General features: G+C 72.9%; 102 protein-coding genes and 1 pseudogene (1 of these 103 running past the window's edge). 49 read left to right on the top strand and 54 right to left on the bottom strand.

What is annotated here, in order from left to right; all coding sequences use genetic code 11:
- Positions 1-127: 127 nt before the first annotated feature.
- Positions 128-385, bottom strand: coding sequence for a hypothetical protein (locus ACI8AG_RS08490; protein ID WP_456596679.1), 258 nt, complete (start codon positions 383-385; stop codon positions 128-130).
- A 54-nt stretch (positions 386-439) separates the two neighbouring features.
- A complete protein-coding gene (locus tag ACI8AG_RS08485) occupies positions 440-703 on the bottom strand; it encodes a hypothetical protein (protein WP_456596678.1) in 264 nt (87 codons plus the stop codon).
- A 231-nt stretch (positions 704-934) separates the two neighbouring features.
- On the opposite strand from ACI8AG_RS08485, the gene ACI8AG_RS08480 reads away from it, so the two are divergent.
- The 3 genes from ACI8AG_RS08480 (at position 935) to ACI8AG_RS08470 (ending at position 3181) form a co-directional block, all read left to right on the top strand.
- The gene (locus ACI8AG_RS08480) at positions 935-1717 is read left to right on the top strand and encodes a thioesterase family protein (RefSeq protein WP_456596677.1); all 783 of its coding nucleotides are present in this window, start codon (positions 935-937) and stop codon (positions 1715-1717) included.
- A 65-nt stretch (positions 1718-1782) separates the two neighbouring features.
- Positions 1783-2445: an ADP-ribosylglycohydrolase family protein gene (locus ACI8AG_RS08475; protein WP_456596676.1), complete on the top strand. Its 663-nt coding sequence runs from the start codon at positions 1783-1785 to the stop codon at positions 2443-2445.
- Positions 2417-3181, top strand: a complete 765-nt coding sequence (locus ACI8AG_RS08470) for an ADP-ribosylglycohydrolase family protein (RefSeq protein WP_456596675.1) — start codon at positions 2417-2419, stop codon at positions 3179-3181. Before ACI8AG_RS08475 ends, ACI8AG_RS08470 begins: the two co-directional genes overlap by 29 nt.
- Before the next feature lie 65 nt (positions 3182-3246).
- On the opposite strand, the gene ACI8AG_RS08465 is transcribed toward ACI8AG_RS08470, so the two are convergent.
- Both ACI8AG_RS08465 and ACI8AG_RS08460 read right to left on the bottom strand, forming a co-directional pair.
- The gene (locus tag ACI8AG_RS08465) at positions 3247-4068 is read right to left on the bottom strand and encodes a GIY-YIG nuclease family protein (RefSeq protein WP_456596674.1); all 822 of its coding nucleotides are present in this window, start codon (positions 4066-4068) and stop codon (positions 3247-3249) included.
- Positions 4069-4096: 28 nt separating this feature from the next.
- A complete protein-coding gene (locus tag ACI8AG_RS08460; RefSeq protein ID WP_456596673.1) occupies positions 4097-4264 on the bottom strand; it encodes a hypothetical protein in 168 nt (55 codons plus the stop codon).
- Positions 4265-4576: 312 nt separating this feature from the next.
- On the opposite strand from ACI8AG_RS08460, the gene ACI8AG_RS08455 reads away from it, so the two are divergent.
- Genes ACI8AG_RS08455 through ACI8AG_RS08445 form a run of 3 tightly spaced genes read left to right on the top strand, consistent with a single transcriptional unit; the run spans position 4577 to position 6479 of the window.
- The gene (locus ACI8AG_RS08455; RefSeq protein ID WP_456596672.1) at positions 4577-5257 is read left to right on the top strand and encodes a GTPase domain-containing protein; all 681 of its coding nucleotides are present in this window, start codon (positions 4577-4579) and stop codon (positions 5255-5257) included.
- The gene (locus ACI8AG_RS08450) at positions 5254-5721 is read left to right on the top strand and encodes a hypothetical protein (RefSeq protein WP_456596671.1); all 468 of its coding nucleotides are present in this window, start codon (positions 5254-5256) and stop codon (positions 5719-5721) included. The genes ACI8AG_RS08455 and ACI8AG_RS08450 overlap by 4 nt, the downstream gene beginning before the upstream one ends.
- 2 nt (positions 5722-5723) lie before the next feature.
- Complete coding sequence (locus ACI8AG_RS08445; protein WP_456596670.1) at positions 5724-6479, top strand: hypothetical protein; 756 nt, start codon at positions 5724-5726, stop codon at positions 6477-6479.
- A gap of 88 nt (positions 6480-6567) precedes the next feature.
- Here the strand turns inward: ACI8AG_RS08445 and ACI8AG_RS08440 are convergent, their stop codons facing one another.
- From ACI8AG_RS08440 to ACI8AG_RS08400, 9 genes are all read right to left on the bottom strand, one after another.
- A complete protein-coding gene (locus tag ACI8AG_RS08440) occupies positions 6568-8151 on the bottom strand; it encodes an NERD domain-containing protein (protein WP_456596669.1) in 1584 nt (527 codons plus the stop codon).
- 315 nt (positions 8152-8466) lie between these two features.
- The gene (locus ACI8AG_RS08435) at positions 8467-11733 is read right to left on the bottom strand and encodes a hypothetical protein (protein WP_456596668.1); all 3267 of its coding nucleotides are present in this window, start codon (positions 11731-11733) and stop codon (positions 8467-8469) included.
- Positions 11730-13685 (bottom strand): AIPR family protein, encoded by a 1956-nt coding sequence (locus ACI8AG_RS08430; protein ID WP_456596667.1) that lies wholly within the window; start codon positions 13683-13685, stop codon positions 11730-11732. Before ACI8AG_RS08430 ends, ACI8AG_RS08435 begins: the two co-directional genes overlap by 4 nt.
- Before the next feature lie 101 nt (positions 13686-13786).
- Entirely contained in the window at positions 13787-14797 is a 1011-nt protein-coding gene (locus tag ACI8AG_RS08425; protein WP_456596666.1) for a PD-(D/E)XK motif protein, read from the bottom strand.
- On the bottom strand, positions 14794-17613 hold the full coding sequence (locus ACI8AG_RS08420; RefSeq protein WP_456596665.1) for a Z1 domain-containing protein: 2820 nt from the start codon (positions 17611-17613) through the stop codon (positions 14794-14796). Before ACI8AG_RS08420 ends, ACI8AG_RS08425 begins: the two co-directional genes overlap by 4 nt.
- Positions 17614-17629: 16 nt before the next feature.
- Positions 17630-19114 (bottom strand): ATP-binding protein, encoded by a 1485-nt coding sequence (locus ACI8AG_RS08415; RefSeq protein WP_456596664.1) that lies wholly within the window; start codon positions 19112-19114, stop codon positions 17630-17632.
- A 222-nt stretch (positions 19115-19336) separates the two neighbouring features.
- The gene (dcm, locus tag ACI8AG_RS08410; RefSeq protein ID WP_456596663.1) at positions 19337-21349 is read right to left on the bottom strand and encodes a DNA (cytosine-5-)-methyltransferase; all 2013 of its coding nucleotides are present in this window, start codon (positions 21347-21349) and stop codon (positions 19337-19339) included.
- Positions 21346-22626 carry an ATP-binding protein gene (locus ACI8AG_RS08405; RefSeq protein WP_456596662.1) on the bottom strand — a complete coding sequence of 427 codons (1281 nt, stop codon included), beginning with the start codon at positions 22624-22626 and terminating at the stop codon, positions 21346-21348. Before ACI8AG_RS08405 ends, dcm begins: the two co-directional genes overlap by 4 nt.
- Before the next feature lie 48 nt (positions 22627-22674).
- On the bottom strand, positions 22675-23058 hold the full coding sequence (locus ACI8AG_RS08400) for a very short patch repair endonuclease (RefSeq protein WP_456596697.1): 384 nt from the start codon (positions 23056-23058) through the stop codon (positions 22675-22677).
- Positions 23059-23408: 350 nt separating this feature from the next.
- On the opposite strand from ACI8AG_RS08400, the gene ACI8AG_RS08395 reads away from it, so the two are divergent.
- The 4 genes and pseudogenes from ACI8AG_RS08395 (at position 23409) to ACI8AG_RS08380 (ending at position 24963) form a co-directional block, all read left to right on the top strand.
- Complete coding sequence (locus tag ACI8AG_RS08395) at positions 23409-23744, top strand: DUF1330 domain-containing protein (RefSeq protein ID WP_456596661.1); 336 nt, start codon at positions 23409-23411, stop codon at positions 23742-23744.
- Positions 23745-23764: 20 nt separating this feature from the next.
- On the top strand, positions 23765-24307 hold the full coding sequence (locus ACI8AG_RS08390) for an AarF/UbiB family protein (RefSeq protein ID WP_456596660.1): 543 nt from the start codon (positions 23765-23767) through the stop codon (positions 24305-24307).
- Between the two features lie 70 nt (positions 24308-24377).
- Positions 24378-24737 (top strand): annotated as a pseudogene (locus ACI8AG_RS08385) (AarF/UbiB family protein); the annotation flags it as partial.
- On the top strand, positions 24691-24963 hold the full coding sequence (locus ACI8AG_RS08380; RefSeq protein WP_456596659.1) for a hypothetical protein: 273 nt from the start codon (positions 24691-24693) through the stop codon (positions 24961-24963). The pseudogene ACI8AG_RS08385 and the gene ACI8AG_RS08380, both read left to right, overlap by 47 nt.
- 114 nt (positions 24964-25077) lie before the next feature.
- Here ACI8AG_RS08380 and ACI8AG_RS08375 read toward each other — a convergent pair whose 3' ends face one another.
- On the bottom strand, positions 25078-25824 hold the full coding sequence (locus tag ACI8AG_RS08375) for an enoyl-CoA hydratase/isomerase family protein (RefSeq protein WP_456596658.1): 747 nt from the start codon (positions 25822-25824) through the stop codon (positions 25078-25080).
- Between the two features lie 104 nt (positions 25825-25928).
- Positions 25929-29210 carry a TM0106 family RecB-like putative nuclease gene (locus ACI8AG_RS08370; protein WP_456596657.1) on the bottom strand — a complete coding sequence of 1094 codons (3282 nt, stop codon included), beginning with the start codon at positions 29208-29210 and terminating at the stop codon, positions 25929-25931.
- A 283-nt stretch (positions 29211-29493) separates the two neighbouring features.
- Here ACI8AG_RS08370 and ACI8AG_RS08365 point away from each other — a divergent pair, with 283 nt between their 5' ends.
- Both ACI8AG_RS08365 and ACI8AG_RS08360 read left to right on the top strand, forming a co-directional pair.
- Positions 29494-29715, top strand: coding sequence for a FitA-like ribbon-helix-helix domain-containing protein (locus ACI8AG_RS08365; RefSeq protein ID WP_456596656.1), 222 nt, complete (start codon positions 29494-29496; stop codon positions 29713-29715).
- A complete protein-coding gene (locus ACI8AG_RS08360; RefSeq protein ID WP_456586032.1) occupies positions 29712-30095 on the top strand; it encodes a type II toxin-antitoxin system VapC family toxin in 384 nt (127 codons plus the stop codon). The genes ACI8AG_RS08365 and ACI8AG_RS08360 overlap by 4 nt, the downstream gene beginning before the upstream one ends.
- A gap of 183 nt (positions 30096-30278) precedes the next feature.
- On the opposite strand, the gene ACI8AG_RS08355 is transcribed toward ACI8AG_RS08360, so the two are convergent.
- Positions 30279-30821, bottom strand: coding sequence for a GIY-YIG nuclease family protein (locus ACI8AG_RS08355; protein ID WP_456596655.1), 543 nt, complete (start codon positions 30819-30821; stop codon positions 30279-30281).
- 171 nt (positions 30822-30992) lie between these two features.
- Here ACI8AG_RS08355 and ACI8AG_RS08350 point away from each other — a divergent pair, with 171 nt between their 5' ends.
- From ACI8AG_RS08350 to ACI8AG_RS08340, 3 genes are all read left to right on the top strand, one after another.
- Positions 30993-31652, top strand: coding sequence for a hypothetical protein (locus tag ACI8AG_RS08350; RefSeq protein ID WP_456596654.1), 660 nt, complete (start codon positions 30993-30995; stop codon positions 31650-31652).
- Between the two features lie 189 nt (positions 31653-31841).
- The gene (locus ACI8AG_RS08345; protein ID WP_456596653.1) at positions 31842-32465 is read left to right on the top strand and encodes a hypothetical protein; all 624 of its coding nucleotides are present in this window, start codon (positions 31842-31844) and stop codon (positions 32463-32465) included.
- Positions 32466-32578: 113 nt separating this feature from the next.
- The gene (locus ACI8AG_RS08340) at positions 32579-33607 is read left to right on the top strand and encodes a patatin-like phospholipase family protein (protein WP_456596652.1); all 1029 of its coding nucleotides are present in this window, start codon (positions 32579-32581) and stop codon (positions 33605-33607) included.
- A 172-nt stretch (positions 33608-33779) separates the two neighbouring features.
- Here the strand turns inward: ACI8AG_RS08340 and ACI8AG_RS08335 are convergent, their stop codons facing one another.
- Positions 33780-34463 carry a response regulator gene (locus ACI8AG_RS08335; RefSeq protein ID WP_456596651.1) on the bottom strand — a complete coding sequence of 228 codons (684 nt, stop codon included), beginning with the start codon at positions 34461-34463 and terminating at the stop codon, positions 33780-33782.
- A complete protein-coding gene (locus tag ACI8AG_RS08330; protein ID WP_456596650.1) occupies positions 34460-35725 on the bottom strand; it encodes a histidine kinase in 1266 nt (421 codons plus the stop codon). The genes ACI8AG_RS08335 and ACI8AG_RS08330 overlap by 4 nt, the downstream gene beginning before the upstream one ends.
- Before the next feature lie 167 nt (positions 35726-35892).
- Here ACI8AG_RS08330 and ACI8AG_RS08325 point away from each other — a divergent pair, with 167 nt between their 5' ends.
- Positions 35893-36756, top strand: coding sequence for an alpha/beta hydrolase (locus ACI8AG_RS08325; protein ID WP_456596649.1), 864 nt, complete (start codon positions 35893-35895; stop codon positions 36754-36756).
- Positions 36753-37748: an alpha/beta-hydrolase family protein gene (locus tag ACI8AG_RS08320; RefSeq protein WP_456596648.1), complete on the top strand. Its 996-nt coding sequence runs from the start codon at positions 36753-36755 to the stop codon at positions 37746-37748. Before ACI8AG_RS08325 ends, ACI8AG_RS08320 begins: the two co-directional genes overlap by 4 nt.
- Before the next feature lie 73 nt (positions 37749-37821).
- Here ACI8AG_RS08320 and ACI8AG_RS08315 read toward each other — a convergent pair whose 3' ends face one another.
- Both ACI8AG_RS08315 and ACI8AG_RS08310 read right to left on the bottom strand, forming a co-directional pair.
- Positions 37822-40548 (bottom strand): S8 family serine peptidase, encoded by a 2727-nt coding sequence (locus ACI8AG_RS08315; RefSeq protein WP_456596647.1) that lies wholly within the window; start codon positions 40546-40548, stop codon positions 37822-37824.
- Between the two features lie 130 nt (positions 40549-40678).
- A complete protein-coding gene (locus tag ACI8AG_RS08310; RefSeq protein WP_456588481.1) occupies positions 40679-41065 on the bottom strand; it encodes a hypothetical protein in 387 nt (128 codons plus the stop codon).
- Positions 41066-41210: 145 nt separating this feature from the next.
- Here ACI8AG_RS08310 and ACI8AG_RS08305 point away from each other — a divergent pair, with 145 nt between their 5' ends.
- The 6 genes from ACI8AG_RS08305 (at position 41211) to fmdA (ending at position 46943) form a co-directional block, all read left to right on the top strand.
- The gene (locus tag ACI8AG_RS08305; protein WP_456596646.1) at positions 41211-41972 is read left to right on the top strand and encodes an alpha/beta fold hydrolase; all 762 of its coding nucleotides are present in this window, start codon (positions 41211-41213) and stop codon (positions 41970-41972) included.
- A 98-nt stretch (positions 41973-42070) separates the two neighbouring features.
- On the top strand, positions 42071-42958 hold the full coding sequence (locus ACI8AG_RS08300) for an alpha/beta fold hydrolase (protein WP_456596645.1): 888 nt from the start codon (positions 42071-42073) through the stop codon (positions 42956-42958).
- A 155-nt stretch (positions 42959-43113) separates the two neighbouring features.
- Positions 43114-44370, top strand: a complete 1257-nt coding sequence (locus ACI8AG_RS08295; RefSeq protein ID WP_456588478.1) for an MFS transporter — start codon at positions 43114-43116, stop codon at positions 44368-44370.
- 221 nt (positions 44371-44591) lie between these two features.
- The gene (locus ACI8AG_RS08290; RefSeq protein WP_456596644.1) at positions 44592-44876 is read left to right on the top strand and encodes an FmdB family zinc ribbon protein; all 285 of its coding nucleotides are present in this window, start codon (positions 44592-44594) and stop codon (positions 44874-44876) included.
- A gap of 63 nt (positions 44877-44939) precedes the next feature.
- The gene (locus ACI8AG_RS08285) at positions 44940-45623 is read left to right on the top strand and encodes an AmiS/UreI family transporter (protein ID WP_456596643.1); all 684 of its coding nucleotides are present in this window, start codon (positions 44940-44942) and stop codon (positions 45621-45623) included.
- A 66-nt stretch (positions 45624-45689) separates the two neighbouring features.
- The gene (gene fmdA / locus ACI8AG_RS08280) at positions 45690-46943 is read left to right on the top strand and encodes a formamidase (RefSeq protein WP_456596642.1); all 1254 of its coding nucleotides are present in this window, start codon (positions 45690-45692) and stop codon (positions 46941-46943) included.
- A gap of 81 nt (positions 46944-47024) precedes the next feature.
- Here fmdA and ACI8AG_RS08275 read toward each other — a convergent pair whose 3' ends face one another.
- On the bottom strand, positions 47025-48824 hold the full coding sequence (locus ACI8AG_RS08275) for a putative bifunctional diguanylate cyclase/phosphodiesterase (RefSeq protein WP_456596641.1): 1800 nt from the start codon (positions 48822-48824) through the stop codon (positions 47025-47027).
- Positions 48825-48971: 147 nt separating this feature from the next.
- The gene (locus ACI8AG_RS08270; RefSeq protein ID WP_456596640.1) at positions 48972-49505 is read right to left on the bottom strand and encodes an NUDIX hydrolase family protein; all 534 of its coding nucleotides are present in this window, start codon (positions 49503-49505) and stop codon (positions 48972-48974) included.
- 143 nt (positions 49506-49648) lie between these two features.
- On the opposite strand from ACI8AG_RS08270, the gene ACI8AG_RS08265 reads away from it, so the two are divergent.
- The 3 genes from ACI8AG_RS08265 (at position 49649) to ACI8AG_RS08255 (ending at position 58423) form a co-directional block, all read left to right on the top strand.
- Positions 49649-51586 (top strand): primary-amine oxidase, encoded by a 1938-nt coding sequence (locus ACI8AG_RS08265; RefSeq protein WP_456596639.1) that lies wholly within the window; start codon positions 49649-49651, stop codon positions 51584-51586.
- Between the two features lie 340 nt (positions 51587-51926).
- Positions 51927-53828, top strand: coding sequence for a S9 family peptidase (locus ACI8AG_RS08260; protein WP_456596638.1), 1902 nt, complete (start codon positions 51927-51929; stop codon positions 53826-53828).
- An 89-nt stretch (positions 53829-53917) separates the two neighbouring features.
- On the top strand, positions 53918-58423 hold the full coding sequence (locus ACI8AG_RS08255) for an HAD-IC family P-type ATPase (protein ID WP_456596637.1): 4506 nt from the start codon (positions 53918-53920) through the stop codon (positions 58421-58423).
- Positions 58424-58475: 52 nt separating this feature from the next.
- Here ACI8AG_RS08255 and ACI8AG_RS08250 read toward each other — a convergent pair whose 3' ends face one another.
- The 4 genes from ACI8AG_RS08250 to ACI8AG_RS08235 form a co-directional block, all read right to left on the bottom strand.
- Positions 58476-58976, bottom strand: coding sequence for a hypothetical protein (locus ACI8AG_RS08250; RefSeq protein WP_456596636.1), 501 nt, complete (start codon positions 58974-58976; stop codon positions 58476-58478).
- A 208-nt stretch (positions 58977-59184) separates the two neighbouring features.
- Positions 59185-60591, bottom strand: coding sequence for a DUF4407 domain-containing protein (locus ACI8AG_RS08245; RefSeq protein ID WP_456596635.1), 1407 nt, complete (start codon positions 60589-60591; stop codon positions 59185-59187).
- A 119-nt stretch (positions 60592-60710) separates the two neighbouring features.
- The gene (locus ACI8AG_RS08240; RefSeq protein WP_456596634.1) at positions 60711-61001 is read right to left on the bottom strand and encodes a hypothetical protein; all 291 of its coding nucleotides are present in this window, start codon (positions 60999-61001) and stop codon (positions 60711-60713) included.
- A gap of 119 nt (positions 61002-61120) precedes the next feature.
- Positions 61121-61696 carry a TIGR03086 family metal-binding protein gene (locus ACI8AG_RS08235; RefSeq protein ID WP_456596633.1) on the bottom strand — a complete coding sequence of 192 codons (576 nt, stop codon included), beginning with the start codon at positions 61694-61696 and terminating at the stop codon, positions 61121-61123.
- Between the two features lie 69 nt (positions 61697-61765).
- Between ACI8AG_RS08235 and ACI8AG_RS08230 the strand changes: the two genes are divergently transcribed.
- Positions 61766-62185, top strand: coding sequence for a DUF1810 domain-containing protein (locus ACI8AG_RS08230; protein ID WP_456596632.1), 420 nt, complete (start codon positions 61766-61768; stop codon positions 62183-62185).
- Between the two features lie 39 nt (positions 62186-62224).
- Here ACI8AG_RS08230 and ACI8AG_RS08225 read toward each other — a convergent pair whose 3' ends face one another.
- Positions 62225-62524, bottom strand: coding sequence for a zinc-binding dehydrogenase (locus tag ACI8AG_RS08225; protein WP_456596631.1), 300 nt, complete (start codon positions 62522-62524; stop codon positions 62225-62227).
- Between the two features lie 99 nt (positions 62525-62623).
- Between ACI8AG_RS08225 and ACI8AG_RS08220 the strand changes: the two genes are divergently transcribed.
- Positions 62624-63658, top strand: coding sequence for a glutathione S-transferase family protein (locus tag ACI8AG_RS08220; protein ID WP_456596630.1), 1035 nt, complete (start codon positions 62624-62626; stop codon positions 63656-63658).
- A gap of 50 nt (positions 63659-63708) precedes the next feature.
- Complete coding sequence (locus tag ACI8AG_RS08215) at positions 63709-64134, top strand: hypothetical protein (protein WP_456596629.1); 426 nt, start codon at positions 63709-63711, stop codon at positions 64132-64134.
- A gap of 178 nt (positions 64135-64312) precedes the next feature.
- Here the strand turns inward: ACI8AG_RS08215 and ACI8AG_RS08210 are convergent, their stop codons facing one another.
- The 4 genes from ACI8AG_RS08210 to ACI8AG_RS08195 all read right to left on the bottom strand — a co-directional run bounded on the left by ACI8AG_RS08210 (position 64313) and on the right by ACI8AG_RS08195 (position 68648).
- Positions 64313-64669 carry a hypothetical protein gene (locus ACI8AG_RS08210; protein WP_456596628.1) on the bottom strand — a complete coding sequence of 119 codons (357 nt, stop codon included), beginning with the start codon at positions 64667-64669 and terminating at the stop codon, positions 64313-64315.
- Between the two features lie 202 nt (positions 64670-64871).
- Positions 64872-66023, bottom strand: coding sequence for an acyl-CoA dehydrogenase family protein (locus tag ACI8AG_RS08205; RefSeq protein ID WP_456596627.1), 1152 nt, complete (start codon positions 66021-66023; stop codon positions 64872-64874).
- The gene (locus tag ACI8AG_RS08200) at positions 66020-67069 is read right to left on the bottom strand and encodes an LLM class F420-dependent oxidoreductase (RefSeq protein WP_456596626.1); all 1050 of its coding nucleotides are present in this window, start codon (positions 67067-67069) and stop codon (positions 66020-66022) included. The genes ACI8AG_RS08205 and ACI8AG_RS08200 overlap by 4 nt, the downstream gene beginning before the upstream one ends.
- 43 nt (positions 67070-67112) lie before the next feature.
- Entirely contained in the window at positions 67113-68648 is a 1536-nt protein-coding gene (locus ACI8AG_RS08195; RefSeq protein WP_456596625.1) for a class I adenylate-forming enzyme family protein, read from the bottom strand.
- 151 nt (positions 68649-68799) lie between these two features.
- On the opposite strand from ACI8AG_RS08195, the gene ACI8AG_RS08190 reads away from it, so the two are divergent.
- From ACI8AG_RS08190 to ACI8AG_RS08175, 4 genes are all read left to right on the top strand, one after another.
- Entirely contained in the window at positions 68800-69384 is a 585-nt protein-coding gene (locus ACI8AG_RS08190; RefSeq protein ID WP_456596624.1) for a DUF6318 family protein, read from the top strand.
- On the top strand, positions 69381-70280 hold the full coding sequence (locus ACI8AG_RS08185; RefSeq protein ID WP_456596623.1) for a hypothetical protein: 900 nt from the start codon (positions 69381-69383) through the stop codon (positions 70278-70280). The genes ACI8AG_RS08190 and ACI8AG_RS08185 overlap by 4 nt, the downstream gene beginning before the upstream one ends.
- A 39-nt stretch (positions 70281-70319) precedes the next feature.
- Positions 70320-71849, top strand: a complete 1530-nt coding sequence (locus tag ACI8AG_RS08180; RefSeq protein WP_456596622.1) for a DUF222 domain-containing protein — start codon at positions 70320-70322, stop codon at positions 71847-71849.
- Positions 71850-71959: 110 nt separating this feature from the next.
- Positions 71960-72580 (top strand): hypothetical protein, encoded by a 621-nt coding sequence (locus ACI8AG_RS08175; RefSeq protein WP_456596621.1) that lies wholly within the window; start codon positions 71960-71962, stop codon positions 72578-72580.
- A 31-nt stretch (positions 72581-72611) separates the two neighbouring features.
- Here the strand turns inward: ACI8AG_RS08175 and ACI8AG_RS08170 are convergent, their stop codons facing one another.
- Entirely contained in the window at positions 72612-73685 is a 1074-nt protein-coding gene (locus tag ACI8AG_RS08170) for an acyl-CoA dehydrogenase family protein (protein WP_456596620.1), read from the bottom strand.
- Entirely contained in the window at positions 73685-74845 is a 1161-nt protein-coding gene (locus tag ACI8AG_RS08165) for an acyl-CoA dehydrogenase family protein (protein WP_456588449.1), read from the bottom strand. The genes ACI8AG_RS08170 and ACI8AG_RS08165 overlap by 1 nt, the downstream gene beginning before the upstream one ends.
- On the opposite strand from ACI8AG_RS08165, the gene ACI8AG_RS08160 reads away from it, so the two are divergent.
- Positions 74844-75188, top strand: coding sequence for a DinB family protein (locus tag ACI8AG_RS08160; protein WP_456596619.1), 345 nt, complete (start codon positions 74844-74846; stop codon positions 75186-75188). The two genes, ACI8AG_RS08165 and ACI8AG_RS08160, sit on opposite strands and share 2 nt — an antisense overlap.
- Before the next feature lie 4 nt (positions 75189-75192).
- Here the strand turns inward: ACI8AG_RS08160 and ACI8AG_RS08155 are convergent, their stop codons facing one another.
- The 3 genes from ACI8AG_RS08155 to ACI8AG_RS08145 all read right to left on the bottom strand — a co-directional run bounded on the left by ACI8AG_RS08155 (position 75193) and on the right by ACI8AG_RS08145 (position 78611).
- Positions 75193-75498, bottom strand: coding sequence for a hypothetical protein (locus ACI8AG_RS08155; protein ID WP_456596618.1), 306 nt, complete (start codon positions 75496-75498; stop codon positions 75193-75195).
- Between the two features lie 72 nt (positions 75499-75570).
- Positions 75571-77814, bottom strand: a complete 2244-nt coding sequence (locus ACI8AG_RS08150) for a SpoIIE family protein phosphatase (protein WP_456596617.1) — start codon at positions 77812-77814, stop codon at positions 75571-75573.
- Positions 77811-78611: an alpha/beta fold hydrolase gene (locus tag ACI8AG_RS08145; protein ID WP_456596616.1), complete on the bottom strand. Its 801-nt coding sequence runs from the start codon at positions 78609-78611 to the stop codon at positions 77811-77813. Before ACI8AG_RS08145 ends, ACI8AG_RS08150 begins: the two co-directional genes overlap by 4 nt.
- A gap of 266 nt (positions 78612-78877) precedes the next feature.
- Between ACI8AG_RS08145 and ACI8AG_RS08140 the strand changes: the two genes are divergently transcribed.
- Positions 78878-79633, top strand: coding sequence for a hemerythrin domain-containing protein (locus tag ACI8AG_RS08140; protein WP_456596615.1), 756 nt, complete (start codon positions 78878-78880; stop codon positions 79631-79633).
- Between the two features lie 269 nt (positions 79634-79902).
- On the opposite strand, the gene ACI8AG_RS08135 is transcribed toward ACI8AG_RS08140, so the two are convergent.
- Positions 79903-80574 (bottom strand): NUDIX domain-containing protein, encoded by a 672-nt coding sequence (locus ACI8AG_RS08135; protein ID WP_456596614.1) that lies wholly within the window; start codon positions 80572-80574, stop codon positions 79903-79905.
- 133 nt (positions 80575-80707) lie between these two features.
- On the opposite strand from ACI8AG_RS08135, the gene ACI8AG_RS08130 reads away from it, so the two are divergent.
- Positions 80708-83008 (top strand): HelD family protein, encoded by a 2301-nt coding sequence (locus ACI8AG_RS08130; protein ID WP_456596696.1) that lies wholly within the window; start codon positions 80708-80710, stop codon positions 83006-83008.
- A gap of 80 nt (positions 83009-83088) precedes the next feature.
- Here the strand turns inward: ACI8AG_RS08130 and ACI8AG_RS08125 are convergent, their stop codons facing one another.
- From ACI8AG_RS08125 to ACI8AG_RS08115, 3 genes are read right to left on the bottom strand one after another with little or no spacing between them, the layout of a single operon-like run.
- Positions 83089-84318, bottom strand: a complete 1230-nt coding sequence (locus ACI8AG_RS08125) for a cytochrome P450 (protein WP_456596613.1) — start codon at positions 84316-84318, stop codon at positions 83089-83091.
- 40 nt (positions 84319-84358) lie between these two features.
- Positions 84359-85981 carry an SIR2 family protein gene (locus ACI8AG_RS08120; protein WP_456596612.1) on the bottom strand — a complete coding sequence of 541 codons (1623 nt, stop codon included), beginning with the start codon at positions 85979-85981 and terminating at the stop codon, positions 84359-84361.
- Between the two features lie 40 nt (positions 85982-86021).
- Positions 86022-86684, bottom strand: a complete 663-nt coding sequence (locus tag ACI8AG_RS08115) for a hypothetical protein (RefSeq protein WP_456596611.1) — start codon at positions 86682-86684, stop codon at positions 86022-86024.
- A 117-nt stretch (positions 86685-86801) separates the two neighbouring features.
- Here ACI8AG_RS08115 and ACI8AG_RS08110 point away from each other — a divergent pair, with 117 nt between their 5' ends.
- Positions 86802-87653: a DUF1206 domain-containing protein gene (locus tag ACI8AG_RS08110; RefSeq protein ID WP_456596610.1), complete on the top strand. Its 852-nt coding sequence runs from the start codon at positions 86802-86804 to the stop codon at positions 87651-87653.
- Positions 87654-87688: 35 nt separating this feature from the next.
- A complete protein-coding gene (locus ACI8AG_RS08105) occupies positions 87689-88555 on the top strand; it encodes a DUF1206 domain-containing protein (RefSeq protein ID WP_456596609.1) in 867 nt (288 codons plus the stop codon).
- A 70-nt stretch (positions 88556-88625) separates the two neighbouring features.
- Here the strand turns inward: ACI8AG_RS08105 and fabG are convergent, their stop codons facing one another.
- From fabG to ACI8AG_RS08090, 3 genes are all read right to left on the bottom strand, one after another.
- Entirely contained in the window at positions 88626-89396 is a 771-nt protein-coding gene (gene fabG / locus ACI8AG_RS08100; protein WP_456588438.1) for a 3-oxoacyl-ACP reductase FabG, read from the bottom strand.
- A 47-nt stretch (positions 89397-89443) separates the two neighbouring features.
- On the bottom strand, positions 89444-90655 hold the full coding sequence (locus ACI8AG_RS08095) for an acetyl-CoA C-acetyltransferase (protein ID WP_456596608.1): 1212 nt from the start codon (positions 90653-90655) through the stop codon (positions 89444-89446).
- Between the two features lie 117 nt (positions 90656-90772).
- Positions 90773-91177 carry an STAS domain-containing protein gene (locus ACI8AG_RS08090; protein ID WP_456596607.1) on the bottom strand — a complete coding sequence of 135 codons (405 nt, stop codon included), beginning with the start codon at positions 91175-91177 and terminating at the stop codon, positions 90773-90775.
- Between the two features lie 207 nt (positions 91178-91384).
- Between ACI8AG_RS08090 and ACI8AG_RS08085 the strand changes: the two genes are divergently transcribed.
- Complete coding sequence (locus ACI8AG_RS08085) at positions 91385-91708, top strand: hypothetical protein (protein WP_456596606.1); 324 nt, start codon at positions 91385-91387, stop codon at positions 91706-91708.
- A gap of 209 nt (positions 91709-91917) precedes the next feature.
- Positions 91918-92289, top strand: coding sequence for a hypothetical protein (locus tag ACI8AG_RS08080; protein WP_456596605.1), 372 nt, complete (start codon positions 91918-91920; stop codon positions 92287-92289).
- Between the two features lie 55 nt (positions 92290-92344).
- On the opposite strand, the gene ACI8AG_RS08075 is transcribed toward ACI8AG_RS08080, so the two are convergent.
- A complete protein-coding gene (locus ACI8AG_RS08075; protein WP_456596604.1) occupies positions 92345-95335 on the bottom strand; it encodes a sacsin N-terminal ATP-binding-like domain-containing protein in 2991 nt (996 codons plus the stop codon).
- 134 nt (positions 95336-95469) lie between these two features.
- On the opposite strand from ACI8AG_RS08075, the gene ACI8AG_RS08070 reads away from it, so the two are divergent.
- Positions 95470-95901: an ATP-binding protein gene (locus tag ACI8AG_RS08070; protein WP_456588432.1), complete on the top strand. Its 432-nt coding sequence runs from the start codon at positions 95470-95472 to the stop codon at positions 95899-95901.
- A gap of 6 nt (positions 95902-95907) precedes the next feature.
- Here ACI8AG_RS08070 and ACI8AG_RS08065 read toward each other — a convergent pair whose 3' ends face one another.
- Together ACI8AG_RS08065 and ACI8AG_RS08060 are read right to left on the bottom strand one after the other, a co-directional pair.
- The gene (locus tag ACI8AG_RS08065; RefSeq protein ID WP_456596603.1) at positions 95908-96123 is read right to left on the bottom strand and encodes a hypothetical protein; all 216 of its coding nucleotides are present in this window, start codon (positions 96121-96123) and stop codon (positions 95908-95910) included.
- A 42-nt stretch (positions 96124-96165) separates the two neighbouring features.
- On the bottom strand, positions 96166-96444 hold the full coding sequence (locus tag ACI8AG_RS08060) for a hypothetical protein (protein WP_456596602.1): 279 nt from the start codon (positions 96442-96444) through the stop codon (positions 96166-96168).
- A 107-nt stretch (positions 96445-96551) separates the two neighbouring features.
- On the opposite strand from ACI8AG_RS08060, the gene ACI8AG_RS08055 reads away from it, so the two are divergent.
- The 4 genes from ACI8AG_RS08055 to ACI8AG_RS08040 all read left to right on the top strand — a co-directional run bounded on the left by ACI8AG_RS08055 (position 96552) and on the right by ACI8AG_RS08040 (position 102250).
- A complete protein-coding gene (locus ACI8AG_RS08055; protein WP_456596601.1) occupies positions 96552-98105 on the top strand; it encodes an aldehyde dehydrogenase family protein in 1554 nt (517 codons plus the stop codon).
- Positions 98102-99736, top strand: a complete 1635-nt coding sequence (locus tag ACI8AG_RS08050; RefSeq protein ID WP_456596600.1) for a GMC family oxidoreductase — start codon at positions 98102-98104, stop codon at positions 99734-99736. The genes ACI8AG_RS08055 and ACI8AG_RS08050 overlap by 4 nt, the downstream gene beginning before the upstream one ends.
- Positions 99737-100032: 296 nt before the next feature.
- Positions 100033-101604: a DEAD/DEAH box helicase gene (locus ACI8AG_RS08045; RefSeq protein ID WP_456596599.1), complete on the top strand. Its 1572-nt coding sequence runs from the start codon at positions 100033-100035 to the stop codon at positions 101602-101604.
- 160 nt (positions 101605-101764) lie between these two features.
- Positions 101765-102250: a hypothetical protein gene (locus ACI8AG_RS08040; RefSeq protein WP_456596598.1), complete on the top strand. Its 486-nt coding sequence runs from the start codon at positions 101765-101767 to the stop codon at positions 102248-102250.
- A 122-nt stretch (positions 102251-102372) separates the two neighbouring features.
- Here ACI8AG_RS08040 and ACI8AG_RS08035 read toward each other — a convergent pair whose 3' ends face one another.
- From ACI8AG_RS08035 to ACI8AG_RS08015, 5 genes are all read right to left on the bottom strand, one after another.
- A complete protein-coding gene (locus ACI8AG_RS08035) occupies positions 102373-103380 on the bottom strand; it encodes a sugar phosphate isomerase/epimerase family protein (RefSeq protein ID WP_456596597.1) in 1008 nt (335 codons plus the stop codon).
- Positions 103380-104555 carry a Gfo/Idh/MocA family protein gene (locus ACI8AG_RS08030; protein ID WP_456596596.1) on the bottom strand — a complete coding sequence of 392 codons (1176 nt, stop codon included), beginning with the start codon at positions 104553-104555 and terminating at the stop codon, positions 103380-103382. The genes ACI8AG_RS08035 and ACI8AG_RS08030 overlap by 1 nt, the downstream gene beginning before the upstream one ends.
- Before the next feature lie 64 nt (positions 104556-104619).
- On the bottom strand, positions 104620-105645 hold the full coding sequence (locus tag ACI8AG_RS08025; RefSeq protein WP_456589446.1) for a substrate-binding domain-containing protein: 1026 nt from the start codon (positions 105643-105645) through the stop codon (positions 104620-104622).
- Positions 105646-105756: 111 nt separating this feature from the next.
- Positions 105757-106953 (bottom strand): ABC transporter permease, encoded by a 1197-nt coding sequence (locus ACI8AG_RS08020; RefSeq protein WP_456589445.1) that lies wholly within the window; start codon positions 106951-106953, stop codon positions 105757-105759.
- Positions 106950-108545: a sugar ABC transporter ATP-binding protein gene (locus ACI8AG_RS08015; protein ID WP_456596595.1), complete on the bottom strand. Its 1596-nt coding sequence runs from the start codon at positions 108543-108545 to the stop codon at positions 106950-106952. Before ACI8AG_RS08015 ends, ACI8AG_RS08020 begins: the two co-directional genes overlap by 4 nt.
- A 177-nt stretch (positions 108546-108722) precedes the next feature.
- Between ACI8AG_RS08015 and ACI8AG_RS08010 the strand changes: the two genes are divergently transcribed.
- On the top strand, positions 108723-109106 hold the full coding sequence (locus ACI8AG_RS08010; RefSeq protein WP_456589443.1) for a hypothetical protein: 384 nt from the start codon (positions 108723-108725) through the stop codon (positions 109104-109106).
- A gap of 9 nt (positions 109107-109115) precedes the next feature.
- Here ACI8AG_RS08010 and ACI8AG_RS08005 read toward each other — a convergent pair whose 3' ends face one another.
- Entirely contained in the window at positions 109116-110252 is a 1137-nt protein-coding gene (locus tag ACI8AG_RS08005; RefSeq protein WP_456596594.1) for an ROK family protein, read from the bottom strand.
- A gap of 183 nt (positions 110253-110435) precedes the next feature.
- Here ACI8AG_RS08005 and ACI8AG_RS08000 point away from each other — a divergent pair, with 183 nt between their 5' ends.
- Entirely contained in the window at positions 110436-110939 is a 504-nt protein-coding gene (locus tag ACI8AG_RS08000; RefSeq protein ID WP_456589441.1) for a hypothetical protein, read from the top strand.
- Here the strand turns inward: ACI8AG_RS08000 and ACI8AG_RS07995 are convergent.
- Positions 110929-111477: a helix-turn-helix domain-containing protein gene (locus ACI8AG_RS07995; RefSeq protein WP_456589440.1), complete on the bottom strand. Its 549-nt coding sequence runs from the start codon at positions 111475-111477 to the stop codon at positions 110929-110931. The genes ACI8AG_RS08000 and ACI8AG_RS07995 overlap by 11 nt on opposite strands.
- Before the next feature lie 55 nt (positions 111478-111532).
- Here ACI8AG_RS07995 and ACI8AG_RS07990 point away from each other — a divergent pair, with 55 nt between their 5' ends.
- A complete protein-coding gene (locus ACI8AG_RS07990) occupies positions 111533-111880 on the top strand; it encodes a hypothetical protein (RefSeq protein ID WP_456596593.1) in 348 nt (115 codons plus the stop codon).
- 1 nt (position 111881) lies between these two features.
- Positions 111882-112796: an alpha/beta hydrolase family protein gene (locus tag ACI8AG_RS07985; protein ID WP_456596592.1), complete on the top strand. Its 915-nt coding sequence runs from the start codon at positions 111882-111884 to the stop codon at positions 112794-112796.
- Between the two features lie 63 nt (positions 112797-112859).
- Here ACI8AG_RS07985 and xylA read toward each other — a convergent pair whose 3' ends face one another.
- On the bottom strand, positions 112860-113262 hold the 3' portion of the coding sequence (xylA, locus tag ACI8AG_RS07980) for a xylose isomerase (RefSeq protein WP_456589437.1). 758 nt of this gene lie beyond the right edge of the window; only the last 403 of its 1161 coding nucleotides appear in the window; its start codon lies beyond the right edge, outside the window; it ends in the stop codon at positions 112860-112862.

Here is a 113262-nt window from a genome sequence, read left to right as displayed (position 1 = left end):
GTCGTCGACCGGGTGCGGGGCCGCGGTGCGGTGGTCCTTGGCACGTGAGCTTCCTGACTCGGCGACGTCTTGCCTCTTCTGTATCGGCACGGTCGGTGGGACCAACGACCCCACGGGAGCGCCCGAGCTACTGCGCCCGGTCGGCGGAGGCGGAGACGCACCGCTCGCACGAGCCCTCCGTGGCGACGAACGACTCGGGTGCGGTGGCCCGGCGGCAGGTGCGGCACCAACGGAAGGACCGGCGCCGCCGGGAGGCGATGTCCTCGGCGACCTGGCTGACGTACCAGGGGTCGTGCAGCAGCTCGTCGCGGGTGAACCGCCCGCCGTCGGTCGTGAGGGGACCGGGACGGCGGTCACCCGTTGAGGTCAGCGGGCGGTCGAGCACGAACCACGGGCCCTGGACGCCGATCGCGAGCTGCGGCGGCTCGCCGCTGACGAACTACCGCACACCGTCCTGGCCGTCGGCCGCGCTCTCGCGCCGCCACCCGGCGCCGAGTGCCCGGACGAGATCGGCGTGCCCGACATCCAGCAGGCCGGCCAGCTCGGCCTCGTCGGCAGTGGGATCGGACTCGCTCCCCCACTCCAGGTCGCAGCTACGGCAGACGAACGCCGGCTGCTCGTCCATCACCAGGCAGCCGCCGAGCGCGACTCGGCCGTTCTCCGCCTCCTCGAAGAGGTCGGACCCCGGCAGCCCGTAGACCACCGGGACCGAGTTTTCTCGCCCACAGCCCGCACACCCGCCCCGCCTGGACACCGACCGATCCGCCCATGCCGCTCCCTCGTCTACGCCGTCCCCTGGACGGCAGGGCGGACCATGACAGGCGGCACCGACAGCAACCGGCCGTCCGCACAGCCGACCGCCGCAGCCCCACCCAATCGGGCGACGGCACGTCCGCCCGACTACCGGGTGACCGCCTCGGCCAGACTGCCGGGCATGGAGTTCGAGGCCTTCTACCTGCCGCTGGGCGACAACCGGTTCGAGCCCACCCGGGCGACCGAGAGCCCGTGGGACCACAGCGCCCAGCACGGCGGCCCGCCGTCCGCGCTGCTGGCCCACCTCGCCGCCGACGCCGCCCGGACGAGTGGGGCGGCTTCCCGACCGGCGCGGATCAGCGTCGACTTCTTCGGAGCCATCCCCCGCCGCGAGCTCGCCGTGGAGGTGTCGCCCGTCCGCCCGGGACGGCGGATCGACCTGACCGAGGCGGTGATGACCGTGGAGGGCCGCACCGTCGCCGTCGCCCGGGTGTGGTCGATCGCCGTCGGGCCCACGCCGCCGGTGGTCACCGAGCTCAGCCCGCCGCCGGCCGTGCCGGACTCCTCGCCCGAGGTGCTGTTCGGCCTGCCCGACTGGGGCTTCGGGCAGGCCATCGACTGGCGCTACACCGCCGGGTCGCCGGAGGAACCCGGGCCGGCCGACGTCTGGACCCGGGTGCGCGTCCCCCTGGTCGCCGGCCTGCCGCTCACCGGTCTCGACCGCGCGCTCATCGCCGCCGACGCCGCCAACGGCATCTCCGTGGAGCTGCCCATCGACAGCTGGTGGTCCATCCCGCCGGGCATGACCACGCACCTGACCCGCGAGCCGGACGGCGAGTGGGTGCACCTGGCCTGCCGCACGCAGATCGCCGCCAACGGCATCGGGCTGTGCCACGGCGAGCTGTCGGACGAGCGCGGCTCGATCGGCGAGGTCGCCCAGCCGCTGCTCGTCCAGGCCCGCTGACGGAGGCACGAGCCTCATCCGGCGTCGCACGAACACGCGGCACCGCCGTCGGCCAGCATGCCTGATTGACCCAGCGCATGCACCGCTCCCACCGCGTGGCCGGCGCGCTCGTCGGCTCCGCCGTCGGCGCGCCGTTCGAGTTCGGCCCGCCCGGGCACTTCTCCGCCCGCTTCCCGGTGCCGGCGCGCGGCTCGAAGACGGAGATGTGCGGGGGTGGCTCGCTGGGCTGGGAGCCAGGTGAGTTCACCGACGACACCCAGATGGCGCTGCTCGTGGCGACGTCGCTCGTGGAGCGGGGCGGGGTCGACGAGACCGACCTTTTCGACCGGTTCCGCGCATGGGCGGAGGCCGGGCCGCCCGACATCGGCAACCAGACGCGCGCCGTCCTCGGTTCCGGCCGGCCGTGGGACGTCGCCGCAACCCAGCACTTCGCCCGCTCCGGGCACGCGGCCGGCAACGGCTCGCTGATGCGGACGACGTCGGCGGCCATCCGGTTCTCCCGGGACGGCCGCGAGACGACCATGGACGCCGCCCGGCGGATCTCGGCGCTGACCCACGGCGACCCGTCGGCCGGCGAGGGCTGCGCGATCTATCACGAGCTGATGCGTGTCGCTCTCGACGGCGAGGATCCGCTCGCGGCGATCCCGACGGCGCTGGAGGCGGTGCTGCCCGAGCACCGGGAGCGGTGGGCGGTGGGCGGTGGTGCTGGCGCCGGACTGGACGCCTGACCGGGCCACCGAGTCGAACGGCGCGGTGTGGCCGACGCTGGGGCAGGCGGTGTGGGCGCTGCGCAACGGTCGGGACTTCGCCGAGGTGCTGCGGCTGGTGATCGACTTGGGTGGCGACACCGACACGGTGGGCTGCGTCGCCGGCGGGTTGGCCGGCGCGGTGTTCGGCATGGGCGGCATCCCGAGCCGGTGGGCGTCGGTGGTGCACGGCCGGGTGCCTGGCTTCTCCGAGAAGCTGTGGCGGCTGGCCGACCTGCAGCAGCTGGCCGCGGCGCTGGACGGCGCGGCGCAGCAGAGCTACGACCCGGGCGTGATCCCGCGGATCGGGCCGGCGGAGGTGCTTCCGGGCATCTGGGCGGCCAACCTGGACGGGGCGCGGTACAGCAAGAAGGACTTCGCCGTCATCTCGCTGTGCCGGCTGGGCGAGCCGTTCGAGCACGAGCTGCAACGGATGGCCTACGTCGCCGACAACGAGCACAACAGCGACCTGGACGTCGTGCTGGCCGACGTCCTGGACGACATGGCGGCGCTCCAGGCCGAGGGCCACCGGCTGCTGGTCCACTGCCACGGCGGTGCGTCACGCACCGGCCTGGTGCTGCGCGCCTGGCTGATGCGGACCGAAGGCATGACCGCCGACGAGGCGACGGCGCACGTCGCCGAGCGCTGGCCGCACCTCGGCCTCTGGAACGCCAGCTTCACCGCCGCGCTGGAACGGCTCGCCGCCCGGGTGCGGTGACATCGCACCCCAGTTCCACCACTGATGTGCTTCCCGAAGGCCAGAGGCGCACGTTGCACTGCCGGCTAGTTGGCGTTGAGGCCGAAGCGCCGTGTGAGCAGCTTGAACTTCCAGTACGACTCGATCTGCTCGATGGTGTCGTCGGGGGTGTTGCCGTCGACGACTTCCAGCACCGACACCTGGTAGTGGCGGCGGCCGTGGCGGGCTACGGCCTTGAGGCGGACGTCGCCGCCGTCACCGCCGTTGGCGTACTCCAGCCAGCGGCCGAGCAGGCTGTCGGCACCCTTCGCCGAGCCGACGTACTGCTGTCCGGACTCCACGTCGACCAGCAGGTACACCCCCTTCACGGCGCGCAGCACCTGCTGCCAGCCGTGAGGGAGGGTGGGTATGTCGTCGACCGGCCGGACGAACTCGCGGAACCCAGGAAAACGGGGTTCGTACTGCTCGGTGATCTCGAGGACCGGCTTGGGCTGGTTGGCGGCTCGCTGCACCCAGGTCCGAGTGCCGGCGCCCCAGTCGATGACGACCTTGTCGGTGTAGTCGCCGAGGCGCTCGAGCAGCCGCAGGTCGTAGCCGTGGTAGCCGGACACGTCGCCGCCGGTCAGGACGTCGACGATGCCGGCCGGGCAGGTGGTGATGCCGGCAACCTCGTAGAGGCCGACGAATACGGTCTTGCGGGCCTCGGTCACGATGAAGCTGGCAACCAGGTCGCCCACATCGAACAGGTTGCGCTGCTGGACGCTCTGGTACCGCTCGAACGCGGGTCTGTCGTTTCGCCAGGCCTCGTAGAGTTGGCCGGGCTTCAGCCGGTTGTCCTGGTGCCGGATCAGGCGGACCTGCGCCGGGTCGACATCCTCGAGGGACAGCAGGTCGTTGAACGTCAGCATCGGCGTCCCCCGACTGAGCCGCGCTGGGTCAGCGGCTCTCGTCGTCCCGGGGAGGAACTGCCGGCACGGCCGGACGACGGGAGAAGCCGGGGTCGAAGCGCTGGGTCATCTCGAGCTCGCCGGTGTCGGCGGCTGCGTGCCGCCCGGCGACGGGCATCTTGAACTCGGCGGTCTCATCGGTGAAGTGCTTGCCCACGGCCCCACGCTACGAAGCGGAACGGGTCCGGCGCGGTAGGCGCGAGAGGCGTCCCGTACGGGTGAGACCAGAGGGGTGCCTGTGATCGATTTGTCGACTTCTCACCATGCCGCCGGGCCCCCCGAACGGATGCTGCACGACCGCGAGATCGAAAGCCACACCGTCGCCGTCCCCCGGCAGCTGATCGCCCGGTGCCTCCGGTAGCGGGTCAGTTCGGCACGAACCGAGCCCCACGCTCCCCAGCGCACCCCCGTGTCGCACGCGACCGCGGCGGTTCCTTAACAGCACCGCCGCCGCGTTTAGCCTCCGACGGTGCCTGTACCTCTTCTTGCGGTCGCTGCCCTGGTCGCCTTCGGCGTCCTCGGCGCGACCGCAGCAGCCGTCGCCCTATGGCCCGCAGCCAGCAAGAAGTCGTTCCTGATCATGGGGCCACGCCTCAGCGGCAAGACCACGCTCTCGGAATTCCTGGCTCACGGAGTTGTCCCCAAGGAGTACGTCGCCACCGGCGGAACCCGGAGTGTCGAACCGACGTCGGACATCGGTCTCGGTCAGCTGAAGCTCAAGATCGAGAAACTCTGGGATCCGGGCGGCGAACCGGAGGCCATTCGCGCATGGCACGACAAGGCCAAGGTCGCGGACGTCTTGGTGTACCTGGTCAGTTACGCCGACGCTGCGGATGAGGAGTATGTGGCTCGCGTCCGTCGAGATACCCGCCAATTGCGCGACTGGCGGCGCCAGGACGAGCTGAAGGAAGGGTGTCGCACGGTTCTCGTGGCGACGCACATGGATAAGCACGAGCTGTTCCGTGGAGAGATGGGCCCGGAACGAGCAGCTGACCCCGAACACGTTGCGCGCACGGCTCCGGCGATCCAGGCCGCCACGGAGGAGATGGGCCCTACCTGCACACTGATCGCCGGCTCGTTGGCCGACGAAGCCGGGTGCGCTGACATCGCCTTTCGCCTCCTGAACGCACTGGAAGCTGAGCCCTCATGACAAGCCTTGAGGGAGCCTGGGTCCAGGCGGCCGACGAAGGCGCCGCTCTTTTCCTTCTCAACGGCAGCACCCTCGCCGTCGATGAGGACGCCGAGCGCCAGGAACTGGTCCGGAGGGTTTCATCCGTCACGGCGGACGGGCGCCGATTCACCTGGTCCGATGGCACGTCCGTGTGCGTGCTCAATGCCCCTGACGGGACCTATGACGTCGTCCTGGAAGCGCCCCGAGCGGATTACGAGGACTCGAGCGGCCGGCGAGTACTGGCCACTCTGCTGCTCGGCTCGGTATCGGCTGCGGAGGCCGAAGACCGGCTCACAGCCCTACGCCAAGAGATCGCCGAGCACGGCGTCACCCTCGTCGCACCACCCACGGACATCGGCGTGCACCTGCGAGGCCTTGTCGCCGCAGGACGGCGGGGGTGCCTTCCGCTTCACGAATCCCGACGCCTCAGCAGGAGGGTCTAGCAATGTTCACGCCACGAGACAGCGCGCGACGGCTGGTCATCGTCCTGACCCAGGCGGGGCTGGACCGCTGCAGCTACGACGACGACGGCGCCGACCTCCTGCGCACCCCTGGCGTGTGGCTGGTACCGGACTCCGCCGCGCAGGAACAGCCGGACGACCCGCTGATCGCAAAGCTGGACAGGGCAGGGCTGATGGTTCCCGGCAACGTCCTGGTCCAGATGCCCTACGACGTAGACGACTACGAGACCGCCGACGAGGCCCACCAACGCGCGGCGGAGCGGAAGCATCTGATCTTCACGGAACTCTGTCAGCTGCTGGGCGCGACACGCGTCCACCTGAAAGTGCTCGAAACGCAGAGCGACAAGGGCGAGGCCCGTGTCGATCTCACCGGAAGCCGTCCTGCGGTGACGGGCAAGGGCCACATCGAGAAGAAGACGGTGGAAGCGCTTGCCGCGACGATGACCTTGGACGACCGGTACGTCGGTGGCGCGGCGGACATCAAGAAGGCCGAAGCGCTCCTCGAGACGACCCGACTCACCTCGGATCCCCTCATGGGGCAACTTGTGCGTGCGCGGTCAACCTGCAACAAGCTCCGGTCCCGGAAGTACACGGTCGACTTGTCCCGCGAGTCTTCTCGTCACGTGAAGGCTGCCGCGCAACTCAAGGTGCCAGGATTCTTGTCCGTTGATACGAGCGCCCTTCAGCTCACGACGAGCACGCTGAAGTACCACGCGACCTACGAGGTGTCGTTCGAGTAGGCGCCGGACCCGTCCTTCCACGCGTCAGTGAGAACGCGCGAAGGGACGTGGTTCGGAGGCCTGCTGCCACCGACTCCCTCTTCGGCGGTCAAGCGATGTGCGTGCTGCCGGTCGCGAGCCGTCGAGCGACGGCCTCGCCGCCGACTCGTCGGATCAAGTCCATGTCGCCGCAGACCACCAGGAGGTCGCGGGCACGCGACAGACCCTCGTACAACATCTCCCGGGCACGGGCCTCGTCCCGGAAGCCGTTGACCGCCAGGACGACGGCGGGGCGCTCGAGCCCCTTGAATCCGAGCACGTGTCCGTAGAACAGGTCGTCGTTCTGCCAGTAGGTCGCCCAGTAGGCGTCCTGCCCCTCCGCCTGCCGCTCCGCCTGTACCGGGTGGCGGCGGTGCGTGTGCAGCAGCGCAACAGCCTCGGGCGGCCAGCCCTCTTCGAGCAGCGCGTCGGCCGCGTCGTCGGCGGCGCTGACCGCCTCGTCGGGCGAGCACTGGACGAAGCGCACCGGCACGCCCGACGAGCCCCGGATCCGCATCTGCTCCGGCGCGAGGCTGGAGAAGGTGCCGGCGATCTGCTTGGTGTTGCGCAGGTTCTCGTTGAGAGGGATAGGCATGAGGTCGACGGTCGGCCGCCCCTGGCGCGCGAAGATGCGCTGGCCCTCGTCCGAGAAGACGTAGATGCATCCACGCTCGGGATCGCGTAGAGCCGCGACGACGGCGTCCCACCAGCTCTGCGCGAAGTCCTGCCCATCGTCGATGACGATGGCGTCGAACCGCTGCGCCTCTGGGAGCTCGCCGGCCAGCTTCACCATCTCGGCCGGCAGGAACTCCTCCCAGTAGCGGCTGTCGTCGTCGGAGCCGGCGGGCACTCCCCAGTCGATGCCGAGGTTGTGAAAGGTGCCGACGTACGCGGGCCGATGCCGCTTGGGGGGCTTCTCGACGCGGCGCTTCAGGAACTCGGCGAGGCCGCGCGAGTAGCGCATGAGCGCGACACGCTGGCCCTCTGCGGCGAGCCGGCGAGCCTTCTCCACGGCCAGCCACGTCTTGCCCGAGCCGGCTCCCCCACGGATCTCCACCCGGTGGTACGCGGTGAGCAGGTCGAGCACCTTGGCCTGGCCCTTGGTGAGCAGGTCGCAGGCGGCCTCCCGTTCGGCCAGTTCGGCGAGCAGGTGCTGCTGCGGGATCGCCGTCCCGGCGAGGCAGTCGACCAGTTGATCGACGTCCTCGGCGGTCGGCGGGTCCGGCTCGTCACGGACCCTCTCCAGGGCCGCCCGGATGCGTGCGGCGGCGTGCGAGACGTCGGTCTTGTCGAGCGCCATCCAGCGGGCCAGGCCGGGTGCCATGAAGTCGCCGGGCAGCGTGGTCGCGGGCACCGCCACGAGGTGGGCGGTGCGCGGTCGTCCGCCGGTCCAGCGGGGGTGCTCGGCCAGGTACTCGCAGAGCAGGTACTTGCAGGCGACCGCCTGGTCCACGGGGTGGATGACGCGGTCGACTCCGTCCTGCCGCTGCCGCCACTCCCCCCGCTCCAGCGACACACTGCCGCCCTTGACCTCGACGACGGCGACGCCCATGCCGGACCACGCGACGATCAGGTCCGCTTCCCGGTCCTCCCGACCGTCGCTGAAGCGGAGATTGCAGAACAGGACGGCATCATCCGGCAGCTGCTCGCGCACCTTCTCGACGAAAGTGCCTCGGAGGCGGATCCGAACCGCGGGTCGTCCGGGAAGAGCCCAGCCCTCACTCTGGCTCACCAGCGACAGGCGTCTCCCTGGGCGGTGGGAGCATGTCGCAGAGGGCGTGCGTGGCGGCAGCGATGAGCCCTTCGACGGGGGGAGGCTGGCTAGCAGCAATCTCCGCGAAGAGCATTCGGTCCAGCACGGCACCCGAGGAGACGCTTCCGATCCCCGCGCATCGGTCGCCGCGCCTTAAATACTCAGACCGCGGACCTGCCACCCAGTCAGACCTTGGGTGGACGGCGGCGAACAAGGTCACCAGTCGAATGGCGGGGAAAGCATTTCCTCACCACCTAGCTCGATGACGCAATACTCCTCAGCCTTATCGACGGTCACTCTGATCACGTCCCCCACCCCGGCCTCATGCTTCCGCAACCACGAGTTGTACCCATAGTTGAACCCATTGGCGAACCTCAACTGACCCACGGGCTCCCCGTCCAGACCGTCAATCAGGTCCAGCTGACACCCGTCCAGCTCAGGCTTCTCCCAATCGTGGGACATCACCCCTGAGAACAGGAAGCTGGGCGTGATGCGGCGAGCGAACCAAGGGCGGCCCGTGACCGTACGGCCAGCGATACGCGATCCGTCAACAAGGGCAGACCGCACCTTTGCCTCTGCCTGGATCCGGGCGATCTGTTCACTCGACAAGTTCACGCCTCGAAGACCCCAGACATTTGGTGCAAAGCGCTTGACGAATTCGGCATAGGTAATCAGGATGCCTGCCGTCGACGCTTGCATGCCAGACTCCACACAGGCGGCGATCAGACTGTTCCTGTCCAAGGCCGGCGGCACTTCCGCCCGCAAGACGCCCACCATGGTCATCTTCTCTGGCCCAAGCGCCTCCAACGGCAATGGTGTCGCCGCAACAATCTGTCCATCCTTGACACGGAAAGCGGGGTGACTGCGGTAGAACTCGAGAAGGATCGCAACATCGGGCGGAACCAAGTCCCTGAACTTATCCCCTCCCGTAGATGCCCGCCACGAGAAGGACCGAGTCACCCCCTCATGCATGTCCTCGAGCGTCTGCGGCTCCCAAGCCGCGAGGATGCGAAGACTGACATTGACTAGCCGATTGCGACCATTAGGGTGATCCGCCCAGAAGTGACCGGACTCGAGCCAGTGGACCGAGGGGTCTCGATCGAGGACGGACTTGACCAGCCCCGCATCCACCGGACTACCGGCCGACTCACGCAGCCGCGTCACGACGTGGGCATCCGTGGCGGCGCCGAGGAACCCTGACACCGCTCGGGCGGCGGCGCGAATGCGCTTCACCAACTGGAGCTCCGAAGAGGTGCCGATCCATTCGCCGTCCTGTTCCAGCTGAAGATCGCGACCGAACAGGTTCGAGACGGCGACGAGCGAGTGCGCCGACCACGAGTCCCTATGAGACAGACCCGCCGCTGCGAACGCCGCGGCCGCATCGCTCTCCGTGACTGGAGTGATCACCTCAAGTAGATCAAGCGCCTGCTCGAGAGAAGGAGCCCAAGCCGCCCCGCGCGGTAGGCGCCCCTCCAACCGCTTCTGGACCTGCCGGACACGTTCCCGGGTCACTCCGATAAGTGAGGCAGCTTCATCCAGCGTCCCCGGAGGTCGGCCGTCAAGGCCGAACCGTCGTTGGAACACAGGCATCCAACGGTCCGCCTGCTCCCCTAAGGCCGTGCTGAGGATGTCGTCGGCCAACTCTTCAATGGACAATGCAGCACGTTGCTGCACTCTGAGGGCCACTGCCTCCACGACTTGGTTGACCCATGGCCAGCGGTCGATCTGAACCTCAACGTGGCGCAGGACGTCCTCAAGAGTTTCAGCGTCCTCGCGAAACAGATCGCCGAAGCGACAGTCGTCCCGACGAATGTATGGAGCGTAAGCAGGGGTTACGGGACGCCTGGGTGCAGGCACCTCAACCCCGACCGCAAGAGCTAGAGGGTCAGCGGTCGCTCGTTGGAGCGGATGGACTACCTGACCGACACCAAGCTCTTGGTCCAAGGCTGTCGTCAGATCAAAGAACGAGATCGCCCCGAAGTGCCGAAGAACGAACAGTTCACCCACTGTAATTGAGGCGAGGCCTGAGAGGATGTCTTCGGCGCGCCCGAATTGCCGGAGTAGAGCGTTGCGGGTCCGGTTGCGAAGCGGGAGCCGTTCGAAGGCACGACGATTGTCCAGAGCAGTTTGTCCCCTCACGGTAGCGACCTGGCCCTCGTCGAGAAGCGGCTCCTGCAGCCTCAAGACAGCTCGAAGTTCACTAAAGGCAGCGGACAACAGCGCGGTGTCGACGGCCTCGCTCCGACGCTCGAAGCGGGTTTCCCATGGAGAGGATTGGTCGACGGGCAGGGCGGCCCAGAGCGACAGGGGCAAGTCCACACCTGAGAGAGAACGGCGCACGACCGAGGGCAGAACGGGCGCCCCTTCCTGCCCCCACGGAACCACGGTCGATACAGCGCCTCGCTCAACACGAGATTGAGGAGCCAATCTGCTGCCATGATCCGCGTCAGCTGCGTCGTCGGCTTGAGCGGTTCGACGGGCGGGACTACCGAGGGGCGCAAGCACTTGATCGATGCACGTCATCAGGTCAAAGAAGGACGTAGCACCGAAGTGGCGGAGCGCTACCAGCTCACCGAAGTTGAGCGTCGCAAGCGCAGGGAGCACGCGCCGAGCCTCCGAACACTCTCGCAAGAGGACGTTCCGGGTCCGCTGCCGCAATGGTAGGCGCTCGAAGATGTCGTCGAGGACGGCCTCTGGTAGCTCGCGCACCGACGACAGTTGACGCTTACTGAGCACCGGCTCGTACGGATTGACAAGTGCAAGGACCTCTGCGAACGCGTTACTGATGCGGACCGGTTCGGCGGGAATCCAGTTGTCGGGAAACCTGCTATGCCAAGGGCTGGTGGGATCGAGTGGAAGAACGTCCGTCATCGCTTGCGGCAAACGTCGCCCAGACATGGCGCGAGCAAGGAGGTCGGGAAGGACAGGGCCGCCCGCGGTCATCCACGGGAGGACAGGCTCTGGACACATCAGCCGTTCGCTTGCCGGAGCATCGACAGCTGACAGGTTGTGCGTGTCGCTCATGGTCGATGGGCCGAGCATGACCGCGAGTCGAGACTTGCTCGGAATCCCATCGATGACCAGTCTGATGCGCTTGTTGGCGTTCCCCGTGCCCGGCGTCTTGGCCGGACTGGCAGCGACCGCCCGCTGTCCGTCCGCGATGATCAGGCGAAGCTGGCGCATGTCCATGCCGCTCCGAAGCTGAAGAGGCCACCGCAATGGAAGTCGTCGTTGATCGGCTGGTAGCACCTGGGCCGGCCGGCTCTCCAGCGAGATCTCCAAGAGGTTGTAGCCCGCCGCGGCCAGGCGCTCGAGGAGCAGCTCCAACGCGTCGTTGTAGTCCGGATTCCGCGCCGAGCCGCTTGACAGCGCGCCTGACCTCGACTCCAGGACCACGGCTGGACGGCCACTCACTGACTCCATCGACAAGTCGCAATCCAGCGCTCGCCCCTCGGCAGTCACCAAGCGGAAGTACTGAGTCATCCGATGGCTCCGTCGAGATGTGCAGGCAGGGGAGCTTGTGGCCGAAAGCCGAGCCGGAGCGCCTCCGTCATCAACGCAAGGCCCTGAACCGCCTGTTTAGCCGAAGGATCCACGCCACGGCTGGCGCGTTGGCCCAAGCTGAAGGCTAGGCCGCGTTGCCAAGGGGCTAGGGCGTTGGCTTGCTTAGCCCAGTGAGCACATTCGAACCAAGTCTCCGCTGGCACGCCAGCCGCAGCCTCAACTGATGGGTCAGCGTCGGCCTCGCTGGACAGACGCGCCGCCTCCGCCTCAGCAATCCGCCGTGCGCGGAGGTCGACCAACTCGTCGGCCAACGCAGGCGGAACATCCCATTTGATGGCTTCGACCTTGGCCCACGCCTCCGGCCTCTTGCACCACTCGCCGATATTCGCCGCCCGCGGCGGATTTGTAATGGACTCCTGCACAGGAACACAGAGCGCCGAGATCGCCGATTCAAGCGCACTCGAGAGACCTTGCTTGCGCCAGATCTCATCGAGGTCGATGCGCGAGGCGGTCGCATTGACCAGCTTGGCGATAGTGTAGGTCACAATGTTCGCGCGATAGCCGCCGAAGTTCTTACCTGAGACAATGCGCTCAGACTCACGAAAGAGGATAGCTTGCGCGATGAGGCGCTTGTAATACACCTCGTCCACGCGCGGACGAGACTTGGTCGCGACTCGGTCCATGAACTCGCGGAAGTTCTTCTCAGCCCCCCTACTAACGAGATGGGGGAGCTGGTCCCACGTGGTCACAAACTTCGCCAAGTCCGTCTTGGTGAACTTTTGCCGTGTGGGATGCGTCAGCTTGAATGACTTCTGACGCGCCGGTGTTCGCTGTCTGGCTAGCTCGTCGGCATACTGACCCCGCGCCCGCTCGTAGAACCAACGGGTCTCCTGGCCATCGCCGCTGGCGCTAGGCGCCCAGACCGACCGAGAGAGCTTTTCAACGTCCACATGGAACGGGTTGTTGGCACTGAAATCCGCGGTCGTGACCTTGTTCTGAGTGTTTGAGAACTTGCTGATCTGCGGCACGATCTCGTCGAGTTTCTCCGGCGAGACCACCGTGACCTTTGCCTGAACGTAGACCGAAGACACGTCGGCGCGGTCCCGCTTGACAGCGCTGTGCACAGACGCCGTCGTCTGGCCACCATTCACGATCTGCAGGTCATGCAGTCGCACGATTGACGACCCGTCTGCCGAGAACTCCACGCGACTAGCGGTCGCAGAGATCCCGTTGTTGTAGGCAAGGAAACGCTCGGGCGTCTTCAGGATTGATTCACGAATGCCCTTGTTGACCCCGCCTTTAGTCTGCAAGAAGCTGCGTACGTTCAACTCAAGGAGCCGCGTGCCGAACTCCTCGTAGAGCGCAGCGAGCGCGGGGCCGGGGACGATCGTCAGTAGTGCCGAGTAGTCCTTATCTGTGACAGGGGTACTGAGACACGGCAGTCCTGATCCGAAACGCTCAACGAAGTCCACCGTGATGGGCTCGTGCAACGTTCCGGAGCTCAACAGACGGTGAAGGCGGGCGACGTCCCAAATGTGATAGCTGTACTCGACACCGTCCACCATCTCGGGCCGCACGCCTCGGACGCGAGTCGTGGCGTTAGTGAAGAGAAAGAAGCGGACCTGCGTGGCTGCTTTGAGAGTCCGTTCGATGTCTTGAACCATATCGAACACCGGCGATGAGTCATCGACGTCCAGCCGATACCCGCCGCGGCACTTCGTCATGAAGCTCTTGAGCCTTCTGGAGAGGGCCTCGAGTTCGGTCGCCGGCAGCGTCGGGTTCGCCACATCGTGACGAAAATGTGTGATGAATACATCCACTCGGGACTCGTCCGCCGCGATGGCGTAGCCGCTCACTTCTAGGCCGCGTGCACGGTGATAGCAGACCAACCCGTCGTCGAGTTCGCCAGCTTCCGTGAGGTGCTCGATCATTCGCTGAGTGAAGGCATCTGGGAGGGTGACGTCTGTGGCCTCCGCGGTGGCGAGGACGTCTTGGACGAGGCCTCCGGCAAAGTCGGCTAGCTCGCTCACCATCACTGCACTTCCCAGTCCTTGATCCGACGATGAACGACCGCCCGGTCAACCTCGTACGGAGCGCAGGCAGCCAAGGTGACCGTATACCGCACCTGACCCACCCCTTCTCGGAGGTCGCGTTCGGTTATGCGCGGAAAAGAGCCTTGGATGTCGTAATACCGACGCGACCGCATTCGATAGCGCGGCTCGCTGTACAGGCCCTTGTCGCCCTTGACATATCCGGCACGGGCCAAACGGGTCAGGAAGACTTGAGGCGCTGCGGGATGTGTTGAGAGTAGGGCCTCAACTTCGGCGACGAGGTCATTGAGAGTTACCCCGTCTCCACCGCGCCTTTCGTCGAGCGATACATGAACCAGGTGTAGACGGCCCGTTCCCTGCTCGTCGAGCTCACGCTCATTGCTGACCACGAACCCCAACGGGTTAAGTCCGGCAGTCGCCTTCACCTCGAGTGCCACCCCGGGGAGTTGGAAGTCCTGGTTCTTCCGTAGCGGACCAGTCCATGCTGCGATCGCGGCCGCGGGCGGGACGTGAGGCAGGATATCGTCGCGCAAGATCATCAGCTCGGCGAACAGTCCGCGTCGCTCGAGGTCCCCCAGACCCCGACGGGACAGCGCTCGGAAAAGCTCCTGCCAGCTCTCCAGACGGCTCGCCAGGGCCTTGACGGCTTGGTCGTCCGACTGGGCGTCCACGACTGACGCAGCCAGGTCTCCGGCGACCGTAGTGAACACGTCGGCGAGCGCTGGGGTGTGCAAGTCGACGCTGATCGTCAATGAGTCGCCAGTGTCGCTGAGCCGACAGGCTGAGTCGAGTGCCTGAGTGCGTGGCAGCGTGGGGAGTTGGCTCGTCCCCCCCGGCCACGGTCGCCTGTAGATAAGCCGTCGGACGCGAGTGCCGAGGTCTACAGCGACGTACAGATCTCTATCCGAGTCGGGATGGATCCGCCGTAGGACCGTGCCTGTAGCGCCCGGCTGCTCCTCCAGCGCCAGCCAGTCATCGGCGGTGATCGTCATTCGCTGTCCTCGTCAACAGCCATGCCCGCCGCCTGCAGCTGCTGCCAGATGGGGTTGACGAGGTACTCCGCCGTCACATTGCGCTTGGAGTGCGGAAAACTGACGTAGAAACCGACCATAGGTCGGTCGACTACTTCCTGGTACTTGCTGTTGTCGATGATGTACAGCAGTAGCAGTGCCTGCTCGGGTCGCCGCTGGAACCGGATTGCGGGACCGCTCGGTGTTTTCGGCCGACTTGTCCGCTTACCGGGGTCGTCGTCGTACCACTCCTGGGTCAAGGCCAGCGCGGCGTCGCGTTGTTCCTGGGTGAGGTCGAGAAGCTCGTCGGAAGGACTCAGAACGCGTCTGATCGCGTACCGGCTTTCGGCGTGTAGCTCTCGTTCCCGCTGACCGGGCTCACCATCGGGGATCAACGAGCGGGTCACGGGCCTCAGCTTGAGGTTCGCGAACTCCACTTCCGGTCGCGATTCCCCCTGTCCGACGGCCCTCTTCGAGTTCGAGACGAGGACTACGGTCCAGTCAGAAAGCTCGTCGGCTCGGACACAGGCCTTGATGTACTGAGAGATGAGGTCGGGCCGAACACGCCACGCCATCGGGTCGGACTTGTATGCATCGAAGAACTCGCGCGCGACAAGATCCCCCTCGATGTGGCGCCAAACGTAGTTCCCCTGCTCTTGGCTTGGCTGCCCCTGACCGTGCGGGAGCTGCTCCAAGAACGAGGCCACAACTTGTTCGTTGTTCGCGAGAGTGCTGGGGCGGACATCGAACAGAACCGTCTCGGGGTTGGCGCCACTGAACGAAAGCTTGACCTTCTGCGCCCTGCGCATCTTGTTGGCCGCCGTGACGCTGAGACCGGCCGGTGAGGTACGAACGCGCAGTCCGTAGTCGATGGGGGTTGCCCCCTGGGCGGCCATCTCCTCCAACTCAGCCCGCAGCTCGTTGGCAGCGAGTGTGATCTCGCGATACCACGACCTCAGGTCCGGCGTGGTGTAGAGCCGACAGAGGTCCTCGTAGCCCGGGCGGTAGCCGAACCAGCGCCCCATCTGCATCAGGGTGTCGTACATGCGGGATGCGCGGAGGTAATAGCTGACGCTGAGGCCCTCGAGCGTCAGCCCACGCGACAGTTTGTCGCCTCCTACGGCTATGACCGACAGTCCCGAAGCTCGGTTCTCATAGTAGTCGAGCGATTCCTTGGAGTAGCCGTTCATGGTCCTGACCTTGATCTTCTCGACCGCGGGCAGGATATGCGGCTCTACGTCGTGCCAAGACAATGGTTCGACTGGGTCACCCGAGACGTGGAACCACTCGGTGGTGGGAACGAAGTCGTTCTTCCAACGCTCTCGGAGCTCGTCTCTGATCTGAGACTCTGAGCGCGCGTCGCCGTAACGGAGACGGTCCCGGATGGTCAGCAACGCGTCGTTGACTTGTTCGGTCACTCGCTGTTGGACGTCCTGGAAACGAGTCACGTGAACCAGCATGGAGTTGTGCGCGGTTCCCTGCCCGCGGGCACGGCGTACTGCGTTGGAGAGGACGAAGTCGAGCATGGCCGCTGCCAAGGAGGCGGGAAAGTCCTCCGCCGCCGGCTGCCAGTCCTTGCGATGCCCCGCCGGCATCCAAGCGGACTCATCCTGGATTGCTCGGTGAATCGGTACGGCGCCCATACCGTCCGAGTCGTCGAGGCCGAAGACGCGGTCAGGACCGAAGTAGTTGCTCGGCGCTTGGAGAACCTCGATGAAGCTCCGAGGGAAGATGTCGTCTCCGAAGTCCTCGTGGTCCTCGTGCGGGTCCGCGTAGATGTTCGCGAACGGCGTGGCCGTATAGCCGACATAGGCGGACCGATCGAAGGCGTGCAGAAGTCTTCTGATCTCTCGGTTGATGGCAGAAGGAGTGTCGGAATCCTCGCTACTCGTGTCGATGGAAGCGTTGTCCGCCTCATCATCTATGAGGAGCAGCGGCACGTCGCGGACAATCTTGCGGCCAGACTCTGGGTCAACGGTTCCCTGCATACCGGTGATCCAACTGTGGATGTAACGGATGATCTTTGCGTGCTTCTTGACCACGAGAAGGACAGGTACGTCGACGACGGGCAGAGCCAGGCTCTTGGCGCGGGCGGCCTTGAAGTCACCGCTTTCCAGGCTCGTGGTCAATGATCCTGCATACAAGCGTTCGAAGCCGGGTAGCAGACCGGCGCCGATGAAGTGGTTTTCGCCGGCCTCGTCACTTCGGGTTTGGAATTGGCTGTCGAAACCGAGGAATCCCTCGTCGAGCCGCAGCTGAGTCTGGCTCCGCAGGCTGTTATGGACGCCTGCGAGGACAACGATCAACCGGTAACCGGCGTCTGCCGCCTTGCAGATGAGGCCGGTGTAGTTGCTTGTCTTCCCCGACTGGACGTGACCGACGACCAGGCCACGCCGGTCCCACGGGCCCGGCCTGAGCGGATCCTCGAGCTTGCTCAAGATGCTGTCGGTGACGTCGTCTAGGCGCCGCACCACCTTCGGTGGCATGAGGAGCTGGTCCTCCATGTAGCGGCGGTAGCGCTCCCAGAACTTCCACTGGGTCTCGGCTCGGCGTTCGCTCAGCCACTCCTCATGACCCTTGGTGTCAACGAGCGACGTGCCGACGTCTTGAAAGACGATGGTCAGCGATTCGACGTGTCGGACAAGCTCCTCAAGGCTGGGGACATCGCCTCGGCGTGACAGCATCAAGTGGACGTCTTCTGCTGCTCCGCGGATATCCTCGGTTGTCACTCCCTGCTCGGGTAGCAGGTTGAGGACCAGCCGAACGGCTGTCTGCAGGCCATCGTCATTGGATGTCACTGTTCTCCCCCGTGAATCATGCTGGGTTTGTTCCGCTCAGCAGAGACGCAAGAGCGGGGTACTCACTGAACGGCGGCATGCGGGTCACTCGCGCGAGGGCCTCCGCCGCGGCCACGCGGCGGTTAAGGAGCACTTCGAGCATGCGTGACGCCATATCGAGGACATCGTCTGGGACCACGTCGTCGCCGAGTGCTGAGGGGCGAGCGCTGGCCTCGGGCGTGGCGCGGATCAGTCCAACTGGGAGCGTGGACTCGATCATGGTGAAGAGCGCGTTCAGGTCACTGCGCGCGGTGGGATTCCGCTCGATCAGCTCGCGGACTAAGGCGTGCTCGCGGTTGATTACGAACCGAGTCTGCCCGAACTGGCTAAGGGTCTTCCACGTGAAGTCCTCAGACGTCGTCTGCCGGTCGCGCACAACCCGCCCCCGGTGACTGATTACGGCGCCGGCTCTCTCGCGAGTCGCCTTGCCCACTCTGGTGAGGTGTCTCACGAGCGCGGCTGGAGGCGTCGCGCTCGACTTCTTGACGTCCAGTCCCCACTCGAGGTCCTGCTCTGGGGGCAGATCAACGGCGATTCGGGCGAGAACGTGCTTCTCATCCTTACGGAAGCCGCCAAGCTTCAGCCAGTCGCCGGCCACGATCAAGCGGTCTCGCCGATACACGTAGAAGCCCTGTTGGTCCAGCCATCCTCGGGGTCCGCCTCCTTGGAGGTGTTCCTCGTCTGTCAGGCGGCTGCGGTGCGGAAGGACGAATCCTTGAACTGCGACTCCCGGGAGCGGCCTTTCTAGCGGCAGTTCCTCGACGAACTTGTGTCCCGCAAGAAATGGGTCCCATGCGACCACGGGCCTGCCGTTGAGCGTCATCGAGAGCTTTGACGAGCGCTTGCTCAGATAACGAGCGAACACCATCCCGAGATGCCGTTCGATCCTCTCAACCAGCCCGTGGAATTCCTTCTTTGCCCAGTCGTCGCCAGGGCGACTGTCGGGAGCAACGAGCCGGGTGAGCCGCCTCCACAGAACAACCGTTCCGGCCCCCTCGACCGCTGCCGTCAGTTGGTCAAGGACAGACGCCGCCGAGGGCGGGCAGCCCCTCATCAGCTCCCAGTCGCCGACGGCCAAGACGTGGTCCACGTCCCAGGTCCTGATCGACCAGGGCCCCGGGTCGGTGCGAGACGCGACAATCAGCTGGCGAGCTTGTGAGAAAGACGCAGTCTTGAGCCCCATGCCGAAGCGGCCTAAGTCCTCCCGGCTGCGGTCGTCCAAGCCTCGACCGCCGACGGTAAGCCCCTTGACGAGCGCAGGCTCGTCCATCCCGTCGCCGTCGTCGACGATGGCGGCCCAAGACTCGTCGGCACCCTCCCATCGGAACTCGACACGGATGCGCTGGGCCTTGGCGGCGATGCTGTTGTCGACGAGGTCAGCTACAGCGGCTTCGGGTGTATACCCAAGCGATGCGAGCGATTGGATGGTCCCAGCGGGGTCAGGCCTAACCACTTCGAACATCGCCTCGGAGGACGACTCGGGATGCCCTGTCCGGCCTGCCGTCTTAGTGAGTCGCGCCATAGCTGTGGCAGCGTAACCCGCAGCGACTCGGAACAGCGACGTTCTGAAGGCGGGTCGCTCCGAAGAGTCACGCCAGTTCTAGAAGCCGGCGAAACATCCGGCGCTTACAGCGCGCTCAGGCTGCTGACGGCCGTGCGAACCCAGTTCGCGGTCTCGTCGGACCTAGAACAGCATCGAAGCGCGGCGTTCGTCCGCTCTTGAGCTTGCGCAGGCGCCTTGAATCGGACAGATGTCGCAGAGCGGCTCCACAGGGCGACACACGCTGGCGGCCACCTCAATCAAAGCGAGGTGGGCAGCGCGCGCCTCGCTACCGCCACCGATGAGACGGGCAACGGCCAAACGGCCGTCGGTCAGTCGGTTCTTCCGGTCGACGTTCTCACCCGTGACTCTGGCCGCCACACGTAGAACGCCCTTGGTCGAGAGGACGGGTTCCTCTGAGTCGTCGACGCCCGCCACTGGCACGATCAGTGCCGCCAACTCCCGTACGGCAGATGAGACGTGCGGAATCGCACCCGAGGCGTCCTCTGTCTCCTCCAGGGCGCCCGGGTGCTCGACGAGCCAGTCAGCAAGCTCGAGTAGTTGCGTTGCCCGTGCGCTACGCCCGATGAGCGTGCCCATCTCGCGAAGCAGCTCATCGTTGTCCTGCGTCTGCTCTGGCGTTCCCCACGCAGCCAGGACTGGCCACACCAGCTTGATCACGTCCGCTGTCGCGCGGTCGAGTAACAACTCGGCTGACACCACCTGCCACCTCGTTGAAGCCTTGAGCCATGGGACGCTCCGAGGCTCGACGTCCCGGAACCATCCCTGCAGCATCGCGGCAATTTCTCGGGTTGGTGGACCCGCCTTCTCCCCGCCGTCCAGCGCTGCGAGGATAGCGTTCCCCAGGTTCTCCGCGAGCAGTGGCGGAACCGCATTTCCGATCTGCTTGAACGCCGCGGACGGCGGTCCTGCAAATCGGTACCAATCCGGGAAGGTCTGCAGTCGGGCGGCCTCTCTGACGGTAATCGTGCGACTCTGACGCGGATGGATATACCAGTATCCATCTTTGGCGATGTGTGCGGTGATAGTTCGGGAAAGGTCGTTTTCGTCGAGACGCTTATACTTGTCGTCGAAGATGTCGTCCCGGTAGCGCTTCATCTCCGCCGGCAGATCGGAGTATCGCGTGTTCGAGTCCATAAGATCGAACGCGCGCGCGTCGTCCTCGCGCACGGGCCGAGTGATGTGATCGTAGAGTTTCGAACGCTCACTGGGCTTGACACCCGCACGCATGTTCTTCTGGAACGTCGTCAGCGGACCGTCATAGTCGGCCCAGCCGTGCTCCCCGCCTTCAGGACGCCAACCGCCGTCCACCTCCGGCAGGTCACCGATTGCATTCCAGACGGACACGCGCTCAGCCGACTCCCTCGGCCACTCAAACCGGAGACCGCCACGGAGCGCGACCAGAATGAGGCGTTGGCGAAACTGGGGCACGCCGTAGCGCCACGTGTCGACAATTCGCTCCTCGACGCTGTATTCGAGTGCCTCCAGCTCTTCCACCATTGCGCGCAGGATGAACATCTCGCGATCCAAGGCCATGTCCGGAACGTTCTCCATTAGAACGGCCGGCGGCTGGACCAGCTGGATGACCTCTAGGAACGATCGCCACAGATCACGGCGCTGATCATGGGGGTCGCGAAGCCCGTTGCGCACGCGATGGCGGATGCCGGACCGGCCTGCCTTAGAAAACGGCTGACAGGGAGGCCCGCCGGCAATGACATCTACCTTGATCTCCGACAGCATGTCAGCCAACTCTTCAACGCGATCGACATGCGAAAGATCCCAGTCGACACTCATGCCCGCAAAGTGATGACCATGCGTCTCGACCGCCTCCGAATAGTGGTCGACCGCTACGACAGTCGTAAAGCCGGCGCGCTCGAGCCCAAGGCTGATCCCCCCCGCACCACTGAACAGGTCCGCCGCCAACCGGATGTTCGGGTTGTCCGCGCGAAGTCGCCCTACCAGGTCGACCAGCTCGGCGCGCGAGGATGCTCGATCAGGGTTCGAGGGCAGCCTCAGGAAGGGCCCGCGCACCAACTTGACCCCGTAGGGAGCCCTCGGGGATGTCGTCGGAGCTCCCGCGACGTGCGTTTCGAAGGTCTCGGTGGGAGCGGTGAACATCTTCTCAAGTTCTGTCATGACGACGCGAACCCAAGGGCGCGCCAAACATCTGGGGCGACGTCCTTCAGGCGGCTCGCTATCCGTTTGAACGCGTCATACTCGCCGGCTTGCAGGGCCGCCGACCTCAGAGCCAACCCGGCCATGGCGGGAAGCTCTCCCGCAGCGGCTGCTTCGGCCCGATCCGCGGGCGACCGTCGCGCCGAATGCTCCCGGTAAACCTGGTTGGCCACGATGCAAAGATCGTTGACGGGGCGCTCCAGCAGCTGCTTTAACTGGACCGGTACGGACACTCGCATCTTTGCGACATTGATTTGAAACAGGTCGTCGAGTTCAGTGTCGAAGTCAAGCGACGCGCGACCCAGCTTTGTGTGCTCATCGATTCCCCGGATCCCAGCCCAGCCGCCCCACTGAACTAGCCGGTTCGCGCGATACACATAAAGACCCTGCTGGCGGTTCCACTTCAGCGGTCCCGACATCGCCTCGAACTTCGCGAGAGAACTGAACTGCTCCTTCGCCGGAAGAACGTAGCGATTCAGCGTGACGGTACCGACTCGCTCGCCCGCCGCTAGTTCGAACGTTTGGCGCCCCAAGCTCTTAGTGTGCTCCTCGTTACGAGCAAAGGGGTCCCAAGGTGCCAGCTTCTCGCCGTTCACGAGAATCGTGAGATCTCGAACAGTGGCTCCCTCGAGGAAGCGATGGAAGACCATTGATAGGTGATCCGCCGTCTTCTTCGCCAGACTCTCAAGGCGCCGCTTCGCCCAGCCGCCATCTGGGTTCCGCTCGGGCAGCACGCGGTCGAGATTTCTCCATACAACGACGGTCCCTTGACTATCCCCGAGGAGTGCCCGCGCCGGTGCGGTCCTTTTCTTATCGGGCGCCGTAATGAGCCAGTCGTCCCACTCGATGATCGTGTCAAGGTCGAGTTCTCGGGCGGCGACAGGACCGTTCGCGATGCGACGGCTAACAACCATCACGCTGCGGCACTGTGACAAGGAAGCGGTCTTCAGCCCCAACCCATACCGGCCCAAGTCGCCTTGCTCGTAGCTACGCCTACTTCCAAAGCGGAGCGCCTCAACGAGGCCGTTCGGACTCAGGCCTGACCCGTCGTCAGCGATGGCGACCGTGGACGCCGAGCCGTCGAACTGTATGACGACCTCGATGCGCTCGGCGCCGGCCATCACGCTGTTGTCCACGAGGTCCGCGACAGCGGATGGGAAGTCGTACCCGATGTCGCGCAGCGACTCCGTCAGTCGTGCTGCGGAAGGAGCTACGGACCGGTGTCGGCTGGATGGCACACATACTCCTTGTCGCTACCTACGGGTCCAGGCTCTCACATCTGCGGCTCAGGCTCTCGGTGGCTCGCCCAGTAGCGCTCGCCACGTCGCCTCGATGCGATCACACGCCTCGCCGACAACTTCATGCTCCCAGACCCGTACGACAGTCCATCCGCGGTCCACAAGCTCCCGGTCCTGCCGCCGGTCGCGGACAACGTTCGCCTCGAGCTTGGCCGCCCACCACGACGCGTTGTTCTTGGGGGCTGTCCCGTGCTCTGGGCAGCAATGCCAGAAGCAGCCATCCACGAAGACCGCCAGACGAGCCCGTGTGAAAACGATGTCCGGTCGACCGGTAAGCCCTGGGTAATGCGTCCTGAACCGGAGCCCGCGACGGTGCAACTCTCGACGCAGGGCCAGCTCCGGTCCTGTGTCACGTCGTGGCATGCGCTGCATCTGCCGGGTGACCTTGAGGTCTCGTGGCATCGGTCGCTCATTCATGTGGCCACGCAGCAGGGACTCGAGGATGCCGCACCCCGTAGCCGAGGCACGAGGCGCGGCTGCAGTCGCTCGTCATCGCCTCCTCAGCTTCCCCGACGCGCCCGCGCCCCGCACTGGTATCGCGAGGCGGGAGCCTTGAAGGATTCCGCAAGCACGCCATGCACCTGCGTGAGCAGTTCACCCAGGGGATGGGCGCCCGCATCACCGACATCGCCGAGATGGACCTCGCCGTGGCCCACCTGCGGGTCCCGGAAGCAGTCTCACGTAACGTCGCTACCCGAGGAGGACCGCCAGTAGCGTGACACATGGCGATCGACCCCCGCGGCGCGGACCTGAAGCGCTACCTCCAGGAGGACCCCGGCGGTCCCGTGGTCAAGAATCTGCTCCGCTTCGCCGAGGACGGTCGCGAGTCTCGCGACGCCAAGGCCCTCCCCGAGACCTTGCTCCCCCGCTACGGCGGCGAGGTCCTCCACGCGGGGGACGGCGGCACCCCGCTCGTCGCCGAGGAGGGCCAGGACTGGGACGCCGTCCTGCTGGTCCGCTATCCCTCCCGCGAGGCGTTCAGCCGCATGGTCGCCGACCCGGGGTACCAGGAGGTCCCCCACGTGCGCACCCAGACGCTCACCGAGGCCGTGCTCTAGCCGACCACCCCCTGGTAGCAATGCTCGACCGGGACGAGGGGACGCCGGCGCGAGGCCGCCTCGCCCGGACGGTCCGTCTCGCCGCGCTGCCGGCCGCCTATGCCGGCCGCACCGCGCTCGGCCTCGGCAAGCGCTTTGGTGGCCGCCCCGCGGAACTCGTTGCCGAGCAGGTCAAGCAGCGCACCGCCGTGCAGCTGTTCGCCACCCTCGGCCATCTCAAGGGCGGTGCCATGAAGATGGGCCAGGCGCTCTCCGCCTTGGAGTCCGCACTGCCCGAGCAGCTGGCCGGCCCCTACCGCGAGACGCTGGTCAAGCTGCAGGAGGCGGCGCCGTCCATGCCGGCCGCCCGCGTCCACGAGCAACTCGAAGCGTCGTTCGGTCCGCGGTGGCGGGAGCGATTCCGCGATTTCGACGACCGGCCCGCCGCGGCCGCCAGCACAGGGCAGGTCCACCGCGCCACCTGGTCCGACGGCCGCCGGTGGCCGTCAAGGTCCAGCACCCGGGCGCCGCCGAGGCGCTGGTCGCCGACCTCGGCATGCTCCAGGGACTCTCGCCGGTGGTGAAGGCCGCAGTCCCCGCCTCGACGTCCGTCAGCTCTTCGCCGAGTTCCGCGGACGGTTCGTCGAGGAGGTCGACTACGCCCGCGAAGCAGAGGCCCAGACCGCGTTCGCCGAGGCGTACCGCGGCGACCCCGACGTCCTCGTGCCCGAGGTACTGGCCGTCGAGGGCGAGGTGCTCGTCACCCGGTGGATCGACCGCACTTCCCTGTCCCGCGTCATCGCCTCCAGCGCCCAAGAGGACCGCGACCGCTGCGGCGAGGTCCTCGTGCGCCTGTTCACCTCCGGCCCCTCACGGGCTCATCGGCGCACGGGGACCCGCACCCCGGCAACTTCCGGCTCATGGACGACGGCCGGCTCGGCGTCCTCGACTCGGGTCGAACCAGACCATGCCGCAGGGCTGGCCGGCCCGGCTGGGACCCCCGCTCGCCGCTGAGCGGGACGGCGACGCCGCGCAACTGCACCGCATCGCCGCCTCGGCCCACCTGCTGCGCCCGGACGACGTCACGCCCGCGGCCCTGCTGACGCTCCTCGACCCCTTCCTGCAGCCGCTGCGCAGTGAGCGAAAGACGTTCACGCGCGGCTGGTTGCAGGAACAGATTCGGCGAGCCTCCGAGCCTCCGACCCCCTCGGCGGCGCCCAACGCACCCAGCGGAGGCTGACGATCCCGCCCGGCACCTGCTACTGCAGCGGGGGGCCGCCGAGCTGGTCGGCGTCCTCTGCTCGCTGAACGCCACCGTCGCGGTGGACGGCGAACTGCGGCGGTGGCTGCCCGGCTACTGAGCCGAGCGGCGCATCGACCACATCTGGGCCGGGCGCTCCGACTGCATGGCGACGTCCCACGGGATCGCGCCGGTCACGGCCTCCTTGCGGAAGTTGCTCACCGCGATGCGCGCCAGCTCCGGGTCGGCCGCAACGCGCGCCGCCAGCTCACGTGCTCGGTCCTCGACGGCGGCGTCGTCCGGCGCGTCCCAGGCCAGCCCGAGTTCCACGGCCTTCGCCCCGTTGATCTCCTCGCCGAACAGCGCCATCGCCGCCGCCGCCTCGCGGCCGATCAGCCGCGACAGGATCACGAAGTGCCCGCCACCGGGGTGCATGCCCCGCTTGAGGAAGCCGGCCAGCAGGCGCGCATCGCGGGCGATGATCCGCAGGTCGGTGGCCAGCAGCATGTTCATGCCGGCACCCACCGCCGAGCCTCGCACCGCCGCCACGGTGGGCACCTTCACCTGGCCGAGCCGGTAGAAAGAGTCGTAGATCTTGCCCATGCCCTCGTAGGCGTCGGGCGCCGCCGGGTCCTTGCCGGCCGAGGTCAGCGTCGCCACGTCGCCACCGGCGCAGAACGACTTGCCGACGCCGCGGATGACCAGCGCACCGACCTCCGGCTTGGCGTCGACCTCGTCGAACGTCGCGATCAGCTCGTCGGCCATTCCGGGCGTCAGCGCGTTGCGCCGGTCGGGCGCGTTGAGCGTCACGATCGCGACGCCGCCGTCCACCTCGAGCTGAACCTCACCGGTACCGGCCACGAGCCCACCTTCCTCACGTGCGGACCGGCCCCAGCGCCGACCCGCACATCACCTGACTGGCATCACACCACGGGCCCGCACGAGCCCGCGCACCGCGGTCGGGATCAGACGACGGTCGCCGACTCCACGAGCCGACACAGCGCGTTGACCCGCCGCAGCTGCTCCGGCGTGCGCACCGGCGCGTCGAGCAGCAGCGGGCTCAGCACCACGACGGCGAGCGCCTGTGCCCGCGACACCGCCACGTTCAGCCGGTTCAGGTCGTAGAGGAACGACACGCCCCGGGGTGCGTCATCCGCGCTGGTGCTGGTCATCGAGTAGAGGACCACCGGCGCCTCTTGGCCCTGGAACTTGTCCACGGTGCCGACCCGCGCCCCGTCCGGCAGCGCCGCCTTGATCAGCGCGACCTGGGCGTTGTACGGCGCCACGACGAGCACGTCCGCCGGCCCGATCGACACCTCCACCCCCAGGTGGTTCCGCCACGTCGAGCCCTGCACCGACCGCCACAGCCGCGCGACGGCGTCGGCCTCCTGCTGGCACTTGTCCGCCGCCGTCAGGACGTGGTCGACGAGGTGCACCCGCAGCCCGCTGCCGGCGAGGACCCCCTCCCCCAGCACCGCGACCCGCTCCCGGCCGGCCGCCGCCTCCAGCCGGCCCTCGTAGGCCAGGTCGGAGACGAACGCCGTCAACGACGGGTGCATCCGGTACGAGCGGTCGAGGAACACCCCGCGGTCGGCCGGGATGGTCGCGTGCCCGTCGAGCAGGTGCTCCAGCGCCGAGGCCCCGGAGCCGCCCGGGTGCACCGCCTGCGTCGGCTGCGCCAGCTGCTGCGGGTCACCCAGCAGCACCATCGACTTCGCGCCCCGCGCCACGGCGACGGCGTTGGCCAGCGAGAACTGCCCTGCCTCGTCGACCACGAGCACGTCCACGGCCTCGACCACATCGGCCCGGGTCCAGAACCACGCCGTCCCGCCGACCAGCCGCACGTCGCCGTCCGCCAGCGCGCGGGCGACGAAGGCGTTGTCCTTCGACCACGCCACCCCGTCCGCGCCGCAGTGCTGGTGCTCCTCGCATTTCTGCAGCGCCGGCCGCCCCACCGCCTTGAGCAGGTTGCCGATGACCGCGTGGGACGTCGCGGTGACGCCCACCTTCTTCCCCGCGTCCAGCAGCTCCCGGATCAGCGCCGCGGCGGCCGTCGTCTTCCCGCTCCCCGGCGGCCCCTGGATCGCCAGCACCTCGCCGTCCAGCGCCAGCCCGAGCCGCACGATCGCCTGGGTTGTCGTCTCGCCCTCGCGCAGCCGCGTTCCCGCGGGAACGCGGCGCTCAACCAGCGCCTGCCCCAGGCAGTCCCGGCCGGCCAGCACGTCGTCGCCGGTGTCCTGGATGGCGGCGCGCAGGCCCGCGGTGTTCAGCGGCCCGCCCGGACCCAGCCCCCGAGGGTGCGGCGGCTCCGCCGCGGTCGTCTTGAGGACGAGTCGACATGTCGCGATGTCGAGCTCCACCACCGTGCCGAGCCGCTTGGCGGTGTCCACGTCCAGCACGTCCCCACCGGCGGACACCTTCGTGTCCTGCACCGGGAACGCGTACTCGTACAGCTGGCTGCGCTTCTCCGATCCCACGTGCCGGACGAAGGACAGCCCGCCCAGCGCCGTCCCGTCCCGCTCCAGCTCCTCGGCGTCGAGGTCCTGCAGCCGGTAGACCTCCCACCACGCCGGCCGGTCCTCGCGGCGGTGCCACCCGACCAAGTCACCCAGCAGCTCGTGCCCGGCGTCGTGCAGCCGACCGGCCAGCTCCAGCTCGGCGGCCTGCGCCTGGGTCACCCTCGCGTCCGGCGCCACGACAGCAACCACCGGTCGGGGCAACGGACGGTGCAGCGCCTCCAGCTCGGCGCGCTGCTGCTCCAGCCAGTCGTGCAGCTCGCGGGTCGAGTCGACGTCGTCCTTGTTGTAGGCCTCGATGCCGTCCAGCCGCGCCTGGTCGCCGCCCTCCAGCCACGCCTCGTACTCCAGGACGCTGCCCAGCGCGCTGGCCACCGCGCCCTCGTGCGACCGCCCGTAGAACGCCTCGATCTTCTTGATCGAGTACGACTCCTTGCTGATCCGCATCGACTGCCGGACGACGGGATAGAGGTCGACGAACCGCTCCTCGCGCAGCAGCTGGTCCAGCTCCGCCTCCCGGACGCCGTAGCCGCCGGTCAGCTTCTTGAGCGCGGTCACCTCGTAGGGCGCGTAGTGGTAGACGTGCATCGCCGGGTCGGCCTGCGCCGCGGACACGATCCGGTCGACGAGGTCGGCGACCAGCTGCTTCTCCGCCGGGCGGTCGTGCGCCCACAGCGCGGTGAACCCGCCGGAGCGGTCGCCGATGCCGGCGAGGTACTCGATGCCCGCACCGTCCTCGAACCAGGGGTCCCCCTCGAAGTCCAGGTACAGGTCGCCGGCGCTCGGCGGCGGCAGCCGGAGCAACCCGAGTCCCTCAACCGGGTCGAGCAGCGTCCGCGACGACTCCCCCGTCGTCCGCTCCTTCAACTGCTCGGCCGCCTGCTGCTGCAGCCGGGTGCGTGCGTCGGTGCCGATGCCAGAAGCCTTCAGCTGCTCCGGTGACGCGGTGGCCAGCGCCGCCAGCGTCGGGATGCCCACCGCCCGGAGCAGATCGCGGTGGTCGCCGCGCATGCCCGCGACCAGGCCGAGGTCGTCGGCCGTCCGCAGTTCGCCATCGCAGCGCGACGCCCACCGGCACTGGTCGCAGTAGGCGACCGGCGCGGGAATGGTGGCAGGCGGCGCGGCGACGAAGGCCTCCAGCCGGGCCCGGGCGCGGCGGGCGTACGCGGCGACGTCGACCAGCCGCCACGGCCGCGACTCGCCGTCCCCGGTGACGACGGAGATCCGCTCCGGTGCCACGCCCTGCAGCACGGTGAGCCGTTCGGCGTAGGTGGCCATCTGCAGCAGCGCGGCGACCTTCAGCTTGCGGGCGAGCTTGGTGTCGGCGATCTCGTACGACCAGTCGCCGAAGAGCGACGGCACCTCGACCCGGAGCAGGAAGTCGGCCTGCCCGCCCCAGGCGCCGTCGAAGAAGGTCCCCTGGTAGACGACGTCCACGCCGCTGCGCATCGCCTCGACCGTCGCGGCCTCGGCCTGCCGGCGGCCGTCGGCACCGGAGGCGGCCGCGATCTCGGTGACCGTCCGACCGGCCGCGACCAGCGACGCCAGGTACATCCGCTCGTGCTCCAGCCCGCGGTCGAAGACGAACTGCACCTCCTCCGACGTCGGAGCGTCCGGCGCGGCCCACTCCCCCGCGGCCACGCCGAGATCCAGCCGGGTCAGGTGCCGGCACTCCTGGTGGTGCGTCAGATCGGTCGGGCTGAGCACCAGCCGTCCGTCGAGTCGCTGCATCGCCCCGTGCCTCCCCGTGTCCCCGTCGCCGGCAGCCTGCCGGACGCCCCCGGCTCAGCGAAGGAGTAACGGACGCCACCGACACGAAAGCCGCGCTCCCGCCCCGGCAGACCCAGCCGTCACCCGGACGGACGACGCGGAGTCCCGGCGGCCCCGGACCTCCCGGCCGTCTGTTCGCCCGACGCACCGCGCCCCGAACTCCGCGGACTGCTGCCCGCCGCAACGCCCGGCCAGCCTCGAGTGAGGCTTGCATCCTGCAAGCAGGTTGCTAGCATTCTGCGACGTGAAGACGCTCTACCTCCGCAACGTCCCGGACGACGTGGTGGAACGCCTGGAGCGCCTCGCTGCGCGGAGCGGTCTCTCCGTCAGCGCTCTCGCGATACGTGAACTGGCCGAGGCCTCGCGTCGAGCGGACAACCCCTCGCTGCTCGGCGAGCTGCCGGACCTGGACGTCGACCCGGCCACGATCGTCGAGGGCGTGCAGTCCGGACGCGCCGCCCGGTGATCGTGGTCGACGCCTCGGCCGCACTCTCGGCACTGCTCAACGCCGGACCGGCTCGGGAACTGATGGCCGGCGAGCAGCTCCACGTCCCCCATCTCATCGACTCCGAGATCGTCAACGGGATGCGTCGACAGGTCGCCACCGGGGCGGTGACCGACGAACGGGCATGGGCGGCGTTGGACACCTGGCGCCGACTCGGCGTGGTCCGCCATCCGGTGGCCCCGCTGCTGGAGCGCATCTGGCAGCTCAGGGACAACATGTCGGCGTACGACGCGTCCTACGTGACCCTCGCCGAGGCCCTCGGCTGCGCCGTCGTCACCGCCGATGCCCGGCTCAGCCGGGCCCCGGGTTCACGGTGTCCGATCACCGTCGTCCCCCGTTAGCTGTTCCCGGTCAGGACGGCGGTGCGTCGGCCTGATCGTGGCGCGCGCCGTCGCCGTCGTCCGCGTGGCCTCGACGATGCCGCCACAGGCACGGCCCCGCGCGCGAACCCGTTGACACCGCACTGCATCCGGAGAGGCGCCGGCCGCTCGATGCACCCACCCGGGTGACCGCCTGCCGCCGGCTCAGCTCGGGCCTTGACGTGCCGCCGTCCGCCATCGCCGCCGAGCATCGCGAACGTGGCGGTACAGCGGGTGCCCCGCGTTGGCCGACTGGTTGAGCGGCGGCGTCAGCTCGTCGATCACCCGCGCCTCCACTGTCCAGGGCTCCTCGTGCACCGCCCAGGTGAGAGCCAGGTGCTCCTGCATCCAGGCGTTCAGCTCCAGCTCGTCCTCGGGCACCAGCAGGGGGCGGTCGGTGAAGTGACTCCGCCACCCCTGCTGCTCGTGGAGCAGGGAGGCAAGTGATCGGCGCAACGTCGACTGCCCCGTCGTCCCGCGGATGTGGTTGCCGACGACTCTGCTCCGCAAGGTCGCCCGGGACGACGGACTGCTGCGGGCGAGGCCGACGTACACGAGTTCGTGCTGGCCGTCGGGATGCCCCGGACCGCTGACACCCGGCAGCGCGCCGGGAATCGACCACCAGGCGTAGAGGCCCGGCTCGGTCGGCACCGCATCCAGCGCCTGCTCGACGGGGACGACGTCGCCGCGTAGGTCGACGGCGCTCATACCGCTGCCGCCGATTCCGCTGCCGCACGTAGGGCCTGGGCCATCCCCTCCGTGGGCACCGCACACATCTGCACGCGCGCAGACTTCCACGCTTGCGCTGTTCCGAGCGGCACAGGCCGATCCGACGGCGGGATACGGCAGTTCGTCACCGCTAGCCGTCATGCTCCCGCCATGACGACAGCGGCTGAGGACACGACCCGGCTCGTCGACCACATCCAGGCGGAGATCCCGAGGCCGTGGACACCCTGGCCGGGAGGTCGACCCGGTGAGGTGGAGGCGGCCCTCATCGACGCCGTCCTGTCGATCCGAGCCACCTACGGCCGCGCGGCCGACGAGCGCAGGCAGGCTTCCGGTATCCCCCGTCGGATCACGCTGTACCGCGCGGGCAACGACGGGGTCCTCGACGACCTCGAGCGGCTCGCCAAGGCCGACCCTGTCGCGCTCGCCACGCTGCTGGACAACCAGCAGCTGACTGCGCAGCGCACGAAGGCAAGCGCCATGGTGGAGGCGGCCCGCAACCTCGTCGCGATCGGCGTCCGCCACGCCGAGCAGGTAGATGCAGAAGACCCGGCGCAGGCGCGGGCCTGGGCGAGCGTCACCGGACTCGGACCGGTGACCTGGAAGTACTTCGCGATGCTGCTCGGCGCACCGGGTGTGAAGGCCGACACCTGGATCATCCGATTCGTCAGCGCCGCCGTCGGTCGCATGGTGGACGCCAAGACAGCGGAGCAGTTGGTCAAGGCGGCTGCGGTCTGCCTGGAGGTCTCGCCGACCGAGCTGGACCACGCGATCTGGGCGCACGCCCGGAGGAAGAGAAAGCGCTCCGCCTGAGCGCGCCGTCCCTTCTCCATGGGAGCCAGCCCGCCATCAGCGCCGCCCGCTCGGTACCGATGCCGTCCATCTGACATCGCCACGGACGCCGGCCGCGCGCCAACCCGTTGACAGCGCCGGGCAGCCGAGCACGATGACTCGCGCGGCGACGTCGCCGGGCGCCGCGCCTGTCCGCGGAAGGAAGTGCGCATGTACGCCCGCAGCACCACGATCACCGCCGACCCGAACCGCCTGGACGCCGGCATCGCCGACGTCCGCGACACCGTCATGCCCGCCGTGGGCGACATGGAGGGCTACGTAGGGCTGTCGATGCTGTGCGACCGGAGCTCCGGCCGCTGCATCGTCACCACCGCCTGGGAGACCGAGGAGGCGATGGCCGCGACCCGCGAGGCGGTCCAGCGGATGCGCGAGCAGGCGACGGACGAGCTGGGCGCCGAGAAGCCCGAGGTGCGGGAGTGGGAGATCGTGGCGATGCACCGGCTGCACCCCGCGGGCGAGAAATCCTGCGCCCGGGTCACCTGGTCCCGCGTCGACCCGACCACCCTCGACAAGGTCCTCCACGTCTTCCGCTCCGACCTCGTCCCGCGGATGGACGAGATGCCCGGCTTCTGCAGCCTCAGCCTGATGCTCGACCGGCAGACCGGCGACAACGCGCTCACCGCCGTCTACGCCGACCGCCGCTCCATGGAGGCCTCCCGCCAGCGGGCCACGTACATCCGCGACGAGTTCCGCCGCGGGCTGCGCATGTCGGCCACCGACGTCGCCGAGTTCGACCTCGTGCTGCACCACCTGCGCGTCCCCGAACTGGTCTGAGAGCCCCGGTAGCCCGAAAGCACGCCCGTCCGGACATGCCGCCGCGCCCAGGCTCCCCGCGGGGCTCGTCCTGACCGCAGCGCCGACCAGGCGCGACGCCCCTACGGTGAGGCATGACCTCGCCGCGCCCCCTGCCGGCCGACCTGGTGCTCGAGGGCGGCGGCGTCAAGGGCATCGCGCTCACGGGCGCCGCCGTCGAGCTGCTGGGCCGGTACCGGTTCGAGCGGGTGGCCGGCTCCTCGGCGGGCGCCGTGCTGGCCGCGTTCCTCGCCGCCGGGCTCTCCGCCGACGGGATCCGGGCGGCAGAGGCCCGACTGGAGTATGACCGCATCCCGGACTCCTGGGCGCCGGTGCCGCTGCTGGCGCCGGCGGCGGGGCTGCTGCTCCGGTCGGGGCTGCACCCGGGCCGCTACATCACCGAGTGGGTGCGCCGGGAGCTGGCCGACCTCGGCGTCGTGACCTTCGGGGACCTGCGCCGCGAGGACCCCGGCGACGACCCCGCGCTGGAGCCGTGGCAGCGCTACCGGCTGGTGGTGACGGCGACCGACGTCACCCGGGGCCGGCTGCTGCGGCTGCCGTGGGACTACCGCGAGTTCGGCCTGGATCCCGACCGCCAGCCGGTGGCCGACGCCGTCCGTGCGTCCCTGGCGATCCCCTACTTCTTCGCGCCCCGGAGCCTGCGGGACCCGCGCACCGGGCGGAGGTCGACCCTGGTGGACGGCGGGGTGCTGTCCAACTTCCCGATCGAGATCTTCGACCGCACCGACGCCGCCACGCCCCGCTGGCCGACCTTCGGCGTGGGGGTGGGCGACACGCTCGCCGACGAGGACGTCTCGGTGTTCGGCGTCCGGCACCTGCCGCCCCCGCTGCGGCTGCTGGACTCCCTGGTCGCCACCACGGTCACCGGCCGGGACCGCACCTACCTGGCCTCCCCCTGCGTCCGCCGCCGCGCCTTCTCGATCGGCACCGTCGGCACCGGGCTCACCGAGTTCGACATCGACCCGGCCGAGCGGGCCCGGCTGGTCGCGGCCGGCGAGCGGGCCGCCCGCGGGTTCCTGGCCGGCTGGGACTGGGAGGCCTACCTGCGCGACTGCCGCGGCGTCGACCTCCCCCCGGAACCGTCCCGGCCGACGCCGGCGTAGCGGGCCGCGGACACCGGCAGGCGAGCCAGGGCGGGGACGCGTCACCGTCGATCAGGTCGGACCGACCGCCGGTAGCGGCGCACGGTCCGCTGGTGATCCACCACCTGCGCGTTCCCGAGATGGGCCTGAGGACGGCGGCCGGCGCGACCACCGAGCGCGCGCCGGCCCGAGGTCACCCGCCCGGACGGACCAGCCCGGTCTCGTAGGCGAGCACCACGGCCTGGGCCCGGTCGCGCAGGCCGAGCTTGGCGAAGACCCGGCTCACGTGCGTCTTCGCCGTCTGCTCGACGACGAACAGCGCCTCGGCGATCTCCCGGTTCGACAGGCCCCGGCCCACCAGCGCCAGCACCTCGGTCTCCCGCGGCGTCAGCGCCTCCAGCTGCGCCGGCCGCCGGTCGTTCCCGGGCGCGGGTCCCGTGGCGAGGTAGTGCGCGATCAGCCGGCGCGTCACCTCGGGCGCCAGCAGCGACTCCCCCGCCGCCACCACCCGCACGGCGTGCAGCAGCTCCGCGGCCGGCGCGTGCTTGAGCAGGAAGCCGCTCGCCCCCGCTCGCAGCGCCGCGTAGACGTAGTCGTCGAGGTCGAAGGTGGTCAGCACCAGCACGCGCGGCGCCGGGTCCAGCGCACCCCCGAGCAGGGCGCGGGTCGCCTCGATGCCGTCCAGCCGGGGCATCCGCACGTCCATGAGCACGATGTCCGGACCGTGCCCCCGAGCGGTCAGCTCGGTCGTCAGCTCCACGCCGGCCTGCCCGTCGCCGGCGGTGCCGAGCACCTCGATGTCCGGCTGGGCGGCCAGCAGCGCGGCGAACCCATCCCGCACCATCGACTGGTCGTCGACGACGAGCACCCCGATCACGCGTCCACCCCCGCGGCCAGCGGCAGCTCGGCGACGAGGCGGAAGCCGCCGTCGGCCGTCGGGCCCGCCTCCACCGTGCCGCCGTGCACCGCCGCGCGCTCCCGCATGCCGGGCAGACCGCTCCCCCCGCCCGACGCGACCGGCGTCGCCGCTCCCCGGCCGTTGACCACCTCTATCCGCAGCACCCCGCCTTCCCCGGCGACGCGCACCCGCACGGGCGCACCCGGCGCGTGCTGGGCGGCGTTGGCCAGCGCCTGCTGGACGATCCGGTACGCCGACAGCCCCAGCGCCGCGGGCGCCTCCGGCAGGTGCAGCTCCCACTGCAGCTCGGCGCCGGCGGCCCGCGCCGCGCGCAGCAGCTCCTCGAGGTCACCCAGGCCGGGCTGGGGCGCCCGCTCGGCGCCGTCGTCGGAGCGCAGCACACCGAGCAGATTCTGCATCTCCGCCAGCGACTGCCGCGCCGCGCTCGCCACCTCGGCGAACTCGGTGCGCACCGACGGGGTCACCTCGTCCAGCCGATACGGCGCGGTCTCGGCGCGGACGGCGATGAGCGACATGTGGTGGGCGACCACGTCGTGCATCTCCCGGGCGATGCGCGCCCGCTCGGCCAGCGCACCCTGCCGCGCCAGCGCCTCCTCGGCCCGCTCCTGCTCGCCGGCCAGCGCGGCGCGGGCCCGCTGCCGGGCCCCGAGCGCCCCGCCCAGCACCAGCGGGATCGCCACCCCCACCAGCGCCGTCGACCACGACCCGGCGTCCACCGCCTCCGCGTCGATGATCCCGAACAGGAGCAGCGCGACCACCGAGACCAGGGCGACGCCGAGTAGCGCGCGGCCGCGGGCGGCCCACGCGGCGAGCAGCAGCACCGGCAGCCAGAACAGCCAGTGCCAGACCTCGACCACCGGCAGCCGCTCCGGCGGCGCCGGGACGAGCAACCGCAGGACGACGAGCCAGCAGGTGACGGCCAGCCACCCGTCGAGCGGACGGCGGGGCGCGACGGCGAGCCCGAGGGCCGCCGGCAGCAGGTAGAGGAAGGCCACCCCGCCGAGCAGCCCGCCGCGTTCGTTGAGCACCGCGCTCGAGACCGCGATGGCCACGACCAGCCCGTACAGGCCGAACAGCACCGCACCGACCGTGCCCGCCCGCGGGAGCCTCGACCACGGCGCCGACCACGCCGGCTGCTCCGGCCGGACCGCCGCGAGCACCGCCGACCACGCGCCGGAGGCGCCGGTGGCGGTCATGCGGCGCAGGGTGGTCGGCTTCATCGCGCTGCGAGCCTAGCCACGGAGAACGCCCTCCCGCGTCCCTCCGGAAGGGCAGGTGCGCCCCCTACCGGAGTAGCACGCACCGCCGGCGTCGGACGCCGGTAGCGCGCCAGGACGGCTCCGCAGCGTGACGACGGCGCTCCTTCGCGAAGCTTCGATCGGACGGCATGCGCATCCCGCTGTTCGCCCTCCTCGTCGGGCTGTTGTCCCTGGTCGGCAGCCTGTCGCTGCTCGCCCAGCCGCGGGCCTCCTCCGGTGGGTCCCCGGTCGGCCTCGACCGCCGCTGCGCCGACGAGCTGTCCGCTCGCCTCACCGCCGGTTCCGACGCCGCGGTGCGCGTGCTCGGCTGCGACCCGGCCGGCCGCGGACGTGCGGTGGTCGCGCTCGGCGACCCGGCCACGGCGGACTCCGTCGCGGTGCTCGTGCCCGGCGCCGACACCGATCTGGCCACCCTGCACGACCCCGCCGATCCGCTGCGCCGGCCGTGGGGGTGGGCCCGGTCGCTGGCATCGGCCGCCGGCCCGCGAACCGCCGTCGTCCTGTGGGTCGGCTACGAGTCACCGCGGGGCCCGGGCGTCGACGCGGCGACCGGCCGGCTGGCGCGGGGGGCCGCGCCGGCTCTGGTCGACGCCGTCGCGGAACTCCGGTTTCGGTCGGGGACGGCGCCGCACGTCACGGTGATCGGGCACAGCTACGGCGCCGTCATCGTCGCGCTGGCGGCATCGGAGCTGGCCGCCGACGACGTGGTGCTGCTCGCGAGCCCGGGCGCGCGGGCGCGCGACGTCACCGGGCTGCGCACGTCCGCGCGGGTGTTCGCGGCGCGCGGCGCCGAGGACTGGATCCGGTTCGTGCCGCACCTGGCGGTCGGCGACCTCGGGCACGGTACGGACCCGGCGGCACCGGAGTTCGGGGCGCGGCTGATCCCGGCCGACGACGTCCGGCGGCACGACGGCTACTTCCACCCGGGCTCGGCGGTGCTCGCCGCGATCGCCGCCGTGGTGACCGGGGCACGGGACGGGGCGACGGCGTGAGGCGGCATCCCGTGGCGACGGTGGTCGCCACCTCGGCCGGCATCGTCTGCGTCGTCACCCCGTGGATGCTGGAACCGCCGCTGTGGGTGCGGCTGCTGGCCGGCCTGCTGACCGCCGCGACGTGGTGGTGCGCGGCACGGCTGGTGGGAGCCGTCGTCGCGGGGGTGCGGAACGTGCTCCACGGGCGGGCCCGGTCGGCCGGCCTGGCGGTGGGCATGGCGGCGGTGCTCGTGGTGGCCGGGTGCGGGGCAGCGCCCCCGCCCGCACCTGCCGCGGCGCCCGCCTGGGTGCCGGTCGTCGCGTCGGCGCCCGACGTGCCGGCCGGAACACCCGTCCGCGTGCGGATCGACCTGGCCGACGCGCCGACCGACGAGACGCGGGCCCGGCTGGCCGTCGAGGAGCTGATCGGCGCCGGCGGGCTGACGCGCACGACGGTCGTGATCGCCGTCCCCACGGGATCGGGCTGGGTGGACGAGGACGCGATCGCCGCGGTGGAGGAGCTGACCGGCGGGGACCTCGCGACCGCGACCGTGCAGTACGCGCAGCGCCCGAGCTGGGTGGAGTACCTGCTCGGCACCGACCGGGCGGAGAGGTCGGCGACGGCCCTCCTGGATGCGGTCCGGGCCCAGCTGGCGACCCTGCCCGCCGGCGAGCGACCGCGGCTGCTGATCTTCGGGGAGAGCCTGGGTGCGACCGCCGCGGCCGCGGCGGTGACCGAGGTCGGCGGCGTCGACGGCTGCCTGCTGGCCGGGCGGCCGGGATCGGCGGGCTCGTCCCCGGTATCCAGGTGCACCGACGTCCGCAACGAGGACGACCCCATCCCGGAATGGCACCCCGGCCTGGTGCTGGCCCCGCGCGGTGACCTGCCGTGGCTGCCGGCGGTGACGTTCTGGCAGGTGACCGCCAGCCTCGTCACGGCCCTCGACCACCCGCCCGGCGCCGGGCACCGCTACGGCATGAGCCTGGCCGACGACTGGGCTCGGATGCTGTGACGCCGAGGACCGGCACCGGAAACGCGGCAGCCCCGCCACGACCGGAGTCGTCGCGGGGCTGCCCTCGCTCACCTCAGATGCTCAACCCGCCGCAACCGCTGCTGCAGTCGACGGTCCAGATCGAGCGGGCCAGCGCGCTGAACCGGGCGGACGGCAGGAGCCGCTCCCCGCGCGGGCCGCGGACCGTGCCGTCGGACCCACCGGCCGGCGGGGTGCCGCCCGGTGCGGCCACCCCCGGCTCGGTGCCCGGGGCCGACGGTGCGGGCGCCGTCGGGCTGGGCGCCGTCGGGCTGGGCGCCGTCGGGGCCGGCGCCGTCGGGGCCGGCGACGAGGTCGCCGTCACCAGGGTCAGCCCGCCGCCGAGCACCGTCGACGAGCGGTCCGGCGCGAAGACGTGGACGTCGTAGACGCCCGCCACCAGCTTCGGCGACTCGAAGACGATCTCCGTGCCGCTGAGGCCGACGATCCGCACCGCCGTGCTGCTCCCCACGCGCACCAGCACCCCGGACTGGAAGCCCGAACCGCTGATCCGCACCCGGGTGCCACCGGACGCGCTCACCACCGACGGCGAGATCGAGGTGATGCGGTACGCCCCCACCGACGGGTACTGCTTCTCCCCGCCCGTGGCCGGCTGCGGTGCCGCCGGCGCAGGAGCAGGAGCCGAGGGAGCCGGCGATGACGGAGCAGGGGCCGACGGTGCCGGGGCCGAGGGGGCCGGCGACGACGGCGTCTCGCTGCCGGGACGCGGCGTGGTCGGCGCAGTGCCGCCGCCGTCCGGGGTCCGGCCGCCGTCCACCACGGGCGACGACGGGGCGGGGGCCGGCGTCGGCGAGGTCCCCGGCGCAGGAGCCGAACCACCGGGCGCCGGTGCGCCGACGGACGGAGCCGGTGCCGACGGCGCCGGAGCACCCGGAAGAGACGGCGCCGGAGCGGTCGGGTACGTGGGAGCCGGCGTCGGGGAGGTCCCCGGCGCGGGAGCCGAGCCACCGGGCGCCGGGCTGCCGACCGACGGCGCCGGCGTGCTCCCGCCGGACGGCGGAACCGGTGTCCCCGGGGACGGCTCGGGCGCCGGGTCGGCGCTGCGCTGCGCCTCCTCGCCGACCAGCAGCGGGGCGGCGTAGGCCATGCCGAGCGCCTCGCCGTCCTTGGCCAGCTGGACCACCAGCACGTACCGGCCGTCCTGCAGCTCGGTGCTCGGCGTCAGCACCAGCGAGCCCAGCCCCTCCCGGTTCCCCAGGGAGAAGCGGGCCTCGCCGGCGTCGTCGGTCGTCGCCGTCTGGCCGTTCAACGTGATCGCGTGCTGCGTCAGCGCCAGGACGTCGCCGCCGTGCTCCATGCCCAGCGAGATCCGCGCCTCGTAGGCACCGCCCGGCACCGAACCGCTGGCGACGACCTGCGGGGTCACCGTCCCGGCCATCGCGGTCATGTTCGTGAAGCGGTACCGCACCGGCGCCGCTGTCTCCCCGAACTTCGTCAGCGACAGCCGGCCGCCGGTCACCGACCTGCCGGCAAAGGCCGGCAGGGGCTCGACGTCGGCGAGCAGCCGCTGCACCACCTCGGGTGCGGACGCCTCGCGGTCCAGCCCCTTGTAGAGCGCTGCTGCCGCGGCCACCTGCGGCGCCGCGATCGAGGTGCCGCTCACGAGCTTGTACCAGCCGTCGGGCGTCGTGGAGAACACGAGCGTCCCGGGGGCGAACAGCTCCACCGTGCCCGCCCCGTAGGCGGAGAAGTCGCTGACCGTGTCGGCGGCCGTGCTGGCGCCCACGGTGATGACGTTGGGCCGGTTGATGCTCGCCGGGTACACCGGCGAGGTGTCGCGGTTGGCGCTGTCGTTGCCGGCCGCCACCACGACGACGACGCCCCTGCTGTTGGCGTAGTCGATCGCCTCGGTCAGGATCGCCGCGCCCCCGGGGCCGCCCCAGGAGGCGTTGATGACGTCGGCGCCGTTGTCCGCCGCGTAGCGGATCGCCTGCGCGCCGAGGTAGAGGTCGACGCTCCGCCCGGCGCCGATGACCAGCGGCATGATCGAGACGTCCGGCGCCACACCCGCGGTGCCCTGGCCGTTCCCGGCGCGGGCGCCGACGGCTCCGGCCACCGTGGTGCCGTGCGAGTTGTCCAGCCCGGCGTTCGTGACGTCGGCGGAGTTCGTGTAGAAGTTCCAGCCGTGGCAGTCGCCCGGCTTGCCGTTGGCGTCGGTGTCACCGGTGCCGCAGGGCTGATCGGGGTTGGTCCACAGCGCGCCCTGCAGGTCGGGGTGGCCGGCCGCGAACCCGCTGTCCAGGACGGCGACGGTGAGCCCCCGGCCGGTGCCGGCCCGCCAGCCCTCCGGCGCGGAGACGTCGGCCTCGGCCACCCCGCTCTGCCCGTGGAAGTTCGAGCCGGTGTTGCTGAGGTTCCAGCCGTAGGTGCTCCAGTACGGGTCGGAGACCGACTCGCCGAACACCTCGCCGGGCTCCGAGAGCTGCACCTGCGCGCCGGCCAGCAGGTCGGTGACGACGGAGGGAACGAGGTCCTTCCCGGCGACCAGCGCGGAGCCGTCGAACAGCGACTGCGCCGACGCGATCGCCGGGTGGGCGTCCAGCAGCGTCACCTGCTCGGCCGTGACCCCGCCGTCCAGCGTGACGACGAGGCGGGTGAGCCCGTCGCCGGCCGGGCCGAAGTCCTCGAGGACCGGCACCGCCGGTGCCGCGGAGGCGAGCGTGCCGATGGCGGCCGTGCCCCCGAATCCCAGTGCCGCGGCCGCCAGGACCGCGATCCCGCGGTACCCCCTGCCGGCCGATCGGCCTGCCGTGTCCCTCATGCGTCACCCGATCCGTCGTCGAGACCTCTTCCTGGAGGACCTCGGCGCGCACCGGGCGGTGCTGGATAGCTCGAAGGAGGGATCTACGGCAGCGGCTGCCCCCGCGACCGGCGATAGGTGGCGGGGTGGGTCAGTCCTTCAGCGAGCGGATCCACAGCGCCGCCGCGCCGTAGGCCAGCGAGCTGGTGATCGCCCGCGTCGTGGTCCGGCCACCCGCCTGGCCCGCCGCCGCGAGCGCAGTCAGCGTGTCGAGCAGGTTCATCGCCGCCACGGCGGCCAGCCCGCGGTCGACCTCCTCGTCGGTCTTCGCGGTCAGCGCCAGCGCGGATACCACCAGCGCCCGGCTGCCGAACAGCCGCTGCAGCTGCAGGCCCGACGGCGTCACCGGCACGCCGTAGCTGTTCGCCACCGCCCGCGGCGCCAGGACGCTCATCGCCCCGAACGCCGCCCCGACGGCGCCCAGCGCCTGCGCCATCGACCTCTTCGAGGTTCCCGCTGCGGTCTTCTTCCTGAACATCGCGAACTCCCAGGTACGAGGACAGACGGCGGCGGCTCACCGCCACCGGCCACTCAACCAGCGCCGCGCCCCACCCGCAGCGCGAGCCGGGCGCTCCGCCGTTAGCGTCCCGACCATGACCGCCGACCGCCGTTCCCGGTAGACCGTGCCGCCGGCCGTCGAGCTGCAGCACCGCCCCACCCCGTGGGGCGTGCTGCGCAGCCGCGTGACCGGCACGGCTCGCCCCGGTGTCGCGGAGGTCGTCGTCGTCCCGGGCCTCGCCGTCGCCAACTACCTGCAGCCCGCCGTCGAGGCACTCGGCGCCTGGACCCGCGCCCACCTCGTCGAGCTGCCCGGCTTCTCCGGCAGCGGCGAGCCGCCGCACCCGATGGACGTCGCCCAGCACGCCGACGCGGTCGCCTCCTGGCTCGCCGCGGGCGGGCCCGAGCACCCGGTGCTCGTCGGGCACTCCAGCGGCACGCAGGTCGCCGCCCACGTCGCGGCTCGCGAACCCGGGCGGGTGCGCGCGCTGGTGCTCGCCAGCCCGACCGTCGACCCGGCCTACCGCAGCATGCGCCGGGTCCTGCTCGCCTGGCGGCGCAACCACGAGCTCGAGCCTCCGGAGCTCGACGTCCAGCACACCCCCGACCGGCGCCGTGCCGGGCTGCGGCGGGTCCGGCACACCCTGGCCGCCCACCTCGCCGACCGCCTGGAGGACACGATCCAGCGGGTCGACTGCCCCGTGCTCGTCCTCCACGGCGACCGCGACCGCCTCTGCACCGAGGCCTGGGCGCGCGAGCTCAGCACCCGGGCGAGGGACGGCCGGTTCCGCAGCGTCCCCGGCGCGCACAGCTTCGTCTGGACGGCACCCGACGCGTGGTCCGCCCCCATCGCCGAGCTCGCCGGCGCCCCGCCGCTTCCCGCGTGACACCGAGCCCGGCGGCGATTGACCCCCCGGGAGCCGGACGCCACGATGGCCGGACCGCCGACCCCGCCGGGCGGCCTGCGATGACCGTGAGGGAGACCATGAGCGGCACGGAGACGATCCAGATCCCCCACCTCGGTGGCTCGACCATCGGCTACCGGCTCGGCAGTGCGTACGACGCGTCACTCCCGACGCTGGTGATGGTCAACTCCTTCACCACCTCCGTCGAGCTGTACCGGCCCCAGTTCGCGGACGAGCAGCTCTCCGCCACCGCCAACCTGCTCGCCATCGAGCCCTACGGGCACGGTGCCACCCGCGCCTCGTACCGGCAGTTCACCTACTGGGACACGGCCGTCGCCGGGCTGCAGGTGCTCGAGGCGCTCGGCATCCCGCAGGCATTCGTGCTGGGAACCTCCCAGGGCGGCTGGGTCGCGGCACGCATGGCCATGCTCGCTCCCGACACCATCAGGGGCATCGTCCCGCTCGGCACCTCGATGGACTTCGAGAGCCAGCGCAGCCGCGAACTGGGGTGCTGGGACGGGGTCGCGTTCTGCACCCCCGCCATCGACGCGCTCGCCGAGCCCGTCGGGAACGACTGGACCGTCCCGGTCGAGCTCGTCGACGCCACCCTCGCGGAGGGCATGGGCGACGACGTCCCGGCCGACGAACGCGCGTTCTGGCACCGGGAGCACCAGGAGAACTACGCCGGCGACGCCGGACGGCAGCGGCTCCGGATCAGCAGCATCAACCTGCGTGACCGGGACGGCCTGCACGGCCGGCTGGACGGCGTCCGGTGCCCCGTCCTGTGGATGCACGGCACCGCGGACCGGGTCTACTCGGTCGCGAACGCCCAGGCCGAGATCGAACTCTTCGTCAACAGCGCCGGCGCCGAACTCCGCGTCGTCGAGGGCGGCCAGCACTTCCTCAGCGCCACCCACCCCGAGGTGGTGAACGCCGCGACGGTCGAGTTCATCGACCGCTGGAAGTAGCGCCCGACGGCCACCTGATCGGGCGACGCGTCGCAAGTCGACCGTCCCGCCGGCGCGCTAGGGTTGACGGGTTCCAGAACGCCCCGTGTGTAACTACCTGCTGCCGGCCCCGCCGGCGGATCAAGGCGGCACGCCCGATCCGCCCAGCAGAGGTCATGTTCCACACGCGCCCCACCGACTCCGCGGTGCTCCGCTCCGCCGGTCTCTCCTACTTCCCGCTCGCGTTCATCGCGCGGCTGCCGTTCGCGATGATGGTCGTCGGCGTCCTCACCCTCGTCGTCGCCGAGCGCGGCTCGGTGACCCTCGGCGGCCTCAACTCCGCCTGCGCCGGCCTGGGCACCGCACTCGCCGGCCCCCTGCTCGGTGCCGCGGTCGACCGCTTCGGGCAGCGCCGGGTGCTCGTCCCGGTGGGCCTGGTGAACGCGAGCCTGCTGGGCGTCTTCCCGCTGGTCGTCGCGAGCACCGCGGCCGACGCCGCGCTGCTGGCGCTGTCGGTCCTCATCGGCGCCTCCGCACCGCAGATCGCCCCCATGTCACGCACCCGGCTCATGGCGATCATCCGCCGGTCGGTGCACCACGACCGCCGCGAGCGGGTGGTCAACGGCACGATGGCCTACGAGTCCGCCGCCGACGAGATGGTCTTCATCGTCGGCCCCTTCCTCGTCGGGCTGCTCGCCACCGCGATCGCCCCGTGGGTCGCCATCGCCGGCGCCTCGGCGCTGACGTTCGTGTTCGTCACCGCGTTCGCCCTGCACCCCACCGGCCGGCTGCACCCCGGCACGGACCCGACGGCGGCCGCGCGGGCGCCCGTCCGCGAGCTCACCCGCTTCCCGCTGCTCACCGTCGTCGTCGGCACCCTCGGCGTCGGCCTGTTCTTCGGCGCCACCCTGACCTCGCTCACCGGCTTCCTGGCGGTCGACGGCGACGGCGACAGCGCCGGCCTGCTCTACGGCGTCATGGGCATCGGGTCGGCCGTGCTCGCGCTCGGCACCGCGGCCCTGCCGGTGCGCTTCTCGCTGCGGGCGCGGTGGCTCGCCTTCGGGTCGCTGCTGCTCGCCGGCGCGATCGCCTACGCGTGCGCCGGGTCGGTGCCGGCGCTCGTGGCCGCCCTCGCGGTGCTCGGCTGCGGCGTCGGGCCGACGCTGGTCACCCTGTACAGCCTTGCCGCGGCGCTGAGCCCGGCCGGCCGCTCGGCGACCACCATGACGATGCTCGGGTCCGCCGTCGTCGTCGGCCAGGCGGTCGCCTCCGCGCTCACCGGCGTGCTCGCCGATGCGCTGGGCGCGGGTACCGCGCTCGCCGCCCCCGCCGTGGCAGCCGCCCTCGTGGTCGCCGCCGGCGCGGCGCACGCGGCATCGGTGCAGCGGAGCGCCGTACGTCCGGAGCCCGAGCCGGTCCCCGTCCAGGTATAGCGACCGGGGACGACAGCAGGTCCGCGGCCGCTCTGCCTCTGAGTGCCACGGCACTCAGAGGCAGAGCTCGCGCGGGACCGCACATTGCGTGAGGGCGCGCGCGAGCTCTCGCGTACCGGAACGAACTCGCTTGCCGCTGGATCGCCGGAGGCCTTGACCGGTCCTCCGGCCCCCGAGAGCGTGGGTCGCCTGCTCGAACACCGCGAGTGACGAGGACGGCGATGGCTTCCTACGTGTACCGATGCGACGACCACGGGCTGACGGAGCGCTCGCTCCCGATCGGCACCGCCGAGCCGACCACCTGCTGCCCCACCTGCGGATCCGCCGCGGTGCGGGTCTTCACCCCGCCGCGCATCTCCTTCGGCGACCCCACGCGGCGCGCCCTGATCGACCGGACCGAGCGGACCCGCGACGAACCCGAGGTGGTGTCCTCCCCCGGCCCGCGCCCGACCCGCCGCCCCCCGGTCGCCGCCAACCCCGCGCTCCGCCGCCTGCCCCGGCCCTGAGCCGGGCGTCGCCCACCGGAACGAGCAGACCGCTCCGCCTCCCAGCGATGAAGGGACGTCCTCATGGCCAGCGTCGGACTGCTCTACGTCGGGGCCGTGCTGATCCTGAACGGGCTGATGCTGCTCGGGTGGGTGGACGCCCGCGCGGCCGCGCCGCTGAACTTCTTCGTCGGCGGGCTGCAGGTGCTCACGCCGACCTTCCTGATCGTCACCTCCGGCGGTGACCCCGACACGATCCTCGCCGCCTCGGGCCTGTACCTGTTCGGCTTCACCTACCTCTACGTCGGGTTCAACCTGCTGGGCGACCTGGACGGCACCGGGCTCGGCTGGTTCTCCGCGTTCGTCGCCTGCTGCGCCCTGGTCTACGCCGGGCTCAACTTCGGGCGCCTGGACGACCCTGCGTTCGGCGTGATCTGGCTCTACTGGGCGGTCCTGTGGGCGCTGTTCTGGGTCGTCCTCGGGCTCAAGCGCGAGGAGTGGACCCGGTTCACCGGCCTCGTGGCCGTCGTCGCCGGTGTGTTCACCGCCGCCGTCCCCGCGTTCCTGCTGCTCACCGGCGTCTGGGGCGACTACCTCACCGAGTCGGCGGTCGCCCTCGCCGTCATCTGCCTGGCGTCGCTGGCGCTCGCCCCGCGGCTGCGCGAACCGGCGGCCACCGAGGCGACGGCGCCCGCGCCGGAGCTGCGGGAGGGCGACGTGCCGCCGTCCCCCCGCTCCGGGACCCCCACCGCCCACGAGAGGCGGTGACGCCGATCCCGCACGCCGCACCCGCTCGCACCCGGACGCGCACCACCTGTGACCTGGAGGTCCCCCGTGCCGAAAGTCGTGTACCCCCTCGACTCGTCGAAGAAGTTCACCGAGCAGCAGTACGTCGGGCACAACCGCTGGCACCCCGACATCCCGGCCAACGTCACCGTGCGCCCGGGTGACACCTTCCGCGTCGACTGCCGTGAGTGGTTCGACGGCGCCATCCACAACGACGACTCCGCCGACGACATCCGCGACGCGCCGCTGTCGACGGTGCACTGCCTGAGCGGGCCCTTCCACGTGGAGGGCGCGCAGCCGGGTGACCTGCTGATCGTCGACATCCTCGACGTCGGCCCGATCCCGCAGGAGGACTCCGGGCCGCTCGCCGGCCAGGGCTGGGGCTACACCGGCATCTTCGCCAGGCAGAACGGCGGTGGCTTCCTCACCGACCAGTTCCCCGACGCCTACAAGACGATCTGGGACTTCTCCGGGCAGACCGCCACCTCCCGGCACATCCCGGGCGTCTCCTTCACCGGCATCGTCCACCCCGGGCTCATGGGCACCGCGCCGTCGGCCGAGCTGCTCGCCCGCTGGAACCGCCGCGAGCAGGCGCTGATCGACACCGATCCCGACCGGGTGCCGCCGCTGGCGCTGCCCCCGCTCCCCCAGGACGCCATCCTGGGCACGCTCCAGGGCGCCGACTACGACCGGGTGGCCGGCGAGGCCGCGCGCACCGCGCCGCCGCGGGAGAACGGCGGCAACCAGGACATCAAGAACCTCACCAAGGGCAGCCGGATCTTCTACCCGGTGTTCGTCGACGGCGCGAAGCTCTCGCTCGGTGACCTGCACTTCAGCCAGGGCGACGGCGAGATCACCTTCTGCGGCGCGATCGAGATGGGCGGCTTCATCGACCTGCACGTCGACGTCATCAAGGGCGGCATGGAGACCTACGGCGTCAGCGAGAACGCCATCTTCCTGCCCGGCAACGTCGACCCGCGGTACGAGCGCTGGCTGGCGTTCTCCGGCACGTCGGTGACCCTGGACGACGAGCAGCGCTACCTGGACTCGCACCTCTCCTACCAGCGCGCCTGCCTGCACGCGATCGACTACCTGACCAAGTTCGGCTACACGCCGGAGCAGGGCTACATGATCCTGGGGGCCGCACCGATCGAGGGCCGGCTCTCCGGGGTCGTCGACATCCCGAACTCGTGCTCGACGGTCTACCTGCCCACCGGCATCTTCGACTTCGACGTGGAGCCCGCGGCGTCGGGCCCGACCCGCATCGACCCGGGCATGGGGGTGCCCCGGTCCAGCTTCTGAGCCGGCCCGGTCTGTCGGGGCCCACGGGACAGCGGCCTCGCCTCCCCGCCCGCGTGCCGCCCGCACGCGGGCGGGGCCCGGTCACGACGACGGGAAGCGCGTCCCCAGCTCGTTCAGCGGGGCCGGCCGGGAGAACAGCCAGCCCTGCGCGTAGTCGCAGCCCATGGCCTGCAGCGCCGCGCGGTGCCCCTCGGTCTCGACCCCCTCGGCGGTGACCACCAGCCCGGCGCCGCCGGCGAAGTCGACGAGCAGCTGCACCAGGGCCCGGTCGCGGTCGTCGGTGAGGATGCCCTGCACGTACGAGCGGTCGATCTTCAGGCCGTCGGCGCGCACCTCGCGCAGGTGGCGCAGCGACGTCCCGCCGGCACCGACGTCGTCGAACGTGACCTTGTAGCCGGCGGCGCGCAGCTGCTCGAGCGGTTCTACCGCGGCGTGCAGCTGGTCGACCAGCAGCGACTCCGGCACCTCCACCCGCACCAGCGCCGGGTCGAGGCCGGCGGCACCTGTGGCGTCGGAGAGCACCGTGCCCAGGCCCGGGGTGAGCAGCCGGTCGGTGCTCACGTTGACGTTCAGCGCGACGCAGCCCGCCTCCGGGCCACGTTCCCCCTGCCAGGCAGCGAACTCCCGCGTCGCGGTGCGCAGCACCCAGTCGTCGAGGGCGGTGAGCTGACCCGACCGGGCGGCCGAGGCGAGGAAGGCGTCGGGCGCCAGCAGGCCCAGGCGCGGGTGCTGCCAGCGGACCAGCGCCTCCACGCTGCCCAGCCGGCCGTCGGCCAGCCGCACGATCGGCTGGTAGAGCAGCAGGAACTCCCCGCGTTCCACGGCCTGGGACACGCTGGTACCCGCGAGCGGATCGGCGTCCACCGCCGTCGTCACCAGGACCGGGCCGCTGACGTGGTCCCCGCCGTTGCGCTTGCCCGTGTACATGGCCAGGTCCGCCGCCCGGACGAGCTCACCCGGGTCCACGGAGCCGCCGGCGCTCACCGCGAGCCCGGCGCTGACCCGCACCCGCTGCGCGACGCCGTCGTCCCGGCTGATCGCGGCCACGGCCCGGTGCATGCGGACGGCGATCGAGCGGGCGATGTCGGTGTCGGGTGCCCCGTCGCGGCGGGCCAGGGAGGTGTCGATGTCGAGGCACGCGGCGAACTCGTCGCCACCGAGGCGCGCGACCAGGTCCACCGGCCGGGCGGCCTCGGTCAGCGCGGCCGCCACGTCGCGCAGGAGCGCGTCCCCGCGGTCGTGCCCGAGGTCGTCGTTGACCGACTTGAACCCGTCCAGGTCGAAGTAGACGACGGCGGTCTGGTGCCCGGGCTGGGTGGCGCTGCGCCGGCAGGACTCCTCGACCCGGCCGAAGAACGCGTGCCGGTTGGCCAGGCCGGTGAGCGGGTCGCGCAGCGCCTGGCCGGCGAGCGCGCGGGCCAGCGCGGAGAGCAGCACGGGCATCGGGACGGCCCGCACGCCGTCGGCGCCCAGCACGAGGACGTGGTCCTGCACGTGCTCCGGGTCCCGGGTGATCGCCCGGCTGGACGCCTCGATGACCGTCGTCGTCGCCGGCAGGGTCAGCGCGTCCCACTGGGCGACGTCGGACAGCCGCCGGCGCCCGTACAGCGAGCGGCCGTAGCCGTAGGCCCCGCTCATCAGCGCCTCGAAGCGGCTGCGCTCGACCAGCCCGACCACGCCGTCGACGTCGGGGTGGGCGATGACCGCGCACCCGGCGTCGCGCGCCTGCCCGAAGACCCGGTCGAGCTCCTCGCAGCTGCCGGCGCCGGGCAGCACGGGCACCGCGCGGGCCAGGACGCCGAGGGTGAAGGTCTCGCCGGCCTCGCCCTCCGGGTGCAGGGCACCGAGACCGTCCTCGACCGTCGTCAGGTGAGTGATCACAAGATCACATCGACGCGCGGAGGTGCGGAACCGGAGGGCGGACCGCTAATCTCACCCGGGCGGGTGGCTGACCTGCGGATTTCCTGTGGTGCGGGTCACCTCCCGCGCCGAGCCGGGGCGCCGCCACGGCCCCGGGCCGGTGGCCGGTCAGACCCCGAGGTGCGCCAGCGCCTGCAGCAGCAGGGTGCTCTGCCCGTTGGTCAGCTCGGCCAGCACCGCAGGATCGCGCGCCTCCAGCGGCGAGAACCAGGTCAGCTCCAGCGCGTCCTGCTGCGGCGAGCAGTCCCCCTCGACCGGCACCACGTAGGCCAGCGACACCGCGTGCTGGCGCGGGTCGTGGAACGGCGTCACCCCCGGCGTCGGGAAGTACTCGGCGACGGTGAACGGCTGCGGCGCGGGCGGGACCCGCGGCAGCGCGAGCGGGCCGAGGTCCTTCTCCAGGTGCCGCAGCAGCGCCGCCCGCACCCGCTCGTGGTACAGCACCCGCCCCGACACCAGCGCCCGCTTGATCTGCCCGTCCTCACCGGCGCGCAGCAGCAGCCCGATCGCCGTCACGGTGCCCTGCTCGTCCACCCGCACGGGCACCACGTCGACGTACAGGATCGGCAGCCGCTCGCGCGCCGCGTCCATCTCCTCGCGGGCCAGCCAGCCCCCGCCTGTCGCCGTCGTCAGCTCGGTCATGGGAACTGTCTAGCCGATGCCCCCAGCAGGCCGACACCCGCGCGGCCGGACGGCGGACGTGCTCCCCGTCACGTGGGCGGCGCCGATCCGAGCCCCGACCGGAGCCCTTCCGCTTCCGCACCCCCAGGAGTAGGCACGTGACCATGACCGCCGTCACAACCGGTACGACCACCCACCCGCTCGCCCGGCTGACGGGCGAGGAGATCACCGCCGCGACGGCGATCGTCCGCGCCGCCGGCCTCTGCGCCGAGTCCAGCAAGTTCGTCTACGTCGGGCTCGAGGAGCCGCACAAGACGCAGGTGCTGGCCTGGCGGCCGGGCGACGCCGTCGAGCGCCGGGTCCGCGCGCTGCTGCTCGACCGCGCCACCGGCGCCGGCCACGACGTCACCGTCTCGCTGACCGCCGGCACCGTCGTCCGGGACGTCGAGCTCGACGCCGTCGCCGACGGGCAGGTGCCGATCCTCGACGCCGAGTTCGAGTCGATCGAGCCGATCCTCGCTGCCGACGAGCGCTGGGTCGCGGCGATGGCGAAGCGGGGGCTCGACGTGGCCGACGTCCGCGCCGTGCCCCTGTCGGCCGGGTCCTACTTCGCCGACGAGCGAGGCCACCGGATCGTCCGCGTGCTCGGCTTCCACCAGGCCGACGAGGCCGACCTGCCCTGGGCCCACCCGGTCGACGGCGTGGTCGCGTTCGTCGACATCACCCGCGGCGTGGCGACGGCGGTGCAGGACCACTTCGACCTGGCGGTGCCCGCCGAGCGCGCCGACCTCACCCCCGACGTGCACCCCGCGCCGGTCCGCGACCTCAAGCCGATCGAGATCGTCCAGCCGGAGGGGCCGAGCTTCACCGTCGACGACGACGAGGTCACCTGGGCCGGCTGGCGCTTCCGCATCGGCTTCGACATGCGCGAGGGGCTGATCCTCAACCAGCTCTCCATCGACGGCCGCTCGGTCATCCACCGCGCCTCGATCTCGGAGATGGTGGTGCCCTACGCCGACCCCTCGCCGGTGCGGTTCTGGCAGAACTACTTCGACACCGGCGAGTACCTCTTCGCCCGCTACACCAACTCCCTGGAGCTCGGCTGCGACTGCCTCGGCGAGATCCGCTACTTCGACGCCACGATCGCCGACGAGGACGGCGCCCCGCGCACGATCCGCAACGCCGTCTGCATGCACGAGGAGGACTACGGCGTCCTCTGGAAGCACACCGACATGTTCAACGGGATGGCCGAGACACGGCGCCAGCGCCGGCTGGTGATCAGCTTCTTCACCACCATCGGCAACTACGACTACGGCTTCTACTGGTACCTCTACCTCGACGGCACGATCCAGCTGGAGAGCAAGGCCACCGGCATCGTGTTCACCTCCGCCTACCGCGGTGAGGAGCACCCGTACGCCACCGAGATCGCCCCCGGCCTGGGCGCGCCGTACCACCAGCACCTGTTCTCCGCGCGGCTGGACATGGCCGTCGACGGCGTCGACAACACCGTCTACGAGGTCGACGCCGTCCGGCAGCCGGTCAGCGAGGTCAACCCGTACGGCAACGCGTTCACCCGCCGGATGACGCCGCTGACCTCCGAGGCGGAGGCCGCGCGGCTGGCCGACGGCACCGTCGGCCGGGTGTGGCACGTGGTCAACGAGTCGAGGAGGAACCGGCTGGGCCAGCCGGTCGGCTACGCGCTGCACCCCGAGGGCGGTCCGGTGCTGCTGGCCGACGAGTCCTCGTCGGTGCACGCCCGGGCCACCTTCTCCACCAAGCACCTGTGGGTCACGCAGTACGACCCGGCGGAGAAGTACGCGGCCGGCGACTTCGTCAACCAGCACCCCGGCTCGGCCGGCCTCCCGGCGTTCGTCGCCGACGACGCGCCGCTGACCGACACCGACGTCGTCCTGTGGCACACCTTCGGGCTGACGCACTTCCCGCGGCCGGAGGACTGGCCGGTGATGCCGGTCGACTACGCCGGCTTCACGCTCAAGCCGGTCGGGTTCTTCGACCGCAACCCCGGCCTGGGCGTGCCGAGGTCGGCGTCGTCGCACTGCGCGTCGGGGGCGGACGAGGCCCCGAGCGGGCACTGCTCGTGACCGCCGCCGTGGCCCGCGCGGTCGCGTCTCCCGCGGGCGCGCTGATGTCGCCCGGGCCGGCGCTCGTCTCCGGCCAGCTGCTGGTCGCAGCGACTGCGACGCTGCGCCGCTGACCCGCCGCGCACCGCCCCGGGGTCCGCACGGGCTCCGGGGCGGTGCCGCGTCCCGAGCACGCGGAGCCTGGCCGATTCCGCCGGCGGGCGGCGTGGGCCGTTCCCTCCCGGCGCCGCGGAGGCCATGCTGCGGAGAGCCCGACGGGACCTGCACCACCACGGGGTGCGGCGCGTGTGGCAGCTTGGTCCCCCGGAGATCGGCTGCAGAAGGTGGAGGACGTCGCACGGTGACGATCGGCGCGAGCGTGTCCCCCCACGTCGAGGAAGCCGTGGCGCTCGCCGAGGATCTCGTCGACGCCTGGGGCAGCTGGGGCCCCAACATGACCCCGGACGCCCGGCAGGTCGCGTTCATCAGCGACCGCTCGGGCACTCCGCAGCTGTGGCTCCAGGACGTCGTCCTCGACGGCGAGCAGCCGCCGGCCCGGCACGTCCCGCTGTCCGACGACCCGGTCATCTCGGTGCGGTGGGCGGCCGACAGCCGCTGGCTGGCGTGCGAGGTGGCCACCGACGGTGGCGTCCGGACGGCGGTGTGGGTGGTCCGGCCCGACGGCTCGGACGCCCTCCGGATCGCCGGCAACTCCGACGAGCACGCCGAGCTCGGCCCGTGGACCCGTAGCGGTCACCGCGTCGTGGTGACCCTCCCCGGGATGGCGGCCGACGTCCCCACCCGCGCCTACCTCGCCGACCCCGCCACCGGCCGGCTCGACCCGCTGGCCGAGGGCGACCTGATCCACGTGCTCGACGTCTCCCTCGAGGAGCGGTTCATCGTCATCCGCGACGGCGAGCGGGGGCAGCAGTACGTCGTCGTCGTCGACCGGCTCAGCGACGAGGACTTCAGCGCACTCCCCCACGGGGCCACCGGCTCCACGGACGTGGCGCTGATCCGGCCGGCGCCGGAGGACCACAGCGGGCCGGTCTACGTGTACCTCGCCTCGGACGTGGGCCTGCCCCGCCGGCAGCTCATCGGGCTGCCGTTCGGGCCGAACGGCTGGCGCGGTGAGCCGCGGACCCTCGCGGCCCGGGAGGACGCCGAGCTGGAGGACATCGACGCCGACGACGCCGGCGGGCTGCTGCTCCTGGTGTGGAACGTCGCAGGGCGCAGCGAGCTGGAGCTGATGGACACCGCCACGGGCGGGCGCACACCGATCTCCGGGTTGCCCGGGCTGGTGGCCGCCGACCCGGTGCTCAGCCGCGACGGCTCCAGCGTCGTGCTCGGCGTGCAGGGGCCCACGCGCCCGCGGGAGCTGTGGCACCTGGACACCACCACCCACGCCTGGACACGGGTCACCTCCGCGCCGCCACTGCCCAGGCGCCGGCTCGTCGTCCCGAGCCTGGAGAGGTTCACCGGCCGCGACGGCCTGCCGTTGAGCGGCTGGCTCTACCGCGCCCCGGGCCGGCTCAACGGCCCCGGTCCGGTCGCGATCTACCTGCACGGCGGCCCCGAGGACCAGGAGCGGCCCGCCTTCGCGCCGCAGCACCAGTCGCTGGCGGCCGCCGGCGTGAGCGTGTTCGCGCTCAACATCCGCGGCTCGGCAGGCTTCGGCCGCGAGTTCGTGCACGCCGACGACCTGCACGGCCGGTACGACGCGTTCGCCGACGTCCTCGCTGCCGCCGAGCACCTCGTGGAGGCCGGCATCGCCGAACCCGGCCGGCTCGCGGTCACCGGCCGCTCCTACGGCGGCTACCTGACCCTCGCGACGCTGGCCTTCTCCCCCGGGGTGTTCTCCGCCGGGGTGGACGTCTGCGGCATGTCCGACCTGGTCACCTTCTACCGCGACAGCGAGCCGTGGATCGCCGCGGCCGCCGTGACCAAGTACGGGCATCCCGAGCGTGACCGGGCGCTGCTGGAGGACATCTCCCCCCTGTCCTCGGCCGGCAACATCGACGTCCCCCTGCTCGTCGTGCACGGCGAGCACGACACCAACGTGCCGATCGGCGAGGCGCACCAGATCGTCCGGGTCCTGCACGAGCTGGATCGGGACGTCGAGTACCTCGAGCTCGCCGGCGAGGGGCACGTCTTCCGCCAGGCGAAGTCCCGCAAGGCGCTGGCCGGCGCGATCACCCGCTTCCTCCACACCCACCTGTGCCGGGATGTGGCCCAGCCCGGCCACGACGGGAGCGGCGGGTGACGCTGCGCCGCTGATCCGCCGCGCACCGCCCCCTGCGGTTCACCCGCTGGACACGTACCGTTTCCCGTGACCGTCATCACGGGAGATCCATGACTCTGCTCCGCCGCCTCGACTCGGCCCGCCGGGCCGCCCACCAGGTCGCGCGCGCGGCCACCGGCGCCGCCGCGCTGGCCGCCGCGCCGGTGGTCGTGGGCGCCGGTCTGCTGGGCGGGACGGCGTCGGCCACCACCCGGCTCGCCCGCGCGGGGGTCAGTGGGTCGCTGCACCTCGCCCACGGCGCCGCCGTCTCCGGCACCCGCGCGGTCGGCACCCTGGTCACCGGCGCCGACCCGCTGCCCAGCGGGCACCTGCACGACCTGGTCGACGCCGCGAAGGGCCTGCTCGAGCCGGCGCCGTCCCGGCACACGCGCCGGGTCTGGGGCGACCGCGACCGCCTGCAGGTCGAGCTCGAGGAACCCACCGAGGACGACGCCCCGGCCGCCCGGGTCGCGCTGCGCCGCCACCTGGAGCGGCTCGAGGGCGTCGAGTGGGCCACGGTGAACGACGTCGTCGGCCGGGTGCTGGTCGCCGTCGACGCCCGCCGGGTCGGCCTCGAGGACGTCGTCGGCGTGGTCACCGAGATCGAGCAGGCCCGCGGCGGCACCGGCGTCTTCCCGCAGCGCCCCGACCACCCGGCCGACGTCGAGCCCTTGCTGGCCGCCGTCCTCGCCGCCGCCGTCGACACCGTGGCCTTCGGCGTCGCCACCGCCGCGAAGTACCTGCCGGTCCCCGCGGTGCACCGGCACGCCACCCTCGTCATGGCGCTGCTCGACACCCAGCAGTGGCTCAAGCAGGCCCTCGCCGACCGCATCGGCCCGGTGGGCACCGACCTCGTCTTCGAGGGCACCAGCGCGGTGCTGCACTCGCTCACCCAGAGCCCCACGGTGCCGGCGCTCAACGCCGCCGCCGCCGTCCAGCGGACCCTGGAGATGCGGGCCCGCCGGCAGGTGTGGCGCCGCCGCGAACGGGAGCTGTGCGGCCCCGAGCCCGACGACGACCGCGCCCCCGAGCCCCCGCCCGGCCCGCGCCCCGGCGAGCTGCCGAGAGGGCCGATCGAGACCTACCGCGACCGGCTCGGGCCCACCGAGCTCGGCGCGGCGCTGGGCCTGCTCGCGCTCACCCGCCGCCCCGGCCGCTCCGCCGACCTGCTGCGGGCGCTCACCCCCAAGGCCGCCGTGCACGGCCGGGAGTCCTTCGCCGCCACCCTCGACCTGCTGCTGTGCCGCCAGGGCGTCCTCCCGCTCGACGGCTCGGCCTACCGCCGCCTCGATCGCGTCGACACCGTCGTCATCGACGCGGCCGCCCTCTGCACCGGCCCACCGGTGGTCGTCGAGGCCACCGCGGATACCGACCGGTGGGAGGACGCCGCCGTCTGGTCGGCCGCCACCCGGCTGCTCACCGACGACGGCGCCGCCGACGACGACCGGCTCCGGCTCGGCCCGGTGCGCCGCACCGGCGACGCACCCGGGGGCGAGGTGCGCTCGCTGCTCGAGGGCCGCCGGCGGGTCGGCACCGTGACGGTCGCCGCCGAGCTCGACCCGCACGCCGAGGCGCTGCTCACCACCGTCGCCGACGCGGGGCTGCGGCTGGTGCTCACCCGGCACGTCGGCGCCCGCGACGTCACCGGGCTGGCCGACGACATGGCCGACGACGGCTCGCTCGTCGACACCGTGCGCGCGCTGCAGGCGGACGGCCACGGTGTGCTGGTGGTGTCGGCCACCGACGGGCCCGCGCTGATGGCCGCCGACGTCGGCCTCGCCCCGGTGCTCGCCGGCCACGCCCCGGCGTGGGGCGCCGACCTCGTCACCGACCCCGGACTCGCCGACGCCTGCCGCGTCGTCGCCGCCGTCCCCGACGCCAAGGCCACCAGCAGCCGGTCGGCCGGCGCCGCGCTCACCGGCAACGTCCTGGGCGGGCTGCTCGCCGCCGTGGGCAGCCCGCGGCTCGGCCAGCGCCGGGCGACGACGCCGGGCAAGTACGCCACGCTCAGCACGATGGTGGCCGGCACCCGCGCCGCCGTCCGCGCCGCCCGCCGTCCGGTGCCGGCCCCGACCGTGCACACCCCCTGGCACGCGCTCGACCCCGACGACGTCCTGCGCCGGCTGGCCGACGTCCCGGCCGGGCCCGAGCACCGGCCCGGCCGGCTGCCCGCGGCCGCGCGGCGGGCGGCCGCGCTCCCCGCCGTCCGGGTCCCGGCCCGGTTCGGCCGCACCGTCGCCGCGGAGCTCGCCGACCCGCTCACCCCGATCCTGGCCACCGGGGCCGCGGCGACCGCGGTGCTCGGCGAGATCACCGACGCGGTGCTGGTCGGCAGCGTCACCGCCATCAACGCCGTCGTGAGCGGGCTGCAGCGGATGCGCGCCGAGAGCGCCCTGGAGGCGCTGCTGCTCGAGCAGGCGCGCTGCGCCCGGCGGGAGACCGACGGCGGGTCCGAGGAGGTGCCCGCGAGCGCGCTGCGCCTGGGCGACGTCGTGCTCGTGGAACCCGGCGACGTCGTCGGCGCCGACGCCCGGCTGCTGGACGCCGAGGACCTGGAGGTCGACGAGTCGAGCCTGACCGGGGAGTCCCTGTCGGTCGCCAAGTCGGTGCCCGCGACGCCGGGGGCCGACCTCGCCGACCGCACCTGCATGCTCTTCGACGGCACCACGGTGGTCGCGGGGCGGGGCCGCGCCGTGGTCGTCGCCGTCGGCGCGGCCACGCAGGCCGGGCGGGCCGCCCGCGCCGCGGGCGGTGCGGCGCCACCGGCGGGCGTGCAGGCGCGGCTGGCCGAGCTCACCCGCGCCGTCCTCCCGCTCACCCTCGCCGGTGGCGGGGCGGTCACCCTGCTCGGCGTGCTGTGGGGCCGCCCGCTGCGCGAGTCGGTCGCCGCCGGGCTGGCGATCGCGGTCGCCGCGGTGCCCGAGGGGCTGCCGCTGGTGGCCACCGTCGCCCAGCAGGCCGCGGCCCGGCGGCTCTCCGGGCGCGGCGCGGTGGTGCGCAGCGCCCGGGTGCTCGAGGCGCTCGGCCGGGTCGACACCGTCTGCTTCGACAAGACCGGCACGCTCACCGAGAACCGGCTGCGCGTCACCCGGCTGGTCCCCCTGGACGGCGGCAGCGAGGAGGAGCTGCTCCGGCTGGCCGCCGCGGGCATGGGCAACGGCGACGACCTGTCCCACGAGACGGACCGCGCCGTGCTGGACGCGGCGGGCGACGCCTGGGACTCCCCGCCCGACGCCTGCCTGGGCTTCGCCGCCGGCCGCGGCTTCTCCGCCGCCGTCCGCGACGGCCGGCTCGTCGTGAAGGGCGCCCCGGAGACCGTCCTGCGCCGCTGCGCCGATGCCACCGAGCTGCGCGACCGCGTCCGGCAGCTGGCCGGCGAGGGGCTGCGGGTGCTCGCCGTCGCCGACCGCGCCGTCGACGGCACGCCCGACGACCTGGACGAGGCGGCCACCGGGCTCACCCTGCGCGGGCTGGTCGGGCTGTCGGACACGCTGCGGGAGTCCTCGGTGCGCGCCGTCGAGCAGCTGCGGGCCGCCGGCGTGCGTGTGGTGGTGGCCACCGGCGACCACCCCGAGACGGCGAGCGCCATCGCCGCGCAGGCCGGCGTGCCCGACGCCGACCGGGTGGTCACCGGCGCGCAGCTCGCCCGGGCCACGGACGCCGAGCGGGCGCGGCTCGTCGCGGAGACCGCGGTCTTCGCGCGGCTCTCCCCCGAGCAGAAGGTCACCCTGGTGGCCGCCCTGCGCCGCGCCGGGGCGACCCTGGCGATGACCGGCGACGGGGTGAACGACGCCGCCGCGATCCGGCTGGCCGACGTCGGCGTCGGCGTCGAGGGCGCGGAGTCACCGGCCGCCCGCACCGCCGCCGACCTGGTGCTCACCGACCTCGACCTCACCCGCCTGGTCGACGCGATCGCCGAGGGCCGGGCCATGTGGTCCCGCGTGCGCGACGCGGTGTCGGTGCTGGTCGGTGGCAACGCCGGCGAGGTCGCGTTCACCGTGCTCGGCACCGCGGTCGGGGGCCGCGCACCGGTGAACACCCGCCAGCTGCTGCTGGTCAACCTGCTCACCGACATGTTCCCGGCGCTCGCCGTGGCGGTGGCGGCTCCGCGGCAGGTGCCCGTGGGCGACGACGACGGCCCGTTCGCGGGGCACCCGCTCGCACCGGTGCTGCGGGCCGGCCCGCACCGCGGCTTCACCGCGGCGGTGCGCCGCATGGTCGTCGTGCGGGGCGCGGCGACGGCGGCCGGCGCCACGGCCGCCTGGACGGTCGGCCGGGTGACCCCGGTCTTCCCCGGTCGGGCGAGCACGATGGGGCTCGCGGCCCTGATCACCACCCAGCTGGCGCAGACCGCGTGGTCGGGCCGGCGCAGCCCGCTCGTGCTGGTCACCGTCGCCGGCTCGCTGGCCGCCCTGCTGGCGATCGTGCAGACCCCCGGCATCAACCTGTTCTTCGGCTGCACCCCGCTGGACCCGCTCTCGTGGGCGGTGGTGCTCGGCGCGGCCGTCCTGGCTGCCGCGGGCGCCGAGGTGGTGCCGGCCCTGCTCGCCCGCCGGATGGGCGCCCGGACCCCGTGACGGCGCGAGCCCCGCACCTGCGGCAGGTGCGGGGCTCGCGGCGGTGCGGGGGTCAGTCGCCGGTGTAGGCGGCGACCCCGAAGTGCTGCTCGCCGTCCTCGTCCTGCTGGACCAGCACGGTGTAGGCCTGGCCGCCGATGATCGCCGCGCAGGTGTCGCCGTCGCACTCGATGGTCTCCACCTGCCCGCCCTGCTCGGCGAGCGCGCGGGTGACCGCGGCCTCGGTGGCGGCGTTGTCGTCGTCGACCCCGCCCCGCCAGAGGATGAGACCGGCGATGGCGATCGCGGCCACCACGACGGCGATCAGCGCGGCGGTCAGCAGGCCGCGGTTGCGGCTCGCCCAGCCGGGCTTGCCGGACGGCTCCGGCTGCCCGTCCGGCGCGGGCGCCGCACCGCCGGGGACGCCGGCACCGGGCACGACCCCGCCGGGGAGGACGCCGGTGCCCACGCCGTCGGTGGGCCCGGCGGCGGCCGGCAGGGGCGGCACGGTCGCGGGATCGGGCCGGCCCGCGCCCGCCGTGGCGCCGGTCGGGTTCGGGTGGTCGGTGCTCATGGCGGAACGTCCTTCATCGGGGTGCGGGTGTCATCGGGTCCGCGGCGCGCGGGCACGCGGGGAGCCGGGGCGGCGGCCCGCTCGGCTGACGCGGGGAACCCTGCCACAGCCGCGCGGCGGAACGGCGGCGCGGGCGGCGATCCACAGTGAACTGCCAGCGGACGCGCAGCGCCCCGGACCTCGCGGCGAGGTCCGGGGCGCTGGGTGGTCAGACGGTGGTCGGCGTCCGGTCGACCGGGCGGCGGCGCACCGAGCGGACGGTGCGAGCGGCGAGCTCGCGGATCGGGCCGGTGTCCCACATCTGCCGTGGCGCCTCCGCCGGCTCCTCGGCCACCGGCTGTGCGGTGCGCACCCCCTCGCTGCGGGCGCCCTCGGTGCGGGCGGCGACCTCGGCCAGCGCCGCCCGGCGGCGGGCCAGGATCGCCTCCTTCTGCCGGTCCACCCGCTCGCGCTCGGCCAGCACCAGGAGCTCCTCCTTGGCCGCGGCCACCGTGCGTCGGGACTCCTGCGCCATCTCCTCGAGCTCGACGTCGCCGGAGTCGCGCAGCTGCACCAGCCGGTCGTAGGCGGTCGGCGGGCTGAAGTTCAGCAGCAGCTTCATGAGGACGGGCAGCACCTCGACGCACATGAACAGCAGCGAGAGCATGAACTGCGCGGCCGCCAGGGTGCCGTTCCGGTCGCCGAGCCGGTCGAGGGCCTGCAGGCGCAGCAGGATGCCGCCGGAGCCCTCGTTCTGCGTGTCGAACGCGGCCTGCAGCCGGTCCAGCTCCGCGGTCAGCCGGGTCAGCTCGGCGCGGTCGCCGTCCAGGGACGACGACGCCAGCGAGGCGCTGCGCCCCTCGGCGGCGCCGACCGCGGCGACGGCGGCGTCGAGCTCCGCGCGAGCGGAGGTGACGACGGCGGTCTGCGCGTCGGCGGCGGCCCGCGCCTGCAGGTAGGCCTCCCCGGTACCGGCGTCGCCGGTGCCGCAGGTGCCGTCCAGCTCGCACTGCGCCTTGGCGTCCAGGTCGCGCTGCAGGGCCACCGCCCGGTCGTAGGCGGCCTGCTTCTCCGTGACTCCGGCGCGCACCACCGCCAGCCCGGGGTCGGCCGCTCCCCCGCTGGCGACGACCGCCTCCTGCGCGGCGATGCGCTCGCGCAGCGCAGGTAGCCCGGCGAAGCGGCTGTCGGACTCCAGCGCCAGGCGGTGGGCGTCGGCGGCCTCGGCCTGCATCGCCACGATCTCGGCGTCGATCTCCTTGTGGAACACCTGCAGGGTCAGCGGCGTCGCCACGACGACGCCGAGCACCAGCGCCAGCCCGACGCGGGGCACGGCCATCGCGACGTTGCGCTTGAGGGAGGCGTCGTGCGCCATCCCGACCAGCAGCATCCGGTCGAGGTTGACCACGACCGCACCCCAGCCCAGCCCGACCAGCACCGCCAGCGGCCACCAGACACCCAGCGCCATGGCGACGGCGAACGCCGCGGAGACCGCGGCGAGCGCCCCCGTGCTGAGCAGGACGCCGCCCAGCGCCACGAACTTCGGCCGGGCCCCGGGCGCGGCGGCCAGCACATCCGGCCGCGCGCCGGCCAGGACGGCCAGCCCGTCGCCGATGCGCCGTCGTCGCTCGCTCATGCAGTGCCCCCCGGGCAGCGGGGGTCGTGAGAAGACCGCTACCCACCTGTTCTTATCGGCAGGCCGGGGACTGTGACGGGACGGTCACGACGTGAGCGAGCTCCCAGTCGACCGGAGCGTCAGCTGTTGGCCTCGCCCTCCTCGGTGCTGGGGGTGCCGTCCTCCCCGTCGACGCTGCCGGGATCCTCCTCGCCGGTGCCGTCGTCGGTCCCGGTGTTGTCGTCCTCGTCGATGCCACCGGTCCCGCGGTCGATCCCGTCGGCGTCCTCCTCGCCACCGTCGACCGGGTCGGGGCTGCCGACCTCCTCTTCCTGGAACACGTCCGGGACGCCCGTCCCCGGGTCCGCCTGGTCGTCCCCGCCGCAGCCGGTCAACCCCAGTCCGGCGGCGAGCACCGCACCGGCGAGCATCCTCGAAGTCCTGCGCATGGGTCCCCCTCTGGTTCGTCGAGCCTGCCGCTCCGGTGCCCGGTGACGCCGCGCCCACGCGCCCCGCACGGGAGATGACACGGCTTCGACATGAAGCCAGGTCAGGCCGCGCCGGGCGCCGTCCACCGCGGATCCCGGCCGGTCCGGCCGAGCAGCCGGTCCAGGGCGGGGGCGTCATCGGGCACCGGCACCACCGGCCCGAAGAGGCCGTCGGGCTCGTCGGTGGGATCGCTGCGGTCGCCGACGAACTCCAGGCACGCCTCGACGGCCGCCGGGTCCGGGCGGTAGGGCTGCCCGGTGGCGACGGCGAGGTCCCAGCCGTGCACGAGCACCTCGTCGAGGGCGACCAGCGCCATGGCGGCCGCGGGCATCCACACCCCGGCCACCTCGGCCTCGCCGTCGCGTGCGCCGGGCCGCCGCCACGCGGCGGCGAGCGCCTCGAGCCGCGCCGGCAGCAGCGTGCGCCAGTCGGACGCCAGGTCGGCGGCGTCCGCCTTCGGGCCACCCTCGGGCGGCGTCCGCTCCGCCGCGAGCCGGAACGCCAGGGCGAGGCCGAGCAGGTGGTCGAGCAGGCCGGCCACCGGCATGCCCGCGCACGGCGTCGGATCCTGCAGCTGGTCGTCCCGGACGCCGGCGACCACCCGCGCCAGCTCCGCGGTGGTCGGTCCCAGGTCCACGGTCGTCGTCTCCATGCGGTGCAGACGCCCCGGGCGCCGGGAACTCATCGGGTGCGGCAGGCTGGGCCGGTGAGCGACCCCTTCGACCTCCGCCGTTTCCTCGACGCCCAGGCCCAGACCTACGACCAGGCGCTGGCCGAGCTGCGCGCCGGCGCGAAGCGCACCCACTGGATGTGGTTCGTCTTCCCGCAGATCGCGGGGCTGGGCCGCAGCGGCATGGCGCAGCGCTTCGCGCTCTCCGGCGTCGACGAGGCCCGGGCGTACCTGGCGCACCCCGTGCTGGGGCGCCGGCTGGTCGAGTGCGCCCGGGTGCTCACCGCACTGGACACCGCGGACCCCGACGCGGTCCTCGGCCCGGTGGATGCCCAGAAGCTGCGGTCGTCGATGACGCTCTTCGCGCACGCCGCCCCCGACCAGCCGGTGTTCCGGGAGGTGCTGGACCACTACTTCGGCGGAGCCGAGGACGAGGCGACGACCAGCAAGCTCTGACCGTGGCCCGCAGCCGGGCGCGGGGGAACGGCTCCCGGTTCAGACGGTGAGCACGACCTTGCCCTTGGCTCGGCCGTCCCGCATGTACCGGATCGCCGCGCCTGCGTCAGCCAGCGGGAAGGTCCGGTCGACCGGTGCGCGCAGCATCCTGGCGGCGAGGTGGTCGGTGAGCGTCTGCAAATCCTCCTGGTTCGGCATGGACAGGTAGCTCAGCAGACGCTGCCGGATGAAGGGGTTCACCAGCATCGCCCGGATCGGCCGGTCGAGGCCCGCCATCGGGCCGCCGACCTCCGAGCCGACGATGACGAGCGTGCCGGTCGGGGTGAGCGCGCGCCTCAACTCGCGCAGCGCGCGGAAGGTGCAAGGTAGACCTGCTCGTCATCCGAACGCAATGACCCCACGGGTGTGAGTCCCGCCGGCATCGGGAACGCTTGAGCAGTGAGTGCAGACACCAGAGGGTCCGGATACGTCGAGCCGGAGTACACGCGGGACGAGAAGTACATCTCCGACCGGATCACCGCCGACGGCCGGGACGGCTGGCCGGTCGAGGCCGGTCGCTACCGGCTGGTCGCGGCGCGCGCCTGCCCGTGGGCGAACCGGGCGATCATCGTGCGGCGGCTCCTGGGCCTGGAGTCGGCCATCTCCATGGGGCTGTGCGGGCCGACGCACGACGAGCGCAGCTGGACCTTCGACCTCGACCCCGGCGGCGTGGACCCGGTGCTGGGCTACGAACGGCTCCAGCAGGCCTACTTCGCCCGCGACCCGGAATACCCCAAGGGCATCACGGTGCCGGCGATCGTCGACGTGCCCAGCAAGGCCGTCGTCACCAACAACTTCCCGCAGATCACCCTCGACTTCTCCACCGAGTGGACCGCCCACCACCGGGACGGCGCCCCCGACCTCTACCCCGAGCACCTGCGGGACGAGATGAACGAGGTGATGGAGCGGGTCTACACCGAGGTCAACAACGGCGTGTACCGGTGCGGCTTCTCCGGGTCGCAGCGCGCCTACGACAAGGCCTACGACCGGCTGTTCACCGCGCTGGACTGGCTCAGCGACCGGCTGGAGCACCGGCGCTTCCTGATGGGCGGGCAGATCACGGAAGCCGACGTCCGGCTGTTCACCACCCTGGCGCGGTTCGACACCGTCTACCACGGCCACTTCAAGTGCAACCGGCAGAAGCTGTCGGAGATGCCGGTGCTGTGGGCGTACGCGCGCGACCTGTTCCAGCTGCCCGGGTTCGGCGACACGATCGACTTCCCGCAGATCAAGGAGCACTACTACGTCGTCCACGCCGACATCAACCCGACGCAGATCATCCCGCAGGGCCCCGACACCTCCGGCTGGCTGATGCAGCACAACCGCGACCAGCTCAGCGACCGCCCGTGGGGCGACGGCACCCCCCCCGGCCCGCCGCCGGCGGGCGATCGGGTGCCGGCCGACCACGGCCCCGGGGGGCTCGGCCACCGCTGACCTGTGGACAACCGGGTCCGGGGTCTCCACGACCTGCCACGGTGACGGGCATGACGACGTCCCCGCTCGCCGACGCCCGGATCCACTCGGCCGCCGACCTCACCGATCGCTGGCGGGCCGTGCTCGACCCGGTGCAGTTCGCCGGGCGCCGCCTCTGGCTGACCTGGTTCGGCACCGACGGCCGCCAGCTGCCGGTGGTCGTGCCCGTCGACGACCTGCCGCGCCTGCCCGACCCCGGGCTGCTGATGGGGTTGCGGGAGGTGCACGGCTCGGTCGTCGACGACCAGCTGGGCGGTCGCGGCCACCTGGCGCTGGCGCTGTGCCGGGCGGGCGACCCGGTGGTCACCGCGGAGGACGACGCCTGGGCCGAGGGGCTCCGGTCGGTGCTGGACGACGACGGCGTGGCCGGAACCTGGAGCCTGCACGTGGCGGCCTCGGGCAGCGTGCTGCCGCTGGTCGAGGCGTGGGGCTCCTAGCGGATGCCTCTCGAGCACGATGGCGCCCGGCGCGGGACCTCGGGCCGGTGGGCACTCCGATCGAACTGGGAGGTCGTCGCAGCCGTTGATGTCCGGAGCGGCAGATCGGGGTCACTCTGGATCCGGATCGGCGACCGGGGCTGGCCGGGTCGTGACGCGGCAGGGACGTGCCGTGCGCTCAGCTCGCGCAGTTCTCGTCGGCGTAGGCGGAGACGGTCTCGATGGACGACTGGAACCGATCCGCCTCCTCCTGGGTCACGCTTCCGTTCTCGACGGCCCGCTGGAGATCGCCTTCGGGCGGGTAGGTGTCGGCGAGGAACCGGGCGGCGTCCTCGACCTCCGCCCCCGCCTCGTCGGGCACGCTCTCGGCCAGCTCCTCGAAGGCATCCTGGGCCTGGGCCGGCTCGGCCTCCCCGAGCTGGTCGAGGGTCGCCCACTCCTCGCAGAAGTCCGCCAGGCTCGCTCCCCCGCACGCGGTCAGGCCGAGCGGGAGGGTCGCTGCAGCGGTGAGCAGGGCGAGGTTCCGGATGCGCACCAGGGTCCTCTCAGGGAACGGATGGCCCGGTCGGGTCCGAGCGGCCAGTGACGCAGCACCGCTTCGTTTCTATTCATTCTGCCGGCCCGGGCAGGAACGGCCGCTGAGGCGACGGCTCCGCGTCGGCGTGTCACCCAGCTCCGCACGCACGCGCATCCGTGCAGGACTCGGCAACGGGTGCCACCCACGTGGGAGACGCGACCTAGATCTGGTGCCGGGCGATCCACTGCGCGGCGATGACGGTGCGCTGGATCTCGTTGGTGCCCTCGCCGAGGATCATCAGCGGCGCATCGCGGAAGTAGCGCTCGACGTCGAACTCCTTGGAGTAGCCGTAGCCGCCGTGCACGCGCATGGCGTCCAGCGCCACCTGCATCGCCGTCTCGGAGGCGAACAGCTTGGCCATGCCGGCCTCCATGTCCGCGCGCGCACCGCCGTCGAGCTTCTCGGCGGCGTCGGCGGTGAGCAGCCGGGCGGCCTGCACCTTGGTGGCCATGTCGGCCAGCAGGTTGCCGACCGACTGGTGCTTCCAGATGGGGACGCCGAAGGACTCGCGCTCCTGCGCGTACCGGGTGGCGGCGGCCAGCGCGGCCTGCGCGACACCGACCGCCCGGGCGGCGACCTGCACGCGGCCGACCTCCAGGCCGCGCATCATCTGCACCCATCCGCGGCCGGGTTCGCCACCGAGGACGGCGGTGCCCGGCACCCGCATGGCGTCGAACGTCAGCTCGCAGGCCTCGATGCCGCGGTAGCCGAGCTTGGGGATCTTCGCCGAGATCTGCAGGCCGTCACCGGGTTCGACGAGCAGCACGCTCATGCCGGTGTGCGGCGGGACGGCGTCACGGTCGGTGCGGCAGAGCAGGCCGATCAGCTGGGAGTGCTGGGCGTTGGAGATCCAGGTCTTGCTGCCGGTGATCTCCCAGCCGTCGCCGGTGCGGACCGCGTGCGTGCGCATCGCCTGCAGGTCGCTGCCGCCGCCGGGCTCGGTGAGCGCCATCGTGGCCCGGACCCCGCCGGTGGCCATGCGGGGCAGGTAGCCGGCGCGCTGCTGCTCGGTGCCGACGGTGGCCAGCAGGTGCGAGATCACCGAGTGCCCGCCGATCGCGCCGGCCAGGCTCATCCACCCGCGGGCCAGCTCCTCGGTCACGCGGGCGAAGCAGGCGGTGCTGACGCCGCTGCCCCCGTGCTCCTCGGGCACCAGCAGGCCGAAGAGGCCGAGCGCCTTCATCTCCTCGACGAAGTCGTGCGGGTAGCGGTCCTCGGCCTCGAACTCGGCCACCCGCGGGCGCACCCGCCGGTCGACGAACTCGGCGGTGAGCGCGACGAACTCCTCCTCGTGCGGGGGCAGCGCCGTCACGCGAGCGCCTTCAGGGTCTCGATCGCCCGCAGCCGGTCGGCGTGCTCGGCGGCCAGCGGCGTTGCGTTCAGCGTCGTCACCCCGGCGTCGCGGAAGGCGGCGACCCGCTCGGCGACGTGGCCGCGAGGCCCGATGAGGGAGACGCCGCGCACGAACGCCTCGGGGAGCGCGGCGGCGGCCTCGTCCTTGCGCCCGGCCAGGTAGAGGTCCTGCACCGTCGTCGCCTCGTCGGCGTAGCCGTAGCGGACGGCGAGGTCGTTGTAGAAGTTCTTGCCGCGGGCGCCCATGCCGCCCACGTACAGCGCGAGCTGTGCCCGGACCCGGGCGAGCGCGGCGGCCTGCTCGTCGGCGTCCTCGCTGATGAGCAGCTGGGTGTCGACGACGATGCCCAGCGGACCGAGCGCGGGGTCGCGCCGCGCCGTCCCCTGCGCGAGCGCGTCGCCGAACGCGGTCGCGCTGCCCTCGGGCAGGAAGAAGGCCGGCTGCCAGCCCTCGAACAGCTCGGCGGCCAGGGCGACGTTCTTCGGCCCGATAGCCGCCAGCACCATCGGGATCCGCGGCCGGACCGGCTCGTTGATCAGCTTGAGCGGCTTGCCGAGCCCGCTGCCGCCGCGCTCGGGGGTGAGCGGCACGTCGACGTGCCTGCCGTGGTGCTCGAGCCGTTCCCGCCGCCACACCGCGCGGCACACGTCGACGACCTCACGGGTCATGGCCAGCGGGGCGGTGTAGGGGACGCCGTGGAAGCCCTCGACCACCTGCGGGCCCGACGCCCCGATCCCGAGGGTGAAGCGGCCACCGGAGACGAAGTCCAGGCCGGCGGCGGTCATCGCCAGCAGCGCCGGCGTGCGCGAGTAGATGTTGAGGATGCCGGAGGCGATCTCCACCGTCGTCGTCCGCGCCGCCAGGTAGCCGAGCTGGCTGACGGCGTCGAAGGAGTAGGCCTCCGCGACGAACACGGTGTCGAGGCCCACCGCCTCGTACTCGGCGATGACGGCGGCGGTCTCGTCGAACCCGCCGCTGTAGGAGATGGGCATGCCGATGCGCACGGGGGCTCCTGTTGCCGGGGACGCGGTCCCCGGCAAGGTAGCGCTACCGCGGGACGGCGACCCAGCCCTCCGCCTCGCGCAGCGGGCCCTTCAGCACCTTCCCCCCGGCGTTGCGCGGCAGTGCGCCGTCGATGAGCCGCACGAACTGCGGGCACTTGAAGTCGGCGAGCCGCTGGCGGGCGAAGTCGTTCAGCGACGTCACCAGCTGCCCGGCGTCCACACCCGCCTTCGGCAGGACGACGGCGCCCACCTTCTCCCCCATCACCGGGTCCGGGACGCCGACGACGGCGACCTCGAGGACGTCGGGGTGCTCGGCGAGGGCGTTCTCCACCTCGACGCTGTACACGTTCTCGCCGCCGCGGTTGATCATGTCCTTGGCGCGGTCGACGATGCGCACGATGCCGTCGGTGATCGTGGCGAGGTCGCCGGTGTGCAACCAGCCGTCGACGAAGGTCTCCGCCGTCCGCACCGGGTCACCCCAGTACCCGGCGACGACGTTCGCGCCGCGCACCAGCAGCTCGCCCACCCCGGTCGTCGGGTCGGGCCGGTCGAGGCGGACCTCGTTCACCGGCGTGGGGAACCCGACGGCGTCGGCATGGGTCTCGGCGTACTCGTGCGGGAGGAAGGTGGCCAGCGCGGAGGTCTCGCTGAGGCCGAACCCGTTGCCGAGGCGGGCGTCGGGGAAGGCCTGCCGCAGCCGGTGCACCAGCTCCGGGGCGATCGGCGCACCGCCGTAGCTGAGCGTGCGGACGGTGGAGACGTCCGTCGTCGCCAGGGCCGGGTGGCGCAGCACCAGCTCGTAGATGGTCGGGACGCTGGTGATGAGCGTGATGCCGTGCTCGGGGATGGCGGCGAGGAAGGCGCCCGGCTCGAAGCGGGGCATCAGCACCGAGGTGCCACCCAGGGCGATCTGGGTGAGGAACTGGGAGTTGCAGCCGGTGACGTGGAACAGCGGCACCGAGATGAGGGTCGCGTGCCGCACCGCGGGGTCGCGGCTGAGCTCCCGGCAGCGGATGACCGACTCGATGGTGGACAGGAAGTTCTCGTAGGTGGTCATCGCGCCCTTGGGGCGGCCCGTCGTGCCACTGGTGTAGAAGAGCGCGGCGACGTCGGTGTGCTGCGGGTCGGGGATCTCCCCTGGCTCCCCGTCGGGCAGCGGCTGCCCGGGGCGGACGACGTAGGCGGCGCCGCAATCGGCGAGGATGAAGTCGGCCTCGGCCGGCGCGAGGCGGGTGTTCATCGGGACGACGACGGCGCCGGCGAGGTGCGCGCCCCAGAAGGCGAGCACCCAGTCGGTGCCGTTGGGCAGCTGGACGGCGACCCGGTCGCCGGGGGTGACGCCGGCGTCGCGGAGGCCGCCCGCGACGCGCATGGCCCGCTCCCACAGCTGGCCGTAGGTGAGCTCGCCGCCGCCGAGCTCGACGATGGCGGTGCTGTCCGCGCGCGTGGTCGCCTGGGCCAGCAGCACGCGGACGAGGTTGACGGGGAGCCCGGTGTAGCGGCGGATGCCGTCCGCGCCGAGCTCGATGCCGCTGGTGTCGAAGGGCTGCTTGCCCGTCGCGGCGCTGTCCGTGCTCATGCGTCCCCCAGTCTGCGGTGCTCGTCGGCTCCGGATTGTGCGCCGGTGAGCCACGTCTCGTGCGCGGGGGCGGTCACCCGATCCGGCGGCACATGGCGGCTGTCCACAGTTACGGAACCGGATACAGCCGGACTCTGCGTAGTCTCCCGCTGTGCGTGATCTCCGTGGGGGCCTGGTCCGGACGACGATCGGCTGCCTCGTGGCCGGATCGTTGCTGCTCACCGGGTGCGCGGAGAAGCAGGAAGCGAGCGCCACCCTGCCGACTACGGAGGCCGCTCCGACGACGGAAACGCTCCCGCCACTTGGGCCAGCTGACTTCCCCGTCCCCGACGAAGCACGCACCAAGGACGCGGCCGGGGCCGAGGCCTTCCTGCGCTACTGGGTAGATCTGCTCAACCGCCAGCGGGACATTCCGGATGGCCAGCCACTGCGCGACCTCGGGCCTGATTGCCAAAACTGTCAAAGGATTGCGCAGAACTACGACGAGGCTGCCGCAGCGGGAAACCGGTATGTCGGAGGAGCGGTCACTATCGGCGCGGCTGCCACTCCACACTTCGATGGGGAGAACGTCACCATCAGCTTCCTCGCCCGGCAGGACAAGGTCCAGCGCCTGGATTCATCGGGCGCACCGGTCGACGCAGGGCTGGAAGCGGCGGACGGATTGAGTTCGGGAATCACCTTGGTTTGGTCGACCGGCATGGAATCGTGGCTTGTGACGGGGTTCGACCTCGGATGAGCCGCCTGCTCGCTCGATTGGCATTGGGCGCCGCACTCGCAGCACTGCTGATCATGTCGCCAGGACCCGCCGCGATCGCTTGTGGCTATGACCGTTGTCCCGAGACTCACTTGGGGGGCGGCGCAGTCGGGCTCGGGTACGACGGCGCTGGCGTCACGCAGCTGGCCGCACGAACCCCCGACGAGGCAGTCGACTACGTCTGGCGCCTGCGGCATTTGTGTGCGCTTGCCGACGAGCGGGAGGGCGCCTGCTCCTCCATGGACTTTCGCCAGTGCCCACAGGAGCCGGGCCGGGTCATTCAGTACTTGGTGGTCCAGCAGCGTCCAGTCGTCCGCCCGGACGGCACCGCAGTCATCGACGTAGTCGAGGGTCTGACGCCAGGCACGCCCGTGGGGACTTGGAGTGATGTTCGTCAGGGGTGCATCGACATCACGCCGCTGAATCCGCCGCCGTCGCCGGCCGAGGTGTTCTCCTACTTCGAGCGACTGCCGCTTCCGCAGCTGACGACCCAGCACCAGCCACCCGGTGACGGCCTCACCGGACTGCCGGTCATCTTCTACACCGACTCCCCCACGACCCAGACCTTCACCGTCGACATCCGCGGCTTCACCGTCGGCATCGAAGCCACCGCCGAGCAGTTCACCTGGCACACCGGCGACCCCTCCACCGGCCAGATCACCACCACCGATCCCGGCGCCCCTTACCCCGACCACACCATCGAGCACAGCTACCGCCCCGGCACCTACACCGCCCACCTCACCGTCACCTGGGGCGCCACCTTCACGGTCGACGGCAGCGCCGAAGCCGACGTCCCCGGCACCACCACCACCGACGGACCACCGGTCACCTTCGACGTCCTGCAGGCCCGCACCGTCCTCACCAATCCATACGACTGACCTGCGAAAACTGTCGGTGGTCGCCTCTAGCGTGCAGGTGTGTTCCCCGGTGAGCCGCCCCGCGCACCCGACGAGGGCGTCCCGGTCCCCTGGGTGCCCGACACACTCGCTCCCGGGCTGAGCGATCTCGAACTGGTCGCCGACATCTGGGCCTCCGATGCCCGGGCAGCCCGGTACGCCGCCCAGCGCGCGGAGGCGATCACCGCACTCGCCAGGCGCCGGTCCATCGAGCGCGACCGCGACTTCGGCCCGCTCGGCGGCCCTGGGCTCGACAACCGTCTCCGTCGCTCCGAGGTCCTCGCCCTGGTCAGTGAGACGTTCGTGACCGAGCTGGCGATGATCCGCGGCTGCACCGAGGCGGAGGCCGAGTCGCTCGCCGTCGAGTCGATCCTGCTCACGACCGTGCTCACCGGCACCTGGGACGCGCTGTACGCCGGCGTGATCAGCGAGCGGAAGATGCGCGTACTCGTCGACCTCCTGGCCACGGCGAAGCCGTCCGTCGTGGCGGAGGTCGAACGCCGCGTGCTCCCCCACGCCGGTCGGCTGACCGTCCCCCAGCTCCGCGGGCGGGTGCGCCGAGCGCTGGCCCGGCTCGACGCGGCTGCCCTGGACAAGCGCCGCAAGGAAGCGGCCAAGCGTGCCGACGTCGTCACCCGCCCCACCGGCGACGGGATGAGCCAGCTCGTCGCCGATCTGCCGGTCCACGTGGCCGCGGCCTGCGCCGACGCGATCGACCAGTACGCCCAGCTGCTCCGCGCCGACGGCGATCAGCGTCCCATCGGCGTCATCCGAGCGGCCGTCGCCGCGGACCTGATCCTGCGGCCCTGGGACACCTCCCGCCCGCCGGTCACTGCCCAGTTGACGATCCACGCGCCGCTGCGTTCTCTCCACGACCCGGACGGCGACGGCGCGACGCAGCCGGCCGCGGAGGTCGCCGGCGAGATCGTCACCGCCGCCCAGTGCCGGGAAATCCTGCGTGAGCTCGACGTGCTCGGGGTCGGCGCCGCACCCGCCGGCGGCTGCGTGCAGGTCGCCATCGGCAACCCGCTCGACGGCCGCCTCCTCGCCGTCGCCACCCACAGCCAGCTCCGCCGCGCCGCCGGGCACCGCCGCCGTCGATCCCGGGGGAAGGGGGGCGCGACGACGTCGGCAGGCCGGACGGCACCCGGCGACAGGCGGGAGCCCGGCACGGGGCTCGGCCCACCGGCACCGACGACCGCCTACCGCCCGTCCGCGGCGCAACGCCGCTTCCTGCACGTCCGCGACCGGCACTGCCGCATGCCCGGCTGTCGACGGCGTGCCGGCCGCTGCGACATCGACCACGGCGTCGCGCACGCCGACGGCGGCGCGACCGACTGCTGGAACCTCTGCTGCCTGTGTCGACGGCACCACCGCATCAAGACCTTCGCCCGCGGCTGGCGCTTCGAACTCCTGGACGACGGACGCCTGGTCGTGCGCACCCCGAGCGGTGTCTCCCGGACCACCCGGCCACCGGGCTGGTGCTACGAAGCCGAGCCCGACCCGCCCTGGCTCGAGGAGGAGGCCCCGCCCGATCCCCTGCTCCGCTGACCGGCGGAACGCGCACGTCCGGATCTGTTCCCAAGCGGCGCTCGAGCGAGGACAGTGGGCAGCCCAGCAACGCCCACCGGAGGCTCGGCTGTCGCGAGAGGACCCGTCGCATGTACGCGCGTTCCACCACCATCGCCGGCAACCCCGTGCAGATCGATCGGGGCATCGTCTACATCCGCGACCGCGTGCTCCCCGCCGTCATGGGCATGGACGGCTTCATAGGCCTCTCCATGCTCGTCGACCGGCACTCCGGCCGCTGCATCGTCACCACCGCCTGGGAGGACTCCACCGCCCTGCACCGCAGCGCCAACCAGGTGAAGGCGATGCGCGCCCGCGCCAGCGACATCCTCGGCGGCCCGGCGGTGGTCGACGAGTGGTCGATCGCCGTCCTCCACCGCATGCACTCCGCACCGGAAGGCGCCTGCGCCCGCGTCACGTGGACCCGCGGCAAGCCCGAACGACTCGACCGGATGACCGACGCATTCGGAGTCAGCATGCTCCCGCGGCTGGAGGATCTCCCCGGCTTCTGCTCGGTGAGCCTGCTCGTCCAGCCGGCGACCGGGCGCGCCACCACGGCCGTCACCTACGACTCCCGCGACGCCATGCACGAGGCACTCGAACGCGCCACCGAGCTGCGGCAGGAGTTCACTCGTCAGATGGGCGCCCAGGTCGTCGAGGTCGCCACGTACGACCTCGTGGTGGCCGAGCTCCGGGTGCCCGAAACCGTCTGAGCGAGCCCGTCAGCCGTCTCGCCGGACGCGCTCAGACTGCGCGGGTCAGCGCCGGCCAGAGTCCGTCCGGCCCGCCGGCCAGCAGCCCCGACGCCAGCACCCGCGACCACACCAGCTCGCTGCCCGCCTCGTCCCGCCACGACCACAGCCGCCGCGTCAGGTGGTGCAGCTTGTGCTCCTGGGTGAACCCGATCGCCCCGTGCACCTGGTGCGCCAGCCGCGCCACCACCTCGACGGCGGCACCGGCCCGCACCTTCGCCGCCGCAGCGGCGAGGACGACGTTCTCGCCCCGGTCCAGCGCCTGCACCGCGGCGTCGGTCAGCGCCGTCACCGCGGTCACCTCACCGGCCATCTCGGCGAGCTCCATCTGGATCGCCTGAAACTTGCCCAGCGGCCGGCCGAACTGGTGCCGCTCACCCGCGTACTGCACAGTCCAAGCGAGCACCTGCTCCAGCGCCGCGGCCAGCTGCACAGCACGGGCCAGCGCGTACCGGGCCCGCACCGCCTGCGCCTGCGCCTCGGTCAGCAGTGCACCGGCGGCACCGGCCTGGTCCAGCACCAGCGACCCGCGCGGCTCACCGGCCAGGTTGACCGCGTCACCCGCCGGCAGGGACGACGCATCGACCAGCGCCAGCACCGCCCCCTGAATCCCCGCCGGGGCCGGCGCCAGGACGACGACGCGCCGCGCCGCACCCGCCCACGGCACCTCGGGAACGGTGCCCGAGAGCGTGAACCGCCCCGGGCCGTCGCCGTTGTCGACCGGGTGCACGGTCACCTCGTCGGCGATCGCGAAGGTCGTCGGCTCCTCCGGTGCGGGCAGCTCCAGGTCCCCGGCCAGCAGCGCCGGCCCCGCGACCAGCAGCTGCTCGGCCACCGGCACCGCCGCGGCACCGGAGGCGAGGGTCCGCACGATCGCCACCGCGTCGGCCAGCTCGCCACCCGAGCCACCGGCCTCCTCGGGCAGCCCCACCCCGGTCAGCCCGGCGTCGGCCAACGCCGACCACAGCCCGGCGTCCCACGACCGCTCCGCCGTGAGCACGAACGGCTCGAAGCCGGAGAGGACGTCCCGGACGGTCTCGACCACCAGGTCCTGGTCCGATGCCATCAGCGCAGCCCCAATCCACGAGCGACGATCCCGCGCAGGATCTCGTTGGTCCCGCCCCGCAGCGTGAAGCCGGGCTGGTGCAGCTGCGCCTCGGCCAGCGCCCGCGCCAGCGGGTCCGGCGAGGCCAGCGACGGCGTCAGGTCGACCACCCGCCGGATCTCCTCGATGACGTCCGCCTCGAACGTCGTCCCCACGTCCTTGACCAGGGCGGCCGGGATGTTCGGCAGCTCCCCGCGGTCCAGCGCCGCCGCGATCCGCAGCGACATCTGCCGCAGCGCCAGCAGCCGCGCCGACAGGCGTCCCAGCACCGCCAGCTGCGCCGGGTCACCCGAGTCGACACATCGACGCCCGAACTCGGCGACAAGTGGATATGTCGACAGGAACCGCTCGGGGCCCGACCGCTCGAACGCCAGCTCCGCGGTCACCTGGTGCCAGCCGTTGCCCTCCTCGCCGAGCAGCATGTCGCCCGGGACGACGACGTCCTCGAACACCACCTCGTTGAAGTGGTGGCCGCCGTCGAGGATGCGGATCGGGTTGATCGTGATCCCCGGCAGGGACAGGTCGATCAGCAGCTGGGACATCCCGGCGTGCCGGTTGGCCGAGTCCGCCGGCGAGGTGCGCACCAGCACGATCCCGTAGTGGGAGTGGTGCGCGTTTGACGTCCACACCTTTGCGCCGTTGACCACCCAGTCGCCGTCGGCGTTGCGGGTCGCCCTGGTGCGGATCGAGGCGAGGTCCGAGCCGGAGTCCGGCTCGCTCATGCCGATGACGAAGTAGCACTCCCCCGCCACGATGCGCGGCAGGATCTCCTGCCGCTGCTTCTCGGTGCCGTAGGTGAGCAGGTTCGGTCCCGACTGCCGGTCGGCGATCCAGTGCGCGGCCACCGGGGCGCCGGCGGCCAGCAGCTCCTCGGTGACGGCGTAGCGCTCCATCGCCGAGCGCTCGTGCCCCCCGTACTTCTTCGGCCAGGTCATCCCCAGCCAGCCGCGCTCACCCAGTTTCTTGGAGAACGCCGGGTCGACACCGGACAGCCAGGTGTCGACGTGCGTGCGGAACGTGCCGGCGGCCAGCTCGGCGGCGAGGAACTCGCGCACCTCGGCCCGCACCTGCTCGGCTGCCTCGGACCGCGGTGCGGGCGCCAGTGTCAACGAGTTGCTCATGCGACTCCCTCGGGGGTGGCCGTGCTCACCGCCGTTCTACAGGGCTGCCGCGGACGCCGGACCGCCGGGCTCCCCACAGGGAGCCCGGACCGACATACTCCGCGTCGTCGACGACGGTTACGGCGCCCAGGACCCGGCGCGGGTCGCCACCGGCCTCCGGGACGCCGCCACCGCACTGGCCGGCCTGCTCGGCGGGCTGGACGACGTCGGCTGGTCGCGCACCGGCCGCTACGACTACCCGGCCCCCGCCCTCCGCGACGTGGACTGGATCGCCCGGCACACCCTGCACGAGCTCGCCCACCACCTGATGGACGTCGACCGCGGCCTCGGCGCGGCCGGCTGACGCCTCACCCCTCCGCGTCGTCCCCGTCCGCCGGGCCGCGGGTCAGCTGGCGCAGCTCGGTGACGACGTCGGTCGCCACCGTGCCCAGCGAGACCAGCGCGCCGGAGACCAGCCGCCGCACCCCCTGCACGTCCAGCCCGAGCGCGGCCCCGACGCCGGATCCCGCCTCCAGCCCCCCGAGCTCACCGGTGGGCGGTCTCCGCTCCGCCAGATCCGGCGACCAGCGCATCGCGTCCCCCGACAGCGTCCAGTCACCGGTCGCGCCATCGATCGCCTCGGTGACCGGGTTCCCACGAGCTGATGCGTCCATCACCGCCACCTCCGGGGTCGCCCTCCATGGTGCCCCCGAAGACCGGCGTCCGGAAGGTGGTCGGCGCCGGCCTCAGGCGCGGGCCAGCGCCAGCAGGGCGATGTCGTCGGCCCGGTGCTCCCCGGTCAGCTCGCTCAGCAGCCGGTCGCACAGCTGCTCGGGATCGCCGTTCCACGACCGCGCCGCCACCTCGGCCAGCCGGGCCAGCCCGGCGTCGATGTCGGCTCCCCGGCTCTCCACCAGCCCGTCGGTGAACAGCAGCAGCGCCGCCCCCCTCGGCAGTACGCCGGTCCACTCCTGGGCGGGCCCCGGCGGCGCACCGAGCATGCGGGCGGGCCGCACCGGCAGCAGCTCCGCCCCGCCGTCCGCGCACAGCAGCGGTGGCAGGTGCCCGGCGGACGCGATGCGCAGCTCCCCCGACGCCGGGTCGAGCGTCGCGAACAGCGCGGTCGCCATCCGCTGCAGCTCGAACAGCTCCCAGTTGTGCTGCAGCCGGTCGATGAGCACGGCCGGCGAGGGGCTGTCGACCGACATCGCGCGGGTCACGCTGCGCAGCTGCCCCATCGTCGCCGCCGCGGTGATGTCGTGGCCGACGACGTCCCCGACGGTCAGCCCGACCTGGTCCCCGGGCAGCCGGACGACGTCGTAGAAGTCGCCGCCGACGTCGACCCCCTGCGTCGCCGCCAGGTAGCGCACCGCCGTGGCCAGGGACGGGATGGCGGGGGGCGACGGTGGCAGCAGGCTGGCCTGCAGGGTGTGCGAGGTCTGCTCCTCGAACTCGAACCGCAGTGCCTTGTCCACCACCTGCGACAGCTGCAGCGCCAGCTGCTCGGCCACCTCGACGTCGGCGGCGGTGAACGGCGCCCGCTGCCGGTCGGCCCCGAACGTCACCACGCCCAGCCGGCGGCCGTCCACGATCATCGGCACGCTGACCACGCCGACCAGCCCCAGCTGCCCGGCCACCTCCCGGAAGGCGTCGTCGGGGGCGACCGCGTCGAGCACCGCCCGCCCCTGCTCGGGGTCGCGCAGCCACTGCGTCCGCCCCTCCCTCAGCGCCCGCACCGACGGGTGCAGCGACGACCGCGCCGGCGGGTGGGCTCGCAGCCGGTCCAGCAGGGGCTGCCGGGCCGGGTCCCGGTGCCGCGCGACCGGCCGGTGCACCCCGTGCTCGGTGACCAGGTCGATGGCGCAGACGTCGGCCAGCCGGGACACCACCAGCCCCGCCAGTCGCTGCACCGTCTCGGTGACGTCCCGGGCCTCGCTCATGAGCCGCGCGGCCTCGAGCAGGAACCCGGCCCGCTCTCCCTGCTGGCGGGTCTCCTCGTGCAGCCGCACCCGCTCCAGCGCCTGCCCGGCCTGCCGGCCGAGCGTCCACAGCAGGTCGACCTCGGCCGGGCTGAGCGGCCGGTGCTCCCCTGGCTCCTCCAGGCTGATCAGATCGCCCGGCGACGGTGCACCGCGCGCCAGCACCAGCACCCCGAGCCGCTTGGAGTCGGCCGTCACCGGCACGATCACCAGGTCGGTCACCCCGTCGGCCGCCATGGTCGCCGCCAGCTCCGGCTGGTCGGCGCGCAGCCGGGCGTCCAGCACGATCGACCGCAGCCCCTGGGCGAGTTCCAGGGCCAACCGGGTGCCCGCCGCCTCCCGCAGCCGCCGCAGCAGCTCGATCGACACCCCCTCCGAGCGCACGGGCCGCAGCGCCGGCAGCCCCCGCGGGTCGTCGGCCTCGCCGTCCACCAGCACCAGCGCGGCGCCGGCCGCCCGCAACGCCCCCCGGCCGCGCTGCACGATCACCGTCGCCACGTCCTCGGGGGTCGTCGCCGCCGCCAGGTCGAAGACGACCTTCTGCACCACCCGCGCGCGGGCCTCGGAGTCCTCCGCCACCCGCTGGGCCGCCAGCAGCTCGCGCTCGTAGCGGCGCCGCGCCGTCGCCTCGAACAGCGTGGCCCGCACCAGCAGCGGGGCGCCGTCCTCGTCACGCACTTCGACGGCGTTGAGCAGGCAGGGCAGCAGCGTGCCGTCGATCCTGGTGACGTCGATGGCGATCTCGCGCACCGCTCCCTGCATGCGCAGCAGCGGCACCAGGTGGGTGTTGTAGAAGACCCGTCCCCCGGCGCTGAGCAGGTCCTGGAACCGGTGGCCCAGCAGATCGCCCGGTGCCCGCCCGGTCCACGCGGAGAACGTCCGGTTGACCTTCACGATCCGCCCGTCCGGCAGCGCGGACAGGTAGCCCATGGGCGCGTTCTCGTAGAGGTCCGCCGGGTCCTCGTCGAGCAGGCGGTCCAGCCGCTCCCCCCGGTCGTCGGGGCCGGTCACGTCGCCAGGAACGCGCGGATGGCGGCCGTCGTCTCCTCCGGCGCGGACAGCTGGGGGACGTGCCCGCTGGCCCGCATGCGCACGAGCACGCTGCCCGGGATCTGCCGGTGCACGAACTCACCGACCGCGTCGGGGGCGATCGCATCGGCGCTGCACTGCAGCACCAGCGTCGGCACCTCGATGCCGTGCAGGTCGGCGCGGTTGTCCGACAGGAAGGTGACCCGGGCGAACTGGCGGGCGATGTGCGGCGCGGTCCGGCAGAAGCTGTTGGTCAGCTCCTCGGCGAGCTCCGGCCGCTCCGGGTTGCCCATGATCACCGGCGCCATCTGCGCCGACCAGCCCAGGTGGTTGCTGTCCAGCGCGTCGAGCAGGCCGGCGACGTCGCTGCGGCTGAACCCGCCGACGTAGTCGGCGTCGTCGACGTACCGCGGGCTGGGCCCGACCATCACCATCGCACCGAAGAGCTCGGGCGCGCGGTGGTAGGCGAGCACCCCGATCATCGCGCTCACCGAGTGCCCGACGAACACCGCGTCCCTGAGTGCCAATTCGCGGCAGATCTCCACGACGTCGCTCGCGTACCCGTCGAGCGAGCCGTACTTCTCCGGGTCGTACGCCGACAGGTCCGACTGCCCCGACCCGACGTGGTCGAACAGCACGACCCGGTGGTCGACGGCGAAGTCGGGGGCGACCAGGCGCCACAGCGTCTGGTCGCAGCCGAAGCCGTGGGCGAAGACCAGCGGCCGCCCCTCGGGCGGGCCGCTGACGTTGACCCGGTTCCGCGTGACGACGCTGCCCACAGGCCGACCGTAGTGCAACGAGCGTCCGGTGTGTTCCCTCCGCACGGTCCCGGCGGGACCGTTCCGCGCCGATCCCCGCCCGCCGGGCATGACGGTCGGTGAGCCGGGGACGACGCACCGCCGCGCGCCGCCGCAGTGCGCCGGGGCCCGTGCCTCTCGACCCGGAACCCGCTGTCGCCGCCGTCCGTCCGGCCCTACCCTCCCGGCATCCCGCGCTCCGGCAGACCCGGAGCACCGGCCCGAACCCGCTGAACGAGGTGCGCGCCATGACCGCTACCGCGGTCCGTCCTCCCGCCGTCCCGCTCCCCCGGCGCCCGGTCGACCCCGCCCCCGCCCGCGCTGTCCCCCCGACCTCCGGCCGGGCGGCCGCCTACCAGCGGGTGCTGCACCAGCTGGTGCGCCGGGAGCTGCGCACGCTGGCCGACGTCGTCACCTGGGCACCCGACGGCGAGTGCGCCCGCACCGGGCTGCTCACCCGCCACGCCGGGCTGCTGTCCCGGCTGCTGCTGCACCACCACGCCGTCGAGCGGGACGTCCTGTGGCCGGCGTTGCTCCGCGGCGCGCCCGAAGAGGCCCGTCCCGCCGTGGCGGCCGCCGTCGCCACCTGGACGTCGTCGTGCGGGCGCATCGACGCCGCGCTGCGCGACCTGGACACCGCGGCCCGCCAGTGGGCCAGCTCCGGGAGTGGCCGGGCCCGGGAGACGTTCGCCCGCTCCTGCCGGCAGCTGGCCGACGACGTCGCCGCGCAGACCGCCGAGGAGGAAGCGACCTTGCTTCCCCTCCTCGACGCCCACCTGACCGACGCCGCATGGGCGGCCGTCGTGCGGACCGCCCGCTGCGGGCTCTCCGGGCGCCAGCAGCTGCTCGTGCTGGGCCTCGCGCTGGAGGACTGCAGCGCCGCCGACCGCGCCCGCCTGCTCGGCGGCATCCCGCGCGCCACCCGGATGGTCTGGCGGCTCTACGGCGGCGGCCGCTACCGCGCCGCCGTCGTCCGGCTGCGCGGCGCCCCGCCCGCTCGCTGAGCCGCCGGGTCCCTCAGTAGCGGGACGTGCCGCAGTCGCGGCAGCGCTTGCGCGCGCTCATCTCGCGCCCGTGGCAGTTGTCGCAGACCCAGGTGGTCCGCTCCTTGGTCGCCGTGCTCATGGCTGGTCCTCCCCTCGTCGTCGTGCCGACGACGCTAGGGAACCGGTGTGTCGAGAAGGTGTCCGCAGAGTTGCGATGGAACGCCAACTAATCCCGTGCCCACCCCCAAGGGGTGAGGGATCGGCCGATCCGGACGACGCGCGGTCGGCTAACGGCGAGCCGGGGCGAACGGGCCCGACAGCGCTGCCCACTGCAGGAGCAGGATCGTCTTGGCGTCGGCGATCCGTCCGTCGGCCACCATCCGCAGCGTCTCGTCGAAGGGCAGCTCCACCACCTCGATGTCCTCGCCCTCCTCGGCCACCCCGCCACCCGCGGTGGTGCGGTCGGCCGCCGTGTACGGCGCGGCGTAGAGGTGCAGCCGCTCGGTGACCGAGCCCGGGCTCATCCAGACGTCGAAGACGTGCTCGAGCTCGCCCACCGTCACCCCGAGCTCCTCCGCGGCCTCCCGCCGGATGGCGGTCTCCGGGTCGTCCTCGTCCAGCAGCCCGGCGGCCGCCTCCAGGAGCATGCCGTCGGGGTGGCCGTTCACGTAGACCGGGAAGCGGAACTGCCGGGAGAGGAGCACCGTCCCGCGCGCGACGTCGTGCAGCAGGATGGTGGCGCCGTTGCCGCGGTCGTAGGTCTCCCGCGCCTCGGTCACCCAGGTGCCGTCCGCCCGGCGGTACTCGAACGTCGTCCGGCGCAGCACGTGCCAGGCGCTGGCCACCAGCTCCACGTCGGTGACCCGCACCCGCGGGTTCCCGCTGAGGTCCCGCCCCACCCGGTCCAGGCCGGTGCGGCCACGTGCGTCGGGGACGTCGATGCCCGGGACCTGCGTCACGAGCAGCACGTTAGTGGTGCGTGGCACGGTGCTGGGGCCCCGCCGCCGTGGGCACAATGGGCAGTTGCCGACAACGGCGCGACGAGCGAATTGCACCACCGTTCCAGTAGAGAGCGAAGAGTCTTTGACGACAGTGCGTCCGGCCGGGTCCCTCGACGCCGAGATCGCGGCAGAGCAGACCTACGTCAGCGCCCTGCACGGCCGGCTCGACGAGGTGCGCGCCCGCACCGTCGCGCGCCTGGAGGAGGCGTTGGCCACCGTGCCGCACAACCCGCAGGCCGTCGGTGAGCGGGAGGCCGCGGTCGAGCTGCACAGCCAGCGGATCGTCGCGCTCGACGCCGCCGACAGCGGGCTGTGCTTCGGCCGGCTGGACCGGCACGACGCCGACGTGCCCCGGTACATCGGCCGGATCGGGCTGAACGCCGACGACGGCCGGGAGGAGCCCCTGCTCGTCGACTGGCGCGCCCCCGCGGCCCAGCCCTTCTACACCGCGACGCCGCTGCACGACCTCGGCGTCCGGCGCCGCCGGCACATCCGCACCCGCGGCCGCACGATCGTCGACGTCACCGACGAGACCCTCGACCTCACCGACCCCGACCTCGCCCAGCGGTCGGGGCTGGCCGGCGAGTCGGTGCTCCTGGCCGCGCTCGGCGCCACCCGCACCGGCCGGATGAACGACATCGTCCGCACCATCCAGGCCGAGCAGGACCGCATCATCCGCGCCGACCACCGCGGCGTCCTGGTCGTCCAGGGCGGCCCCGGCACCGGCAAGACCGCCGTCGCCCTGCACCGCGCCGCGTACCTGCTCTACACCCACCGCGAGCGGCTGGCCCGCAGCGGACTGCTGATCGTCGGCCCCTCCCCCACCTTCCTCGGGTACATCGCCGACGTGCTGCCCTCCCTGGGCGAGACCGGCGTGGTGCTCACCGACCTCGGCGGGCTGCGGCCCGGCCTGCAGGCGCATGCGGCCGAGGCGCCCAAGGTGGCCGAGATCAAGGGCCGCACCGCCATGGTCCGCGTCGTCACCACCGCCGTGCGCGACCGCCAGGCGGTGCTCGACAAGCCGGTCGTGCTCACCATCGACGGCACGCCGGTGCGCTTCGCCAAGGCCGACGCCGCCCAGGTGCGCAGCCGGGCCCGGGGCGCCTCCCGGCTGCACAACGAGGCCCGGCCGGCCGCCGTCCGCGCGGTCATCGACATCGTCGCCCGCAAGTACGCCGACAAGCTGGGCGAGAACGTCCTCGGCGGCGCCAACCTGCTGGGCGAGGGTGACGTCGCCGCGCTGCGCCGCGAGGTCGCCACCGAGCCGGCCGTGCTCGCCCTGGCCGACCGGCTCTGGCCGCGGCTGACCGCCGAGCGGCTGATCGGCGAGCTGCTCTCGTCCCGCCGGCGCCTCGAGTCGGCGACCAAGGGCTGGAGCGAGGCCGACCGCGAGCTGCTGCTCCGCCCGGCATCGGCCCCGTGGACCCCTGCCGACGTCCCGCTGCTCGAGGAAGCCGACGAGCTGCTGGGCGTCGACGACTCCACCGAGCGCGACCGGGAGCGCCGCGAGCGGCAGAGCCGGCTGCGGCACGCGCAGGAGACGCTCGACCTGCTGCACGGCTCGCGCTCCACCGACTGGGAGACCGAGGAGGAGTCCGAGGAGCTGTCGGCCGGCGACCTGCTCGACGCCGAGGGGCTGGCCGGGCGGCACGAGGAGCGCGACAGGCGGTCGACCGCCCAGCGGGCCGCCGCCGACCGGACCTGGACCTACGGGCACGTCATCGTCGACGAGGCCCAGGAGCTCTCGTCGATGGCCTGGCGGGTGCTGCTCCGCCGGATCCCCACCCGCTCGATGACCCTGGTCGGCGACGTCGCCCAGACCTCCACGCTGGCCGGCGCGACCAGCTGGAAGGAGGTGCTGGAGCCGCACCTCGGCAGTTCGTGGCGCCTGGAGGAGTTGACCGTCAACTACCGGACCCCGGCCGAGGTCATGGCCGTGGCCGCGGACGTGCTGGCCGCCGGGGGCGCCGCCACCGCGGCCGCGGAGTCGGTGCGGTCGACCGGCGAGCTGCCGTGGTCGCACGAGGTGGCCGAGGAGGAGTTCACCGACGCCGTCGCCGCGGCGGCCGCGGAGTACGACGCCGCGGAGGGAACGCTCGCCGTCATCGTCCCGTTCAGCCGGCTGGCGGCCGTCACCGCCGCCGTGCGCGACCGGCTCCCGTCGGCCTCCGCGGACGGCGACCTGACCGCCGGCCCGGTGGTGCTCACCCCGGAGGGCAGCAAGGGCCTGGAGTTCGACTCGGTGCTGGTCGGCGATCCCGTCGGGATCCTCGACGAGGGTGTGCGCGGGCACAACGACCTCTACGTCGCGCTCACCCGGGCCACCCAGCGCCTCGGCGTCGTGCACCCTGGTGAGCTGCCGCCGGAGCTCAAGAACCTCGACCCGCGCTGACCCGCCGGGCCGGCACCGTGTCGCACGGAGTCTGCCGCTGAGTGCAGGTGCACTCAGCGGCAGACTGTCCGCGGAACGGCTCAGGCGCTGGCGCGGACGGCCAGGACGACGCCGCTCTTCGGCTTGGCCGGGATGCGGTGCAACGCGATCTCCAGGTCCTGGTCGGGCACCTGGTAGTCCAGCCGGGCCAGCCGCACCGCGAGCGCCGACAGCAGCGCGACGGTGATCTGCTCCCCCGGGCAGCGGTGGTTGGTGCGCGGGTCGCCGGCGCCCTGCGGCACCAGCTCGAACTCGCCGATCTCCCGGTCGAGGAACCGCTCGGGGCGGAATGCGTACGGGGTGTCCCACAGCGCCGGGTCGTGGTTCTGCCCGTACAGGTCCAGCAGCACCATGGCGTTCTGCGGGATCTCCTCGCCGGCGAACTCGTTGCGCTGCGGCGACCGGCCGCCGATGAACGGGGCGAACGGGTAGAACCGCCGGACCTCGTGCGCCCACGCCTCGGCGAACGCCGGGTCCCCGGCCGCCAGCCGTTCCCGGTTCCCGGGCCAGCGGATCAGCGCGTGCCCGGAGAAGGCCATGAACCAGGCGACCGCCGTCGTCGGCCGGATGATGTTGAGCAGCTCCACCGCCGCCACCTTCGCCGGCAGCTGCGTGCCGTCGGCGTCCCGGTGCCGGGACACGACGTCGACCGCCGTCCCCTCCTCCACCCGGGTCCGCCCGCTGCGCACGTCCTGCACCAGCTGGGTCAGCCACCTCTCCCGGCGGCCGCGGGCCCGCCGCGCCCGGAAGTGCCGCGGCCCGCCGGTGGCGAAGCCGTCGACCATCGCCACCATGTCGCGGGCCAGGTCGGGCACCTCCTCGTCGTGCACCGGCACGCCGGCCCAGCGCGCCACGGAGCCGGCCAGCACCCGGCTCGCCTCGTCGAACAGCACGATCTGCGGACGGGCGGCCCACTCCGGCACCGCGGCGTCCCAGGCAGCGGTGGTGCGCTCCACGAGCGAGGCGATGCCGTCCTCGCGCATCAGCAGCGCGATGAACATGGCCTTGCGCACCCGGTGCATCTCGCCGTCGAGCGTGTGCACCGCGCCCTTGCCGAACAGCGTGCCCTGCACCGGCTCGGGGATGGCGTGCGAGCGGCGCACGTGGTCCTCGTCGTAGAGGAAACGCGCGGCCTCGGGACCCTCGATCCCGACGGCCGGCAGCCCGCCCAGCCGGACGCCGACCGCGTGCTTCCCGGCCCGGCGGCGCTCGTCGGGCAGCCAGCCGTAGCCCTTGGACAGCAGTTTCAGGCTGTTCTCCAGTCGTGGCATGGATGCTGCGATGCCCACCCGCGCGCGGGGACAACCGTGGTCAGCCGGACCGCTGCTCCTGGGTCCGGTCGTCGCGGGGCCGGGTGGCGACGTCGGCGGGCGGGTCGTCCCCGTCGGCGGCGGAGCTCCCGTGCCCCAGCCGGCGCAGCAGCCCGGCCACCTCGTGCGCGACGTGGGAGGAGGCGTCGTCGGGCAGCACCTCGGCGACGCCGGCCAGCGCCTCGGCCAGCGCGCGCTCCTCGTCGTTGAGCAGCCCCCGGTACGCCGGGTCCAGCAGGTAGCCGGTGGGCGGCGTGGAGAGGCAGCCGATGAGGTCGAGCAGCACCTCCAGCCGGCGCGCCGCCTCGGCCGGCGAGGCGTCGGCCGGGTTCATCGCCACGGTCTGGACGTCCTGCTCCCACAGCCGGGCCCGCGCCGGGTCCTCCCGCAGCGCCAGCACGGTGCCGGTCCGCCGGGCCGTCCCCGACCCCTGCGTCTGCAGCGCGGTGCGCACCTGGTGGGCGATCCGGATCAGGTCGTCGTCCAGCATCGAGGTGCCCACGAACAGCACGTGCCGGGTCAGCAGCAGCGAGTGGAGCACCCCGGCCAGCGCGGCCCCGGTGTTGCCGAACTGCAGGTACTCTTCCCGGGTCAGCACCACGCTCTCCGGGTGCGCGGCGTCCCCGTGCAGCTTCAGCAGCCACGGCGCCCCCGGCCGGGCCTCGTCGAAGGGCAGCACCGTCACCTGCCGGCCGATGTCGTCGGCGGCGAGCTCGACCAGCGGGTCGTAGTTGGTCGTCACGAACTCCTGCACCGGCAGGTCGGCGATCAGCGCGTGCGCCAGCGCGTAGGGCCCGGGACCGAACCGCTCCTGGACGAACGCCGCCAGCTCCTCCGCCCCGAGCTCACGCGCCAGCAGCGCCGCCGAGTCCTGGGCGGGGAGGCGGGTCAGCCCCGCGCGCAGCTCGTCGTCCAGACCCGATCGGGCGGCCAGCTCGTCGACCAGCTGCTCCCACGTCGGCAGCCCCGCGGCGGCACTGACCCCGGCACCGATGAAGAGCGCCAGCTGGCCGCGGCGCGCCCGGTCGCCCAGGTCCTCGGCCAGCTCCCGCAGGTGCCCGGGCAGGTCCCAGCCCCCCTCCTCGCCCCGGCGGACCCGCTGGGCGGCGGCCAGGTCGCTGGGCCGGCGCAGCACCAGGGCGACGTCGAAACCGTGCTCCTGGGCGGCCTCTCGCAGCACCGGCAGCAATTGCTGCAGCAACGACCCCCGCTCGCCGGCGGCCCCACCCCAGCCGGTGCCCAGCGCGGGCAGCCCCACCAACCGCCGCGCGCGTCCGTGCACCGGTTCGGGCACCTCGCGCCGGGCGACCGCCGCCAGCGCCTCGCGCGCCCCGTCGAGCAACCAGGACAGCCCCCGGCTCCCCGACCCGTCCGCGCCCCCGTCGACGGTGTCGACCAGCCACGCGCGGCGCGGACCCTCGTCGGGCACCTCGAGCACCCGCTCGTCCCCCGACCACGACAGTCCGACGCAGTTCCCGTCGGCCTGCCGGTCGGTGATCAGCTCCTCCGGCAGGAGGGAGCACCAGTCGCGGGCCACCCGCAGCGAGCGGTCGGTCGGCACCAGGACGTCGTCGCAGGAGAGCTGCGTCAGATCCGCGCCGACCACGAAGACGTGTCCGCTCACGGCCGGGCCCATACCCACGGTCCGCGGGTCATGCGCCGCGTCAGGACCCGCAGCCGCCGGCGCCGCAGGCGCAGCCGCCGCAGCCGGCGCGCACCGGCGCCGGGGCGGGCGTCGCGGCCACCGTGCGCAGGTTCGCGGCACCCACCAGCAGCGGAACACCCAGCACCGCCACGGCCAGCGCGGCCACCACGGTCGCCACGTCGGCGGCCCGGTCCCAGCTCCGCGCGAGGCCGGTGACCACCAGCAACCCGGTCACCAGCAGCGACCAGACCAGCAGCGCCTGCCCGCCGCGCCGGGCCGCGCCACCCCGGCCCAGCAGACCGAGCGACGTGACCAGCAGCAGCAGCGGGACGCCGACGAGCAGGACCACCGCCGAGAGGGAGGCCGAGGCGACGGCGACGACCAGGCCCGCGGCCCCGGCCACGACGGCGGCCGTGCCCAGCGACCGCGCCCGTCCGGCGACCTCACCCGCCACCGCACCCGAGCGGGCGCCGCGCAGCAGGACGGCGCCCCGCACGGCCAGGAACAGACCCACGGCGCCGAGCAGCAGCCGGGCGCCGGCTGCCTCCCACACGACGGCGACCACCGCGACCGCGATCATCGCGAGGCCCAGCGCCAGCCACCGCGGCCAGGTGCGCCGCGCGACCTCCGGGGTCGCCGCGCTGACCGTGCCGGCCGAGAGGATTCCGGTTCCGTTCGCCACGGGCCCAGTGTCCCTCACCCCCGCCGGCGCTCGGGGAGGCACCGGGCCGATGGCCGTGCCACGCTGATCATCTCCGTGTTCCACGCGGACGGGACCGAGGTCAGGAAGGCACCGGGGATGAGTGTGCAGGGCAGCGCCGGGTCGGCCGCGGACGCCGCGGGACGGGCAGCCGACAACGACGGTCTGGAACACCTCGCCCGCGTCGGGTTGATCGCCTACGGGCTGGTCCACGTGCTCATCGCCTGGCTGGCGCTGCAGCTCGCGTGGGGGCGGACCGGCCAGCAGGCCGACCAGTCCGGTGCGCTCGCCAACCTGGCCGAGCAGCCGCTGGGCGAGCCGCTGCTGTGGGTCCTGGGCATCGGCCTCGTCGCGTTGGCGCTGTGGCAGGCCGCGGAGATCCTCCGCTGGCGGCACGGGCTCACCGGGTCCGGGGACTGGCGGAGGAATGCGTGGGAGCGGACGGGCAAGGCCGCCGCCAAGGCCGTCGTCTACCTGGCCCTGGCGGTCCTGGCGATCCGGTTCGCCACCGGGGGCGGGCAGGGCAGCAGCTCCGGCTCCCAGCAGCAGGCCACCGCCGGCGTCCTCGGCTGGCCCGCCGGGCGCTGGCTGGTGGTGGCCGCCGGGCTGGCCGTCGTGGGCGTCGGCAGCTACCTCGTCCACAAGGGCGTCACGAAGCGCTTCCTCCGCGAGATCGACCTGGCCGGCTGCTCCGCCTCGGCCCGGCGGCTGGTCACCCGGCTCGGTCAGGTCGGCTTCCCCGCCAAGGGCGTCGCGCTCGGCCTCGTGGGCGGGCTGCTGGTGTGGGCAGCGGTCACCTTCGACCCCGCCAAGGCCTCCGGCCTGGACGGTGCCCTGCACACGCTGCTGACCGCGCCCGCCGGGCCGGTGCTGCTGACGCTCGTCGCCGTCGGGATCGCCGCCTTCGGTGCCTACTGCTTCGTCCGCGCCCGGTACCCCGAGCGCACCTGATGGCCCCGCTTCGAGGTCCCGCCACGAACTCGCGAGTGGTGGGGGGAAGCGGGGTCCTTCGTCGGCTGCACGACCTCGTCGACCGGGTCCGCCGGGTCACCGACTCCCCGGTGCTCACCCACCTCGCCCGCGCCGGCCTGATCGCCTACGGCGCCATGCACCTGCTCATCGCCGTCCTCGCGCTGCGCCTGGCGATGGGCCTGCGGGGAGCCGACGCCGACCAGACCGGCGCGCTGCTCACCGTCGCCGGCGGGCCCGGCGGGCGGCTGCTGCTGGTCGCGATCGGGCTGGGCATGCTCTCGCTGGCCGTGTGGCAGGCGGCCGAGGTGCTGCTCTGGTGGCACGGCCTGCTCGACCCCGCGCACCGGGTGCACACCGCCGTCGTCTGCGCCAAGTGCCTGGCCAAGGGCGCCGTGTACGGGTTCCTCGGGCTCACCGCCCTGCTGTTCTCGTTCGGTCTCGAGTACGAGGCCGACGAGCGGCTGCGCGGCCTCACCGAGGAGACGCTGCTGATCCCCGGCGGGGCGGTGCTGGTCGGCGCGGTCGCCGCCGGGGTGGTGGCGGTCGGGATCTACACGTTCGCGCGCGGCTGCACCGGCGGCTTCATGCGCGACATCGACCTGCCCGCCGCCCCCGACCGCTGGGAGCCGGTGATCGAGGCGCTCGGGCGGATCGGCTACCTGGCGAAGGGCATCGCGTTCGGGCTGGTCGGCGTCCTGCTGTGGCGCGCGGCCACCTCGTCCGACGTCTCCACCGCGACCGGCCTCGACGGCGCCATGACGGCGATCGCCGGGGTGAGCGCCGGGCCGTGGCTGCTCGCCGGGGTCGCGGCCGGGTTCGCGGCGTTCGGCGTCTACGCCCTCGCCCGCGCCCGCTACCCCGACCGCGACCCGTCGCAGTGACGTGCTGGAACGGCCCCCGTGCAGGGCCCCACGCCGAGCATGCGAGGCGTGGGGGGGCACGGGGGTCCTTCTACGTGCGGGGACCGCCGGCGACGTAGACGACCTGGCCGGAGACGAACCCCGCGCCCTCGCTGCAGAAGAAGGAGACGGTGTGCGCGATGTCCTCGGGCACACCCGCCCGCGCGACCGGGATCGCCGCGGCCCGCTTCTGCACGTAGGACTCCCACTCCTCGCCGATGCGCTCGGCCGTCGCCTTGGTCATCTCGGTCTGGATGAAGCCGGGCGCGATGCAGTTGGCGGTGACGCCGAACTTGCCCAGCTCGATCGCGAGGGTCTTGGTGAAGCCCTGCAGGCCGGCCTTCGCCGTGGCGTAGTTGGCCTGCCCGCGGTTGCCCAGTGCGGAGGTGCTGGACAGGTTGACGATCCGACCCCACTTCTGGTCGATCATGTGCTTCTGCGCCGCGCGGGTCATCAGGAACGAGCCGCGCAGGTGCACGTGCATGACCACGTCCCAGTCGGCGTCGGACATCTTGAACAGCATGTTGTCGCGGGTGACGCCGGCGTTGTTCACCAGCACCACCGGCGGCCCGAGCTCGGTGGCGATCCGGTCGACCGCCGCCTGCACCTGCTCGCCGTCGCCGACGTCGGCCCCCACGGCCAGCGCCCGGCCGCCGGCGGCCTCGATCGCCTCGACGGTGCCGCGGGCGTCGTCCTCCTTCAGGTCGATCACCGCCACGGCGAAGCCGTCCCGGGCCAGCCGCAGCGCGGTGGCGGCGCCGATGCCGCGGGCGGCACCGGTGACGATGGCGACGCGGGGGGAACCGGTGGGGGACGTGGACATGCGGCAGCGCTCCTCGGCTCGTTCGGGACGGTCGGACGGAGTCTGGCTCAGACCCGCTCGAACAGCGCGGCGAGCCCCTGGCCGCCGCCGATGCACATCGTCTCCAGGCCGTAGCGGGCGCCGCGCCGGTCCATCTCGCGCAGCAGCGTGGCGAGGATGCGGCCGCCGGTCGCGCCCACCGGGTGGCCGAGCGAGATGCCCGAGCCGTTCACGTTGGTGCGCTCCCAGTCGGAGTCGGTGAAGCCCCACTCCTTGGCGACGGCGAGCACCTGGCTGGCGAACGCCTCGTTCAGCTCGATGAGGTCGACGTCGGAGAGCTTGAGGTCGGCGAGGGCCAGCGCCTTCGCGGTGGCCGGCACCGGGCCGATGCCCATGGTCTTCGGGGGCACGCCGCCCACCCCGAAGGACACCAGGCGGGCCAGCGGGCGCAGGCCGAGCTCGGCGGCCTTCTCCGGGTGCGTGACGATCGCAACCGCGGCGCCGTCGTTCTGCCCGGAGGCGTTGCCCGCGGTCACCGTGGCGTCGGGGTCGTTCTTGCCCAGGATCGGGCGGAGCTTGGCGAGGGTCTCGACGTTCGAGTCGGGGCGGATGTGCTCGTCGCGGTCGACGACGGTCTCGCCCTTCCGGTGCTTCACCGTCACCGGCACGATCTCGTCGGCGAACCGCCCCTCGGCGGTGGCGGCCGCGGCGCGCTGGTGGCTGCGGACGGCGTACTCGTCCTGCTCCTGGCGGCCGATGCCGTAGTCCCGGCGGACGTTCTCCGCGGTCTCCAGCATCCCGCCGGGCACGGGGTGGTTCTGGCCGCCCGCGGTGACCCGGCCGCGGGCCAGCCCGTCCTCCAGCAGCACGCCGGGCCCGGGCTTGACGCCCCACCGCATCGCGGTCGAGTAGAACGGCGCGTTGCTCATGGACTCCGCGCCGCCGGCCAGGACGACGTCGGAGGCACCGGACTGCACCTGCAGGGCCGCGTAGACGACCGCCTGCAGGCCCGAGCCGCAGCGGCGGTCGATCTGCAGACCGGAGGCCGTCACTGGCAGGCCCGCGTCGAGGGCGGCGACCCGGCCGAGGGCGGGGGCGTCCATCGTCGGGTAGCAGTGCCCGAGCAGGACGTCGTCCACCGACTCCGGCGGCAGCCCGGTGCGCTCCATCAGCGCCCGGATCACCGTCGCCGCCAGCTCCTGGACGGGGACGTCGCGCAGCGAGCCCCCGAACCCGCCGACCGGCGTCCGCAGGGGCTCGCAGATGACCGCATCGCGCACGGTGGTCCTCCTCGTTCGTCCGCTCCCGACGCCCGGCACGGCGCCGCGTGGCGCCGAGTCTGCCCCGCGGGCGACCGGCGCGCGCCCCCGGCCCCTGTCCGGCAGGGACCCGGGAGGTCAGGAGGCGGCGGCGTCGACCTGCTCGCCGGCCAAGAGGCTCCAGAGGCCGGTGATCTGCAACGGCCGGATGACGGCGCGGGTCGCGGCCAGCACCCGCAGGTGCCCACCGGCGGCCAGCGCCTTCCGGTGCGCGGCGGCCAGGGTGCAGAGCCCCGCCGAGTCGAGGAAGGTGACGGCGGTCAGGTCGACCACGACCTCGCGGGGCGCGGCGTCGACCAGCTCGTCGAGGACGGCGCCGACCCGGGGCGCGGAGGTGCAGTCGACCTCGCCGGCGACGGTCAGCCGCGGCTGGGCGGCGGTGCCGGCCACCTCGAGCGCGAGGGGAACCGCCGGGGGGACGTCCGGCCCGACGGGGACCGGGGTGGACTCGGTGAGCGAACGGTCGAGCGAGGAAGCGGTCACGGGTATGCCTCTCGGGGCGGATGCCGGACCAGTGAGCCTGCGGACGCGAACGACACGACGACCGGCACTGGGTTGGCGGCTGCTGCTGAACCGCACCTCCGACCGTAGGCATTGCGGGGTCGGGGCACAAGGGTCGGCACGCCGCCCGGACGCCGACGCGTGCGAGGTGCTCCGCCGCAGGTCCGGCGGGAGGCGGATACTGGGCCGGTGACCGAGCCCCGCCCCTCGTCCCGCCGCCCCTCCCCCCTGCTCATCGGAGGCTGCGTCGCCGGGGTGGCGGTGGCGGTGGGCGCGTTCGTCGTGCTGGACCTGATCCTCGCGGCCGCGGTGGCGATCGCCGCGCTCACCGCCGTGGCCCTGGCCGTCGCCGCCTCCGGCTGGGAGTCGCACGCGACCTTCGAGCAGCGGGAGCTGGCCCGGGCCCGCCGCCGCAAGGAGAAGTGGGAGCGCAACGCCGACGCCCGGGCGCGCGACCGCGCTCGCTGGGAGGCGCACCAGGCGCGCAAGGCCGCGCGGAACCCCACCCGGTAAATGGTTGGACGGCCGGACGACGACGGCCTAGCGTCCCTCCCCATGCGGTACTCCGTGCGACTGCGCACCTCCTGAGCTGACGCGCCGCGGGCCGGTTCCCCCGCCCGCCGTCCGCGCCCGGTTCCTCCGGGCGCCCGCTCCCCCGCGTCCCCGCCGGGCCTCGTCGCGCCCGCGGGACGCCCCGCACCGCACCGCCACGGAGGCACCCCGTGTCCCGCACCAGCCCCGTCCCCTCCGGTCCCGCCGCCGACGCCCGCGCGGCGCTGCCCGAGAACGAGACCGCCGTGTTCGACCGCCTCGCCCACGCCGTCCTCGCCTCGCCGTCGGCGCCGCTGGGTCCGCTCCTGCGGGCCCAGCTGCCCGGCACGGCCGGCGTCCGCTGGCTGCGCCAGGAAGGGCTCGCGCCCACCACCCGGCCGACGGCGCTGACCGCCGACCGGTGGCTGTCGCTGTTCCGCTGCTGGCAGTCGGTGTCCCCGGCGCCCGGGGCGGCCGGCGCCGGCAACCGGCGCGGCGGCGGCCGGCCGTCTCCCCACGGCCACGCCCCCGGCGCCGCCGCCATCCCCCGCTGGGGTCAGTGAGGCCCCGTCCGGAGGCTCGCCGCGAGCGTGCGCGCGGTGAGAGGGACGGGGTCCTTCACCGGCCGACCGCGTCCTCGGCCGCAAGGTCGAGGGCGCGGTCGGGCAGGGCGAAGGCCTCAGCCAGCGCCTGGCGGAGGTCCCACGCGCCCGACCGCCAGGCCAGCGCCCGCCCCAGCGCACCCGGGGTGCCGTCGACGTGGTCGACGTCGTCGGCCGGCCACCACGGCACCGGACGCCCGTCGACGGTGAGTGGCGCGTGCACCGCCACCGATCCCGTCAGCGCGCCGCGGCCGAGCCGGGCGGCGGCCAGCGCGGCGCCGGGCACCTCGGCCCACGCCGACGAGCGCAGCGGCTCGCTGGTCACCCGCGGCCGGCGCACCAGCTCGCCGGCCAGCGGGAGGTCGAGCAGGTCGGCCACCGGCCCCGGTGCCCCGCCGGCCGGCACGACCGGCAGGTCCACCAGCGGCAGCAGGTGCGGTGCGTCCAGCACCACCGCGCGCTCCACCACCCGGTCCGGCGCGATCCGCACCCGGGCCGGCGGCTCGACGTCCCACCCGTCCAGCGCGACGGCCAGCCGCGCGTGGACCGTGCGGAGCACCGCGGGCACGACCGTGCGCGCGGGGTCGGCCAGCCGGTCGAGCAGGTCGCGGGCGCCGTCGGGATCGACCAGCACGTCGGCCAGCGCGGCGGGCGGGCGCAGCAGCCCCAGCAGCGGCTCCCCGAGGGGAGCGGGGTCGTACAGGCCGGCGAGCTCGGTGCTGTCGGGGTGCGCCAGGCGGTCCGGCCGGTGCCCGTCGAGGACCGGGTGGGTCAGCAGCCACCAGCGCAGGTAGCCCGGCACCGGCACGCCACCGACGACGACGTCGGCCCACGCCTCGGCCGGGGCCGTGGCGAGCAGCGCGAGCGCCCCCGGCCAGTCGGCCACCAGCTCCAGGTCGCGGACGGCGGTCAGCGGGGGCCAGACTGGCGGCTCGTCCCCGGCCAGCCGGTCGAGCACGGCGTCGGCCCAGTCGAGCGCGCCGTCGACGTCGAGCTCGTCGGGGTCGTCCGCGCGCACCAGGGCGAACCGGTCGAGCACGCCGCCCGCGCGCAGCGCCGCGACGTCCGCCGCCGCGGCGAAGGCCGGGTCGAGGACGCCCAGCGCCCCCTCCTCCAGCACGGCGGCCAGCGGCGAGCCCGGCAGCAGCAGCTCCCCCGCCGGCGCGTACCCGCCGGCGGCGTCGGGCAGCGCCAGCTCGGCCAGCCAGGGCGCACCGGCGACCTCCGGGGCCGCGGCGACCAGGGCCAGCACCGCGTCGGCCAGCTCCTCGGGGTCGGGCGCGCCGGCGACGTCCTCCTCGGCCGCGTCGAGCGAGCCCGCCACCGCCGCCCGCACCGCCGGATCGGTGAGCACCGCCTCCGCCGTGGCCGGACGCGCGCCCAGCCGCTCCAGCAGCCGGCGCGCAGGCCGGGGGCCCGCCGCCGCCGGGTCGGCGAGGCGCAGCGGAAGGGCAGCCAGCCGCTCCACCGGCAGGCCGGGTTCGGGCAGCAGCACCCCGGCCGGGCCGTGCGCGGTCCGCCCGTCGGCCAGCGGCACCGGCAGCGCCGCCAGCTCCTCCCGGTCGGCGTCGGCGAAGGCCGCGTACAGCTCGGCCCACCAGCCGGCCGGGCGGGCCACCTGCCGCACCGCCTCGACGACGTCGGCGAGCCCGGACCGGCGGATCCCGAGCGCCGCGAGCACCGGCCCGTCGGCGCGCCGCGACCAGCCCGCCGGCAGCAGCCCGGGCAGCACCCCGGTCACCGCGGCGACCTGCTCGGCGGTGGCGCCGTCCAGCACGACCGCGCGGGCGGGCGGCTGCCGCTCCCCCGCCTCGCCGGCCACCGGCAACCACGCGGTCGCGCGCAGCTGCTCCAGCGCCGCACCGGTGAGCGCGGCCTCGAGGGCGGCGCCGGCCAGCCCCGGCCGGGGCAGGACCATCAGCAGCTCCGGGTGAGCGGGCAGGCGGGCGACCAGGTCGGCGAGCGCCTGCGCCGACTCGGCCACGAGCAGGTCGGTCACCGGACCCGGGAGCACGTGCCGCCGGTCGGGCCCCAGGGGGAACGGCGCGATCAGCCGCAGCGGCAGCGGCAGCGGCTCGTCGGTGGGCGTCGGGGCGTGCACCACCTGCCGGCCGGGCAGGGGCCGCGGTCGCCCGGCGTCGTCCAGCGGGACCGCCCAGGCGACCGTCCAGGCCCGGCGCTCGCGCTCCTCGACCGGTCGACCGGCGAGCAGCTGCGGCGGCAGCTCACCCGACCGCTCGGCGACGGCCCACCGCGTCGGCACGCCGTCCTCGGTCATCCGCACCTCCGGCGCGCTCCCCTCCCGGGTCAGCACGCGGCGGGCGCCGTCGACCACCACCTCCACCACCGCCAGGCCGGGCAGCGCCAGCAGCAGCTCGGCCGGGAGCGCCCGGAGCGCCGCGACGACGCCGTCCCGCGCGCCCGGGAGCAGGGGCAGCACGACCTCGGTGTCGAACCCCTCCGGGAGCGCACCGGCGGCCGGCCAGGGCAGCCGGAGCACCGGCACCGCGCCGTCCCGGCGGGCCAGCTCGGCGGCCAGCTCCGGCAGCGCCGCCACCTCCGCCCGCGTACGCCCGGCGCTGAACCGGACGCCCCCGGTGCGGGAGAGCACCGCCGGCTCGTCGCTCACGGCCAGCACCGCGGCGAACCCCACGCCGAACCGGCCGACGGCGGCGGGGGCGTCCCGCTTCGCCGAGGCACGCAGCGTGGCCAGGCCCACGACCCCGCCGGCGTCCAGGGGCGCCCCCGTGTTGGCGGCCCGCAGCTCGTCGCCGGCCAGCAGCAGGCGCAGCCGCCCCGGCACGCCGGCCCGCAGCGCGGCGTCCGCGGCGTTCTGCGCCAGCTCCACGAGCAGCCGGTCGCGGTAGCCACCCCGGACGAGGTCCTCCTCGGCGTTGGCGTCCTCGCGGAACCGGGCCGGCGAGTCGGCCCAGGCCGCGAGCACCCGGCGCCGCAGCCCGGCCGTGCCGAACGGGTCGCGGGGGTCCCCGGGGGTGCTGGCGGCCATGCGCACGGACCCTAGAGCCGCCCGGTCACCCCCGGGTCACCTCTTCGGGGTGGGACGAGGATTCGACCCGCGCCGGAACGGGCAGGGTGGCGCCACGACCGGTCAGCGGAGCCGGCACGAGGAGGCGGTGACGGGTGGCGCTCTGGGAGTCCGCGCGCCCCCCGGACCGGTTCGCCGAGGTGTGGTGCCAGGAGCTCTCCTCGCTCGGTGAGCTGGCCGCGCTGCGCGCCCGGCTGCGGACCGCCACGACCGGCAGCCCCACCGTCGCCCACCCCGAGCGCGACCACTGGTCCGAGCGGCTGGTGCTCATCGCCGACGAGCTCACCTCCAACGCCCTCCGGCACGGGGGCGCCCCGGTCGCGGCGGTCCTCGGCCGCGACGGCGACCGGTGGCTGATCGCCGTCCGCGACTCCGCCGCCGACGTCCCGCCGGCCCCGGCCCAGGGCCGCGACCCCGGGCTCGGCGGCTTCGGGCTCTACCTGGTGGCCGACCTCTCGCTGGCCCACGGCTGGTTCGCCGAGCCCGGCGCCAAGACCGCCTGGGCCGTGGTGGACGGTGGCGGCTGAACCGGATCAGCCGCCGCCCTCGGTGCAGTCTCCGCCGGAGTAGCAGACCGGGCGGTCGTACGGCGGCTCGGGGACGTCGTCCTCCCGGCCGTCCAGATCAGTGGTCAGCGCATCCACCGGCGAGTTGTCGTCCCCGAGGACCTCGGTACGGGGCGGGCACCGGACGGGTTCGGTGCGCACCGTCCCGCGGTCGTCCCCGCCCTCGCCGGCGGTGATCAGCACCTCCAGGCAGGTGCCCAGCGACGCGGTGGTCGTCCGAGGCTTTCACCCCTCCGTCTCCGACACCGTGACGCCGACGCCGACCAGCAGCCGCCGGATCTCGTCCCCGTCGGCCGAGGACGCCAGCGCCTCGCCGTAGGGGTCCAGCGACTCGAGTGCGGCGCGGCCGGTGGACAGGGGGTCGCGCGCGCGATCGTCGAGGTAGTGCTCGTGCACCGACCCGACGCGCTCCTGCAACCGATCGTGCGCCTGCTCCTCGAGGCTCCGCGCGCACCCGCTCAGCAGGAGGGCCCCCGCCAGCACCCACGCCGCCCTCCGCACCACCTCGTGAGGATGCCATGCGCGGAACCGCGGTGTCTCGGATCGGTGGCTTTCCCCGACCGGGCGAACCCCGGCGCCGGTGTCTGTGACTCGCGGGTAACGTGCGTCACATGTCGCTCGCCGAGCAGATGGACACGGTCACCGGCTCCACCGCGGGAACGGTCGGCCGGCACGCCACCACCGAGACGTTCGAGTCGACGGCGCCGGCCACCGGCGAGGTCGTCGGCGTCTTCCCCGTGCACGACGAGGCCGCCGTCGGCGCGACCGTCGCGCGGGCCCGCAGCGCCGCGCAGCAGTGGGCGGCGCTGGGCTTCGACGGCCGCAAGGAGCGACTCTCGGCCTACCGCGGCTACCTGGCCCGGCGCATGCACGAGCTGGCCGACCTGGTGCACCGGGAGAACGGCAAGCCGCACGCCGACGCGATCCTCGAGATCACCCTCGCCGTCGACCACCTCGCCTGGGCCGCCGGGCACGCGCGCAAGACCCTGGGCCCGCGCAAGGTCAACCCCGGCCTGCTGGCCGCGAACCACGCCGCCTACCTGGAGTACCAGCCGTTGGGCGTCGTCGGCGTCATCGGCCCGTGGAACTACCCGGTGTTCACGCCGATGGGCTCGATCGCCTACGCGCTGGCCGCCGGCAACGCCGTCGTCTTCAAGCCCTCCGAGCACACGCCGGCCGTCGGCGCCTGGCTGGCCGCCGCCTGGCGGGCGGCCGTCCCCGACTGCGCCGACGCCTTCCAGCTCGTCACCGGCTTCGGGTCCACCGGCGCCGCGCTGTGCCGGGTGCCCGTCGACAAGCTCGCCTTCACCGGCTCCGCGGCGACCGGCAGGAAGGTCATGGCCGCCTGCGCCGAGACCCTCACCCCGGTGCTCATGGAGCTCGGCGGCAAGGACGCGATGATCGTCGACGACGACGCCGACGTGGCCGCCGCCGCGGACGCGGCCGTCTGGGGCGCGATGAGCAACGGGGGCCAGACCTGCATCGGCATCGAGCGGGTGTACGCAACCGAGGCGGTCTACGACCGCTTCGTGGACGCGGTCACCGCCCAGGTGCGCACCCTGCGACCGGGTGCCGACGGCGGGGCGACCTACGGCCCGATGACCATGCCCGGGCAGATCGACGTGGTCCGCTCGCACGTCGCCGACGCCGAGTCCGCCGGCGCCCGCGTGGTCACCGGCGGCACCGACGCCGAGGCGTTCCCGGCCGAGGGCTACGTGGCGCCCACCGTGCTGCTCGACGTCCCCGAGGACTCGGCGGCGATCCGCGAGGAGACCTTCGGCCCCACGCTCACCATCACGAAGGTGCGCGACGCGGAGGAGGCGCTGCGGCGCGCCAACGACACGACCTACGGCCTGGCCGGGGCGGTCTTCTCGGAGTCCAAGGACAAGGCGATGGACCTCGCCCGCCGGATGCGCAGCGGCATGACGTCGATCAACTCGGTGCTCACCTTCGCCTCGGTCCCCGCCCTGCCCTTCGGCGGCGTGGCCGACTCCGGCTTCGGCCGCATCCACGGCGAGGACGGGCTCAAGGAGTTCACCCGCGCCAAGGCCATCACCCGCCAGCGCTACGCGCTCCCGGTGAACCTGATGAGCTTCGGCCGGCCGGAGAAGGCCGCCGACGCCCTCGCCCGCGTCATGGGCATGGTCCACGGGCGGCACCGGTGAACGGCCCGCAGGGAAGCGACGAGTACGACGTCGTCGTCGTCGGTGCCGGGTCGGCCGGCAGCGCGCTGGCCGGGCGGCTGAGCGAGGACCCGTCGCTGCGGGTGCTCGTGCTGGAGGCCGGCGGCCCCGACGACGTCCTCGAGGTCAAGATCCCCGCCGGGCTGTACAAGGTCTGGCGCACCCGGCACGACTGGAACTACACGACCGACGAGCAGCCCGGCCTGGGCGGCCGGAGGCTCTTCTGGCCGCGCGGCAAGCTGCTCGGCGGCTCGTCGTCGATCAACGCGATGATCTACATCCGCGGCGCCCGGGCCGACTACGACGAGTGGGCCGAGCTGACCGGCGACCCGTCGTGGTCCTACGAGCAGGTGCTGCCGCTGTTCCGGCGGATGGAGGACAACGCCCGCGGGGCCGACGAGTGGCACGGCGTCGGCGGCCCGCTGCGGGTCGAGGACCTGCGCTCGCCCCACCCGTGGACCACGGCGGTCGTCGATTCGGCGGTGGCCAGCGGCTACCCGCGCAACCCGGACTTCAACGGCGCCACGCAGGAGGGCGTCGGCCCGTTCCAGGTGACGCAGCGCCGCGGCCGCCGCTGGTCGGCTGCCGACGCCTACCTGCACCCCGCCGCCGGCCGGCCGAACCTGACCGTGCGCACCGGGGCGCTGACCACCCGGGTGCTGGTCGAGAACGGGCGGGCCACCGGGGTCGAGTACCGCTGCGGCGGCCGGCTGCACACCGTGCGCGCCACCCGGGAGGTGGTGCTCTCCGGCGGCGCGGTCAACTCCCCGCAGCTGCTGATGCTCTCCGGCATCGGCCCGGCCGATCACCTGCGCGAGGTCGGCGTCGACGTCGTCCACGACCTGCCGGGGGTGGGCGCCGGCCTGCAGGACCACCCGCTGGTGCCGGTCATCTGGACCGTGCGCTCGGGGAGGTCGCTGCGGCTGGCCGAGACACCGGTCAACCTCGCGAAGTGGAAGGCGGCCGGTCGCGGCCCGCTCACCTCCAACCTCGCCGAGGCAGGGCTGTTCACCCGGTCCCGCCCCGACGTGGCCGAGCCGGACCTGCAGCTGCACTTCCTGCCGGTGAAGTTCTGGAAGCAGGCGGAGGTCGATCCCGACGCCGAGGCCTTCACCGCGGCCGTCGTGCTCGTGCGGGTGCACTCGCGCGGCTCGGTGCGGCTGCGCTCGGCCGACCCGACGTGGGCCCCGGCCATCGACGCCGGCTACCTCACCGACGAGCGCGACCTCGACGCGCTGGTCTCCGGCGTCGAGCGGGCCCGCGAGATCGCGTCGGTCGCCCCGCTGTCCTCGGTGCTGGCCGAGGAGTGGTCCCCCGGCGGCACGGTGCACGGGCGGGAAGCGCTGCGGCAGAAGGTGCGCGACACCCTCGAGTCGCTCTACCACCCGGTGTCCTCCTGCCGGATGGGCACCGACGACGGTTCCGACGACATGGCCGTCGTCGACCCGCAGCTGCGGGTGCGCGGCATCGAGGGCCTGCGGGTGGTCGACGCCTCGGTCATGCCGACGCTGGTGCGCGGCAACACCAACGCGCCGACGATCATGATCGCCGAGCGTGCGGCCGACCTGGTCCTCGGCCGCACGCCCGCGGGGCAGCCGGCCGCCGCGCACTGAGCCGGAAGCGCCTCCCGGGAGGTGCCGCGTCCTCACCCGATGTGACCTGACACTCCCTCCCGGTGGGACCACACGGCGGCCGGGTCTGGTTGAGTGGTGTGTACCGGCGCCGCCCTCGCTCATCCGGAGCGGCAGGAATCGACGTCGGGCTGAGGCTGCGCCACCTTGGTGCGCCCGGCTGACCGACGTCTCGCCGACGATGCGAGCCCGCCCTGCCCACGCGCAGGTGCGCCGGCGCTCGCTCGACTGCGGTGGTCGCGCAGCCACTCGAGCGTCGAAGGACTCCATTGACCTCCATGCAGAACACCCCCGCCCCCAGCGAGGGCGGCGCCCGCCGCCGTCGTGGCGGCCGCGGCCGCGGCACCCGCCCGGCCGGCGAGCAGCAGAACCAGAACCGCCCGGCGCCCGCCGCCGCCCCCGCGCCCGTCGTCGTCCCCGTCGGGGCCGACGCGACCGTGCTCCCCACCGACACCACCTTCGCCGCCCTCGGCGTCCCCGCGCCGATGGTGGAGGTGCTCGAGACCAGCGGCATCACCGCGCCGTTCCCCATCCAGGTCGCCACGCTGCCCGACAGCCTGGCCGGGCGCGACGTCCTCGGCCGCGGCCGCACCGGCTCGGGCAAGACCCTCGCCTTCTCCATCCCCCTGGTCGCCCGGCTCGCCGCCTCCGGCACCCGCCGCCAGGCCAAGCGCCCGCGCGCGCTGGTGCTCGTGCCGACCCGTGAGCTGGCCAACCAGGTCTTCGCGGTCGTCGACCCGATGGCCCGGGCGCTGGGCATGTCGGCGACGACGATCTTCGGCGGCGTCGGCCAGAACCCACAGGTGCAGGCGCTGGCCCGCGGGGTCGACATCGTCATCGCCTGCCCCGGCCGGCTCGAGGACCTGATCGGCCAGGGTCACTGCGACCTGGGCGCCATCGAGGTGACCATCCTCGACGAGGCCGACCACATGGCCGACCTGGGCTTCCTGCCCGGCGTCAAGCGCATCATGGACCGCACCCCGAAGGTCGGGCAGCGCATGCTCTTCAGCGCCACGCTGGACAACGGCGTCGACGTGCTGGTCAAGCGCTACCTCGACAACCCGACGACCCACTCGGTCGACCCCGCGGTGGCGCCGGTCAGCACGATGACCCACCACGTCTTCCACGTGCAGAGCGCGGACAAGGCCGAGGTCGTGCGGCAGCTGGCGTCGGGGCTGGGCCGCAGCGTGCTGTTCACCCGGACCAAGCACCAGGCCAAGAAGCTGGCCAAGCAGCTCACCGCGGCGGGCATCCCGTCCGTCGACCTTCACGGCAACCTCAGCCAGAACGCCCGTGAGCGCAACCTCGAGGCGTTCAGCAACGGCTCCAGCCGGGTGCTGTGCGCGACCGACATCGCCGCCCGGGGCATCCACGTCGACGACGTCGCGCTGGTCGTGCACGTCGACCCGCCGACCGAGCACAAGGCCTACCTGCACCGGTCGGGCCGCACCGCCCGGGCCGGCGCCGGCGGCACCGTCGTCACGATCACGACCCCCGACATGGTGGGCGAGGTGCGCACCCTGACCCGTCAGGCCGGGATCTCCCCGATCGTCAGCCAGGTCCGCCCCGGGGCCGAGCAGATCGCCGAGCTCGCCGGCCCGGCGGCGCCCTACGTCGAGCCGGCTCCGGCCCCGGAGCCGCAGCCGCAGGGCTCCGGTGGCGGCCGTCGCCGTCGCGGCGGCTCGGGTTCCGGCTCGGGCTCGGCCAAGCCCGCGGCGTCCTCCGGCCGCGGTGGCGCGGCGGGCTCCGGCCGCGCGAGCGGCCCGGCCCGCACCCGCGCCGAGCTGGCCGCGCGGGCCGGGACGACCTCGGCCGCCTCGTTCAGCTCGCGGTCCCGCCGAGGTCGCTGACCGCGCCGCGGCGGCGCCGACCCGGTGCCGCCGCGGGTGAGCGGTCGACGGTTGGTCCGCGGGTCGCTGGGCACTGGACTGCACGTCGGATCCGACGCTCATCCGGCGCGGGCCGGGCGACGGCGTCCGCGCCGGGAGCACCGCACCCGGAGGAGGCACAGTGCCCCGATCGCTCCGTCCCCCGTCCCACCGACGCCGGGCCACGGCGGCCGCCTTCGCCGTCGGGCTGGCCCTGCTGAGCGGCTGCGGGGAGAACGGTTCCACGGAGGACGCCGTGCCGACCGACACGGCGCCGGGGCTGCCCACCCAGCCCGGTGACTCCGGGCGCGGCGGCTCGCCGTCGGCGACCTCGACCGGCGTGGAGACCGACGTCCTCACCGAGACGGTGCGGCTGGAGGACGGCGGCCTCATCATGCCCACCGAGCTGGCGGCGGGACCCTACGAGATCGAGGTCGTCAACGAGGGCGGCCAGGAGCACGACCTCTCCGTCGATCGCGACGGGGAGCAGGTCGCGACCACCGGTGTCATCCGGCCGGGGCTGACCGGCACCCTCACCGTCACCCTGGAGCCCGGCGAGCACGTCTTCTACTCCTCGCAGCGCGACGACCGGGAACGAGGCATCGAGGTCACCGTCCAGGTGGAGTGACCCTGCCGCGGCACCGCTCGTCGCCGCGCCGCGCCGGAGAACGCCACCGGGTGGGTCGGCGGGACGTCTCCCGCCGGCCCACCCGGTTCCCTGCACCCCACCGGCGGCCGGACCGCCGGAGCTCAGCCGCCGCTGGCGAAGGCGGCGTCGAACGCGGCCGACGGCGGATCGAAGGCCAGCCGGCGGACGAACTCCAGCGCCTCGGGCGCACCCACGAGCCGGTCCATGCCGGCGTCCTCCCACTCCACCGAGATCGGGCCGGCGTAGCCGATGGTGTTGAGCATGCGGAAGCAGGCCTCCCACGGGACGTCGCCGTGCCCGGTGGAGACGAAGTCCCAGCCGCGCCGCGGGTCGGCCCAGGGCAGGTGCGAGCCCATCCGGCCGTTGCGGCCGTTGCCCACCTGCTTCTTCGCGTCCTTGCAGTCGACGTGGTAGATCCGGTCCTTGAAGTCCCAGAGGAAGCCGACCGGGTCCAGGTCCTGCCACACGAAGTGCGACGGGTCCCAGTTCAGACCGAACGCCTCCCGGTGACCGATCGCCTCCAGCGCGCGCACCGTCGTCCAGTAGTCGTAGGCGATCTCGCTCGGGTGCACCTCGTGCGCGAACCGCACCCCCACCTCGTCGAAGACGTCGAGGATCGGGTTCCACCGGTCGGCGAAGTCGCGGTAGCCGTCCTCGATCATCGACTCGGGGACCGGCGGGAACATCGCCACGGTCTTCCAGATCTTGCTGCCGGTGAACCCGACGACGACGTCGACGCCGAGCTTGGCCGCCGCCCGGGCGGTCAGCTTCATCTCCTCCGCCGCGCGCTGCCGGACGCCCTCGGGGTCGCCGTCCCCCCAGACGCGCGGGTGCACCATGCCGCGGTGCCGCTCGTCGATCGGGTCGTCGCAGACGGCCTGCCCGTTGAGGTGGTTGGAGATCGCGAAGACCTGCAGGCCGTGCCGCTTCAGGATGTCGAGGCGTTCGGCCACGTAGGAGTCGTCGTTCGCGGCGCGCTCGACGTCGAGGTGGTCGCCCCAGCAGGCGATCTCCAGGCCGTCGTAGCCCCAGCCGGAGGCCAGCCGGCACATCTCCTCGAAGGGGAGGTCGGCCCACTGGCCGGTGAACAGCGTGACGGGACGGGGCATCAGGAGTTCCTCTCGATCTCGGTCCAGGTGGAGCGGTCCGCCGCGCTGCGCTCGACGGCGTCGAGCACCCGCTGGACCTGCAGGCCGTCGGCGAACGAGGGGGCCGGGTCCTCCCCCGCCCCGATGGCGGTGACCAGGTCGACGACCTGGTGGGTGAAGCCGTGCTCGTAGCCCAGGCCGTGCCCGGCCGGCCACCACGCGGCGACGTAGGGGTGCTCCGGCTCGGTCACGATGATCCGCCGGAAGCCGGCGGTCTCCGCGGGCTCGGTGCCGTCGAAGAACTGCAGGACGTTCATGTCCTCGAAGTCGAAGGCCAGGCTGCCGGCCGAGCCGTTGATCTCGATGCGGATGCCGTTCTTGCGGCCGAGGGCGAACCGGGTCGCCTCGAACACGCCGAGCGCTCCCCCGGCGAACCGGCCGAGGAAGACCGCGGCGTCGTCGACGGTGACCTGCCCCGTCCCCTCCCCGCCGACGCCGGACAACGATCCGGCCGACGCGGGCAGCGGGCGCTCGGTCACGAACGTCTCCAGCGTCGCGCTGACCCCGGTGAGCGTCTGGCCGGTGATGTACTGCGTCAGGTCCACGACGTGCGCCCCGATGTCGCCCAGCGCGCCGGAGCCGGCCTTGTCCTTCTCCAGCCGCCACGACATCGGTGCCGCGGGGTCGGCGATCCAGTCCTGCAGGTACTGCGCGCGGACGTGCCGGATCTGGCCGAGCCGGCCCTCGGCCACGAGCTTGCGGGCCAGCCCGATCGCGGGCACCCGCCGGTAGGTGAAGCCCACCATCGACCGGACGCCGCGGGTCGCGGCCTTCGCCGCCGCCTCGGCCATCGCCTCGGCCTCGGCCACCGTGTTGGCCAGCGGCTTCTCGCAGAGCACGTGCTTGCCGGCCTCGAGCGCGGCGATCGCGATCTCGGCGTGGGTGTTCCCGGGGGTGCAGACGTCGACCAGGTCGACGTCCTCGCGCTCGACGACGCGGTGCCAGTCGGTCTCGGTGCTCGACCAGCCCAGCTTGCCGGCGGCCTCGGCGACCTTGGCGGCGTCCCGCCCGGCCAGCACGGTCAGCTCCGGCCGCAGCGGCAGGTCGAAGAAGTGGGGGGCGGTGCGCCACGCGTGCGTGTGCGCGGCGCCCATGAAGGCGTAGCCGATCAGGCCGACGCCGAGGGTACGGGTCATCTGCTTCTCCCAGCGGGGGTGGAGCAGCGGGGGAACGCGCTCGCTCCCCCGCTGCCCCGTCGGATCAGGACTCGAACGCGCGGTCGATGTACTCGTCGACGTTCTCGGCCGTGACGACCGGCGCGTTGAGCACGATCTCCCGCGGGACCTCAGGCGAGACCAGGTCCGACATCGACTTGCCCTGCGCGATCAGCCGGGCCAGGCGGATGCCGTCGGCGGCCTGGGTGTGCGGGTAGATGACGGTCGCCTGCAGCACCGAGTCCCCGGACTGGATCTCCCGCATCGCGTTCGCCGAGCCGGCGCCGCCGACCATGACGAACTCGTCGCGGCCGGCGTTCTGGATGGCGGCGAGCACGCCGACGCCCTGGTCGTCGTCGTGGTTCCACAGGGCGTCGATCTGGGGTGCCGCCTGCAGCAGGTTGGCCGCGGCCTCCTCGCCGCCCTCGACGGTGAAGTCCGCCGCGACCCGGTTGTCGACGTCGAGGCCGCAGTCGGCCAGCGCGTCGGCGAAACCCTGGCTGCGGTCCTGGGTCAGCGGCAGCGAGTCGATGCCGGCGATCTCGGCGACGACGGCGTCGGGGTTGTCGCCGACCTGCTCGCAGATGTAGGTGCCGGCGGAGACGCCCATGCCGTAGTTGTCGCCGAGGACGGTGGCGCGGGCGGCGAACGGGCTGTTGAACTCGCGGTCGACGTTGATGACCGGGATGCCGGCCTCCATCGCCTGCAGCGCCACCGGCGTCATGGCAGCGCCGTCGAACGGCAGCAGCACGATGGCATCGACACCCTCGTTGATGAAGGTCTCCACCTGGCTGATCTGCGTGCTGACGTCGTTGGTGCCCTCGGCGACCTGCAGGTCGATGTCCTCGTACTCGCCGGCCGCGTCCCGTGCCGCCTCCGTGATGCCGGCCATCCAGCCGTGGTCGGCGGCGGGCGCGGAGAAGCCGATCCGGACGGTCTCGCCGGTCTCGTCGTTGGAGCTGGCCGCGGCGCCGGTGCCGCCGCCACCACCACCGCCGGAGCTCTCCGGCTCGTTGCTGGTGCAGCCGGCGACGAGCACGGAGGCGCCGGCCAGGGCGACCGCGGTGGACATCAGACGACGGTGGGGGCGCTGCCTCGCTGCAGACATGTATCTCTCCTCGGTGTGCCACGTCCGGCGGGTCGCCGGCAGGTTCTGGGGGGTGGGGAAGTCAGTGCATGGGGATCAGGGGGCGGAGCCGGTGCCGGGCCGGTCGCCGCCCGGCGCGCCGGGCACGCTCGAGCCGCCGGACACCGCGCCGGCCGGGGTGCCCCCCGCGACCGCGCCGCCGGACGACGACTCGCCCCGGCCGGAGCGCAGGCGGGACAGCCAGCCGGAGCCGCGGCGCCCCTCGGCCAGCCGCGTCTGCAGCAGGACGGCGACCACGATGATCACGCCCTGCGCGACGGCCTGGACCGAGCTGGACAGGTTGTTGAGCGTGAAGATGTTGCCCAGCGTGATGAGGATCAGCACGCCGAGGACGGTGCCGACGATCGTGCCGCGGCCACCGGTGAGCAGGGTGCCGCCGATGACGACGGCGGCGATCACCTGGAGCTCCAGCAGCGTGCCGTGGGTGGAGGTGCCGGTCGTCGTCCGCGCCATGAGCATCACCGCGCCGATGCCGCAGGTGACGCCGGAGAGCACGTAGAGCTTCAAGGTGTGCCACTGCACGCGGATGCCGGCCAGCCGGGCAGCCTCGGCGTTGCCGCCGACGGCGAAGGTGTGCCGGCCGAAGGTCGTGCGGTTGAGCAGGACCCAGCCGGCGACCGAGACGAGCGCCCAGATGATCACCAGCATCGGGATGCCGAGGACGTCGCCGGTGAAGAAGTCGAGGAAGCCCTCGTTCTGCACGATCTGGGTGCGGCGGTTGGCGATGATCTCGGCCAGGCCGCGGGCCGAGACCAGCATGGCGAGGGTGGCGATGAAGGCCACCAGCCGGCCGTAGGCGATGACGATCCCGTTGACCAGCCCCGCGCCGGCGCCGACCGCGATCGCCGTGAACACCATGACGATCCAGTGGAAGTCCTCGGCCATGGCCTGGGTGGCCAGCGTGGTCGCCCACACCGACGACAGCGCGACCAGCGCGCCCACCGAGAGGTCGATGCCACCGCCGATGATCACGAACGTCATGCCGATGCTGACCACGCCGACGACCGCGGCCAGCCGCAGGATGGTCAGCACGTTGTTGATGTCGACGAAGCGTTCCGGCGCGGTGACCGCGCCGACGATGCAGAGCAGGGCCAGCGCGACGACGAGGCCGACCAGCGGCCCCGCCGACCCGGCCATGAAACCGGCGCGCCTGCCGCCGTTCCCCTCGGGCGCGCGGCCCTTCGGCGTCGCGGGCGCGCCCGCTCCCCCGGTCGTCGCGGTGCTGCCGGTCATGCCACGTCCCCTTCGTGCTGCTGTGCGGTGGGCTGCTGCCGGTCGCCGCGCTGGCGCGGGCCTACCGATCCCTCCATGACGAGGTCGAGCACGGCGTGCTCGTCGAGCGCGTCGGCCGGCCGCTCGGCGACGACCGATCCGTCGGAGATCACCAGCACCCGGTCGGCCAGGCCCAGCACCTCGGGGATCTCGCTGGAGACCACGACGACGGCGACCCCGCGGTCGGCCAGCTCGCGGATCAGCGCGTAGATCTCCGAGCGGGCGCCGACGTCGACGCCGCGGGTGGGCTCGTCGAGGAGCAGGACCCGGCAGTCGCGCAGCAGCCAGCGGGCGAGGACGACCTTCTGCTGGTTGCCGCCCGACAGCGTCCGCACCTCCCGGCTGACGTCGCCCGGGCGGACGTCGAGGGCCTGCGCCTGCTCGCGCGCGGCGTCCTTCTCGTTGCTGCCGGAGAGGAACCCGCCGCGGGCGAACCGGGCCAGGCTGGCGATGCTCATGTTGCGGTAGACGGCGTCGCCGAGGAGCAGCGCCTGGCTCTTGCGCTCCTCGGGGGCAAGCCCGACGCCGGCGGCCACCGCGGCGGAGACCCGGCCCGGGCGCAGCCGCTGGCCCGCCACCGAGACGGTGCCGCCGGTCGCCCGGCGCGCGCCGTAGACGGTCTCAAGGATCTCCGAGCGCCCCGAGCCCACCAGCCCGGCGAGGCCGACCACCTCGCCCGGGCGGACGTCGAAGGACACCCCCCGGAACGTGCCGCGCAGGCTCAGGTCGCGCACCGAGAGCAGCGGCTCCGCGGCGGGGACGGCCCGGCGCTCGGGGAAGACGTACTCGATGTCGCGGCCGGTCATCAGCTCGATCACCTGGCGGGTCGTGGTGTCCCGCACCGGCAGCCCGGTGGCCACGGTGCGCCCGTCCTTGAGCACGGTGATCCGGTCGCCCACCTCGCGGATCTCCTCGAGGCGGTGGGAGATGTAGACGACCGCGACGCCGTCGCGGGTCAGGTCCCGGATCACCTCGAACAGGTGCTGGACCTCTTCGTTGTCCAGGACGGCCGAGGGCTCGTCCATGACGATCAGCTGCGCGTCCTGGGAGAGCGCCCGGGCGATGCTGACCATCTGCTGCGCGGCGGCGGGCAGCGAGCCGACCTCCGCGGTGGGCCGGATCTCCGGGTGGCCGAGCCGGGCCAGCAGCTTGCCGGCGGCCTCGTTGGCCGGCGCCGGCCGGGCGAGGCCGAACCGCGACCGCTCGCGGCCCAGGAAGATGTTGTCGGCCACGGTGAGGCCGGCCACCAGGTCGAGCTCCTGGTAGATGGTGGCGATGCCGTGCTTCATCGCCACCTGCGGGTTGGTCAGGGAGACCTGCTCGCCGCGCCACTCGATCCGCCCGCCGTCGGGCTGGTGCGCGCCCGCGAGCACCTTGATCAGGGTCGACTTCCCGGCGCCGTTCTGCCCGAGCAGGCAGTGCACCTCCCCGGCCCGCACATCGAGATCGACGCCGTCGAGCGCGCGCACCCCCGGAAACGTCTTGACGATGCCGTGCATCGCCAGGAGCGGCGCACCTCCCGCGCCGTCGTGCCCCACCGGTGCACCGGCCACTGCGCCCACCTCCGGTACTTCTGCTCACCATTGACCATTAGTCCGCTGAGCGAGCAACATATGTGCCGCGTCACAGGGGGTCAAGGTTCCGGGCGCCGGTTACCGAACCGAGACCTCGACGCCGGCCCGGGCGCTCTCCTCGCCTTCCGCGCGAGCCGGACCGCTACCGTGCGGCGCGTGATCGTCGTGCCGGCCGCCGTCGCCGTCGCCCTGCTGGCCGGCCTGGCCGTCTTCCAGGCGGCGCTCGTCGCCGGCGCCCCGCTCGGCCACCTCGCCTGGGGCGGGCGCCACCGCGTGCTCCCCCGCCGGCTGCGCATCGGCAGCGCGCTGTCGATCGCGCTGTACGCGCTCTTCGCGCTCACCATCCGGGCGTCCGCCACGCAGCTCACCGTGCCGGGCGCCGCGGGGGGCGTGAACGCCGGGATCTGGGTGCTGACGGCCTACTTCGGACTCGGCGTGGCGGTGAACGCCGCGTCGCGCAGCCGGGCGGAGCGCGCCGTGATGACCCCGGTGTGCCTGGTCCTGGCGGCCTGCTGCCTCGTGCTGGCCCTGCAGTCCTGAGGGCGCCGGTCAGCGCGCCAGGGCCTGGACCGAGTCCTCGTCCAGGAACTCCTCGATCGCCATGAGCGCGGCACCGACGCGGCCGGAGCGCTCGGGAGCCTCGCTCACGGTGATCTCCAGGGCGCGGGCGGCCAGCGGCATCGAGCGGCGGTAGACGGCCTCCCGGATGCCCGCGAGCAGCGGGACGCCGGCCTGCGCCACACCCCCGGTCATGACGATGCGGTGCGGGTTGAAGAAGTTGACCAGCGCGGCGAGCACCGTGCCGATCGTGCGCCCCGCGCCGCGGACCAGCTCCAGCGCCACGCCGTCCCCCTGGGCGGCGAGCCGCACGACCTCGCGGACGGTCTCCACCGGCAACCCCGCGGCGACGGCGTCCCGCAACAGCGCGCCGCCGCCGGCGATCGCCTCCAGGCAGTTCTCTTGCCCGCACCGGCACACGACGGTGCGGCCGTCGGGCTGGGCGACGTGGATGTGCCCGATGTCGCCGGCGCTGCCCTGCGCCCCCCGGTACACCCGACCGTCGACGATCACGCCGCAGCCGATGCCCGTCCCCACCTTGACGACCAGCACGTCCTGCACCGAGCCGGCGACGCCGATCTCCCCCAGCGCCATGACGTTCACGTCGTTGTCGACGTAGACCGGGCACTCGTACCGGCCGAACGCGCTGGGGATCGGGTAGTCGTGCCAGCCCGGCATGATCGGCGGATGCGAGGGTCGGCCGGTCGAGAACTCCACCGGGCCGGGCACGCCCACGCCCACCGCGCAGACGTCGCCCGCCGTCAGCCCCGCCTCGGCGAGCACCTGCTGGGCCAGCCGGTCGACCTCCGCCAGCACCGGCCCGGGGCCGTCGGCGATGTCGATGGGGTGGCCGACGGTCGCGAGGATCTGGGCGGACAGGTCGGTGACGGCGACGTCGACGCTGGTCACCCCGAGGTCGACGGCGATCACGCAACCGGCGCCGCTGTTGAAGCGCAGCAGCGTCGGCGGGCGGCCGCCGGTGCTCCAGCCACGCCCGCCCTCCGCCAGCAGGTTCGCGGCGATGAGCTGATCGACCCGTGCGCTCACGGTGTTGCGGGAGGCGCCCGTCAGCGCGACCAGGTCCGCCCGGCTCCGGGCGCGGCCGGTCCGCACGTGACGCAACAGCACGCCGGCAGACGCAGAGGTGGACGCCACGCCGTCATAGTGACACGCCGCGCCCGCACCGCCGGTGGCGCGAGGCCGCCACACGCACACGTCGGGCACGGGGTTGCCCGACGTGTGCGGGGGCACTGGTCGGGTCATGCTGGTTGAGCACTGGACCAGCTCCACCGACCAGAAAGGTGTGCTCCCGTGGGTCTGCCCATCACCCTGTCCGAGATCCCACCCCGGCTCTCCGCCGGCGCCTTCATCCTCAACAGCGGCCTCGGCAAGCGCGGTGCCGACGAGCAGGCGGCGGCCGGCATGCACGGCTTCGCCAGCGGCACGTACCCGTTCCTCGCGCGGATGGAGCCGCAGCAGTTCGCGAAGGCGCTGTCCACCGCCGAGATCGCCGTCGGTGCGGCGCTGCTCACGCCGTTCGTGCCCACCGCCGTGGCCGGCGCTGCGCTCACCGCCTTCTCCGGCGGGCTGCTCGGGCTCTACCTGAAGACGCCGGGCATGCGGAAGGAGGGCAGCCTCGCCCCCACCGAGCAGGGGCTGGCGATCGCCAAGGACAGCTGGCTGCTCGGCATCGGCATCGGCATGCTGGTGCGCGGCACCCTCGAGCGCGAGCCGCGGCGGGTGCGCAAGGCCGCGAAGACGCTCGACAAGGCCAACAAGCGGGCCGCGAAGGCCCGCCGCCGCCTCAGCGACTGACCTCCCCGGGAGGCTCCTCCCCGGGCAGGTTCACCAGGCCGACCAGCCGGCGCCGGCGCTCGTCGCCGGGCCGGTTGGCCAGCCGTGCCTGCAGCACCCCGCGGAGTTCGGTGAGCAGCTCGTCGAACTCGGCGTCGGTGAGCCAGAGGCCGACCTGGCGGTAACCGACCCCGTCGCGCACCAGATCGGGCTCCCCGCGGTCGAGGTAGCGGTCGAAGTCCGCCAGCAGCGAGGCGACGAACGTGGTGAACGCCCGCCGGTGGTCCTCGCCCGTCATGGTGGCGAGGTCGTCGGCCGATACCTCCGCCGCCGACGACACCAGGCGGTAGCTGCGCTCCGCGGCGCCGCGGACCCTCCGCTCCCCCACCACCTCGAGCACCCCGGCGTCGGCGAGGACGCCGACGTGCCGGTAGAGCGACGCGACCGGCACGTCGGGCAGCGCGGAGCGCACCTCTCCCGTGGTGAGCGTGCGGCCGCCGAGGAAGGCCTGCACCACGCGCAGCCGGACGGGGTGCAGCAGCAGGTCCACCGAGTTCACGCGCTCACCGTTCTCATCCTTGACAACAGTCTCACGCGTGAGAATAGTGTCCGCCATGGCCACGCTGCAACTGACACCGTCCACCGTCGCGGTGCGCCTCACCCTCGGCGAGAAGATCGCCGGCCTCCTACGGGACGTAGAAGTGCCGCGCTCGGCGGTCGGCTCGGCCGAGGTGGTGGCCGACGCCCTGCCGGCCACGCGCGGCCTGCGCGCCCCCGGCCTGGCCCTCCCCGGTGCCCGGAAGATCGGCACCTGGCGGCGCCCCGGCGAGCGCACGCTGGTCTGCGTGCGCCGGGGGCAGCCGGCGGTCCGCGTCCGCCTGACGGGCCAGGGGTACGACACCCTGCTCGTCGGCACCGACGACGCCCCGGCCGTGGCCGCCGCGCTGCACCCGGTCGCCTGACGTGCGCGACGTCCCGGTCCAGATCCCCGGCGCCACCCCGCTCGCCGGCACCCTCTCGCTCCCCGAGGCAGCACCGCCCGCGCCCGCCGTCCTGCTGGCGTCCGGCTCCGGCCCGCTCGACCGCGACTCGAACCACCGCCGCGCCCGCTTCGACGTCACCCGCCAGCTGGCGCACGCCCTGGCCGGGGCGGGCATCGCGTCGCTGCGCTACGACAAGCGCGGGGTCGGCGGCAGCCCCGGCGACTGGCGGGCCGCCGGTCTGCACGACAACGTCGAGGACCTGGCCGCCGCGCTCGACGTCCTGCACGCTCGGCCGGAGGTCGACCCGGAGCGGGTGCTGCTCGCCGGGCACAGCGAGGGCGCGATCCTCGCGGCCTCGCTCGCCGCCCGCGGCGCGCCCGTGGCCGGGCTGGTGCTGCTCGCCATGAGCGCCACCCGCGGCGAGGAGCTCTTGCGGTGGCAGGCGCGGCAGATCGCGCCGACCCTCCCGGCGCCGGTGCGGTTCCTGCTCCGCCTCCTGCGCACCGACCTGGAGGCGAAGGTCGCGGCCAACCACGCACGGGTCAAGGCCACCACCACCGACGTCGCCCGCATCGGCGGCGCCCGGGTCAACGCCCGGTGGACCCGGGAGTTCTTGGCACATGACCCACGGGAGGACCTCGCCCGGATCACGGTCCCGGTCCTGGCGGTCACCGGCGCCAAGGACCTGCAGGTGCGGCCGGAGGACCTGGCGGTGGTCGCGGCCACCGTGGGCGGGCCGGTGGAGACGCACCTGGTCCCCGACCTCACCCACACGCTGCGCCGGCAGGCCGGGCCGGCGTCGATGAGCGCCTACCGGAAGGAGCTGCGGTCCCCCGTCGACGCGGAGCTCCTCGCCACCGTCGCCGACTGGTGTCGGCGGACCACCCGCCCCTGAACGCGGGACGGGCGGGCACCCTGGGAGGTCCAGGGGTGCCCGCCCGCCGCCGGGCCGGTCTGCTCAGCGGACGCCGAGCAGGTGCTCCATCGCCAGCTGGTCGAGCCGCTCGAACTGCAGCCCGCGGGCACCCAGGGTCTCCGGGTCGTGGGCCTCGTTGCGCAGGGCGTCGAGGCTCTCGCCCTCGGCCAGGGTCGGCACGGCGAGCTCGGCCACGCGCGCGGCCTCCAGCGCCTCGGCGACCTCGGGATCGGCCCGGAACGCCTGCGCCTTCTCCTTGAGGATCAGGTAGTTGCGCATGCAGGCGCGGGCGGTCTCCCAGACACCGTCGATGTCCTCGGTCCGCGGCGGCTTGTAGTCGAAGTGCAGGTAGCCGTCGTAGGCCTTCCCCGACCCGGAGCCGAGCAGCGTGTCGACGGTCCAGAACGCCCCGCGCAGGTTGCCCGCGCCGAAGCGCAGGTCCTGG

Source organism: Blastococcus sp. SYSU DS0552, assembly GCF_054050815.1.
Note: the sequence above shows the minus strand (reverse complement) of the source record. Positions and strands in the feature narration are given on the sequence as shown.

What these genes read in the sequence shown, in the direction of transcription:
- ACI8AG_RS08445 (WP_456596670.1), top strand. Translation starts at nt 5,724, where the DNA reads ATGTTCACGCCACGAGACAGCGCGCGACGGCTGGTCATCGTCCTGACC.
- ACI8AG_RS08140 (WP_456596615.1), top strand. Translation starts at nt 78,878, where the DNA reads ATGACCGCTACCGCGGTCCGTCCTCCCGCCGTCCCGCTCCCCCGGCGC.
- ACI8AG_RS08450 (WP_456596671.1), top strand. Translation starts at nt 5,254, where the DNA reads ATGACAAGCCTTGAGGGAGCCTGGGTCCAGGCGGCCGACGAAGGCGCC.
- ACI8AG_RS08255 (WP_456596637.1), top strand. Translation starts at nt 53,918, where the DNA reads ATGACTCTGCTCCGCCGCCTCGACTCGGCCCGCCGGGCCGCCCACCAG.
- ACI8AG_RS08265 (WP_456596639.1), top strand. Translation starts at nt 49,649, where the DNA reads ATGACCGCCGTCACAACCGGTACGACCACCCACCCGCTCGCCCGGCTG.
- ACI8AG_RS08270 (WP_456596640.1), bottom strand. Translation starts at nt 49,505, where the DNA reads ATGACCGAGCTGACGACGGCGACAGGCGGGGGCTGGCTGGCCCGCGAG.
- ACI8AG_RS08330 (WP_456596650.1), bottom strand. Translation starts at nt 35,725, where the DNA reads ATGAAGCCGACCACCCTGCGCCGCATGACCGCCACCGGCGCCTCCGGC.
- ACI8AG_RS08155 (WP_456596618.1), bottom strand. Translation starts at nt 75,498, where the DNA reads ATGGACGCATCAGCTCGTGGGAACCCGGTCACCGAGGCGATCGATGGC.
- ACI8AG_RS08030 (WP_456596596.1), bottom strand. Translation starts at nt 104,555, where the DNA reads ATGACCCGTACCCTCGGCGTCGGCCTGATCGGCTACGCCTTCATGGGC.
- ACI8AG_RS08165 (WP_456588449.1), bottom strand. Translation starts at nt 74,845, where the DNA reads ATGAGCAACTCGTTGACACTGGCGCCCGCACCGCGGTCCGAGGCAGCC.
- ACI8AG_RS08125 (WP_456596613.1), bottom strand. Translation starts at nt 84,318, where the DNA reads ATGCCACGACTGGAGAACAGCCTGAAACTGCTGTCCAAGGGCTACGGC.
- ACI8AG_RS08395 (WP_456596661.1), top strand. Translation starts at nt 23,409, where the DNA reads ATGGCGATCGACCCCCGCGGCGCGGACCTGAAGCGCTACCTCCAGGAG.
- ACI8AG_RS08075 (WP_456596604.1), bottom strand. Translation starts at nt 95,335, where the DNA reads ATGGCCGCCAGCACCCCCGGGGACCCCCGCGACCCGTTCGGCACGGCC.
- ACI8AG_RS08400 (WP_456596697.1), bottom strand. Translation starts at nt 23,058, where the DNA reads ATGCAGCGCATGCCACGACGTGACACAGGACCGGAGCTGGCCCTGCGT.
- dcm (WP_456596663.1), bottom strand. Translation starts at nt 21,349, where the DNA reads ATGACAGAACTTGAGAAGATGTTCACCGCTCCCACCGAGACCTTCGAA.
- ACI8AG_RS08295 (WP_456588478.1), top strand. Translation starts at nt 43,114, where the DNA reads ATGTTCCACACGCGCCCCACCGACTCCGCGGTGCTCCGCTCCGCCGGT.
- ACI8AG_RS08245 (WP_456596635.1), bottom strand. Translation starts at nt 60,591, where the DNA reads ATGAGCGAGCGACGACGGCGCATCGGCGACGGGCTGGCCGTCCTGGCC.
- ACI8AG_RS08110 (WP_456596610.1), top strand. Translation starts at nt 86,802, where the DNA reads ATGAGTGTGCAGGGCAGCGCCGGGTCGGCCGCGGACGCCGCGGGACGG.
- ACI8AG_RS08035 (WP_456596597.1), bottom strand. Translation starts at nt 103,380, where the DNA reads ATGCCCCGTCCCGTCACGCTGTTCACCGGCCAGTGGGCCGACCTCCCC.
- ACI8AG_RS08370 (WP_456596657.1), bottom strand. Translation starts at nt 29,210, where the DNA reads ATGCAGCGACTCGACGGACGGCTGGTGCTCAGCCCGACCGATCTGACG.
- ACI8AG_RS08340 (WP_456596652.1), top strand. Translation starts at nt 32,579, where the DNA reads ATGACCTCGCCGCGCCCCCTGCCGGCCGACCTGGTGCTCGAGGGCGGC.
- ACI8AG_RS08285 (WP_456596643.1), top strand. Translation starts at nt 44,940, where the DNA reads ATGGCCAGCGTCGGACTGCTCTACGTCGGGGCCGTGCTGATCCTGAAC.
- ACI8AG_RS08390 (WP_456596660.1), top strand. Translation starts at nt 23,765, where the DNA reads ATGCTCGACCGGGACGAGGGGACGCCGGCGCGAGGCCGCCTCGCCCGG.
- ACI8AG_RS08465 (WP_456596674.1), bottom strand. Translation starts at nt 4,068, where the DNA reads ATGCTGACGTTCAACGACCTGCTGTCCCTCGAGGATGTCGACCCGGCG.
- ACI8AG_RS08430 (WP_456596667.1), bottom strand. Translation starts at nt 13,685, where the DNA reads ATGATCGAGCACCTCACGGAAGCTGGCGAACTCGACGACGGGTTGGTC.
- ACI8AG_RS08415 (WP_456596664.1), bottom strand. Translation starts at nt 19,114, where the DNA reads ATGTTCGAAGTGGTTAGGCCTGACCCCGCTGGGACCATCCAATCGCTC.
- ACI8AG_RS08240 (WP_456596634.1), bottom strand. Translation starts at nt 61,001, where the DNA reads ATGCTCGCCGGTGCGGTGCTCGCCGCCGGACTGGGGTTGACCGGCTGC.
- ACI8AG_RS08380 (WP_456596659.1), top strand. Translation starts at nt 24,691, where the DNA reads ATGCCGCAGGGCTGGCCGGCCCGGCTGGGACCCCCGCTCGCCGCTGAG.
- ACI8AG_RS08300 (WP_456596645.1), top strand. Translation starts at nt 42,071, where the DNA reads ATGAGCGGCACGGAGACGATCCAGATCCCCCACCTCGGTGGCTCGACC.
- ACI8AG_RS08310 (WP_456588481.1), bottom strand. Translation starts at nt 41,065, where the DNA reads ATGTTCAGGAAGAAGACCGCAGCGGGAACCTCGAAGAGGTCGATGGCG.
- ACI8AG_RS08325 (WP_456596649.1), top strand. Translation starts at nt 35,893, where the DNA reads ATGCGCATCCCGCTGTTCGCCCTCCTCGTCGGGCTGTTGTCCCTGGTC.
- ACI8AG_RS08195 (WP_456596625.1), bottom strand. Translation starts at nt 68,648, where the DNA reads ATGAGCACGGACAGCGCCGCGACGGGCAAGCAGCCCTTCGACACCAGC.
- ACI8AG_RS08435 (WP_456596668.1), bottom strand. Translation starts at nt 11,733, where the DNA reads ATGACTCAGTACTTCCGCTTGGTGACTGCCGAGGGGCGAGCGCTGGAT.
- ACI8AG_RS08045 (WP_456596599.1), top strand. Translation starts at nt 100,033, where the DNA reads ATGCAGAACACCCCCGCCCCCAGCGAGGGCGGCGCCCGCCGCCGTCGT.
- ACI8AG_RS08355 (WP_456596655.1), bottom strand. Translation starts at nt 30,821, where the DNA reads ATGAGCGCCGTCGACCTACGCGGCGACGTCGTCCCCGTCGAGCAGGCG.
- ACI8AG_RS08055 (WP_456596601.1), top strand. Translation starts at nt 96,552, where the DNA reads ATGTCGCTCGCCGAGCAGATGGACACGGTCACCGGCTCCACCGCGGGA.
- ACI8AG_RS08425 (WP_456596666.1), bottom strand. Translation starts at nt 14,797, where the DNA reads ATGACGATCACCGCCGATGACTGGCTGGCGCTGGAGGAGCAGCCGGGC.
- ACI8AG_RS08025 (WP_456589446.1), bottom strand. Translation starts at nt 105,645, where the DNA reads ATGTCCACCGCGGTCGCCCTGGCCGGCGCCTCCGTGCTCGTCGCCGGC.
- ACI8AG_RS08315 (WP_456596647.1), bottom strand. Translation starts at nt 40,548, where the DNA reads ATGAGGGACACGGCAGGCCGATCGGCCGGCAGGGGGTACCGCGGGATC.
- ACI8AG_RS08350 (WP_456596654.1), top strand. Translation starts at nt 30,993, where the DNA reads ATGACGACAGCGGCTGAGGACACGACCCGGCTCGTCGACCACATCCAG.
- ACI8AG_RS08020 (WP_456589445.1), bottom strand. Translation starts at nt 106,953, where the DNA reads ATGACCGGCAGCACCGCGACGACCGGGGGAGCGGGCGCGCCCGCGACG.
- ACI8AG_RS08215 (WP_456596629.1), top strand. Translation starts at nt 63,709, where the DNA reads ATGACGACGTCCCCGCTCGCCGACGCCCGGATCCACTCGGCCGCCGAC.
- ACI8AG_RS08160 (WP_456596619.1), top strand. Translation starts at nt 74,844, where the DNA reads ATGCGACTCCCTCGGGGGTGGCCGTGCTCACCGCCGTTCTACAGGGCT.
- ACI8AG_RS08250 (WP_456596636.1), bottom strand. Translation starts at nt 58,976, where the DNA reads ATGAGCACCGACCACCCGAACCCGACCGGCGCCACGGCGGGCGCGGGC.
- ACI8AG_RS08185 (WP_456596623.1), top strand. Translation starts at nt 69,381, where the DNA reads ATGAGCCGCCTGCTCGCTCGATTGGCATTGGGCGCCGCACTCGCAGCA.
- ACI8AG_RS08170 (WP_456596620.1), bottom strand. Translation starts at nt 73,685, where the DNA reads ATGGCATCGGACCAGGACCTGGTGGTCGAGACCGTCCGGGACGTCCTC.
- ACI8AG_RS08480 (WP_456596677.1), top strand. Translation starts at nt 935, where the DNA reads ATGGAGTTCGAGGCCTTCTACCTGCCGCTGGGCGACAACCGGTTCGAG.
- ACI8AG_RS08175 (WP_456596621.1), top strand. Translation starts at nt 71,960, where the DNA reads ATGTACGCGCGTTCCACCACCATCGCCGGCAACCCCGTGCAGATCGAT.
- ACI8AG_RS08290 (WP_456596644.1), top strand. Translation starts at nt 44,592, where the DNA reads ATGGCTTCCTACGTGTACCGATGCGACGACCACGGGCTGACGGAGCGC.
- ACI8AG_RS07990 (WP_456596593.1), top strand. Translation starts at nt 111,533, where the DNA reads ATGGCCACGCTGCAACTGACACCGTCCACCGTCGCGGTGCGCCTCACC.
- fabG (WP_456588438.1), bottom strand. Translation starts at nt 89,396, where the DNA reads ATGTCCACGTCCCCCACCGGTTCCCCCCGCGTCGCCATCGTCACCGGT.
- ACI8AG_RS08345 (WP_456596653.1), top strand. Translation starts at nt 31,842, where the DNA reads ATGTACGCCCGCAGCACCACGATCACCGCCGACCCGAACCGCCTGGAC.